The organism is Reticulibacter mediterranei (assembly GCF_016587455.1).
The window spans coordinates 630404-745746 of the sequence record NZ_BNJK01000001.1; the positions used below are offsets into that span (position 1 = coordinate 630404).

The 115343-nt window shown below is 51.7% G+C and carries 83 protein-coding genes and 2 pseudogenes (1 of these 85 cut by a window edge); 37 read left to right on the plus strand and 48 right to left on the minus strand.

The window, feature by feature from the left end; genetic code table 11:
- Positions 1-11: 11 nt before the first annotated feature.
- The 11 genes and pseudogenes from K3T83_RS03025 (at position 12) to K3T83_RS03070 (ending at position 18072) form a co-directional block, all read left to right on the plus strand.
- Positions 12-959 carry a TIGR03560 family F420-dependent LLM class oxidoreductase gene (locus tag K3T83_RS03025; RefSeq protein WP_220201498.1) on the plus strand — a complete coding sequence of 316 codons (948 nt, stop codon included), beginning with the start codon at positions 12-14 and terminating at the stop codon, positions 957-959.
- 141 nt (positions 960-1100) lie between these two features.
- Positions 1101-1190 (plus strand): annotated as a pseudogene (locus K3T83_RS57765) (hypothetical protein); the annotation flags it as partial.
- Positions 1190-1336: an IS3 family transposase gene (locus K3T83_RS57770; RefSeq protein WP_373324575.1), complete on the plus strand. Its 147-nt coding sequence runs from the start codon at positions 1190-1192 to the stop codon at positions 1334-1336. The pseudogene K3T83_RS57765 and the gene K3T83_RS57770, both read left to right, overlap by 1 nt.
- 226 nt (positions 1337-1562) lie before the next feature.
- Entirely contained in the window at positions 1563-4805 is a 3243-nt protein-coding gene (locus K3T83_RS03035) for a winged helix-turn-helix domain-containing protein (protein WP_220201500.1), read from the plus strand.
- A gap of 136 nt (positions 4806-4941) precedes the next feature.
- On the plus strand, positions 4942-8064 hold the full coding sequence (locus tag K3T83_RS03040; protein WP_220201501.1) for a winged helix-turn-helix domain-containing protein: 3123 nt from the start codon (positions 4942-4944) through the stop codon (positions 8062-8064).
- A gap of 130 nt (positions 8065-8194) precedes the next feature.
- Positions 8195-9730 (plus strand): FAD-dependent monooxygenase, encoded by a 1536-nt coding sequence (locus K3T83_RS03045; protein WP_220201502.1) that lies wholly within the window; start codon positions 8195-8197, stop codon positions 9728-9730.
- 501 nt (positions 9731-10231) lie between these two features.
- Positions 10232-11602 carry an MFS transporter gene (locus K3T83_RS03050; RefSeq protein WP_220201503.1) on the plus strand — a complete coding sequence of 457 codons (1371 nt, stop codon included), beginning with the start codon at positions 10232-10234 and terminating at the stop codon, positions 11600-11602.
- 197 nt (positions 11603-11799) lie between these two features.
- Positions 11800-12501, plus strand: a complete 702-nt coding sequence (locus K3T83_RS03055) for a hypothetical protein (protein WP_220201504.1) — start codon at positions 11800-11802, stop codon at positions 12499-12501.
- Positions 12502-13023: 522 nt separating this feature from the next.
- Positions 13024-15453: a LuxR C-terminal-related transcriptional regulator gene (locus K3T83_RS03060; RefSeq protein ID WP_220201505.1), complete on the plus strand. Its 2430-nt coding sequence runs from the start codon at positions 13024-13026 to the stop codon at positions 15451-15453.
- A 185-nt stretch (positions 15454-15638) separates the two neighbouring features.
- Positions 15639-16568 carry a LipP1 family hormone-sensitive lipase gene (gene lipP1 / locus K3T83_RS03065; protein WP_220201506.1) on the plus strand — a complete coding sequence of 310 codons (930 nt, stop codon included), beginning with the start codon at positions 15639-15641 and terminating at the stop codon, positions 16566-16568.
- A 13-nt stretch (positions 16569-16581) separates the two neighbouring features.
- On the plus strand, positions 16582-18072 hold the full coding sequence (locus K3T83_RS03070; protein ID WP_220201507.1) for an MFS transporter: 1491 nt from the start codon (positions 16582-16584) through the stop codon (positions 18070-18072).
- A 331-nt stretch (positions 18073-18403) separates the two neighbouring features.
- On the opposite strand, the gene K3T83_RS03075 is transcribed toward K3T83_RS03070, so the two are convergent.
- From K3T83_RS03075 to K3T83_RS03100, 6 genes are read right to left on the minus strand one after another with little or no spacing between them, the layout of a single operon-like run.
- The gene (locus K3T83_RS03075; protein WP_220201508.1) at positions 18404-20275 is read right to left on the minus strand and encodes a hypothetical protein; all 1872 of its coding nucleotides are present in this window, start codon (positions 20273-20275) and stop codon (positions 18404-18406) included.
- A gap of 22 nt (positions 20276-20297) precedes the next feature.
- Complete coding sequence (locus K3T83_RS03080; protein ID WP_220201509.1) at positions 20298-24785, minus strand: DUF6603 domain-containing protein; 4488 nt, start codon at positions 24783-24785, stop codon at positions 20298-20300.
- A 24-nt stretch (positions 24786-24809) separates the two neighbouring features.
- The gene (locus K3T83_RS03085) at positions 24810-26579 is read right to left on the minus strand and encodes a ComEC/Rec2 family competence protein (protein WP_220201510.1); all 1770 of its coding nucleotides are present in this window, start codon (positions 26577-26579) and stop codon (positions 24810-24812) included.
- A gap of 12 nt (positions 26580-26591) precedes the next feature.
- Positions 26592-28946: a hypothetical protein gene (locus K3T83_RS03090; RefSeq protein ID WP_220201511.1), complete on the minus strand. Its 2355-nt coding sequence runs from the start codon at positions 28944-28946 to the stop codon at positions 26592-26594.
- On the minus strand, positions 28943-29149 hold the full coding sequence (locus tag K3T83_RS03095) for a hypothetical protein (protein ID WP_220201512.1): 207 nt from the start codon (positions 29147-29149) through the stop codon (positions 28943-28945). Before K3T83_RS03095 ends, K3T83_RS03090 begins: the two co-directional genes overlap by 4 nt.
- 32 nt (positions 29150-29181) lie before the next feature.
- Positions 29182-32664, minus strand: coding sequence for a hypothetical protein (locus K3T83_RS03100; RefSeq protein ID WP_220201513.1), 3483 nt, complete (start codon positions 32662-32664; stop codon positions 29182-29184).
- A 607-nt stretch (positions 32665-33271) separates the two neighbouring features.
- Here K3T83_RS03100 and K3T83_RS03105 point away from each other — a divergent pair.
- The gene (locus K3T83_RS03105; protein ID WP_220201514.1) at positions 33272-34210 is read left to right on the plus strand and encodes an LLM class flavin-dependent oxidoreductase; all 939 of its coding nucleotides are present in this window, start codon (positions 33272-33274) and stop codon (positions 34208-34210) included.
- 186 nt (positions 34211-34396) lie between these two features.
- On the opposite strand, the gene K3T83_RS03110 is transcribed toward K3T83_RS03105, so the two are convergent.
- The 7 genes from K3T83_RS03110 to K3T83_RS03140 all read right to left on the minus strand — a co-directional run bounded on the left by K3T83_RS03110 (position 34397) and on the right by K3T83_RS03140 (position 42387).
- Positions 34397-34825, minus strand: a complete 429-nt coding sequence (locus K3T83_RS03110) for a YybH family protein (protein WP_220201515.1) — start codon at positions 34823-34825, stop codon at positions 34397-34399.
- A gap of 213 nt (positions 34826-35038) precedes the next feature.
- A complete protein-coding gene (locus K3T83_RS03115; RefSeq protein WP_220201516.1) occupies positions 35039-35602 on the minus strand; it encodes a hypothetical protein in 564 nt (187 codons plus the stop codon).
- A gap of 231 nt (positions 35603-35833) precedes the next feature.
- The gene (locus K3T83_RS03120) at positions 35834-36520 is read right to left on the minus strand and encodes a nucleoside deaminase (protein WP_220201517.1); all 687 of its coding nucleotides are present in this window, start codon (positions 36518-36520) and stop codon (positions 35834-35836) included.
- A 537-nt stretch (positions 36521-37057) separates the two neighbouring features.
- Positions 37058-37996, minus strand: a complete 939-nt coding sequence (locus K3T83_RS03125) for an ABC transporter permease (RefSeq protein ID WP_220201518.1) — start codon at positions 37994-37996, stop codon at positions 37058-37060.
- 5 nt (positions 37997-38001) lie between these two features.
- A complete protein-coding gene (locus K3T83_RS03130; protein ID WP_220201519.1) occupies positions 38002-38988 on the minus strand; it encodes an ABC transporter permease in 987 nt (328 codons plus the stop codon).
- 106 nt (positions 38989-39094) lie between these two features.
- A complete protein-coding gene (locus K3T83_RS03135; RefSeq protein WP_220201520.1) occupies positions 39095-40402 on the minus strand; it encodes an NF041680 family putative transposase in 1308 nt (435 codons plus the stop codon).
- A gap of 293 nt (positions 40403-40695) precedes the next feature.
- On the minus strand, positions 40696-42387 hold the full coding sequence (locus K3T83_RS03140; RefSeq protein ID WP_236064803.1) for an ABC transporter substrate-binding protein: 1692 nt from the start codon (positions 42385-42387) through the stop codon (positions 40696-40698).
- A 675-nt stretch (positions 42388-43062) separates the two neighbouring features.
- Between K3T83_RS03140 and K3T83_RS03145 the strand changes: the two genes are divergently transcribed.
- Together K3T83_RS03145 and K3T83_RS03150 are read left to right on the plus strand one after the other, a co-directional pair.
- The gene (locus K3T83_RS03145) at positions 43063-44172 is read left to right on the plus strand and encodes a LacI family DNA-binding transcriptional regulator (protein WP_236064804.1); all 1110 of its coding nucleotides are present in this window, start codon (positions 43063-43065) and stop codon (positions 44170-44172) included.
- Positions 44173-44198: 26 nt separating this feature from the next.
- Positions 44199-45815: a gamma-glutamyltransferase family protein gene (locus K3T83_RS03150; protein ID WP_220201521.1), complete on the plus strand. Its 1617-nt coding sequence runs from the start codon at positions 44199-44201 to the stop codon at positions 45813-45815.
- 140 nt (positions 45816-45955) lie between these two features.
- On the opposite strand, the gene K3T83_RS03155 is transcribed toward K3T83_RS03150, so the two are convergent.
- Entirely contained in the window at positions 45956-46408 is a 453-nt protein-coding gene (locus K3T83_RS03155) for a nitroreductase family deazaflavin-dependent oxidoreductase (protein ID WP_220201522.1), read from the minus strand.
- Positions 46409-46841: 433 nt separating this feature from the next.
- Between K3T83_RS03155 and K3T83_RS03160 the strand changes: the two genes are divergently transcribed.
- The 3 genes from K3T83_RS03160 (at position 46842) to K3T83_RS03170 (ending at position 48232) form a co-directional block, all read left to right on the plus strand.
- Positions 46842-47123, plus strand: coding sequence for a hypothetical protein (locus K3T83_RS03160; protein WP_220201523.1), 282 nt, complete (start codon positions 46842-46844; stop codon positions 47121-47123).
- A gap of 12 nt (positions 47124-47135) precedes the next feature.
- Positions 47136-47687, plus strand: coding sequence for a DUF6036 family nucleotidyltransferase (locus K3T83_RS03165; RefSeq protein WP_220201524.1), 552 nt, complete (start codon positions 47136-47138; stop codon positions 47685-47687).
- A gap of 107 nt (positions 47688-47794) precedes the next feature.
- Entirely contained in the window at positions 47795-48232 is a 438-nt protein-coding gene (locus K3T83_RS03170; protein WP_220201525.1) for a hypothetical protein, read from the plus strand.
- Positions 48233-48246: 14 nt separating this feature from the next.
- On the opposite strand, the gene K3T83_RS03175 is transcribed toward K3T83_RS03170, so the two are convergent.
- The 3 genes from K3T83_RS03175 to K3T83_RS03185 all read right to left on the minus strand — a co-directional run bounded on the left by K3T83_RS03175 (position 48247) and on the right by K3T83_RS03185 (position 50963).
- Complete coding sequence (locus tag K3T83_RS03175; RefSeq protein ID WP_220208158.1) at positions 48247-48630, minus strand: VOC family protein; 384 nt, start codon at positions 48628-48630, stop codon at positions 48247-48249.
- Positions 48631-48906: 276 nt separating this feature from the next.
- Positions 48907-49947 (minus strand): aldo/keto reductase, encoded by a 1041-nt coding sequence (locus tag K3T83_RS03180; protein WP_220201526.1) that lies wholly within the window; start codon positions 49945-49947, stop codon positions 48907-48909.
- Positions 49948-50051: 104 nt separating this feature from the next.
- Positions 50052-50963 carry a helix-turn-helix domain-containing protein gene (locus K3T83_RS03185; RefSeq protein WP_220201527.1) on the minus strand — a complete coding sequence of 304 codons (912 nt, stop codon included), beginning with the start codon at positions 50961-50963 and terminating at the stop codon, positions 50052-50054.
- A 284-nt stretch (positions 50964-51247) separates the two neighbouring features.
- Here K3T83_RS03185 and K3T83_RS03190 point away from each other — a divergent pair, with 284 nt between their 5' ends.
- From K3T83_RS03190 to K3T83_RS03200, 3 genes are all read left to right on the plus strand, one after another.
- Complete coding sequence (locus tag K3T83_RS03190; protein ID WP_220201528.1) at positions 51248-52642, plus strand: dihydrolipoyl dehydrogenase family protein; 1395 nt, start codon at positions 51248-51250, stop codon at positions 52640-52642.
- A 198-nt stretch (positions 52643-52840) separates the two neighbouring features.
- Positions 52841-54775: an FAD-binding oxidoreductase gene (locus K3T83_RS03195; protein ID WP_220201529.1), complete on the plus strand. Its 1935-nt coding sequence runs from the start codon at positions 52841-52843 to the stop codon at positions 54773-54775.
- Positions 54776-55077: 302 nt separating this feature from the next.
- Complete coding sequence (locus K3T83_RS03200) at positions 55078-55644, plus strand: CGNR zinc finger domain-containing protein (RefSeq protein ID WP_220201530.1); 567 nt, start codon at positions 55078-55080, stop codon at positions 55642-55644.
- A gap of 21 nt (positions 55645-55665) precedes the next feature.
- Here K3T83_RS03200 and K3T83_RS03205 read toward each other — a convergent pair whose 3' ends face one another.
- From K3T83_RS03205 to K3T83_RS03225, 5 genes are all read right to left on the minus strand, one after another.
- Positions 55666-56676 (minus strand): 3-oxoacyl-ACP synthase III family protein, encoded by a 1011-nt coding sequence (locus K3T83_RS03205; RefSeq protein WP_220201531.1) that lies wholly within the window; start codon positions 56674-56676, stop codon positions 55666-55668.
- A gap of 60 nt (positions 56677-56736) precedes the next feature.
- Positions 56737-58503 carry a thiamine pyrophosphate-binding protein gene (locus K3T83_RS03210; protein ID WP_236064805.1) on the minus strand — a complete coding sequence of 589 codons (1767 nt, stop codon included), beginning with the start codon at positions 58501-58503 and terminating at the stop codon, positions 56737-56739.
- Positions 58504-58571: 68 nt separating this feature from the next.
- Positions 58572-59633: a hypothetical protein gene (locus K3T83_RS03215; protein ID WP_220201532.1), complete on the minus strand. Its 1062-nt coding sequence runs from the start codon at positions 59631-59633 to the stop codon at positions 58572-58574.
- Positions 59634-60324: 691 nt separating this feature from the next.
- A complete protein-coding gene (locus K3T83_RS03220) occupies positions 60325-61194 on the minus strand; it encodes a class I SAM-dependent methyltransferase (RefSeq protein WP_220201533.1) in 870 nt (289 codons plus the stop codon).
- 429 nt (positions 61195-61623) lie between these two features.
- The gene (locus K3T83_RS03225; protein ID WP_220201534.1) at positions 61624-62085 is read right to left on the minus strand and encodes a GNAT family N-acetyltransferase; all 462 of its coding nucleotides are present in this window, start codon (positions 62083-62085) and stop codon (positions 61624-61626) included.
- Positions 62086-62310: 225 nt separating this feature from the next.
- On the opposite strand from K3T83_RS03225, the gene K3T83_RS03230 reads away from it, so the two are divergent.
- From K3T83_RS03230 to K3T83_RS03245, 4 genes are all read left to right on the plus strand, one after another.
- Positions 62311-62784 carry a hypothetical protein gene (locus tag K3T83_RS03230; protein WP_220201535.1) on the plus strand — a complete coding sequence of 158 codons (474 nt, stop codon included), beginning with the start codon at positions 62311-62313 and terminating at the stop codon, positions 62782-62784.
- Between the two features lie 492 nt (positions 62785-63276).
- Positions 63277-64635, plus strand: coding sequence for an ABC transporter substrate-binding protein (locus K3T83_RS03235; protein ID WP_220201536.1), 1359 nt, complete (start codon positions 63277-63279; stop codon positions 64633-64635).
- A gap of 52 nt (positions 64636-64687) precedes the next feature.
- Positions 64688-65662, plus strand: coding sequence for a carbohydrate ABC transporter permease (locus K3T83_RS03240; RefSeq protein ID WP_220201537.1), 975 nt, complete (start codon positions 64688-64690; stop codon positions 65660-65662).
- Position 65663: 1 nt separating this feature from the next.
- A complete protein-coding gene (locus K3T83_RS03245) occupies positions 65664-66551 on the plus strand; it encodes a carbohydrate ABC transporter permease (RefSeq protein WP_220201538.1) in 888 nt (295 codons plus the stop codon).
- 435 nt (positions 66552-66986) lie between these two features.
- Here K3T83_RS03245 and K3T83_RS03250 read toward each other — a convergent pair whose 3' ends face one another.
- Positions 66987-67970, minus strand: a complete 984-nt coding sequence (locus K3T83_RS03250) for an NAD-dependent epimerase/dehydratase family protein (RefSeq protein WP_220201539.1) — start codon at positions 67968-67970, stop codon at positions 66987-66989.
- Positions 67971-68045: 75 nt separating this feature from the next.
- Positions 68046-69599, minus strand: a complete 1554-nt coding sequence (locus K3T83_RS03255; protein ID WP_220201540.1) for an FAD-dependent oxidoreductase — start codon at positions 69597-69599, stop codon at positions 68046-68048.
- Between the two features lie 299 nt (positions 69600-69898).
- On the opposite strand from K3T83_RS03255, the gene K3T83_RS03260 reads away from it, so the two are divergent.
- From K3T83_RS03260 to K3T83_RS03280, 5 genes are all read left to right on the plus strand, one after another.
- Entirely contained in the window at positions 69899-70786 is an 888-nt protein-coding gene (locus tag K3T83_RS03260) for a sigma-70 family RNA polymerase sigma factor (protein WP_220201541.1), read from the plus strand.
- A 245-nt stretch (positions 70787-71031) separates the two neighbouring features.
- On the plus strand, positions 71032-72081 hold the full coding sequence (locus K3T83_RS03265; protein ID WP_220201542.1) for a M42 family metallopeptidase: 1050 nt from the start codon (positions 71032-71034) through the stop codon (positions 72079-72081).
- 16 nt (positions 72082-72097) lie between these two features.
- On the plus strand, positions 72098-72991 hold the full coding sequence (locus tag K3T83_RS03270; RefSeq protein ID WP_220201543.1) for an AraC family transcriptional regulator: 894 nt from the start codon (positions 72098-72100) through the stop codon (positions 72989-72991).
- Between the two features lie 236 nt (positions 72992-73227).
- The gene (locus K3T83_RS03275; protein WP_220201544.1) at positions 73228-74121 is read left to right on the plus strand and encodes an alpha/beta hydrolase fold domain-containing protein; all 894 of its coding nucleotides are present in this window, start codon (positions 73228-73230) and stop codon (positions 74119-74121) included.
- Between the two features lie 157 nt (positions 74122-74278).
- Positions 74279-74947, plus strand: coding sequence for a class I SAM-dependent methyltransferase (locus K3T83_RS03280; RefSeq protein WP_220201545.1), 669 nt, complete (start codon positions 74279-74281; stop codon positions 74945-74947).
- Between the two features lie 118 nt (positions 74948-75065).
- On the opposite strand, the gene K3T83_RS03285 is transcribed toward K3T83_RS03280, so the two are convergent.
- From K3T83_RS03285 to K3T83_RS03305, 5 genes are all read right to left on the minus strand, one after another.
- Positions 75066-75920, minus strand: coding sequence for an energy-coupling factor transporter transmembrane component T family protein (locus K3T83_RS03285; RefSeq protein ID WP_220201546.1), 855 nt, complete (start codon positions 75918-75920; stop codon positions 75066-75068).
- Positions 75910-77661, minus strand: coding sequence for an ABC transporter ATP-binding protein (locus tag K3T83_RS03290; RefSeq protein ID WP_220201547.1), 1752 nt, complete (start codon positions 77659-77661; stop codon positions 75910-75912). Before K3T83_RS03290 ends, K3T83_RS03285 begins: the two co-directional genes overlap by 11 nt.
- Positions 77662-77811: 150 nt before the next feature.
- Positions 77812-78402, minus strand: coding sequence for a hypothetical protein (locus K3T83_RS03295; protein ID WP_220201548.1), 591 nt, complete (start codon positions 78400-78402; stop codon positions 77812-77814).
- Positions 78403-78483: 81 nt separating this feature from the next.
- Positions 78484-80223: a hydantoinase B/oxoprolinase family protein gene (locus K3T83_RS03300; RefSeq protein ID WP_220201549.1), complete on the minus strand. Its 1740-nt coding sequence runs from the start codon at positions 80221-80223 to the stop codon at positions 78484-78486.
- A gap of 1 nt (position 80224) precedes the next feature.
- The gene (locus K3T83_RS03305; protein ID WP_220201550.1) at positions 80225-82267 is read right to left on the minus strand and encodes a hydantoinase/oxoprolinase family protein; all 2043 of its coding nucleotides are present in this window, start codon (positions 82265-82267) and stop codon (positions 80225-80227) included.
- Positions 82268-82571: 304 nt separating this feature from the next.
- Here K3T83_RS03305 and K3T83_RS03310 point away from each other — a divergent pair, with 304 nt between their 5' ends.
- Positions 82572-85643 carry a tetratricopeptide repeat protein gene (locus K3T83_RS03310; protein ID WP_220201551.1) on the plus strand — a complete coding sequence of 1024 codons (3072 nt, stop codon included), beginning with the start codon at positions 82572-82574 and terminating at the stop codon, positions 85641-85643.
- 482 nt (positions 85644-86125) lie between these two features.
- Positions 86126-87022, plus strand: a complete 897-nt coding sequence (locus tag K3T83_RS03315) for a class I SAM-dependent methyltransferase (RefSeq protein ID WP_220201552.1) — start codon at positions 86126-86128, stop codon at positions 87020-87022.
- Between the two features lie 99 nt (positions 87023-87121).
- Here the strand turns inward: K3T83_RS03315 and K3T83_RS03320 are convergent, their stop codons facing one another.
- The 4 genes from K3T83_RS03320 to K3T83_RS03335 form a co-directional block, all read right to left on the minus strand.
- On the minus strand, positions 87122-87952 hold the full coding sequence (locus K3T83_RS03320) for an alpha/beta fold hydrolase (RefSeq protein ID WP_220201553.1): 831 nt from the start codon (positions 87950-87952) through the stop codon (positions 87122-87124).
- Between the two features lie 113 nt (positions 87953-88065).
- A complete protein-coding gene (locus tag K3T83_RS03325) occupies positions 88066-88386 on the minus strand; it encodes a DUF1330 domain-containing protein (protein WP_220201554.1) in 321 nt (106 codons plus the stop codon).
- Positions 88387-88421: 35 nt separating this feature from the next.
- A complete protein-coding gene (locus tag K3T83_RS03330; protein WP_220201555.1) occupies positions 88422-88646 on the minus strand; it encodes a DUF8691 family protein in 225 nt (74 codons plus the stop codon).
- 201 nt (positions 88647-88847) lie between these two features.
- A complete protein-coding gene (locus tag K3T83_RS03335; protein WP_220201556.1) occupies positions 88848-92051 on the minus strand; it encodes a winged helix-turn-helix domain-containing protein in 3204 nt (1067 codons plus the stop codon).
- Positions 92052-92371: 320 nt separating this feature from the next.
- On the opposite strand from K3T83_RS03335, the gene K3T83_RS03340 reads away from it, so the two are divergent.
- Together K3T83_RS03340 and K3T83_RS03345 are read left to right on the plus strand one after the other, a co-directional pair.
- Positions 92372-92809, plus strand: a complete 438-nt coding sequence (locus tag K3T83_RS03340) for a nuclear transport factor 2 family protein (RefSeq protein WP_373324576.1) — start codon at positions 92372-92374, stop codon at positions 92807-92809.
- A gap of 86 nt (positions 92810-92895) precedes the next feature.
- Complete coding sequence (locus K3T83_RS03345) at positions 92896-93108, plus strand: hypothetical protein (RefSeq protein ID WP_220201558.1); 213 nt, start codon at positions 92896-92898, stop codon at positions 93106-93108.
- 66 nt (positions 93109-93174) lie between these two features.
- Here the strand turns inward: K3T83_RS03345 and K3T83_RS03350 are convergent, their stop codons facing one another.
- On the minus strand, positions 93175-94101 hold the full coding sequence (locus K3T83_RS03350) for an alpha/beta fold hydrolase (RefSeq protein WP_220201559.1): 927 nt from the start codon (positions 94099-94101) through the stop codon (positions 93175-93177).
- Positions 94102-94201: 100 nt separating this feature from the next.
- On the opposite strand from K3T83_RS03350, the pseudogene K3T83_RS57775 reads away from it, so the two are divergent.
- Positions 94202-94375: pseudogene (locus tag K3T83_RS57775) on the plus strand (helix-turn-helix domain-containing protein); the annotation flags it as partial.
- Between the two features lie 93 nt (positions 94376-94468).
- On the opposite strand, the gene K3T83_RS03360 reads toward K3T83_RS57775, so the two are convergent.
- The 8 genes from K3T83_RS03360 to K3T83_RS03395 form a co-directional block, all read right to left on the minus strand.
- The gene (locus K3T83_RS03360; protein ID WP_220201561.1) at positions 94469-95458 is read right to left on the minus strand and encodes a Gfo/Idh/MocA family protein; all 990 of its coding nucleotides are present in this window, start codon (positions 95456-95458) and stop codon (positions 94469-94471) included.
- Between the two features lie 67 nt (positions 95459-95525).
- Entirely contained in the window at positions 95526-95915 is a 390-nt protein-coding gene (locus tag K3T83_RS03365; protein ID WP_373324577.1) for a RidA family protein, read from the minus strand.
- Between the two features lie 35 nt (positions 95916-95950).
- Positions 95951-98236 (minus strand): bifunctional salicylyl-CoA 5-hydroxylase/oxidoreductase, encoded by a 2286-nt coding sequence (locus K3T83_RS03370; protein WP_220201563.1) that lies wholly within the window; start codon positions 98234-98236, stop codon positions 95951-95953.
- Positions 98237-98310: 74 nt separating this feature from the next.
- Positions 98311-99936: an AMP-binding protein gene (locus K3T83_RS03375; protein WP_220201564.1), complete on the minus strand. Its 1626-nt coding sequence runs from the start codon at positions 99934-99936 to the stop codon at positions 98311-98313.
- A gap of 1 nt (position 99937) precedes the next feature.
- Complete coding sequence (locus tag K3T83_RS03380) at positions 99938-101122, minus strand: acyl-CoA dehydrogenase family protein (protein WP_220201565.1); 1185 nt, start codon at positions 101120-101122, stop codon at positions 99938-99940.
- A gap of 3 nt (positions 101123-101125) precedes the next feature.
- Positions 101126-101950: an enoyl-CoA hydratase family protein gene (locus tag K3T83_RS03385; RefSeq protein WP_268963434.1), complete on the minus strand. Its 825-nt coding sequence runs from the start codon at positions 101948-101950 to the stop codon at positions 101126-101128.
- A 12-nt stretch (positions 101951-101962) separates the two neighbouring features.
- On the minus strand, positions 101963-102472 hold the full coding sequence (locus K3T83_RS03390; RefSeq protein WP_220201567.1) for a MarR family winged helix-turn-helix transcriptional regulator: 510 nt from the start codon (positions 102470-102472) through the stop codon (positions 101963-101965).
- Between the two features lie 149 nt (positions 102473-102621).
- The gene (locus K3T83_RS03395; protein WP_220201568.1) at positions 102622-104121 is read right to left on the minus strand and encodes a serine/threonine-protein kinase; all 1500 of its coding nucleotides are present in this window, start codon (positions 104119-104121) and stop codon (positions 102622-102624) included.
- Between the two features lie 237 nt (positions 104122-104358).
- Between K3T83_RS03395 and K3T83_RS03400 the strand changes: the two genes are divergently transcribed.
- On the plus strand, positions 104359-105501 hold the full coding sequence (locus K3T83_RS03400) for an enolase C-terminal domain-like protein (RefSeq protein ID WP_220201569.1): 1143 nt from the start codon (positions 104359-104361) through the stop codon (positions 105499-105501).
- A 73-nt stretch (positions 105502-105574) separates the two neighbouring features.
- Here the strand turns inward: K3T83_RS03400 and K3T83_RS03405 are convergent, their stop codons facing one another.
- The 5 genes from K3T83_RS03405 to K3T83_RS03425 form a co-directional block, all read right to left on the minus strand.
- Positions 105575-106642 (minus strand): nitrilase-related carbon-nitrogen hydrolase, encoded by a 1068-nt coding sequence (locus K3T83_RS03405; protein ID WP_220201570.1) that lies wholly within the window; start codon positions 106640-106642, stop codon positions 105575-105577.
- Positions 106643-107095: 453 nt separating this feature from the next.
- Complete coding sequence (locus K3T83_RS03410) at positions 107096-108355, minus strand: multidrug efflux MFS transporter (protein ID WP_220201571.1); 1260 nt, start codon at positions 108353-108355, stop codon at positions 107096-107098.
- 211 nt (positions 108356-108566) lie between these two features.
- Entirely contained in the window at positions 108567-111323 is a 2757-nt protein-coding gene (locus K3T83_RS03415; RefSeq protein ID WP_220201572.1) for an ABC transporter substrate-binding protein, read from the minus strand.
- A gap of 324 nt (positions 111324-111647) precedes the next feature.
- Positions 111648-112196, minus strand: a complete 549-nt coding sequence (msrA, locus tag K3T83_RS03420; RefSeq protein ID WP_220201573.1) for a peptide-methionine (S)-S-oxide reductase MsrA — start codon at positions 112194-112196, stop codon at positions 111648-111650.
- A 170-nt stretch (positions 112197-112366) separates the two neighbouring features.
- On the minus strand, positions 112367-113620 hold the full coding sequence (locus K3T83_RS03425) for an MFS transporter (RefSeq protein ID WP_220201574.1): 1254 nt from the start codon (positions 113618-113620) through the stop codon (positions 112367-112369).
- 230 nt (positions 113621-113850) lie between these two features.
- Between K3T83_RS03425 and K3T83_RS03430 the strand changes: the two genes are divergently transcribed.
- Entirely contained in the window at positions 113851-114525 is a 675-nt protein-coding gene (locus K3T83_RS03430) for a hypothetical protein (protein WP_220201575.1), read from the plus strand.
- Positions 114526-114625: 100 nt separating this feature from the next.
- On the opposite strand, the gene K3T83_RS03435 is transcribed toward K3T83_RS03430, so the two are convergent.
- Positions 114626-114886, minus strand: coding sequence for a YggT family protein (locus K3T83_RS03435; protein ID WP_220201576.1), 261 nt, complete (start codon positions 114884-114886; stop codon positions 114626-114628).
- A 357-nt stretch (positions 114887-115243) separates the two neighbouring features.
- On the opposite strand from K3T83_RS03435, the gene K3T83_RS03440 reads away from it, so the two are divergent.
- Positions 115244-115343, plus strand: the 5' portion of a protein-coding gene (locus tag K3T83_RS03440) for an HAD family hydrolase (RefSeq protein WP_220201577.1). The gene runs 569 nt beyond the window's last position; 100 of the gene's 669 nt are visible here — the first part of the coding sequence; the start codon lies at positions 115244-115246; its stop codon lies off the right edge, out of view.

Consider the following 115343-nt stretch of genomic DNA (forward strand, 5'->3'; position numbering starts at 1 on the left):
GGAAAGTCAGAATGTCACTCACCTATAGTATTCAGATGCCCCAGGGCTATGTCCAAGAATTGAGAGGGATTCCTGACCCTATTGAGGCGTATGAAACGCTGACCAGCGTCGCGCAAACCGCCGAGGAGTACGGCTATACAACTGCCTGGGCAATCGATCATTTCCAGACCGTGCCCGAGCCAACGCAAGAAACCTTCTTTGAGTGCTGGACCACGGCAGCGGCTCTGGCGCGCGATACCAAACGCATACGCATCGGCCAGATGGTGACGGCCAATAGTTACCGCAATCCTGCGTTGCAGGCCAAAATGGCTTCAACCCTGGATGTACTCTCACATGGACGTTTCACCTTTGGCATTGGGGCTGGCTACTACGAGCCCGATTATCGCACGTATGGCTATGAGTTTCCAGAGGGAAAAGTCCGTGTGCGGCAACTGCGTGAAGCGGTCCAGATCATCCTGGCGATGTGGAATGAGCCAGCACCTACTTTTGAAGGCACTTATTACCAGATCCACCAGGCTATCAATCAACCCAAAGGGGTGCAGCAACCACATATTCCCCTGGTGATTGCCGGGTTTGGTGAACGGCTCCTCAAGGTCGTCGCGGAGTCAGCTAATATCTGTAACACAGGCGGCGATCCTGCTACGGTTGAGCAGAAGTTTGCCGTGCTTAAGAAGCACTGTGAAACCGTTGGACGCGATTACGAGAGTATCAAGCGAACAACAGTCGTTCCCGTAGCCATTGGAGAGACTGACGAGAAGGCCAGAGCGTTGTGGCTTTCCGACGTTATACCACCTTACACAGGAGATGTTTTTTCCTACGGGCTCATCGGGAGTATCGATACCATCCGTCAACGTATCGCCGCTTATGAGGCTGCTGGTGTCCAGGAACTGGTACTCTGGTTCGTTGATGCAACGAAATTGGAGAGCGTACGACGGTTCGCCAGAGAGTTTATCCAATGACAACACAACGTCCTGATATACTTCTATCGCAATAGCTTCGTACGCAATAGGAGCTACCGAGGTCCGCTCACCCTCTTGAGCGGACCTCGGTAGCCAGATGTAACAACGAGCATGTCTCCCTTTGCCTTCTCCTGACCTGGCGCTCTTGGAGAGCGAACCGGATGCATTTTGCTGGAAACAAGTGTCCTGACCCCTACTTTTCGCTATCAGCCAGCCATCGTTGCGCAGGCATTAAAGGCGCATGTGTCAGTCGCTACGTCTTTGAAACTCATGAGCAAGCATATAGTGTTGTCTTCGAATACATCACCTGCTTTTATAATCGGGTTCGTAGGCACTCTTCTCTGGACTGTCCCAGTCCTATCAGTTTGACTTATTAAAGAGCTGATCTCTATTTTCTCCTTCTACAAAAACGGGTCAACGACACTCTCAGCCTTCCTCCGTACGCTATAAGCGCATTTTGTGGCTCGTCTATCACGCCTCCCACAATGTTGCAAACTTTGGCCAGCTTTTTCTAAGAGAGGCAGTGGTGCTTGAGACGGAATGGGATATAATGTGTTAGGGAACTGTTGGGATCATACATGCAACGCGCAGAGGGGAGTACGCATGGAACAATCGGTGACACAGAAGGGCGTGGTGTCTCACTCTATTCTTACCTACTGGCAAGATGGCCAAGAACAGCGTCTCACCGTTGGGACAGCACAGTGGTACTCCTGGCTGGAACGCGCCATGTCATTTCGTTTCAGCTGCGCGAGCGGAGCCTTTACTGCCCAGAAGGCTCGGAGTGGCAATGGACGTGGTGGTTGGTACTGGCGGGCGTACTGCCGTCGTCACGGGCGACTCCTACGTTGTTACCTGGGCAAGTCGGAGGATCTCAGCCTAGAACGCCTATGCAATGCGGCACAGCAATTGTTGAATATCTCTGATAGCAATGAGCGACATGAGTTCGTGAACGCTCCATCGAGCAATCTCACCGCTGTCGTGCCAGAGGATACGCTGGTATTCACGAAGTTGTTTATACCGCGCCTCTCAAGGCAGCATATTTCGCGTCCACACTTGCTGGCACTGCTTGACCGCGCCGTGGAGACAAGTCTCCTGACGCTCGTCTCGGCACCGGCTGGCTCTGGCAAAACCACCCTCTTAGCTGAGTGGTCTGCGATGAAGCAGGACATGAGCGCGGGTCGCCCACAAGGAGATGGTGATGGCTCTTCATCTGCGCGTCCTCATCGTTCGTTGTCCATTTCCCATATCGCCTGGCTTGCACTAGAGAGCGCGGATGACGACGCGGTCCGCTTGCTGAGGTATGTGATCGCTGCGCTGGCTCACTTCGATCCACGTCTCGGCCAACAGGCGCGTACGCTGTTGCGCCTGGCACAAGGTGGCAATGTGGAACAGGTGCTCACGAGTCTGATCAACGATCTCGCCACCTATCTCACCCAGGATGTGGTCCTGATCCTGGATGACTATCACCTGATCACTACTCCGGCGATCCATACCCTGCTCCTATTTCTGCTGGATCATATGCCCCCACACCTGCGCCTGGTGATCGGCGCGCGCTCCGATCCGCCACTTCCGCTGACCCGCTTGCGTGCTCGTGGTCAGCTGAGCGAAGTACGTGGTGAGGATCTGCGCTTTGTTCCCAGCGAGGCCGCTGCGTTTGTGCGCGAGATGGGCATTGAGTTGAATGCCAACGACCAGCAAAGCCTTGAACAGTGCACTGAAGGGTGGATCGCTGGTATCCAGCTGCTCGCACTCGCACTGCGCGGACGTGCCAATCCTGCCGCACTGCTCAATACCTTTGCAGGCAAGCATCGTTTTATTGCCGATTACCTCAGTGACGAGGTGTTGCAGCGGCAACCTATCGAACAGCGCGACTTTTTGCTGCGCACCAGCATTCTGGAACGTCTCTGCGGCCCACTCTGCGACGCGCTTACCGGGAGATCAGACGGGCAGGCACAGCTTTCCGCACTGCGGCAGGCCAACCTGTTCATTAGTGCCCTCGATGAAGCTGAGAACTGGTATCGGTATCATCCACTATTTGCCACCGCCCTGCGCGAACGGCTGCAACGCCAGGAACCAAACATTATTGCTGAGCTGTACCGTCGTGCTGGAGCTTGGTACGAGCAACAGGACCTCCTGTTTCAGGCTGTCGAGTATACCCTCCGAGCTTGCGACTACACTCATGCTGCCGATCTGATGGAGCCGCTGGCACGCACTCTGGTCCAGCGTGGAGACCTGACAGCCTTGCAGAACTGGGCTGAGCAACTGCCCAATGAGGTGCTCTTTGCGCATCCGCGTCTCTGCCTGGCAACCGTATGGGTCTTCCTGTTTGATGGACAGGAAGTACGGATGCGTGAGATGCTGGCGCAGGTCGAGGGCTATCTGCGTGAGCACCAACATGAAAGCACGACACAAGAGTGGCGAGAACTGCGCGGTGAACTCCACATATTCGAAGCTCTGGCTGCGTTGCCGCACAATGATACCGACACTGCCATCAAGCAGGGCCGTGCAGCACTGGAAGTCTTGTCCGCCGACGCGCACTATTTGCGTAATCTAGCCTCGCTCAGTATCGCTATCGCCATGAGTGCCACTTATCGAGCCAACGGCGATATAGCTGCGGCAGAGAACGTTCTGGTCCGTCTCAACACAGAGCATATGGAGGGTTCCCATGTTCTGAGCATGATCGCCATCCACGACCTGACTGAGCTGTATCAAGCACAGGGACACCTGCACAAGATGGCACAGTACTACGAACATCTGCTGTCGCTATTCCCTGTAACCACTGAACTCCCACCATGGATGTTCTTCTCTGTCTACGCGAATTACGTGAGCTTGATGTATGAATGGAACCGCCTGGATGAAGCTGCAACCTCGATGGATCGCATTGTGCAGGCGCACAATCAAGGGAGTGGGCTTGAGTGGATATTCAGCCTGATGCCACTCCTGCGGGCCAATATCTCTCTTGCGCAGGGGCGCGTCGATGAGGCATTGCAAATGCTGCGCGAATTGGACAACATCATCAACACAGGAACGATCCCTCCACCGATACGAGCGCATGCTGATGCACAGCGGGCGTATATTTTGCTGGGTGCCGGGAGGCTGGAAGAAGCGCAGCGCTGGGTACATGAGTGCCACATGAGTGGCGACGATCAGATCAATGAGCAACTGGATACAGAACACTTCTTTCAGCAGATGACCCTGGCGCGAGCGTTGATCGCTCAAGCTCGCAGCGAACAGAACCCATACGGCCTGGCAGAGGTCCTGAAGCTGCTCGATACATGGTGCCATTTCAGCAAACAGCGCGGCTTCAACGGCTTGCTGATCGAGGCTCTCGCACTCGAGGCATTGGCATTTGAGGCATGTGATAATGTTCAGCAGGCATTGGCCGCCCTGAGACAAGCCTTGATACTGGCCGAGCCGGAAGGTTACATCCGCACCTTCGCCGACAAAGGAGAGCCGATGGCACGTCTGCTCACCAGCCTTGCAGCCCACCCTCAGCAACGAGGCACTATCACGCCAACCTATATTCACAGTTTGTTGGCGGCGATAACGCATGACAAAGCGTTCAAGCTTGATGGCTCGTCGTCTGTTCCCCGTCATTCATTGCCTACCACTCGTCACGCGCCACTCATTGAACCCTTGACACCCCGTGAGCAAGAAGTACTCACCCTCCTGGCCGATGGTGCCTCAAACCAGGTTATTGCCGACCAATTGACCATCACCCCCAACACGGCCAAGCGTCATGTCAAACATATCCTCGGCAAGCTTGGTGCCACCAATCGCGTTCAGGCAGTGCGGCGGGCACGCGAGCTGAACGTGCTCTCTCCACAACTGAAAGATACTCCCTGAAATACTCCCATCAAAAAGTGGAATAGTACTATCATGACGTACCCACCCTGCGCACAGAGCTTGAGCAGCGCTGGCTTCTCTGCTATACTTCCCACCATACAGTGTTGGGGAATTCCACATCATGAAATAGGGGCCTATGCCAAGGAGAGCAGCATATACTATTGTCTGGTCTGTCGAGGAAGATCTCTATGAACTACACGCTCCAGGAGATCATCAGGCATGGACACGCGAGGATGAGCGCTGGTTTTTCTGGCTAAAGCAGTGTCCTTCCTTCGCTTTTCAGGGTCGATCTGGTCATATCACCCTCCTCAAGGAGCGGAGGCGCTACGGGGAGGGCTACTGGTATGCCTATCGCACCTGCCATAGGCGCACCACGAAAAAATACGCCGGTCGCTCAGAGCACCTGACGTTCGCGCGTTTAGAGATGCTCGCCTCCGCCCTGGGAATCGGTGCCTCCTCCTTTCCTCAAGCAGGTGAACAGATCACTGAGTCCACACAGTCAGGCAGTTCCTTCCTCACCCCAAAAATCCTGGCACCACGCCTGCACGGTGCTCATATCTCGCGTGAGCACTTGCTGGCGCGCCTGAACGAGGGACTTGCGCGCCAGCTCACGTTGCTCTGCGCCCCCGCTGGCTCTGGCAAGACAACCCTGCTAAGCCAGTGGCTCGCCGCCTGCGATACCTCTACCGACACTGACGCGGTAGAACCTGTGGCCTGGCTCACCCTGGACGCAAGCGATAACGATCCCACGCGTTTCTGGAGCTATCTTATCGCGGCCTGTCGGATCGCCTGGGCAGATTTCGGTCAGGCCGCGCTGGCTCAACTGCAAAAACGCTGGCAACCATCCGTTGAGCCAGCCTCCCTTGAGGGTGTCGTGACAGCTTTTCTCAATGAACTGGCCAGCAGCAGTCAGCAACATATCCTGATTCTGGAAGATTATCATCTGATTACCGCGACCAGGATTCACGAAACGCTCAGTTTTTTACTCGATCACCAGCCAGCCACCCTCCACCTGGTCATCAGCACACGCAGCGAGCCAGCGCTGCCCTTACCCAGGCTGCGTGCGCGCAATGAGTTGAGTGAGATCCGCTCAACAGATCTGCGCTTCTCCCTGCAAGAGACGCAAGAATTCCTGCGCCTGGCCCGCGCGCCGCACTTTTCCGCGGCACACCTGCTCTCTCTTGATACCCGCTTGCAGGGATGGGCTGCTGGTCTGCGCCTAGCAGCCCTTACCCTGCAAAAATATACTTCTGGACAAGAGATAGGGCAGTTTCTAGCGGCGCTCACGGGTAGCCATAGGCCGGTGCTGGACTATTTCCTGGCAGAGGTCTTTGAGGCACAGTCCCCCACTCTTCAACGTTTTCTGCTCCTGACAAGCGGACTCAAACAGTTGACGGTCTCTCTCTGCAATGCCGTGACGAACAGAAGCGATAGTGAACATGTGCTGCATACCCTGGAACTGGCGAACCTTTTTCTTGAACCGTCTGGTGGCAGCGAACGCTTGTATCGTTATCATCCACTCTTTGCTGAGGCTCTCCAGTACGAGGCGCGTCAACGTCTGGGAGAAGAGGAGGCGCGGTCCGTGCTGCGCCGGGCCAGTCTGTGGTATGAGCAGCAGGAACAGTGGTCGGAGGCCGTCGAAAAAGCATTGCAGGCACAGGATAGCGCACGAGCGGTGCAACTGCTTGAACAGATCTGTGAACGCTCCTCTGTGCCACCCACTGGCGACGTATCTCTCCTGACGCATTGGTTTGAGCAATTGCCAGCCACCATGTTCCAGCAACGCCCGCGTCTCTGCCTCTATTATGCCACAGCCCTGTTGTATTCCCAGAACGGCGCGTCCTTGTCACCATCTCTGCTGGCTCAGATTGAACACCTGCTCCTGCTGGTGGAAGAGGGTTTGGGCGGGACGGGCGAGGGTCGCGAACAGGGACGACTCTTTGCCATGCGTGGCCTGATGGCCTGGCGCCAGCAGGACGCCAGAAAGGCACAGACATTTTCCGAGCGGGCGCTGGCCTGCTTAGAAGAAGACGATCTCTGGCATAGCATCGGCTTGAATGTAATTGGACAGATCGAATTCCTGGCTGGGCACCTGGATACCGCGCGCCAGTGCTTCCTCACAGTGCTGGCGCGTTGCGCGGCCAGCAACAATCAGGCACTCAAACGGGCGATGATAGGACGATTGAGCATGATCTGCGTCGAGCAAGGCGATCTGTACCAGGCCGCATCCTCTATGCGCCAGATGCTGGCTGAGGCCAGCCAACAGAAGGATCTGGACGATATGTGCCTGACACATCTGGGGCTGGCATGGCTCTCCTACCTCTGGAATGAACTGCCAGAGGCGGAACAACTGGCGCGGGAGGCGCTCCGCATAGGCGAGCAGCTGTTCCTGCTCTCACGCCGCATCAGCGCACAATTTCTGCTGACACTCATCCAGCACGCGCAAGGCCAGCCCAACACCGTGCAACAGTGTGCCGCTCTCGTACAACAGCTTCAGGAACACGAAGCACCTCAGCTTTATCGCGAACTCGCTTTCTGGCAGGCCTCCCTTTGTTTCCTGGACGGCGATCTCTCCGCCGTTAAACGTTGGAACGATCTTCGGCCACAGCGTTTGGCAAGGCCATCACTCGCCCTGCACGAACGGGAAGAGATGCTGCTGGCTCGCTTGCTGCTGGCCAGTGACAGACAGGCTGAGGCGTTGGATCTCCTGGAGCCCCTGCTAAGAGATGCCCGTGCGGCAAAGCGCACACAAAGCATCATGGAGCTTCAGATCGTCCTGGCCTGCGCTCACGCTCGCACGGAACAGATGCACGAGGCGCAGGATGCCCTGCGGGAGGCCCTGGAACTGGCGCGCGCAGGAAAATACATCCGTCCGTTCCTGGATGAAGGTGAAGTCATGGCGCGCCTGCTACGCGTGACCTTCACCCAGGTCCGCGAAAAGTCCCTCCAAGCCTATCTTCAGACCCTGCTGAGCGCATTCGTCCGGGAACCGTCGGCCTCTCATTTCTTGGCTGCTACCCTGCCTGGTGGCCCTCTTACCTCCAGGGAGCGTCAGGTCTTACACCTCCTGGCCGCTGGATACTCCAATCCTGCCATCGCCCAGGAACTCGTTGTCTCTGTTCACACCGTTCGTACCCAGGTCCAGAGCATTTATAGCAAGCTCAATGTGCATAATCGCCTCCAGGCAAGCGAGCTTGCGCGTTTGTTACACCTCCTGGAGCCTACCAAAAATCATCCACCATATCATGCAGTTGAGTGATGTGCCTGCCCTGCTCTATGCGCTACACTCTCCTCATGGAGCAGGGGAAGGATCTGAGTGAGCAGTTGAAACGGCCTGCGCTTCTCTCCCCTTTTTTAGAAATGTTATGAAATGAAAGGAAGTCCTCTCTATGGCTTCATCCGATAGGAGTAATCCTGAACAGAGAATGGATACAGATGTCATCATTGTGGGGGCGGGTCCCGTTGGCCTGTTCCTCGCGAATGAACTGGGCCTGGCTGGCGTGCGCGTAGTGATCCTGGAAAAACTGTCCACACGCAGCGGACAGTCGAAGGCAGGCGGGGTACAGCCTCGCACAGCGGAGGTTCTGGACCTGCGCGGCCTGCTCTCGGAGCTTCAGGAGCAGGCGCTGCCCCGCGAGGCGATTGGCGGTCACTTCGCCGGATTGCCGGTCCCGCTGGATTGCCGTCCCTGGAACACACGCTATCCTTACCCGCTGTCAATTCCTCAGGGGCGGATAGAAGCGTTTCTCGAAGAGAAACTGGCCCGGTATGCCATTCCTCTCTGGTGGGGACAGGCAATCATCAACTTGGAACAAGACGAGTCGGGTGTAACGGCCCTCGTCAGCGGTTCAACGGGCGAGACGCGCTTGCGGGCACGCTATCTGGTTGGCTGTGATGGCGGTCATAGCACGGTGCGTAAGCTCGTCGGCGTCAATTTTCCCGGCCGAGATGGCAAGCTTTCCATGGTCGTGGCCGATGTAAGGCTCGCCGGGGAAGCAGGAAAAGTACCCACGCGCATCAGGCATTTCAGTGAACATATTCAGCGCAATGGAAATGCAATAGGTATCCTTTCCCCACTCAGCGACGGCGTCAGCCGCATGATGTTTGGCGGCCCCGAACAGCAGGTGCTTGCGCGTGACGCGCCGATCACTGAAACTGAGGTGCGCACCGCTTTGCGTGCCTCCTATGGTTCCGATGTCGAGTTGCAGGAAATCCTGTGGGCGTCTCGCTTCAGCGACGCTTCGCGGCAGGTTGAGCACTATCAGGTAGGCCGCGTCTTCTTCGCAGGAGACGCGGCACATATTCACCTTCCCACCGGTGGCCAGGGTCTCAACCTGGGCCTCCAGGACGCGTTCAATCTAGGCTGGAAACTGGCCGCGCAGGTACAAGGCCAGGCACCCGCAGGACTCCTGGAGAGCTATCACACAGAGCGCCACCCCGTAGGTGCACGTGTGCTCCAGAACACCCGCGCGCAGGGCTTGTTGATGATGCTCCAGAGCGATGAGGACGGATCCGCCTTGCGCGGACTGTTTATTGACCTGATGCGCCTCTCGGAGACTAACCGCTACCTTTCAGGCATGATCTCCGGCCTCGATGTGCTGTATGCTATGCCGGGCGCAGATGCTTCGGCGTTGATTGGCCAGCGTATGCTCGATCTGGATCTGTACTCCCCAACCGGTCAAACTCGTGTTAGCCGGTTATTGCATGCCGGTCGCGGCCTGCTTCTTGATCTGGGTAATCACGACGATCTTGCTGCCATCACAGCCAGGTGGTCAGCGCAAGTAGACTACATACAGGCCAGCACGACCGCTGATTTTGCTACCAGTGCCGTTCTGGTCCGTCCCGACGGCTACATCTGCTGGACCGCAGAAAACGCCAGTCCCGACGTCGAGTCCGCGTTGCGCAACTGGTTTGGTCCATGCTAGCTCCAACTGAGCATTCCGGACTGCCGCTTAGTCGATTGATAGTAGTGGCCTCTGCCATCAAGCAATAGTCCTCGTCGTTGGGATGTATACAAGGCTCCGTGCCAGTCAATCATCTGCGCATCTAGAATGAGAATGGAAAAGTCGGTTCTTGCTCACCATTCTCATTCTACAGGCCAGGCACTGGCTACCAGCATTTGACAAATGGGAACATTCTGTGCTAAGCTCCAAACATCTTTTCAAACAGCTAACAACAAGGATCGTAATGCAACCATGATGAAACCACTTCACCTCTCCCTGACCTGCCTCATACGCGTCTTTGCTCTCTCTGTGGGCGTGTTCGCGCCGCATGCGGCGCGAATCGAGGAGTAAGCGGAGAGGCAAGCTCTCCCCACTGTTTCCCCTACCCAGGCCTATCCCCCTCTTTTTCGCACCGCACCCCCTCTTGAGACACGCTTGAACCCTTCTAGCATCTCAACGCCCTGTGCGTGTGAAAGGATTCCTATGTTTCCTCGCTTTTCCAAACGCCTGCGCACCTTCCCAAAGCTTGCACTGCTCATCAATCGCAACTACACCTTGTTGTGGCTTGGTGGTGCGATCTCGCAGATTGGCGATACGCTGTTCACGATGATGCTCATCTTATGGATTGGTACGCTGCTCCAGAATCAGAGCGCGGCCCCTCTCGCTGTCAGCGGCGTGGTGCTGGCCGCCGCGCTCCCGGCCCTGCTGATTGGCCCATTTGCTGGCGTGTTTGTGGACCGCTGGCCCAAACAACGAACGATGCGCATCATGGATGCGCTCAGGGCCGTGCTGGTGTGCTCCCTTTTGCCGATCAGTGGACCGCTCCCGCTGCCACTCGCTCTCAAGCTCACCATCATTTATCTCGTGGTGGCAGTCGTCAGTGGGCTGAGTCAGTTCTTCACTCCGGCGACCAGGGCTATCCTCAAAGAGGTGGTCCCGCAAGAACAGCTGACCCGCGCTTCAGCGCTGACCGTCGGGGCCACTACATTCAGCTGGGCCATCGGGCCTGCCTTTGCCGGCATCTGCTACGTCTCCCTGGGAGCCAGGTGGGCGATTGCCTTGAATGCGGCCTCGTTTGCCTGTTCCTGGGTGTTGGTCGGGCGCATGCGCGTATCTGCGGCAGAAAGGCGCGCGTCAGCCCAATCTACATCGCTGTGGAGCGTCTTGACTGAACTGCGCGAGGGGTTGCGATTCATCCAGGGCCAGCTCCAGCTCCGCACTCTTCTGCTTACCCAGAGCCTGTATTCCTTTGGATGGGGCATTGTGAGCGTCCTGGCTCTCTTCTACATCACCCAGAATATCCATGTGCCAATGAGCCTGTTTGGCCTCGTCAGCACCGCGCCACCCATTGGGGGCATCTTAGGGACCGTGCTCGTTGATCGTACGGCGGCCAAAGTTGGAGCGACCAGAGTCTATGCTCGCGCCCTCCTCTTTGCTGGGGTGATGGTCGTCGTCTCAACCGTCCCAAATCAGGTGTTCATCGACCTGGTGGGTTTCACGCTTATTGGCATCGCCACGATGCAGGCCGAGGCGCTGGTCGGCCCCCTGGTCCTCTTTGCCACGCCTTCGCCGTTGGTGGGGCGCGTCTTCTCCACCCTGGGAACCGTCACAACCCTGAGTTCATTGCTCGCCACGTTCCTCAGCGGGTATTTGAGCAGTACGCTGCTGCAAGGGGTCGTCGTCCATCTGCCCACAGGCGAACTGAACGCGACCAATCTGCTTTATATCGGGGCTGGGGTTCTCATCTTTATGGGGGGACTTCTCGCCTCTCGCCAGTTCAGAAAACTTCAAGAGCGTAACCACATGGAGATGACCTATTTGAAAACGGATAACCGAAGGAGCCAGCACAGGTAGGCAGCTCATCTTTGAAGTGATATACTAGGCGTACGGGTATTGATGAGTAGCACTGTTTCTCACGGAGCAAGGGGCAGCCTGACTGGGCGCAAAATCGGTAGAGCTACATGTTTTCCTGGTTCTACAGTCAAGGCTTCGCTATTTTGCAGAGAACAGATGTGAACATGCTGAATTTTGAGTAGGTCAGGTTCTTAACAATGACGAGGGTATTACCGGAAGTAACCGTTTATACCGGGCCTATGGGCGCTGGGAAAACGACGCGGCTCTATGGCAAGATGGGCGAACTAACTCACCTGGGCATTCCTTATGAGGCATATCGGCCGGGAGTGGATGTTCGGGACGTGGTGATAGCTCCTCGTGGCTATGCCGTGAGTGCAAACGCGGCTCTCACTCCAAACTGTACCACTATAGAATCGCTTGGTGATATTCCGATTGAAGAGCTGGTACTGCGCGGTATCAAGACGCTTTTTCTGGAAGAGTGGTTCATGTTTGGTTTTGATCGTCAGCGGCGGCCAATCTCAGGTCTCTATCGTGAAATCATGGGACGGTGGGCTTTGGCTGGTATTGAGCGAGTGTACGCGGCAGGACTTGATCAAGGCGCAAGCGGCAATCAATTTGGCTTGGTGGTAGATGCCCGGAGATATGGTGCAAAAGTGGTCGTGTGTACGGCCAAGTGTGCATATCCAGTGAATGGTGAATGCGATCCCAAATGCGGACGTGTCGCCCGCAATAGCCAAATCTATGATGCCCGTGACAACAAAGCATTTGACATGGAGACCTTACCTGACCTTCTGCCCGAAGGGTTGCGTCCAAATGATCGATATCGTGCCGTGTGTACGGAACATCTGCTGTTGCCCGCAGAACAGACAAAGCCATTTGACCCCATGCAGACCTGGTAGACTCCCTAGAAGAGGTTCCTAATTACGCTGGCTGTCGTGACGGTTGGCTTAACGCTCTGGCATATCGAATATGCCCCCTCCCTGGTCATCCTAGCTCTTCAGAAATTCGGTTTCAGCTATCTTCTCCCCTGGCCATAATTGAGCAATTCCCAGCAAAGGGTCTCATCAGGGCTTTCCAATTCTCCCATCTTGCGGGAGTGCAGAGGGCTGCCGCCCTCTGCCGGGGTGCGGGGTGTCCCCGCAAAAACCTTTTTTCTTCTCTTTTGCGCGCCGCCTGCGGCGGCGCGCGAAGGAGGGAAGGAAACTGGGGACACCCCAGACCCCGGCAGGGAGACCCTGCACCCCTTTGAGCGGAGAACTGGAAAGCCCTGAGGGTCTCATTAGAGGTCTTGCATGAGGTCTGCCTGCTCATATATACTATTTTTACCTAACTCATGCTGTCTTTGTCAGTGCTCTGTGTGAGCACGAACACTCACCTGGATGTGCCCATCAGGAAACCGAAGAGAGAGGAGAATTGTTCCTGTGATATCACCAGACACAACATCTACGCACATCTCTTCGTGTCCCCCCCTGATACCATCTGGCACCACATCGGTGCCAGCCTCTTCGTGCCTACCTCTCCCTCCAACTCCACTCATCGGACGCGAACACGAGCTGAGCACGATCCACCAACAGCTCCTGCGCAGCGAGGTCCGCTTGCTCACCCTCGCAGGACCCGGAGGTGTTGGCAAAACCCGTTTGGCATTGGCTGTGGCAGCGGCACTTGGAGAGACTTTTGCTGATGGCATCTGTTTCCTCGATTGTGCCTCCTTGCGCGATCCAGCTCTCGTTCCCTGCCTTCTCGCTCAGGCTCTTGGCGTGCCTGAGACCGCAGAGAAGTCCGGGATCAATCTGCTCAGTGAGCATCTTCACTCGCGAAGTATGCTGCTGGTGCTCGATAACTTCGAGCAACTGCTCCCGGCTGCTATCCACCTTGCTACTCTCCTCGCCACCTGTCCTGGGCTGAAACTCCTTGTGACCAGCCGCGAGCCTCTGCATTTACGCTGGGAACAGATCTTCCCAGTCGCTCCACTCCGGCTTCCCGACTTGCAACACCTTCCCTCTACTGAAAGCCTTGCTACGATCCCAGCTGTAGCCCTTTTCCTTCAGCGAGCACAGGCACTTCACCCTGGCTTGCGCCTGGCGGCAAACAATGCTCGTACCATTGCGACTATTTGCGCTCGACTAGATGGGCTCCCGCTCGCACTCGAACTCGCTGCGGCACGGCTCTCGACCCTCACTCCCGCCTCGTTATTGGCTCGATTGGAGCCGCGACTTTCCTTGCTGCGCTGGCCCGCCCCCGATTTACCCGCGCGGCAACAGACCTTACGTGCCACGCTTGATTGGAGCTATGATCTGTTGACACCCACCCAGCAAACTCTCTTCCGCCGTCTCGGGCTGTTCGCCGGTGGCTGGACACTCGACGCAGTTGAGTCGATTATCCAGGTGGAGGATGAGCGAGATGCTGAGAGCGTGCTCGATCTGCTTACGGCCCTTGTCGAAAAAGGGCTTGTGCAGGTTGATGAGCCTTCCGACGAAACCAATGGACCTCCCCGCTTCCATCTGCTTGAGACTATCCGAGAGTATGCGCTTCTCCGATTGCATGAAAGCCCCGAGGCACAACGCATGTTTCGTTGTCACGCCGTCTGGTTCCTCAGACTCGCTGAGCAGGCGGAACCGCATTGGGCCGGATCGCAGCAACTCCTATGGCTGCAACGGCTGGAGCAAGAGCGCGACAATCTGCGGGCTGCGCTGGCATGGGTCAGCACCCAGGCAGAGGCGGAGTTGGAGGCTCGCCTCTGTGCCGTGATGTGGCCCGTCTGGTGGATGCAGAGCCGCTTGACTGAAGGACAGCGCTGGTTGGAGGCCGCGCTCATGCGTGTAGCATCAGTTGAGCCAACCCTGCGAGCACAGGTCATGAACGGAGCAGCCAGCCTCACCTTCTTGCGAGGAGACTACCAGCAAGCCAACACTCTCTATACAGAAGTGCTCTCGGCACGCCGGGCGCAGGGCGATCCATTAGGGATTGCCTACGCTCTCAACAATTTGGGGATGGTCGCCATGGAGCAAGGAGATCTCGGCCGGGCGGCAACTCATCTTCAAGAAGGTTTAGCACTCTTTCGCCAGCAGGGACAAACTCATGGAACCGCCTTTGCCCTCGACAACCTTGGTCGGGTCTGGCTCTATGAGGGAAAAGACTCCCAGTCAGAGTCGGTGCTCCAGGAGGCATTGAGCTTGTGGCATGCCCTCGGCAATACACAGGGGAGGGCAGGAACTCTCAATGCTCTTGGTGTGCTTGCTGCTCATCGAAGAGATGCTGCACAAGCCGCTGCGCTCCATCTGGAAAGCCTGGCTCTCTTGCAGGAGGTGGGCAATGAGCACATGATCGCTCGTTGCTTAGAAGGTCTCGCTACCATCACTGCAACATCGCAGGCAGCAGTAGCTGCCTGGCTCTGGAGACTAGCTGAGCGTCTGCGTGACCGCGCAGGAGTTCCGAAGACGCCTGCCGAGCGCCTGTACTATGAATATACCATGACTGCTGTGCGCGACCAACTTGATTTAGACAAGTTTCCTTCTGGGCAGGCGGATGAGGAGAGCGCACTCACATTGGATCAGATCATTCTCGACGTACAGACGCGTGTTGAAGCCTTGAGAATGAGCACTGGGAACTTCGCGCGTTCGGCATCGCAGAAAAGTTCCACTCCACGTACCACCTCCAGGAATCCTTTGAGCACGCGCGAGCGTGAGGTCTTCCGGCTAATGGCGCAGGGCCACACCAACAAGGAAATCGCAGCCACATTGGTCATCGCAGAAAGCACCGCCAAATTCCACGTGCTCTCGATCTTGCATAAACTGGGAGCAACCACGCGTGCCCAGGCGATTGCTCTGGCTGCGCAGCGCGGTCTTCTCTAACCATTTCCAAAGATGAGACTCTTTTCACCTCTCCAAATGGAGAGGGCGGTCTTGGATGGCACACTCAACTAAAAACTCTCCGCCTGGGCAGGGTCAGACTCCCTTTTGTGTTCCATACTCTTCCTTGTAGGATCGTTCCATGGTCCTGAAGCACATCTTAAAGATATGAAAGGAAGAGAATACAGATGCCACTCGATCCACAAGCCCAGGCCCTTTTGACGGCTGCTGCTGGAGCACCACCCCTCAATACGCTTTCCCCTGCCGCTGCTCGTCAGTTCATGCGTGAGTCGTTAATCCCGCTGGGAGGCGAGCCAGAGCCTGTTCACATGGTCGAGGACCGCGAGGTCTCCGGGCCACAGGGAACAATTCCCGTCCGCATCTACACGCCAGAAGGGCAAGGGCCATTCCCTGTGCTTATCTTTTTTCACGGCGGTGGCTGGGTCATCGGCGATCTCGATACCCATGATGCCATATGCCGTTCGCTCACCAGGTCCGCCGGATGCGTGACTGTTTCAGTGGACTATCGCCTGGCCCCAGAACACAAATATCCTGCTGCACGAGACGACTGTTACGCCGCAACGAAATGGGTTGCGGAGAACGCCAGGAGCTTCAACGGTGATCCCGAACGTCTTGCTGTCGGCGGTGATAGCGCCGGAGGGGGCCTGGCCGCAGTAGTCACGTTGATGGCGCGTGATCAAGGGGGACCCCATCTCGCTTATCAGTTCTTGATCTATCCTGTCACCGATTACTATAAGCCTGGTACTCCTTCCTATCAGGAAAACGCCGAAGGCTACTTTCTTACACGCGATGACATGATCTGGTTTTGGGATCATTATATGTCCAGTGAAGAGGCTCGACATCCCTACGCCTCTCCCTTGAGGGCAGAGAGTCTGCATAGTTTGCCGCCTGCGATGGTCATCACCGCCGAGTTCGATCCACTGCGAGACGAAGGAGAGCAGTACGCTACTCGTTTGAGAGAGACCGGTATATCTGTCGTCAGCATCCGCTATCCCGGCCAGATGCACTTGTTTATGAATATGGCTGGAGCCATTGATCAGGGAAAACGTGCACTGGCAGACGTGAGCACTGGCCTACGTTTCGCCTTTCGTTTCTAGAAAAGAGAGAATCATGAAAACATCATCGGTATCAGGAAGGCTCCCAGATTCGCGAGGTGAGCAGACAGACGCAAAGCGGTGGGTGGCGTTAGTCCTCGTCAGCATGGCCTTATTCATGGATGCACTTGACGTGTCTATCGTCAATATGGCCCTGCCCAACATCCAACGCGATCTCCATCTCACTACAACGGACTTGCAATGGGTGCAAGGCATCTATGTCCTCACCTACGCGGGTCTGCTATTGCTAGGAGGGCGCGCCGCTGATCTGCTTGGCCGCCGTCGCATCTTTCTCATTGGCGCAACGCTCTTTGGATTAAGTTCCTTCATCTGTGGGCTAGCAACCAGCGGATGGATGCTGATTCTAGCACGAGGGATGCAAGGGATAGGTGCGGCACTCACCGTCCCTTCGGCAGTCTCGATTATCACGACGACCTTTCCAGAGGGGCCAGAGCGCAACAAAGCACTGGGCATTTTTACCGCGACGGCTGCCTCTGGTTTTAGCTTCGGGTTGGTGTTCGGTGGTGTGCTTACCGGCCTCATCAATTGGCACTGGGTATTCTTTGTTAATGTCCCTTTCGTCCTGTTGATCCTCTTGCTTTCGCGCGTGGTGATCCCTGCGGACCGGAGAGTAGCAGGCTCACGATCCTACGATATTGCAGGGGCAGTCATGGTCACGGCAGGATTGCTCCTGTTGGTCTACACGATCACACAGGCGAACGAGAGCGGGGCGACCCTTCTGAAGACGGCTGGACTTTTTGCCCTGGCGCTCTTGATCCTGGCCGGCTTCATCGCCATCGAGCGGCGAGCCAGTGTGCCTCTGGTCCCTTTGCGCATCTTCCGTTCGAGCACCACGTGTGCGGCCAATCTTGCCTCACTCACCCTGTTGGGCACGTTCTTCGGCTTCCTGTTCATCACCACACTGTACTTGCAGAATATGCTCCACTACTCACCGGTGCTTGCAAGCCTTGCCCTGTTGCCAGGGAGCATTAGTTCTGCCCTGGTCTCCCAGTTTGTCGCACCCTGGCTAGTCAATCGTTTGGGCATGCGGCTAACGAGTGGACTGGGCCTGCTGTGCCTGACGAGTGGCATTGTGCTCTTCGCGAGATGCGGGTTACATGATGACTATGTAGGGGTCATTCTGCCGTCAACGTTGATCGTGATGGGACTCGGGATGGGGATTGGCTACCCTGCGCTTGCTATTGCAGCAGTCAGTGGCATCGCGGAGACAGAGCAAGGTCTGGCCGCTGGTTTACAATCTACGTCACTGCAAGCTGGTGGCGGATTGTGGCTTGCTATCACAGCAGCGGTGGTCACGACAAGCACAGCCTCGCTCCTTCGTGCTTCAACAACAATCCCACCACTTGCCGCGCAACTAAGTGGCTTCCACGTGGGACTGTTTGTCGTTGCAGCGGGCGCTGCGGCAGGGGCGCTGATTGCACTCGTAGGTATCCAACAGCGATCTGGAACACTGTCGAATGTCTCCAAGGAGAAAACTCTTCATTGACGCAATGTGAACCAGAACAGGAAGACGGGAGGAAACATCGTCCCTCTGCAAAAGCAGAAGATCCTGGCGAACATATGCAGGAGTGACTATTTCACTCCTGCATATGTTCGCCAGAGAAGCCGTGTCCTGGTGACTACGATCCTCACCTATACACAACAGATAGCCCAGGCATTGCAATACGCTCATAACCGGATTTGATCCATCGTGATATCAAGCCAGAGAACTGCCTGGGCGCATACTCGATACAAACCACTGGTAAATTGCAACACAGCCAGACTACCCACCAGTAAACTCTCACCAGGGGCAGAGTAGCCAGAATGGAGAGCATAGGCTACCCTTTGTGGAAAATGACCTCTTCTACCCCTTCAGTCATCTGAAAAGCGAATTGCGCGGCGGTAAACATGACAGCACCCGTTTTCTGTTGTATCGCACGAGCCAGTCCCGGAATATCAATGATCCTCAGTCCCTCCTGGAGCCAGGGGATTGTCGCCAGGGTGAGCGTCTCCTGCTCATCGCCCTGGTTGTCTCGCAGAACTTTATGGTAGGTCGGCGGGATCTGCTCGTCCATATCCAGCCCACTATGCAGCATCTCCGGCTTCTGATGCACCGCCACGCTGTCTATCTCTCCATTAAACAAACACAACAGTACATCCGGGGAGAGGCGATCCATACGCAACAGGTCCAGCTCTTTCCCGTTTGCATCGCTTGCATTGACCAGCAATCCGGGCCAACCAGACACCACATCCGAACGCAACAGGAAACCGGTCACAGCATCAAACGGCATAGTAGCCGGACTGGTAGACATGTTTGCCTGATTTTGATCCTGTGCATACGCCGCCTCCGAGACGCGGCCAATACTAAAGGCTCCATCCAGCAGACATTCCATCCAGAGGTGATCCACCCGAAAGAAACGAATCGCTTCCTCGGGCAATATACGTTCGTCGGGCACCAGATAATTGAATGGCACCCCTCGCAACAGGCTGAGGTCAGTGAACCAGGCGCTAATAGCAGCAAACAGTTCGCTCGGGTCCACCGATTGAGGCTGAATGGGCAAATGAGCGTGCAAGATCTGCTGTTCTGCCTGCCGCAGCAGTTGTGCATGCATGCGTTTCCAGAGGTACAGATTGATCGCAAACTGCTTGCTTTGTAAGGCCAGCAAACGCCCCAATTCCCAGGCGGCGGCATATGAAATATCGAACAGGCCATTGGCGGGGTTGTAACGCACCAGTTCATCAGCGGCACGCACAGGGAGAGTCAACTCAGTTGTTATATCCACTGGAACCAGCGGCCCATGATACCAGGAAACACTCTTCCCCACCAGTCGAAACGTATGTGGAAGCAGCGTATAACCCATCGCCAGATAACGTTCCACCGCTGCATTGTCGTTCTTGGGGAGCCGCAACGTGCCCGGATTGCGGTCAAGGTGCATCAATAGGCCCTTAAAACTCTGTTTCTCATCGACACAGGCAAAGCTCCAACTTTTCAAGCTCACCAGCCGAATTAAATCGTCGTCGCCTGCGCCCTGGTAATCGAACCCTCCGTTGCTGTACCGTCCCTCAAGCGAGACCAGATGAACGGTGCTGCTTCCTCCACGGACTGGCAATCTACTGCCAATGACCACAGCCAGTTCGTCTTGAGAGCCGTCTGCATGCAATCTCACCCGCACGTGAGTTAGCAGGGCCAACGCATCCAGCGTAGGCAGTAATGTCTGCAACACCCCTTTTTTGATATCGATCACTGTTGCCTGATCATCTGCCTTCTGCCCCGTATTCAATTGTAGATCGGGAAATCTGGCTCCGCCGGTTGGCGGATGCATCAGGTCGCCCAACTGCACAATCTGCGATTCGGGCTTCCCTTGATCCTCAAACAGCAAGAGCGCCAGCCAGGGCACATCCTCTCGTGTCGGATCAGCCTGCCGCTCCCAGGGCAGTGTACTGCGTGTGAAGGCAATATGCGGTAAGACGTTGGAATGCTCCCCCAGGCTCCCCTCGGGCGGAAAGACGGCCTGAATGTCCTGGGGATTGAAGGTGAAACGCTCACCGGAGATGGCAAAGTGCTTTTGCGTACTGAACATAGCCTTCTGATTTCCGGGCAGCGTGATTTCCTGCGTCACGGTGATAATATAGTCATCAACCACCAATCCTGGCTGGTGAAACTGCACAAACTCAATTTTCTCACCTATATCGACGTTCGTGTCTACCATCTCTCGCCTCCTGCAAAACGCCTCAACCGGCCTTCTCTATCTGTGGCGCAAACAAAAAATCACTGGCGACCTCTCCCGCAATGGTCGCATCAAGATCAATCGTTTCCAGGTTCACCCCTAGCGCCTGACATAGCTGCTGTCTGGCCGCGAGGGTTGCCGCATCAACAATACTACTACTAATCCGCTGCCTGCGCCCCGCTTCGTCGAGCGTCTCCGCCTGGAACGCGACGGGATCCTGTTCCCACTCATATGCAGCCTGAATGTTTTCCGGGTCATACTGCAATTTCCCGGGATCAACCGGCGCAGTCTCCCCTGGCGTAGCCTGCACCGCTGGCCTGATCTCAAAGCCAGAGAGCGCATCAACAATAAAGCGCTGCCCATTGAGATCCGGCGGCAACAGATATTGTCCCTGGCGCACATATTGGCCCCAGAGCGCAGTCGGCACGTTTTTTAACACAGGGGTATAGGCAAAATCGCGCTCCACATGCAGTCCATTTCTGGTAATCGTGATGGTATGCATGCAGGCAAATTCGCTGGTTTGCACTCCCACTGGGCCAATAGCAGGCGCTCCAATGGCCTTTGTCTTTACCCCCTGCGACGCTACCTGTACCAGATCGCCCTGTGGGGATGCAGCGCTGAATGGTATCAAGCGTACCCCGGTAGCATCGTCGAGATAGGCAACATGGCTGACTGTGAGGGCACTGGTATTGATCTGCGCGCCAGAAGATGGCACAACGGCATTCGTCACCAGCACAAAATTCTTGGGGTTTATCACGCCAAGATCCTGCGCGTCCTGCCCCTGCTTGCCAACCAGCCCATCCGTAACGGCAATGCTACAAATTGCGTTATCGGCAGGCAAAAATGACTGTTTAAAAATCGGCCACTCAATGGGCGAGAGTTGTTGGGCCGCGCTTCTGCCAAACGAGATATCGAACGAAATAATATCAAGGTTGATATGCGCCTGACCTGAAAATTCCGGTCCCCAGATATGCAGATCGGCCCCCACGTCAAAGGTGAGATGATGCGTGCCAAAGAACTGGAACGTATAGGATGCCCCCAGATTCACATGTGCGGTGGCATCGTAGTGAAAGGGCTTCCAGGCAAGAATGAAGTCGGCTGAAAGATTGAACCACGCTCTGAGGTTGCCGCTATTCCAATTTGCCTGCACACGCAATCCTGCCATCATGGCCGCTGCCGTTAACGCAAAATATGCCTCGCCCTTGATGCTCAACTCGCTATTCACCTGCCAGTTATAGCCCAGGCGGGGCACGCGTGGATAATAGTCTGGTGCGACGAAATTCGGATGATAGCCGCCCAACGTCTGCACAAACTCGCCAGCATGCTCACCAGCGAACCAGGTGTAAAAGGCAAAACCGCCCGTCAACTGACAGGCTCTATCGATAAGATAGGAGGCCGAGGTCAACTGAGCGCTGACTCCCAGAAAGCCACGCGCGGGCACAAAGCTGGCTTTCACGGCCATCTGCACGACCGCAACAGGCGTCACTGGTGGAGTACCTGGCACTGGCGGGGGCTGGATCATCGTCGAAAGGCCCAGAACATTGATCTCAAGTTGATTGCCAAAAGCCACCGCCAGCAGCACAAAGGAATCAATGATCTTGAAGGAAGTGAACTTGATGCCAATGGCGAAAAAGTTCTGTCCCAGTTCCGGGTGAATATAGAGCGCGAGCTTTGCCAGCACCTCGGTCAGATCTTTCGTATTCTGTGGAGGACTGGCCCCATTCACAGCCGCCGTCACAAGCGGGAACTGCGCGATCTGATCAACAGGCGGCACCAGCAGCGCGCGATTATAGCCAAAGCCTGCCGCCAGTCCAGTCACGAAAAAGAAGGCCGGTCCACCCAGAGGATAGTCCAGAATAGCGTAAATAAACAGCGACGGGTTATCCAGCACGGCATATGATCCAAGCGCCGATAACGTCAGGCTGGTCGTTTTGATGACGGCAGCTCCATCGTACTCGTCATATGCTTTCCCGTTGAGCATACCCTTGCTGTGCAAGAAGGCACCACCAATTTCAGCAGCGCCGCTGCGATAATCAATGCCCAGGCCACGCAGATCGAATTGTGGGGCGAATATCTTGAGGGGCGAACCAAACGAGAGGCCATCGAGAGAGAGCGTAAGGCCCGCCAGCGAAAGGGAGGCGTCGAGTAAAAATTGGACGACGGCATCCTCGTATTTCACCCCTACCCGATTGAAATTCACCGGCCCGAACGCCTTTTGCAGCGTGAACCATTTAACGTTATCCGCAGCCGTCACGCCTGCCACCGGGGGACTGGCAACGGCTGGCGGAGGTGTTGCGGGAGTGTTCTGATTGACTATCGGAGCAGCCAGAATTTGCGGTGTACCCCCAAACATAATCGATGCCGAGAAATTCAGCCCCGCCCGTAAATCCGTTCCCGGCAACTTCGTAACACTTGTAGGGATCTGGCTATTGAGGCCCATCACGTCGCTCTGCTGTACGCTATTGGATGCCACCAATATCTGCACATTGTTAACAGTGATTGTCTGGTCGGTTGGAAGTGCCTGACCAACCAGAGGCAGGTTAGAAAGCGAGGGAAAATCAACGCTAAGATCCACCCCGAACAGGAAAGTTGTGACAGCGGCACCGTTCTGGCCCGTATTGCTCTTGCGATAGACAAACAGCACATCTTTAAAGTCAATTTCCAGGCCATCGGGAATGTATTGCGCGATATCGGTAGAAAGCGGGGCGATGAGATCTTCTTTGACCTTGATCTTCTCTCCGCCCTGCTTGTCGTAGGTGGCAATCAGCGAGGTGGAAGTGTTGCTCTGATCGAAGCGGAGCGTGAACTTACGTGAGCCAACCATGACATGTCCGCCAATAGTCCTGTCGTAAGCTGCACCATCCTTTCTCACCTCGATGGTAACAACAATATCTACATCCTGGCCTTCAACAACAAATTTCCCCTCACACGTAAAGAGCAGGTTGCTTGTTTTACTAGCTGGATCAGTGCCACTAGATGTAGTGCTAAATGTTAATGATATATTCTGTAAGGTGATACCACGAAGGGCATCGGGCAGATGTAAGTCAAACTGCTGACTCAATGCAATGATAAACGCCCCAATATCAATTGCACCCGGCTCGGTTTTGCAGACAAATAACCACGTTGAGCCACTTTTTTCGGCGTTGAGATCAAAATTAATGCCACCAACCCCAATCACCCCTGCAATGCTCCCGTTAATTTCTCTTGGCGGGAGTGCGGCCTGGTTAAAAGGATTCATAAGGTTAAGCGAAATCTGTGGATTCGCAATCTTCAGACCATAGATATCACATTCTGCATAAAAAGCGACATCGATGAGAATCGCCGATACAGTTTGATTGATGGGATTGAAATCGACCTCAAAGAGATTGAGTCGAAGGTCATTGATGGTGAGCAGCGCGTCAGGAAGGCTTAACTCGCCAAATGGTGTATTGATTGGTAGCCCTGCAATATCTGCAATACTCTGGAGATAGAGAACGACCTCCATTGTCAGTATCCAGTTGTCTTGCTTATTCTCTGGAATGCGCACGGCAAGAGAAATAGAGGCATCATCTTTTACCTTGATCGCGCCAAAAACTGTGAGCGAAAAGCCCGGATTCGCCACATTGATAAACATACGCAGGCCGACTTTATCAAGTGTAAAGAGGTTGCCGACCTCAAAAGGATAGACTGATCCTAGCTGAAAGGCCAGACTGCTTATCTTTCCGGCCAGCGGGTTAAACTGGATCTCAATAGCCGAGAGAGAGAAGACAGGAATCTGGTGTAACTGATCAGGAAAGATGTCAGCAAAAGATGGAACCCCTATCGCGCTGCCAATATTGGTGCCTTCGAGAAAAGCGATGAGATCCTGTAGCCCGGATGAGAGGAGCAAAACCGAATCGATGGTTAATGTCCAGTTATTGGCAGAAAGTACACCACCTAGCGGAATCTGTATCTTTGTGTCGATCAAGGTGCTGCCAATGGCGATCTCGGCATACATACTGAACGTTATTCTGTTATCAGCATAGACGCGTAAGAACTCAAAGCCAATCTTATTGAGAGCCAGCCCATTTGCCGACAGAGAGGTCAGTTGAGAAGAGGATTGCAACAGTCCAAAGTAGATTTCACCTCTCTCAGAATCGAACACGAACGTCACATTCTGAAAAGTCATCCCTAACAGTTCGCTCAGGTTAGTAAGCTCATTCGCTGGTAAGATTTGTTGTGCCCTGATCGTAGAGAGTTGGAAAGAAGGAAACAAGCCTTGTAATTGAAATTGGAATGTGTCTGTTGTGATAAAATCAAGGTAGAGAGTTACCCCATCTATAGCCGTTGAGAAAAGATTTACATTTCCCGTAATGGTAAAATTTTTGCTCCCATCTCCATCTGGTGTCACCTGTGCAGCATTGATGGGCAACTGAGAAATCCCAAAAATTTGCAGCACTTGGGAAAATGCGGTGGACTGATATGTGGTATCATCCATCGTTAACGTGTCGTTGCTAATCAGAACATTTGCCATGCTATGGCCCACCTTCCTTACCGCTTATTTGCCATCGATTTTCGCTTTCTTTTCTCTCGTCTTGGGTTGACTTGTTGCCGTTCGTTTTTCTATTCCACTAGATTCATATGGCTCGCCTTTATTATTCCAGGTATATCCCTTAAAATTGTCTAAATCCTGCTGGGTATAATCGTTATTTTTCTGATCCAGAACATAGAATAATTCCAGTTGATACTTATTTCTTATCAAAGAGTTATATAGCGTCAATTTTTGATCGAGCGAAAATTCATTAAATGCAGGATTATCTGGGCTATAATATAAAATGCCGTTAATACTTTTTTCTTGAAATGTGTCATGAAAAAGATCTGTTAGTGACTGGGCCAGGGCATCTATCAGATTTTCTGATTGTTTCTCGATAACAGCTATGAGCGCCGGATAATACATTGTGAGATAATTTATTCCTTCCTTTGGGTTGGTCAATTGATCCTGTTGCAGCCATCCTTTAATAGCTTCTGCCTGGTTTCGAAATCCAGGTATAATATGTGCATCCAGCAGATATGCATAAAAAGATGCCCTAAACTCATACTGGTCTGGTTGTGTGATGAAGCCACCCTCCCGCTCAAACTTACCGTTTTTGATAATGACAGCATAGTCTTTTCGTGCGATATAGGTATCCGAACTCTCTTTAGGTTTACCTATCGGTGCACCACCTGAGCGGCGCAGAACCACCACTGATTGCGCGTTGTTCGATACTTTATTCTCAGTGTCATTGGGCAAAATATTGCTGAAAAACTGGGCATTGTTTTGAGAATTACTTTGTATCGACAGAATTTCTGTATACCGATTGTCTCCTTTAAAATAAAACATATCGTTTACGAAAAGTATGGGAATTTTGTTTGTTGTACAATAACTATTCGCTCTCTGCAAAAAGCTTGGACTCGGTACCTTTTTAGAGATATTACAGGGAACGATCAAGGTATCAGGCCGCAATTTATCGAGAAAACCGTCCTTTGTCGTATCGCTTGAAGCTGGATAACTGCTATATTCGCTCCCGTGATGGGTCACTTTTAACACCGTAACAGGTAACTTCCCAAGTTTCTCCAGGTAAGCAATTAAACTCTCTTCCACATTATAATAACTTTTGAGTGTTTTATCACCACTTAAATCTCCAGCAGTGAAGTACCTGAAATTCTCCCACTCCAGAATGAATACAAAAGAAAGATCGTTCGGATTCAACGCCCGTCGTTTTGACGCCTTCTGACCATTAAGCACATTCACTCCATCTGCAAGTACACCATTGGCACAATAACAGATCAATTCTATGCCTGTACCTGTTCCCAACTTGATAGTCAAAGGCCCATTGACCGGATTTTCATTGTCTATGAACGGTATTTTCATTCGCTTCGCATTATACGCCCCTACATTCGCAGCAACTTGCTGCTTGTAACCCTCGAAGTAATTGGCAGATGTTTTCACCCCGACACCATTGATTGGGATAAACTTATCATCTTTCAACGTATATCCCCCGGCATCTATATAGTTTTTAAAAGGAATCTTACACTGCCAGAAGCCATCGATATGATCGTTGTGATAATGAGAAGCAATAATATAGTCAAAGGGATTAGCTGCATCCACCTGCAAATATTGTTTTATATACTTTTTCAGGCTCTCTGAACCTCCACCTTCTGCTCCCGCATCAATCAGTACTCTCGATACAATTTTTTCGCTACTATCTCTCACGACAATTGCAGTGGCTTCACCTCCTCCCACATCTATATGATGAATTTCCAGCAACCAATCCATTGTAATAGCCATTGCGAACCCTCCTTATTTTTTCTCTTCTACTTGCAATCTCTCCACATCCGCCCTCACCGCCTTCACTTCCCACGAAAACGTCCCATAGCTACAAGTTCCATAAACCCTCAACACACCATCAACAATCTCTTCATAGCTCAACAAAAATGGCTCCCGACCCTTTGGCGTCAGAATAACAGTTCGACCCTCCTGACGCGTCAACGCCTCGAAATACTCTGGCAGGTGGATTGCTGCGCGGCCATGCTCCAGTCGCGCCTCTCCGCGATAGTAGACCGCCGATTCCGGTCCCTCTAAACAGGCGTGAATCAAGCTATGATCTGGCTTAGTCGGATGATCGATCAGAAAATACTTGTTCCGCGCCCACAAATTGCCCTTGACAACAACGCCATACGAGGCCCATGCCATCACATCACCAGTATTCACAGCCAGCACGCCACCTGCTGCACCAACAATCCTGATGGCATTCGGTTGAACCAGTGGAGCAATGTCGTGCGTCCCGCTGGTAGGGCTGCTATAGGGAGTCTGGCTCTCTCCCGTCCAGTTCACCCCCTGCTGAATAACGTTCCCGCCTAGACCCAGACTGCTTGTCGTCAAGGTGCTTGTTGTCAGAGTACTTGTTGTCAGGGTGCTTGCTGTCAGGCCATTCACCGCCACGCCAGTCGCGGTAAGCACGCCCCTATTATCGAGCCACATTGCGTTCGTAAGCGTTCCCCCTGCACGATACTGGAAATAGAGCTTATCATCCGTCCAGTTGACAAATCCCCAGCGATGATCCTGGGCATTGGTGATCGCTATCTGGAAATCACCACCCTTTACTTCGAGCGCTGTAACCGGCGGATTTGTCGTTCCAATCCCCACATTGCCGCTAAAATGTCCACTACCTGCAAATGTATCAATATATGAATCTGAATTGGTATCGCCTGTTTTGAAGTGAATGCCATCAGAACGGCCCTCGATCCGTTGCCAGTATCGATTATTATGATTGAAACGAATGGCTGGATGGACCTCTGGCACTGTCGGCGAGGCGCTATCATTCTGAAAAAGCTCCAGAAAGAGGATCTTATCGCCCGTTTTCTCCGTCGCCTCCCGCCTCAGTTGCAAATGGTTTGTCGAGGCGCTGACGGTGAGCGTCGCCGTGGGATTGGTAATCCCGATCCCCACGTTGTCACCACGATACAGTAGCGGCGTTTTCTCAATCACCACCACAAACTGTCCATCCCAGTAGCCTGGAATATTCTCATAGCGCACATAGAGGTTCGCCTGTCCCGAAGTCCCTGTGATAATATTGGCGAACGTGACCTTCAATGACTCATCCGCTGCCAGTGTGGTCTGCTTAGATGTGAGAATCCATTCGGGCGACTGTCCCTGCTTCGACGCCGTCAGCGACCAGTTGGCTCCATCAACTGGCTTCACGATAATCGCGCCAACCTGGTCAGGCGTGCCCAGCGACCAACCTCTATCCTTATGGGCATCATCCACGTCAAAGGAGAAGATAAACCGCGAGGGCACGCTACTATCGACCTGGTTCAGCGCGATTACACCATCCTGTAAGATATTGGTGATCCATAAAGTAAGCGTATTTGGCGTGTGGCCGTCGTTCAAAACACTATCGAAGCCAACAAAACCCACATGCAGCGGGATTTGTTTCTGGCCGCGCTGATTGACAATACTGATATAAATCTGCCTGCGACCGCTCAGAGGCGTCGTATCGTCGCCAAACGTCATTTGCTGATAGAGCAGTTCGACCCTGGTGCCACGCGCGCCCCCTTCTCCATTGGCGCTAATATGTGGCAGAGTGATGGTCATGACAGCATTGGGCGCAAAGGTTCGCGCCTGCGTACTCAGAAAATAGAGAACTATGCTGCCATCTTCCTCCTGTCCATAACCCAGATTCCAGCCTTTCAGCGTATCCTGTAACGTCGATGCGGTATCCATAGCAAACGCCTGAACCGCACTCGACATTGTGGGCGACTGGACAGGTTGAGGCGCGGGAACGGAGTCGGTTGCCATTGCAGGCGACGGCGTGGCTGCTACAAATGATTGGAACGTCTGGACTGAGCTGGCGTTCTGCTGCTCCTCTTGCAGCGCAAAAGCGGTATATGAGGCATAAGTTTGAAACGAGAGGGCGAGGGTGCCGGGCCGAAAGCGGAGCGCAAAATGATAATTGCTGGCACCAGCGGTGGTATCGCCCGGCGCTAGCAAGTTGATAGTCTGCCCCGAAGCATTACCGATATCCATGTGCAGATTTTGCCCCGCCGGATCATCCGTAATGGTGAGGATAGCCTGCTCGTCGTCATCGTAGATATGGAAATCGATGGGATAACTCTGCCGAAACGCCGTTTGTGCCACTGGCTCTATCGTTGTCATCGCGGCCCTCCTGTACTCTCAGCCGGCTTCTCGTTCTGGTTCTGCTTCTCTGGCGATGGTTGCTGCTGCTCGTGCAAATGCACCGTCGCCTGCTGCTGGACCTTCGCGATCAACAGATACACGCGAGCATAGGGCATCTGGCCCAGCGCTTCTAGCACAATATTCGTCTCTTCAAGCGTCAGGTTCAGTCGAATGTCTGTCATAACTCTTCCTCTCTCCAAACGTCGCAAAATACTTATGGTTGGGTCGATGACTCGGCTGCGCTCAGCTTGAGCCAACCCTCACGAATCTCCTGTTGCGCCGAAAACGTCGCCTCCAGCGTGACGTTGCCTATCTCTGTCGTTTGTCCGCTCGCCGCCCACGACCAGCTATAGCCCGCCTCCACTGGCAGTGGGAGATTGATCTTTCCTCTATCGGTGACAATGGGCGTCGAGAGGAAAAGCACTTCAATCGCTTGCAGGGCCGTCGCATACTGATCGGGTGGGATGGTAATCCCCTTGACCGGCAAGATACCGCACGTCGCGTGAACGGAGCCGCGCGGATCAACCAGCATGCTCACAATCGTTGGGGGAGCCTCTAGCGTCTGTTGCAGCGGTGCCGGATGATCGGCGTGCGTTTTGATATGCGCATCTGCGATGGGATCGCTTTGCGGGGCATAAAACATATCGTCTGCGTAGCCGTCGCCCTGCTCTTTCCAATACCCAACCAATCCATCGTTCAATTGTTGGTATTCGCCAAGACGGATTGGAAACACAACGTCAGAAAAGCCATTCGTATCTCTGGTGGTACGCCGCAAATCCTGGCGAAAATTGTTCCATCCCTGGTGAATGGCCGGTAGCCCTTGTAGCTCCAGACTGAGCGATGCTCTCACTAGAGCAATGGGCCTCCCTATCAGCAGGGCCAGATCTTGATGCTGCGCAAAGTTTTCAGGGTCGATATTTGCCAGACCACTATCCAGCACTGAAATAAAATTGCTCAAGAACGTCTCGCCCTGATTGAGCAGGTAGCGCACCATCTGCCGCAGATGGGGATTGGCGATGGCATCAACTGTCATATTGGGGAAACCTGGTGCCTGACTATCCCAGATAGCTCGCTGGTTGATGATACCTAGAATTTTTCCCTGATTGTCGTAGATCAGCAAGCTATTGTCAAGATTGTTGGGCAGTACCCAGCCACAAATCGGCGTAGTTGCTGGATGATCGTTCATTTCTTGCTCATCAGTTGCCGCCGTCAGCCAGCGAAAGTTCAGGCACGACGGCTGCATCAGGCGCGGCGGCAACATGACCCGATTGGCGCTCTGTGGATCGCTCATCTGTTCTGTGGTGATGATGTTGCTCCAATCCAGGTCACGCACCTGCCCAAACGTATCAACCAGCCGCAACCGCAAAATACTCATCGCCCCTGAGCGAATCGGGTTAAAGTCCCACAGCGGTTGGGGAGCACTCTTATTCTCCCACTGTACATCGTTTCCAACACTCTGCGTGAACACCTGATAGTCGTCAAAGCCCAACGGATCACTAAGGGCCAGTTGCCTGGTTTGCTTGTGCATGAGCAAGGCCTCGTTAAAGCCGCTCAGCGCTTGCGACAGGCTATAAAAATTGCTCGCGCTTAGCAAATCATAGGCAGCTTTGATCTGCCGATATGTATCCGTTGTTGTGTCGACCTGCGGGTCTTGCACATACGCCGCTACCAGTTCCTTGAGGTTGCTCTGGGCATAGGAGGTCAAAATGCTGGTTCCGCTGTACACGTTCGCCGCCTTAACAAGCGTACGGGCAGGCAAGGGGGAAAGGTCAGGCTGATTTTCTGGCAATGTGTAGTTGCTGGTAATGAAACCCTGCTGATACTCCTCCGTTTCGGGATGGAGGTTGCCCTGATCGTTGAGAGGAAACACCTCCACCACCCATTCCAACAAGAAGGGATTCCAGGGTTGTCGAGTCCATGTGTTGAAACCCGCTGCTCCCTCCTCGCCGCTGCTTTTATCGATCATAGCTCTGATTGTGGCAAACTGGCGAGGCAGAAGATCTTGCACCGTCGCATCGGGCAAGATCTGACAGGCAAGCAGGCCATCCTGACCATGTCGTTCGTTCGGCTGCACTACTGGACCAAGCAGAAGGAGTACCGGCTCCGCAGGTTGCCAATAACGAGGGGCTGGCATCTGCTTGAGCGTATAGGTCATTTTCGCTTTCTTAATAGCATCACTAGCATTAAATATGGCCAGCATCCCCAGAAGATCGTTGATCGCTTGCACCAATTGAGCAGCCAGCGACGAAGAAGCGCCACTGCTAATCGGCACCCCATCGGCAGTAAAGCTCAATTGCCCCGCCGCATCCATTGTCTGTTGAAGCGGCATGAGGTCTCGACCCTCAATAAAATAGCGTATCTCATCAATATCGGGGTAATCTTCGCGGGCATCGTCGGGAGGATAGGTACTGAGCATATACTTGTACCAGTCAGCAAAAAGCTGCTTGCGCATACAGGCAATATTCTGCATGGACTGATCGTAGGATCGCTGCAAGAGATTGAGCCTGTTCAAGACCTGTGCCATATCGTCCGGGAGCACAATCGCCAATTGCTCTTGCGTCATCGGAGCATCAGCAGACGCAGATGGGTCTGTATCAGCTTTGATGGTCCAGAGTGAGCCGCCTTGCAGAGCCGCAAAGCCTTTCTCGTGGCGCGCCTGCACAAATTTCGCCCCGATATCCAGCTGCCTGTGTGCGAGACGATCCGCGAGTTGCAATGCCTCCAGTTGATCCTCAATGACTGCCTTCTGAGTAGCATCGATGGTACTGGCAAGATAAGCAGACAACGCTTCGGTCCCTGTATTGCCAACTGCCACTGTGATAGTACTTGTCGTTTCGTCATCGGGATGTTGAGAAGACAGGTCAAAGTTCAGACGCGCATAACAGATCGTCTGTTGTGGAAATTCCTGGTCGGATTGAAGCGCAACTGTCCAGCGTAACTGTTCAGCGATTGCCGCTTGCAACGCCTCAACGCCTGGCATCACTCCCTTTGCAGCGGCAATCACATCGCGAACAAAGAGCGCCAGATAATCTTGTGCTGGCTGACTATACCAGCCGATGACATCGTACTGCAAACCATCAGACAACTCGGCAACATCGCCATCATACAGACCAAAAACGCTGTGGCAATTTGGATAAAAAGCAGCAAACGTAGGTTCTCCATACCCTACAGCCGTCAACTTCTCCAGATATTCAGCCTGTGTGTCCTGCGCCTGCCACTGCTCCAATGGTACACTTCTGCCCTGATAGCGAAATGGACGATACTTACCCTGTGCGGGTGTCGGGGAAAAAGGGATCGAGATGCTTCCAGCTGCCACACCATCTGGATACAGATAATCGCTCTCGACCACCCACGCCTTTTCGATACTCTCCTGCTTGCCGGCTTCTCTCCTGCTCCGCACAACCAACCAACGATTAGGGACAGCCGGAAAATCGGTCCCATCAGCCGTGTGCTTCCCACGCGTCAACGTATCGGGGAGAGCCCAGTGCAGATGAATCCCTGCTTTGACATACAGGTTTTGATCCTCAAAAGGGGGGGAAAGAACGTCTTCGCTGATGTTGGCAACCGCAGCATTTACATCCTGAACATGGTTAGAATACGGCAAACGGCTAAAATCCGCCATTGCAGCGGCAAGCAGTTGATCTTGTTTGAGGAGCAGAGCGTCGAGATGAATGGGGACCATCAATATACTGGTCATAATTTCTTCTCTTTATCTAGCAACATTGGATTATTTTTGCAACAACAGTGAAGACAAAGTAGAGGGCTTCAACGTCGCTACAGGCATTGCAGTATGTTCGCGCCCCAGGACTTTTAAAGTATAACTGCTGAATTTCACTTTGTCAAGACAAGCAAAAATGTTCACACGTTGATGATGAAGATGTTTACAGCATATATCGACAATAAATATCTGAAATGAAATAGCAGCTTATCAACCCTCTTTTCAAGAGAAAATGGGCCATTATGCAAAATCCCCCCGACGCCTTCGAGATTGGTATGGCGGTGCTGCACCTGTAATTGCCTGAAGCCCAAGCAAATATTATATACTCTTGGTATGTCCAGCACCTGCCCTGCACCTGATCTCTTTCTTCTGAAGGTCAGCTCCTGGTTACAATGCCAACCACAGTTCACCCCCTGCGCGTGGCATCCAGCAGTTCTTCCATCAGAGATGAGCTATCTCACCAACGTCAGGGCCAAAAGGACAGGGCAGAAGGCTCCCGCACATCCAATCCAGACACATGACAAGCACCCTGGCGTTCCGACACTGCTCTTCTCAAGAGCAATCTCCTTATTTGAAAGGATAAGATATGTCAACAATCGAGTTCGGGTTTTCCCTTCCCACACAGCCTCGCATGCCCCGCGAAACCTATTTGAAACACCTTCGCGAAAGCCTGGATATCGTCAGCGGGCACTTTCGCTCCATCTGGTTTCCAGACCATTTGCAATTTCAGGATACACCTGTTCTGGAGGGCTGGACTGCTCTGACCTACATGGCAGCCTGCTATCCTGCCTTCAAGTTTGGACATGTGGTGCTGGCTCAAACGTTTCGTAATCCAGCCTTGCTCGCGAAAATGGTTGCAACCGCCCAATATCTGAGCGAAGGGCGCTTTGTTCTGGGCATCGGGGCTGGCTGGAACCTGGAAGAGCATGAGTCTTATAATTTTCTCTTTCCAAAACCCGGGGAGAGGCTGGAACAATTAGAGGAAACCCTCTGCATTCTCAAGGCTCTCTGGACCCAACCCAGGACGACCATCAAGGGAAAGCACTACCAGGTAGTGAATGCTGCCTGTGAGCCAAAGCCCGATCCCATCCCACGCATTATGATCGGGGGATCACAGCCGCGTATGCTTCGTTTGATTGCACGCTACGCCGATGAGTGGAATAGTTCGCATGTGGATATCACGACCTACCGTGAGCGGATAAAAGCGAGCGAAAGAGCCTGCGCTGAGGTTGGACGCGATCCAGCAACACTGCGACGCAGTTGGCTCGGCGGCTGCTATTGTGTGCCGGAAGGAGCTGATGTAAGCAACGTGGACCTCTCCTCTTTTCGTTCGCCTAATCCACAGTGGAAAACCCCTTCAGCCCATCCATTTGTAGGAACGCCCAACCAGATCATTGAGAAACTGAAGCCATATATCGATCTGGGGGTCGTCTCCTTTCTCATCAAAAATGAACGGTTCCCTGATACCACCTCTCTCCGCCTGCTGGTCGAGGAGGTTTTGCCACGGCTCAATGCCCTGGTTTAAGTTGAGTCAGTCCTGAAGAGACAGCGCGACTGGCTGCTTTTCCTTCAGGGAATGGTATCATCTTTCAAAACAGGAAAAGCAGCCAGCCATCATGACTCATCCCAGCGTTTGATGCGGTTCGCGGTCGCGTTGACTGGAAATATGCATTGAGGCTAGAATGAACGGATGAAGGCTTCAATGCCTTGATTATTGGAGCGTTGCATCGGCTTCGGAGAGCAGCGGGTCGGCATGCCGATGAACGAGTTTCCAACTCTCTCCTTCACGGCGGAAGAGTTCGGTGACGCGCAAATTGAAGGAGACAGGTTCTGCTCGACCATGCAGACGAGCAGTGGCACGCTGGAACCCGACCCAGTAGCCCAGCCCATCACTCGCTGCCATGTGCAGGATCTCAAGCTGCCCCTGGTTGCCAGGTTCAAAATTGGTGGCATCACGTTCGTACTGTGACCAGACGGTTTCAGCCCCCTGACAATAACCCCCTGATGGGCTAAAGAAGGTGGCCGGGGAGTGATGCGTGACGATCTCACCAAGTGCAGCGGCATCTCCATCAATATAAGCGCGTGCCGCTTCGTTGCGCTGCTTCATAAACTGCTCAAAATCATGCTGGTCGTTGTTCATTCCGTTTCTCCTTCAAGACCTTTTTATAGGTTTGTTTGTGGTCTTCACTTGCTTTTATACCAGCAGTATACCCTCTTGGAGTGACAACAGTATGTCAGTAGCGCAATTTTTGGCAGGAGAGATCAAACGCCATGAAGCGCCAATATACATACTTCCTCAAGCATGACGCATTCTCTCATCTCGTGAAACACATCAATAATGCGCCATGCTCATTCAGATCCTCGGGAACGACGCTCTCAGGGTGTAGAATTGATTGCCCTGAATGATGCCACCGTGCGAAGCGGGAATGGCAAGAAAATAGCCACCCAGATCAACTGCCTCCTCATGTTGCCACCCATAGCTTCCCCCTTTAACTGCGATCCCATCTACCCTGGTCACTCCAACAAAGGGATCGGTAATCCTGGCCCTGGTAACTTGCATCGCATCATCCAGCAAACGAGCAGAGGGTCTATAGGCATCTGTGTTCGCCAGACGTACCACCTCCTGGATGCGCTGTTGTACCGAAGCCGAGAGGTGAACCATGCCAGATTCGTCTCGAAAAAAGCCCTGGAACTGACCAGGTGCCGTGATGATATCGACGTAGTTGAGTGCCCCTGGCGCTCCAAACTGCTCAGGATGATGATACAAGCGATTATCAGGCACCGCTTTCATGGCTTGCATGCCGCGATACACTTCTTCTTCATCATATGAAGGAGCAGCCAGACCCTTACTTTCAGCCAGGAGAAGCCGCACAACCACTCCCTCAACGGTGCTGACTGAAGGCAACTGGACAGACATAAACACCACCACCTCTTTCCATCGGGAACAGCCTCGGTGCCTGATGGAAAAGCATGTTCATCTGGCTCTCCGTCCTGCTCCCACGCGACTATCTCTCATACAGGATACTCAGACAAGCAACCTCCACTACAAAGCCACTCTCATAACCGAGGAGAGATCACAGAAAAAGGGCAAGCCCCATACTATGGAGAATGAACCAGGAACCACCGCCCCTGAAAGGTACGAGCGCAGTCACAGGTCAGATTGTGAGGCCGTTTGAAAAATTGCAGGAGAGTAAGGGAGCAAAGCCTGCGGGAGCGCTATGCCAGTTCGTGCTGCTTTCCCCAAGGCATCATCCTTGGCTATTTGAAGTGTCAGTTGAACAAGCCCGGGATAGCGATCGCGATTCTTCCGCAGGTTTGTGGCATCTGCCCCCTGCTTGACAGCTGAGTTATAGAGAAAGAGCAGATTGCTCACGGTCCACCACAGCCGCTCACCTAATGCTTCGTAAGAGATACTTCCACGACTAGCGAGGATGTCCCGAGATGGGAAAACATCTGATGGGTCGTCCGCAATATACCAGACCTTTCCAATGCCAATAAACCGCAGAGCAGCAGCGCACATGATACAAGGGTGCTGTGTTGTCCACAACGTGAGGAATTTCGGCTCGCTATCGGATGGAACCAAAGCTAAGGCATTGATTTCTGCATGTGCCACACGTGTATATTGCAGAGGGGATGTGGGTGAGAGCGGCACCTTCTCCGGTCGGTCATACACGTGGTTACGTCCAAGAGCGACGATCTGCTCTTGCTCATTGAGAATAGAGCAACCGCAAGGTAGGCCTCCTGCCGCTAAGCCCATCCACTGCTGGCAAAAGGCCATTCTGGCTCCTAATGCCAGGTGGTTCCATGCATCCAGGAAATTGCTTTCACTTACCATAGTATCTGTCACCATCCATCCATGTGATAGCTCTAGAGTCATCATGTCGTGTTTACCGCTTGATGCAGTTTACTCTTGACATTATATAGTCCCAGGGGATGAACTTCAAATTGGCATGAAAAGAAGGCTTGCCCATCCCCCGGGTTCGCAATGTTGTTCGTTAAGCAATGGGTGTCGTGTTGAGCTGATCGTCTATCATCTTGGTCAATTCTTCAATGGTGGGATGAGTATTTGCAGCCCAATCGCGAGTGTTGAAGGCAAAGACCCAATCAATATCGTCGCCTCGTGAGTGGGCCAGGTCTGGGCACAGAAGAGGCAGAAGCAGGCCATGTTCCGAACAGAGTACCCATTAAACCTAGAGATCCACTAAGAACAAGTTTTCTCCGACTGTAGAGAAGAAGGTAATTGTGACATAGGAGGCACCCTTTCATCTGTTCATTTTGTCTGTCTCAGCTTTAAGCTGGCCAAATCTGCCTCTTTCTCCTGGTGAACCACTCTACCTGTCAAAAGGAAGGGTGGAGTCCCCCCTACCACTTCTCATACACGGAATTTCTTTAATAGCCGCCTTACGCCCCCAGATTCATTGCGTAGACGCGGATTGGCAATCTCGTCAATGCCAAAATTGATGAAGGTGAGAGCCGCTCCTAGAATGGCAATGCACAGACCCGGAGGCAGGAACCACCACCATGCCCCACGTAAGAGAGCACTGTTCGTAGAAGCCGAGAAGAGCATATTGCCCCAGGTTGAAGCAGTGATATCGCCCAGGCCCAGATACTCCAGAGCAGTCTCTGCCAGAATCACATAAGTCACAGTGCCAAAAAATTGAGCAGCCACAATAGCCGTCTGGTTGGGGAGGATCTCATAGAAAATGATACGCCATATCGACTCACCGGACGCGCGACTTGCCTCCACACAATCCCGATTGCGCAACGAGAGGGTCTGAGAGCGCAGTACCCGTGCTCCCCAGGACCAACCGGTGATCGTCAGTATAAATCCAATGGCAAACGGTCCCTTATTAGGCAAGAATGCAGCCAACAGGATAGCCAGAGGAAGTGTTGGCAACACGAGAAATACGTTGGTCAACAGCGAGAGTGCCTCATCTATCCACCCAAGAAAATAGCCAGAAGTCAAGCCCACTAGAACAGAAATGATGGTGGTGATCAAGCCAATTCCCAGGCCCATAAAAACGGAGAACCGCGCTCCTATTATAGTCTGCACAAGTACGTCTTCTCCAAAATTTGTTGTGCCAAACCAGTGAGATCCCGACGGAGATTGCAGAACATCAGTTGTGAATGTATGAGGATCTTGCCGTATGATGATCGGCCCGAAGATGGCTAAGAGCACAAAGCTTCCTACGACGATCATGCCTATACTCGCCTTCCGATTCCTTATGAAAATCCGCCAGATTTCAAGCTGTCGCTGGATAGCAGGAGAAGGAGCTTTTGTAGTTTCAGGCGTATCAACTTGTATATCCATAGCAGTTACTGCCCTCCCAAACGCACGCGTGGATCAAGGAGTGTATACAGAAAATCAGCCAGAAAGTTCGCAGCCAGCACTGCTACGCTTATCACCAGAAAAGCTCCCTGCAAGAGCGCGTAGTCATGGCTATTCACTGCCTGTAATGTTGCTAAGCCAATGCCAGGATAGGAGAAGACAATCTCAGTCAGCAAGGAGCCGCTTACCACAAAGCCCAGAGAGAGCGCAAATGCGGTAATATTTGGTAAAATGGCATTGCGCGCCGCATACATATACATAATCCTCCCTTGCTTCAAACCTTTTGCTTCTGCCATTAATACGTAATCCTCTGATAAGGTCGTAATCATCGCATTACGCATACCAAGCATCCAGCCAGAAATAGAACCGATGACGATAGTCAACGCAGGCAAAATGGAATATTGTGCCGCACTCATTATGAAATCAAAGCTCCATCCAGGTTCAACATTATCGACATCATAACCACCATGCAAGGGAAACCAGTTGAGTTGTGAACCCAGGACATAGAGCAAGACGAGCGCCAACCAGAAATATGGAATTGCAGAAATAAAAGCAAAGAACGGCGTGAAAAAAGCATCACTGAACGAGCCGCGTCGCCAGACAACGATAACTCCTAAGATCGTACCAATAATGAAGCTAATTACCAGCGACATTCCGACCAGAACGAGGGTCCAGGGAAGATCCTGTCCAAGCACCTGAGTTACAGGTTCAAAGCTATAAATAATGGAAACACCAAGATTACCGTGCAAGAGATTATTGAGATATTGTCCATACTGAACCAGCAGCGGATCATGACTTACCCCTAAAGATGCCTCTAATGCACGAAGCATCTGAGGAGAAGCATGCCCTCTCATACGAGACATAAAGACTTGCGCCGGGTCTCCGGGCACCAGATGGGGCACGAGGAAATTCACAGTAACCGAGGCCCAGAGCGCAACCAGATAAAAACTGATGCGACGGAGCAGGTGACGCATATTTACCCCTTTCTAGAATTTCTTGTTTAAACTAACAGCTTTTTACGGAAGACGGCAAGCCGTTCCGTGAAAAGAGCGAAAACGCATGAAAAAGCCAATCAGCTGTCTATTTTGGGACCAGTGGAGGCACTTTCGGCTTCTGATGAATGATGTGAAAGCGCTCAGCTTTGCGAATCGTGGCCCCTTTAGGTCTCCCTGGCGATTTTCCGCGAGGTCGTGGAGAACGAGCAGGAGTGCCCAATTGTGGCAACAATTTGCTCATCGCTCGACGCACCTGTTGCGGGGAAAGCTCGCGGTGTCGGTTTTCCCACGGGCGAAGCTGAGGAGTAACCAAGTAACGAGAAAGCACCAGCACATTGTGGGCAATTGCCACCAGATGGCTCCAGCGCTCAAACTGTTCTGGGGTCCGCAACTTGGGCTTGTCCCACAGCAGACTTTGTTTGTCAAAACGATACCCATGTTCTTGGCTGAAGCGATGGACGTAGCTCAGAGTGGCGGCAGGCAGATCAGCGCTTGCTTGTCCAATCCAGACAAACCAACTGACTCGTGGATCACACTTGGTTCGCTTGGCCTGTGGGCGTTCCACGCGGATCACGCACAGCTTCAACCAGCCAGCCTCCTTGAGCGTGAGCTTGTGCCACCAACGCAGTTGCACCGGGCGTCCAACAGTATCAGAGCCAGACCACGTGCCGTCTGGGTCGCTGTGCGTTGTCACATCGCAGGGCTGCAATTTCTCTCCGCGTTTGCGTGGGGCACCACGTTTGCCTGTTGGCGCTGGAGCTGGACGGTAAAAACAGCGATTCTTCTTGAGTCGAATCAACGTGCCTTGAACGGGCAAGGTACTCAATTGACACCACAACCAAGCAGAATCATAGCCCCGATCCATCAAAATGATCGTGTCAGTCGGCAACTGGGGAGCAAGCTCCCTCAACTGCGTCCAAGCCATCTGCTGAGCAGTGATCGCGGTCTCGATCCTCTGCACCGAGAGGACATAGGTCCAACTACTAGGCTGCTCCGGCAATGCCACCACCGTCGAAAATTGCCAGCCATACGTCCTGGCCGTTTCGCCTTCCGGCAAATTGTGAACCATTTGGGCGCTGCGATCTGCCGAGGTGACAGCTTTCGGACGGGCGATCCCGGTGGCATCCACCGCCAAGCGCAAGGGAGAACAAGAGGCTGGGCGGAAGTTTACCAAGACCTCTCGCAGGTGCTTTTCATTGATGCGCCCATCTTCCAGCGCTTCGTAGACGCTTCCCCAGCCCCGCTCAAAATGCGGAGACAGCGACAATTCTGGCAACGAGTGCGCTCGATCCTCTGTCACCAATGCATCCAACAGATTGAACAGGGCATCTTTGGCCCGTTCCAACGTCCCATACACCGCGTGACGAAAGGCTTTGAGTGTGTTAAGGTGCATACGAGTTTTGCTCCTTGTATCTTTGGGTTGATACTGGAACTTTACTCGGTTGAGCGACCTTTCGCAAGATCGGTCGCTCTCTTTTGCTCCGTTAGTTTAAACAAGAATAGAATACTCTTTAAAAGTATATATTTACGTGCAACTTTTGCTCAAAAGCATATTGGCGCTGTTGGTCATGTCGAGAAGGGCAGAACTCGTCCTCATCCGTGAAACTTCCAGGCCAGAGGCGCTGCCAGGACGAGTCCCGCCCCTCTGCACAGAGGGGCATCCAGCACATTCGCTAGATGGCAAGCTTACTGAACCGGTTGCAGATTCAATAGTACGTACTCGATGTCCGGGTAGACAGCCGCTCCCGGGGCCGCATAGGGATGCTGTTCATCGGGCCAACCAACAAATTTGGCAGTACTGTATTGATACCAGTACGGTTCCGCGGTCAACGGAATACTGGGAAGTTGTTCCACCATAATCTTCTCTAGCGCCATAATGGTTTGTTTCTGCACATTTGGGTCGGTGCTTGCTGCATACTGGTTCAATAACTTGTCAGTGGCAGGGTCCATCCAACGTTCATAATTGGAAGGGGCTGCCTGACCAATGGGGGCTGAGTTTGTACTACGCAACAGGCCTTCATAGATATAGAAAGGCGTAGGACCAGGGTTGGTCCAGAGGATACCAGCGTCATAATGCCCGGTCTGCAACGCATTAGTAAAGGCATCTTCGGACATTCCATTCACGGTAGCCTTAATGCCTGCCGCTTGCAGATCCTTCACCATAATCTGGCAATCCGCAACATAGTCGCTATAACCGCTGACTACGATAATACTAAAGGCCAACGGTTTACCATCTTTAGCATAAAATCCGTCAGATCCCTTCTTCCATCCGTCACCCTCAAGTACCTGACCAGCCTGAGCTGTGTCTTGCTTAAACTGCAAGTTGGCATACTCTGGGGCAATGTACATCTTAATGTTCTCCCCTACCAGTCCTGTTGGATTAGCAGGAGGTTCGTAGCCATCTTCACCAAGCTTCGAGATATTATCACGATTCAGGGCAAGGCTCACAGCTTTACGCACCTGTAAATCATTAAAGGGAGCCTTCGTTAAGTTGAGGTAAAGCATCACGTCGTCGCTACTGGGAAACCAATAATGGTTGTGCTGTTTATCCAGTGCCACATACGTCTTATCAATGTCGGGAATAAATAGATTCGTCCAGTCGATTTGACCCTTCTGTAGAGCTAGCTGAGCACTATCATTGGAGGCATAAGCGGGGATCTTGACCTCATCTACCTCAGGCTTCCCTGGTAGCCTGAATTTAGGATTCTTAACCAATGTCACCAGTTGGGGTGTGAATGACTTCACCAGATAAGGGCCAGTGCCAACCGGATTGGGATCGGCATATTGCGATGGGTCACCTTTGACGTTCGACCAGACATGCCTGGGAAGCATATAAACCTGCCCTCCGAGAATCCAGGTGATAGGGTTGAAGGGCTTATTCAATGTTACCTTTACCGTGCTGGCATCAGGAGCGCTTACGTCCTTGACCACTGCGCCAATACCTGTCAGATCGACGGAGGCATTTTTCGTGAGCAGATTGAGCGTAAAGAGCACATCGTCGCTGGTAAAGGGCTGCCCATCTGACCAGGTGACGTGCTGGCGCAGGTGGAAGGTGATGCTTTGTGCATCGCTTGCCAATTGATAACTAGATGCCAGCCAGGGCTTGATATCACCGTTCAGGCGGTTGACGTTAAGCAGCGTCTCATAGATCAAGCCTTGTGTGCCACTGATCACGCTGGGAGAATAGGGATTGAAGTTCCGGGGATATGCATCTGTCTGGTTTGCTTGCATCGTAAGCGAGTTGGGGTGCGCGGGCTTCTTTTTTGTAGAGCTATTACTACCTCCACAGGCTGTCAGCATCACTAAGAGGAGTAGCAGCAACGATATCAAAATCATTCCTGCCTTGTTTGTTTGCTTAAATAAAGCGCTGTGTGTCACCGAGTACCTCCTAACACCAGATAAACGGATCGATAGTTACTCAACGATACCGAGATCGCAGTGTGAAGACATGCCTTCACGGGGAGGATTACACGCTACAAGATTTGTTGTAAGCAAGATACAAATAAAATCGATAGACTGGTACTTTAACCATATCAACACCATCTACGTAATAAGCAGGCACCTCTCGCTTTTTTCACAGTTCTGATGAAACTTTGGTGATATGCTATCGATGAAATTAATATTAATTACTTTTCATTATAAAGTCAATACGCGCTGCTTGATCCACTCACGTGCAAGTTTTTCACTCAATTTTTGGAAGGATAACGCGCATGCACATATGAGTCATCCCGGACTGTTTCGCTGTAGCTCTCGCACGCCCCAGCGCCTTCGGCACTTCGTCCTGTTTGAGGGAGGGATGGTGGCTAGAGGTGGGCACAGCCCACCTCTAGCCACCATCCCTCCCTCAGCGAGCCGTTGTGCGGCGAGCAGTGTAGGCAGAGGTCGCCGCAAAAAAACCGAGGTGACTCATAGGAAAACTGGAAGTTCTCCTATGAGTCACCTTTTATTTACCTTAACGGCAAGGCCGCCAGGGAAAGAGCCTGCGTGTGAAGTTGAATGAAGAAAGATTGACATTTCAATAAAATCATGCTAGCATCATTTCATGAAAGTTCAATGGAAATCTTCATTGTAGACAGGCAAGAGGTTGAAGCTGTGCCAGGCTCTATTACCGCTAAAGATGTCGCGCAACATGCAGAGGTCTCCGTTGGTACTGTATCGCGAGTCTTTAACAATCATAGTAATGTTAGTGAGGACATCCGGCAACGAGTATTGAAAGTAGCTGCCGAACTTGGCTATTTCCGTGTAGGTGGAAAGCCAAATGCTCATGCTAACAGTCGAGCGTTAAAAGAAGTAGGTTTCTTGTATTGCTCCAGTATAGAGCAGACCCCCGCAACATTGGACCCTTACTGGGCACCCATCTTTCATGGTGTTGAGACTGAGTCCCGGCTTGCTAACATTAAAATCACCTATCGTACCATTACGGATATACGTCACCAACCCCATTTCTTAATTACCACTCTTTACGAGATGCGCCTCGGTGGAGCACTCCTGGTTGGGCAAACTGAGGCCGAGATCGTGAACGCTTTACACGCAACGAAATTGCCTGTTGTTCTGGTCGATAACTACATCCCTGATCTGGAACATCCTGTCGATACAGTCCTGCCCGATAACTTTCGGGGGGGGCAGTTAGCTATGGATTATCTTTTCAGTATGGGACACCGTCGTATCGCTTTTATCGGCGGCCCCTCAGATTCTCCAATTCGTCCTATGTACCATAAAATCCATTCAATTCAACAACGCTGGATTAGCTATCGCATGGCTTTACTTGACTACGATATCCCAATTAATTACACTCTGGTTGAATCAGGCAATCTTACGATGGAGGGAGGATACCAGGCTTGCAAACGTCTGCTTGAACGCAAAGCGACATTCAGTGCCATCTTCTGTGTAGACGATATCACAGCAATTGGCGCAATGAAGGCTTTGCGCGAAATGGGACTACGTGTACCTGAAGATGTATCAGTAATCGGATTTGATGGCATTGATCTGGGACAACATGTGACGCCCGCACTCTCCACCATTCATTCCAATATGGAAGCAATGGGAGCGATAGCGCTGAAAACACTCATAAACAGAGCGGCCAACATGAATGGACCCGACATGACCATCACGCTAGGTGCCGAACTCATCAAACGAGACTCGGTAGGACCGGCCAGCGTATAACCAACCACACACAGAAAGAAGGAGCAATGACCAGACCTCTTGATCTTGCCTCCCTACCCTACCCTGGTAGACGCCAACCCCTCTTTGCCCCGCACGGGGTAGTCGCCACGAGTCAGCCGTTAGCGGCTCAGGCGGGTCTCTCCATACTCAAGCGCGGAGGCAACGCTGTAGACGCAGCCCTGACGACTGCACTCACCCTTGCCGTCGTTGAACCAGCATCCTGTGGAGTGGGAGGAGATGTCTTTGCCCTGGTCTGGGATGGTTCCCGCTTATCCGGTTTGAATGGTTCTGGTCGGTCACCTGGTGCTCTAACAACCGAAATAGTACAAAGCCAGGGCTATCAGGAAATTCCTGCTACTGGATGGCTGCCCGTCACTGTTCCTGGAGCGCCTGCTGCCTGGTATGATCTTCATCAGCGCTTCGGAAGTTTACCTTTCGACGAGATATGCGCTCCGGCTATCGACTATGCGGAGCATGGCTATCCGATCACACCAACCTTACAGATGTACTGGCAATGGGCGTTGCAAACACATCGCTTCTTGCAGGGTGAGGAGTTTCGTGCGTTTGAGACCTGTTTTACAAATGCAGGCCGTGTTCCGGAAGTAGGCGAACGCTGGCGTAATCCTGATCTGGCACGCGTTCTGCGTCTCATCGCCAGAAAAGGTGCGGCGACTTTTTATCAAGGCGAGGTTGCCGAGGAGATTGCCAAATTCTCTGCGCGGACAGGTGGCCTGCTCACCGCCTCTGATCTCGCAACTCACACCAGCACCTGGGTCAACCCCCTGAGCACAGGCTATCGAGGATATGAGGTATGGGAAATGCCCCCTAATAGCCAGGGGCTTACGACGCTGCTTGCGCTCAATCTCCTGGAAGGTTTTGATCTCTCTCGCTTTCCCCGTGAATCTGTGGAGAGCTATCATCTACAAGTGGAAGCGACCAAGCTGGCCTTTGTCGATGCCCAGCGGTTTATCGCCGATCCCGAACGAGCCACAGTTCCGACCGCAGCTTTACTCGATCCGCACTATACTCAGAGCAGGCGGACGCTTATTGGTGAGTTGGCGCGGCTTCCAAAGCCTGGCAAACCCCAGGGTGGAGGAACGGCTCTACTTTGCACAGCAGACGCGCAAGGCATGATGGTGAGCCTGATTCAGTCCACCAGTGCCCTCTTTGGCTCCCATGTAGTCGTCCCAAGAACCGGCTTTTCCCTCCAGAATCGTGGACAGGGCTTTTCCCTCGACCCTGAGCATCCTAATCGTCTGGAACCAGGCAAGCGCCCATTCCACACCATTATTCCCGGCTTTTTGACTTACGCCGGACAAGCTGTCGGGCCATTTGGTGTCAAAGGGGGTCATATGCAACCACAGGGGCATCTCCAGATGATCGTCAATACGGTAGACTATGGACTGAATCCGCAAGCAAGTCTGGATGCACCTCGTTGGTTCTGGGAGAAGGGAAACGCTATTCAAGTTGAACCAACTGTTTCTCCAGCTCTCGTACAGGCTTTACTGGCGCGCGATCATCTGGTTGAGATTGGTCACACAATGGATGTCTTCGGATGCGGACAGATTATATGGCAACTACCCGCTGGCATCTATGTAGCAGGAAGCGATGGACGAACCGACGGATGTGCCATCGGTTATTAATACTTTTCTACTAAAACTTGCATGATCACTTCATAAACGCCTTCTGCCTTGCATACGACACTCTCTCTATTGCGTAGCATATAGGCATGTCGGTTGCAAACGTAGATTATATGGTATGCCGTTCAGTAGAACAAGCCTATCTATCTGAAAGACTCCTCTTCTGCCGTCGTGATCTGGAAGACTGGATGTCGCGGTGCCTCACGCTCAAAAGCCTCAAGGGGCGAGTCTTTTGTGACATCGAAGTAGGGTCGAGTTGCGGTGGCCTTCCCAAGATACTGTTTGAGAATAGGAGCCGCCTCCTTCGCTTCCAGTTCGGTCACGGAAATGGTCTCTGAATGGCGCCTGCATGTGAGCGTTGCTTCACCTCTTGCCCGGATGTTGCGTACCCATTGCACCACTCCGTAAGGCGCGACCAAAAAGCGTTCTCCATCTTGCTCAACGAGGAGCACCGGAACCGTATGAGGCTGACCGCTTTTGCGACCGCGCACGGTGAGCAGTGACATCGTTCCTATTTTGACACCAGCACGTAGCAAGGCCATGAACAGTGCGTCTCCTATGCGATCAACAACAGTGAGGTGTAAGGTTTTCGCCATGAATGTGTCCTTCTTTCTCCTAGAGAGGGGCATCGTGAGGAACGGCCCTGGCCCTACATACGAAAGCTTGAATTTTATACAAGAATTTGGGTATTCTTCCGGTAGGAGAGGTACTCAGGTGCCGCGAACTTGAGATAAGGAGCCGCAGAACCTTGCTAGCCCTATGGACCTCACGATGCCCTCAAACCAACAAATATTCACCTCCACTTGTATGAACGCAGAGTTTATCCAAAAGCAAAGAGGTTTTCTTCAATAGGCCAAAACAGTTATACGGTACGTCGTGCTTTTTCGTCAGAATCACGCCCATAGGCCTATAGCTCTACAAATGAGCTACACCACACTGGCCGATCATATAATCATTAAGAACATATTTCAATAATGTAATATATTGAAATACAGCCTCAGTAATGCAAGGTTATCTGGAGAAAAACATATGAGAAAGAAGACAAAAGAGCAAGCAAAACAGCCAGTCCTCTTGACGCCAAGCGATGAATATCTTTGGATACCAGTAAAGTCGTTAGAACGCAACGATACCATTGTGATTGCAGACGTTGAAGTTAAAGTGCAAAACATAGAACATCGAGATAGCGAGTGGCACGTAACGTACCTTGACTCCACCACACGATCCAGGACGGAACAATTGTACAATGGACATGACCAGGTCTATGTCAAGACCACTGATGCCATCAGAGCCAGGCTGAACCCAACGGAGTAAGAGGACACAACGATGGAAGAAGAAGAGATACTGCAATACTTGACGATGCTTGGGGAAGAGCTAATGCGTCAGGGCATAACCCAACCAGTACGTCTTCTAGTGGTAGGAGGCGTCGTCATGGTCACACTTCTGAAAAATCGGCGCTCAACGGAAGACGTGGATGCAATTCTGTTAGATCTCCCAGAAATGACCGAGAAACCTCCGATCACAACAGTCAAAAAATTTATTCGTGCAAGAAATGCAGTGGCAAAGAAATATAATATCCCAAGAAAATGGCTCAATGATAGCGTCAAACAGTTTATTTTAGATTATGCTCCACATCCAGATATCCATCTCTGGAAGACTTTTCAGATGTTACATGTGTATTTTCCAAGCAAAGAATATCTCCTTGCCAGTAAGTTGATGACGTTCAGGCCGAAAGATCAGGACGACGTGCGTACCCTCCTTGAAGATCTCCACATCGAGTCCCGCGAACAGGCGCAAGCCCTCGTTGATCGCTTTGTCCCCGATAAAAGGTGGCAGGACTACTACGAACTCGACGCGAACTTGAATGATATTTTCTAAACTGCCGTAACTGGGTGATGAAAGACCCACATCACGCCTGGCTATCTTTTTTTGAGAGGCCATGATACAATAGAGAAGAGAGCAGTAAGAGTCGAGGGGTGAAACAGATGAAAACCTGCACTGAACTCCAAACAATGGCGGAGGCCTACAGGGAGATTATACTGGGCGAACGTCCGTGGACAGCATTAGGAAATTTTCTCAATCACTGGTACGGGTATCATCCCAATCAGCGAGAACAACTTATCATAGACCCCATACACAAACTAGCAGCTCCTACTCTCGAACAGGAGCGCTGGGCGGCTTACTGCGCCGCAATGGTAGAATATCTCAGCCACCAGTATGGCGTGCCTTGTCCCGAATGGGTACACGAGGCAGCTTATACATTGGCGGAACCCTGGTTTGATGCTTTCAATCCCAACAAAGCAGAAACCCGCGAACGACTCACACGCGAAACCCCAGAGACCTTCAAAAAGCACAATGTCTACAGCGGCAATCGGATGTTCCTCAATAAATACGAACGTCCATCTCTGCGCAAATCCGCATAGGGAACTTCCAGGAATTAGACCTGAACAAGCTGAATGAAGTTCCCGCAGGTATCATCAAAGATAGCTATGATGACAGATCCCATTTGTATTGGTTCTTGAGTCCACACCACCCCCAGTTGTTTCAGTCGCTCATACTCATGCTGAATATCTGAAACCGCAAATGCTGTCGCAGGAATCCCTTGCTGAAAAAGGGCTGATTGAGATATCTTGGAGGCCGGGTTGTCGTTTGGCTCAAGAAGTAATTCTGTCCCATCTGGCTCCTCGGGCGAGACAACGGTTAACCATCTAAATGATCCGACTAGAAAGTCGGCTTTCTTCAGAAAACCCAATACTTCTGTATAAAACGTCAGAGCCTTGTCCTGGTTATTCACATAAATCTTCGTGAATTTCATCTTCATCGGTAGCATTGCTCACTTTCTCTTGATGGAACCGGGCGAGAATGACTGACTTGTTCATAGGGTGATTGCTTACCCCACAGCGTCTATTGTTTTATGCTCGCCCACTCATCGGCCTGCTCTTGGTAAGGTCGCTTCAGTCCAGGCATCGCCCTCTGCCTGCCGGCATGAAGTTGCCTGTAGGCCCGATCCCCAGCAGCAACGAAGCGGAAGTGCCAGCTCTACCCGCTTCTTTCCACTTGAGTTGCTTCTATTTCTGGGAAGATGATGACCTCACCTTCAAAGGTTGGGGATAGCCTCGATGCCTCGATGGGCATCAATCTGGTCAAACATGCCTCCATAAGCAAAGTTGTGCGGGTCAGTCGGCTGGAGGTAGGTGTGTGGATACCCCAGATCTATCTGGCTGGCCGCATCTAACTGGCTCATTTCCTCTTCGGTAAGCCTGATCTGTAAACACTGGAGGTTCTCTTTCAATTGGGCGACAGTTCGCGCTCCCAGAATTGGAATAATGACGCCCGGTTGCTGGCGGACCCAGGAAAGGGCCACTTGAGATGGGGAACACTCACGCGCCTCGGCAATCTTGACAACTTCAGCGGCGATTGACAGGCTGCGTTCATTTGCCACAGCTAGCCCGGCTCGACCACCGCCTTGCCCCTGGTTGTACTTGCCGGTCAGTATTCCACTGGCCAATGGCGACCACACCGTGACCGCCAGATCAAGCGAACGCGCCATAGGCAACAACTCACGTTCAGCGGCTCGCCCAATGAGATTATATTCCACCTGGATTCCTGTGAAGGCGGTCCATCCACGCAGTTCTGCAAGCGTATTCGCGCGCGAGATAATCCAGGCCGGCGTATTAGAGATACCCACATAGAGCACTTTCCCCGCACGAATCATATCATCCAAAGCACGCATTACCTCTTCGATGGGCGTGAGAAAGTCCCACATATGGATAAAATACACATCGATGTAATCGGTCCCAAGCCGTTTCAGACTTGCCTCAAGAGATTGCACCAGATTCTTGCGCTGAGTGCCGGCGGCATTGGGATCATGTCCAGGGGAAGACATTGTATATTTGGTAGCAAGGACCAGATGTTCACGTTCGTCTTGCACAAACTCCCCAAGATAGCGTTCACTGGTTCCGTTGGTGTACAAGTTGGCGGTATCGAGAAAGTTACCACCTGCTTGCAGAAACGTTTCAAAGATCTGGCGGCAGGTTTCCTTGGATGTACCATATCCCCATTCCTCTCCGAAGGTCATCGTCCCTAAACACAGTTCTGAGACACGTAAGCCACTGTGACCAAAAAGTTTGTATCGCATCAGTTCCTCGTTTCTCCATCGTATTCGCGCTTCTTTTCTTCGCGCCATCTTGTTGATGAATAGTCTAGCAAAAAAAAGAGGCAGAACACATGGACAAATGTGCGCTAATTTGGAACATTCTTGCGGTATTCCTCTCGAAAGGCCAGTGGAGAGAGGCCAGTTACTCGCTTGAAAGCACGGCTCAAATGGCTCTGATCGGCAAAGCCGAGTCGCTCCGTAATCTGTGCTAAAGACGCTCCTCTCAGAATCTGCTGTTTGGCCTGCTCAATCCGCAGACTGAGAATATATTGATGAGGAGATTTGCCTGTCGTCTGTTTAAATTGGCGCGCAAAGTAGTAGGGACTCATACCAACCAACCCTGAGAGCGCCGACAGCGAAAGCTTATCGGAAAGATGATCGTAAATATAGTCGGTGACTTGCCGCATGCTGACAGATGAAAGGTGCCTATCATGGGAAAAGTCTTGTGATTCCCACCCAGCATAGCGTCTGAGCAGATGCGCTGCAAATGCGTGGGCCAACTCCTGGACGTAGACAGCAGAAAAGCGTGCGGAACTGTTCTTGATTTCTGCACGCAGTGCCAGACCAAGCTGAAGCAGCAACGGGTCATGGATGACCTGCTCCTGCCTGAGCAGATCGAACGCATGGTTCAAAGCAAACGTTTCTGCCATCTGGGTGAACAAGGTGGGTTCCAGATACACTGAGACATGATTATTGAAGTCATCCTGACGCCGCCATTCGGGCATGTTAGCTAGAGAAAAGAACATATCTCCAGGTCGGAGCCTGTAACAAGCGAGAGAACCTGAATCGATCTGTCGTTGCATCACCACATCTTTGAGGGCAATATAGATTCTATGGTGCAAAAAGACCGTCTCGCAAGCGCAAGGAGGCTGCAAACGATGCTCTTCAACGATGATCTGTTCCCATTGCGCCTTCTCGGGAACGGTGAGAGGGCTTTCAGAAAAGAGCCATACCCCATGACACACGACTGGGGAGAAGGCTTGTACGTTCTGTGTCATATGATCCTTTCTTCTCAAAGAACTGCCTCTCTTGAGTCTGTACTGGAGCTTTCAACCGAACTGAGGCGACAAGGGTTAAGGTGCCCAGACTGACACGCGAGTCTGAAAGCACAGGCAAAAGATATGAATTGCTACACTGAGGTGTAGTATAGCACACCTCTCAAATGAAGATGTATGCTTCACAAATGTCAATAGACTACGTGTTGTTTTCCCAGGGAATGGTCGTTCTGGTAAGCTGTTTCGTACTATAACTAGAGAAGAGACGGAAACAAAGGAGTCTAACGATGTCCACAAACACACATGATATAATTGTCATTGGCGCAGGTGCAGCAGGAAGTTCGGCTGCTAACACGGCTCTAAGTAAGGGAGCGCACGTCGCACTGGTGGAAAGGGACAAAATTGGAGGAACCTGTCTTAACTATGGCTGTGATCCCACCAAGACACTACTTCACATCGCACATCTGCTCTATCAAGTCAGGCACAGTGAACACTATGGTCTGACTATTCCAAGCGCTTCTGCCGATTGGTCGCGTGTTCAAGCCTACACCCAGGATGTCATTCGACGTATTCGAGGTGGAACATCCTCACAGGCTAGCGCAGAATTGACCCACAAAGGGATCGAAGTAATTCACGGCGAGGCTCGCTTTATCTCTCCTTATGCATTGAGAGTCAGTGATCGCTCAATTTCAGCGCCTCGCATCATTATCGCTGCTGGTTCTCAGCCGGTCATTCCACCAGTAGAAGGGCTGGCGGAGGCTGGCTTTCTCACCAACGTCGAGGCTCTTGCCCTGCCAGCCTTGCCACGCCGTCTGGCTGTAGTTGGTGGAGGTGCGATTGGCATAGAGTTTGCGCAATTGTTCCATCGCTTTGATGTCGAGGTGACTGTGTTGGAAAAGGGTGAGCAATTGTTGGATACAGAGGACCGTGAGATGGCCGAACTGTTATGCAGTCTGCTAGAAAAAGAAGGAATAAGCATGCAAACAGGCGCTGAGTTGCGCAAGGTCGAGTTCGTCGAAGGCAGCAAGCGCCTGACTATCGTAAGTGGAGGGCATGAGGAGAGACAGATCGAAGTTGATGAGCTATTAATAGCCAGTGGGCGCAAACCCGCATTAGCATCATTGCATCTCTCAACAGCAGGCGTGAAAGAGGGGAAGAAAGGAATTGAAGTTGATAAAACGTTGCGCACCAGCGCTCCGCATATCTGGGCAGCAGGCGACGTAACAGGTGGATATCAATTTACTCATGTGGCCGATGCGCAGGGCAAGTTGGCCGCACATAATGCATTTTCCTCGCAACCTCAAACCTTTGAAGATCGCGTGATCCCCTGGGTTACATTTACCGATCCTCCTCTTGCCCACGTGGGCAAGACAGAGGAGCAACTCCGTCAGGAGCAGGTCCAATATGAAGCAACACAAATGAAATTTGACGCGGTCGAACGAGCTATTACAAAAGGTACAACCGAAGGGCTGGTCAAGCTCCTGGTAGACTCACAAGGTGAGATTCTAGGTGGTCACGTACTGGGCGACAATGGTGATGACCTGCTGGCCCCTATCATTCTGGCGATGCAGACCCATACATCGGTCGAGACGTTGGCAAAGACCATCTTCCCCTATCCCACTCTCAGCGAGGCAGTACGCTGGGCCGCCAGCCGTTTTGTATCTCAGCAGGAAGGAACGTAAAGCTAAGTGAATAGGAGGCCGTGAAGAGGCACCAATAGAGCAAATCAAAAATTGAGTGAGCATAGGGAACTACTCAAAATAGGGCAAATGACCCTTCTTCTCTGATATTCCTGATTTTATACTCTCCATATGGACAGGCAACACATCTGCATATTTGCCTGCGACTATGCTCCTACTCAAAGGAAAGGATTCTCTATTATGTGCGCATTCTGGCCGCCTCCTCTTCGTGCAATCTTCACACCTCTGACATGTATGCTATTCGCATCAGGCTCAATCATCTTGAGTCTGGAATGGTTTTTCTCTGACTTTTTCGCGGAATGGAATTTTCTGGCTCTACCTCTCTGGCTTCTGCTGATTGTTCTGATGAGCCTGGTAGCTCTGGCTGTAACAGGCCAATGGAAAGGCATAGCACTGACGCTTCCGCTGATCATCATTGCGCTTTACGCGCTCTTCTATCTCCTTCTTGGCATTGGAGCGCTGGTCATCATCTCGGTTTCAGGAAGATTACTGCTAGCTTTCCTTATCATCACCTTGTCGAATGGTGGCGTTATCCAGGCGACACGTATGCAGAAATCTGCACGCCAAAGGAGGTATAAAGTGGATCTCCACAAACGCGCTTTTTACAAGCGTTTACCACATGCAGTTGTAGCTATGGCTCTCAGCAGTTTGATCGTGAAAGCAACACTCTGGGACGACCCCTCTAAACGCTGGTTGCTTGCTGATTTAATCCAAAAAGAGGATGTCCCCGGGAAACTGACATTGGCACCTCCCCTGGCAAGACTACTCGATGACGCCAGCCATCTCAATGCGAGCTATGTTGCCGAGATCCGTTCTCCAAGGACGGTCGCTGAGGTCATCCACGCCGTAAAAGATGCACAAGCGAACAGGAGAAGCATTTCTCTCTCAGGCATCCGGCACAGTATGGGAGGCCAGGCTCTTGGCATGAACACCCTGCATCTGGATATGACATATCTGGACACAGTACGCTACAACCCCACTGATCAAATCGTCAGTGTTGGACCAGGAGCAACATGGAAACAAGTACAAACCGTCCTTGCGCAGCATGGTCGAGCGGTAAGAGTAATGCAAGATTCAAATATCTTTACCGTTGGCGGCGCACTTAGTGTGAATGCTCATGGAAAAGATCCCCAATACGGATCATTGATTGAAAGCGTTTCGTCCCTCTCCGTCGTAACGGCAGATGGCGTGGAAAGGCGCTACGACCCAATTCATACTCCCGAACTATTTTCTGCCATCATCGGTGGCTATGGCCTGTTAGGCATCATTACCGAAGCACATCTAAAGACAACATCAAACAATACATACGCCTTTTCGCTCATTCCCATTCAGACACATGATGTCATTGCAACAATGGAACGCTATAGTAAAAATCCCAAAATCCGCTTGCTAGAAGCTCACCTTTCGGTTGATCAGGAACATTTTTTGAGCGAAAGCCTGATCTATGCGTATGCAGAAGCCGATACCAGAACAACTCCCAAAGACGAGCTTGCTGGAGAAAACAACATCTGGCTACGCAAAGTCGTCTTCCAGCTGTCGAGAGCTAGCAACTTCGGCAAAATATTTCGTTGGGAAATGGAAAAACGTGTTGGTCCACTGGTCGAACCAGCAACACTCAGTAGAAATACGGCGATGGCTGTCCCTGTGCGCTTTCTCCAAAACCCCGACCCCACGACGACAGATATCTTGCAAGAATACTTTATCCCTGTCAGGCAAACTAACGCATTCCTTGAAAACTATGCACGGCTACTCAAAAAACATCGCATTCTGCTGCTGAATGTGACTATCAGAAAAGTATTAAAAGATACCAGTGCACTGGTATCTTATGCCCAAGAAGATATGTATGGCTTTGTAGTCTACTATAAAGTTCAGCACAATAGCGTCGAGAAAGAGAAACTAAATGCTTTTACCAGAGAACTCTTCGATTATCTCCTCTCAATCAAAGCAACCTACTACTTATGTTATGGCAGTTACTACTCACCAGCGCAGTTGACAACGATGTATCCTCATCTCAGTACGCTCATAGCACTTAAAGCAAAGTATGACCCAAACAGTCTCTTTACCAGTGTGTGGTTTGAAAAAAATCGTGATGCACTTCTATCGAAACATGCGTAAATAACATAAGGGGGGCTTCGTCACGGATGGTGGATCTCTCGATCTTTTGATGAAGAAGGGGGATGTCTGTCTTCGAGGTTTTTACAATGAGATTGTTTGCCCTAGCCATAGCTTGAGAAACGATGCATGATGCCATAACGATGTGCTTGCTTTTCTCCTCATGAGAATACGTCTTCCTTTCGCTTCAAAGACTTCCTGCTCCAATGCTTGATCGTAACGTCTAAATTTGTCTTAAGCCGTTACATATGATATATTAGAGCCAGAATAGGTAACGGTCAAGGTCAACCAAAGGGGTTATGTTGATGGAAGCACTCTGTTTAGACATCCTCAATAGTACCTGGCGAGGATATCGGGGAGGAGAACGAGAACAGGATCGTCTGCTCACCCCAGGCTGGGATGAGCAACTTATGAAGCGATGGGGAATCCAGGCGCTTTCTCCTCTTGAGCCAGAGGCACGAGAAGTCCTGCAAACCTTACGTTCTGCCATGAGCCACGTGATCGAGGCCATTGAAAAAGGAACCGATCCTGCTGAGCAAGATCTGGAAACGATCAATACGGCTCTCGCGCTGATGCCTTCCACGCCATTTTTGGCCAGGGAAGAAAACCAGTATGTACTTTCTTATCACCCCTTACAAGTGGATTGGCGATGGTTTGTTCGTGAAGTCGCTTTTTCATTTACGCAACTCTTAATTCAACATGATCCTCTCCGACTGAAGCGGTGTCAAAACCCGGCTTGTGGTTGGAGCTTTTATGATGAGAGCCGCCACAAGAACCGCCAGTGGTGCAACCAGACATGCGCAACACTGATGCGTGTAAGAAGATTTCGCCTTCATCATCGCTCCCTTTCCTCGGAACAATTCACCCCATAAAGGCAAAGACTCTCGTGCGTCTTACCTCTTGAGGAGCATGGCCGTCTGATGAAAGCCTACGCCGACAGCAACCATCACCAGATAGTTTGCTGCGATGCTTTGAAAATAATAGGCGAGATTGACAGGACAGGTTGCCAACGTCATATTGCCAAATCGTTCCAGGGTTTCTAAATATTCCCTGGGCTGCAAGCACTGGGTCCAATAATCGAGCATCAGACGCGAGGCCTGGTGGCTAATCAATGCAATATCCTGACCTGTTAACCCATGCTTATGCAATAACCTTTGCACAAGTACCGGAGGGCCTTCCATGCCAGCCGTCAAAAAAGAGTGAATCCCTTCCTCTTGCGTGATTTCATAGGTAGGAATTGGGACGTTCTGTCTGTCAACCGGAACAGACCATTTCCCATTTCGTGTGCTGGCATGTACGTTCATCGTCATTGCCCCATACTGATTGCTCACTGTCTGGGTTGCATAATCAAGCGGCATAAAGTGATTGCCAGGGCCAACGACCACTGCTCCAGCCCCATCGCCTATGCTGAGAGCGTGCCCTTGTGTATAATCCATATAGTGCGTCCAGTTGGTTCCACAGACGATCAAAGCATATGTGCAATGTCCGGCAAGAATAGCTTCCCAGGCGTGAATAAGACTCAATAAAAAATTACTGAACTCGCTATTAATAGGCACCACAAGCGTATGCGGCGAGAGGTGTAATTCTTTGTGAACTGCGTAGAGAGCATTGGGCGTCAGATAAGGAGAAACCGTCGCATAGCCATAGAGTCTTTCTATTGAGCTAGCTGGCACCTCTGCCTGTGCTAACGCTTGTCTCGCAGCCTCGATCATCAGCGGTTCAATGTGCTCGTCTTCGCGTAAGTAGCGTCGCTCCTTTAACCCGGTGAACAAATCTCGCTCAACAATGCCCTGCGTGTTCCGTGTCCGTTTCAGGTGAGCAAAGATGGGATCATCATTTGCTCGCACATGTGGTGGTACACAATAGCCAGCCCCAAGTATCCCAACCCATCTGGTGTTCATCATCTCTTCTTGTCTACTCTCTGCCTTTATTCGCTCTTCCAACGAGAGGCCATTTACAACTACTCACTCGTGCTTCTCACTCCATTCCATCTCGGCACTACCACTGGACTCTGGACTCCCAAAAAACGCTTTCAAGGTGTCGGCACGACGTTGCAACGCGCGAGGAATCTCTTCCAGGTCAACGAGAGCGTCAATCACACACGGTACTTGCGCATCCAGTGCCAATTGGACACTAGAGGTAAACTCAGCAAGGGTGGTCACTGGAAACGTGCGTGCCCCTAAGCCGCGAGCAATGGTACTGATGTCTAACGGAGTGCGAAAAACGGTTGAGAAGGAGCGTCCACACAGCAGCATCTCACCATTGTAGACCATGCCGTGTCCACCATTGTTGAGGACAATCCAGATCACAGGAATGCCAGCATCAACAGCCGTATGGACCTCCATGCCGTTCATAGCAAAGGCTCCATCCCCTACCAGGGCCACAACCGGTCGATCCGGTGCGGCCACTTTGCCACCAATAGCAGCCGCAACCGCATAACCCATCGAGGCGACATTTAATGCCATAAACACGCTTCCCGGTTGCTGAGAGACATAATACTGTCCAGCCCAGCTAAAACAGTTGCCATTGTCAACAAAGAGAAGGGTTTCTGGAGGGAAGATCTCATTCATCTTTGTCACCAGCGCCGATGGCTTGAGGACTGCGGCATCCCCTTGCACTTGCTCCGCCCGATAGTAGCGGACTTGTTGGAGACGGAGACGCTCCAGCAACAGATCGTCTCGTCGCTGAAAGGGGGGGTTAAAGGAGAGGACTTCTCTAAGCCTGGTCAGAATATCACACGCATCACCAAGAATACTGACATCGACTGGATAGTTTTTACCAATTTCCAATGGATCAATGTCAATCTGGATGACCGTACGGTTGGCAACAAGTTTCGGTTCCCATCCATAGGTCTGCAACTCTCCCAGACTCGTCCCGATAATCATCAGGAGATCTATCTCATCAGAAAGCAAATACTCATCAGCAAAAGGGTGTCCTCCCATGCCAAACACTCCTAAAGACAGAGGATGTTGCTCTGGAAAAGCACTTTTCCCCTTCAGGGTCGTCGCCACAGGGGCTTGTAAGATTTCAGCAATAGTCTGAAGAGGCCTCCAGGCTCCAGCCAGATTCACCCCATGTCCAACAAACAGCGCAGGCCGCCTGGCTGTTTGTAACAGTTGTGTCACCTGGATGATCGCCTGCTCATTCCCGGCGGGAGTCACTTGGGAGCGGTAGTGGCGGGTCGAGAGATCTTCAATCCAAACCTGCTCTTTCACCACATCAGCGGGCAAACTAAGGTGAACGGCACCTGATCTTCCGGTCAATGCGGTCCGCAACGCTCGACGAATCAGATGTGGGGTTTGTTGCGGATGGTTCAGCATGGCCGAGAATTTTGTCGCTGAACGGTATATGTCAACAATATCTAGATTCCAGTGCATCCCACTACTATCCTGTAATCCTCCCTTCCCAAAAGCACTGGTAGCAACCTGCCCACTTAACAAAAGAAGAGGGATTGAATCGCTATACGCACTGGCTACACCCGTCAGTGCATTGGTGGCTCCTGGCCCGCTGGTCGCACAGCAGACTCCCAATCCACGTCGCACACGGGCATACCCATCTGCCATAAACGCTGCTCCCTCCTCGTGCTTTGCCAGAATCGGGATGATTCCTTGATGGCGGTCCAGTTCCTCATAGAGAGGGACCAGGGGACCACCAGGCACCCCAAAGATATGCGTCACTCCTTCCTCTTCCAGAGCGGATAACAAAAACTGGAGAGCAGAGACCATTGGCATAGCAGAACATTCCTTTCCGTATCTTTTGTATTGCTGTGTTTCTCATCAAGGCGTGTACAGGTTGTCTATCAATACATGAGTTTATCTTGATCTTCAACAGCCTCTCGAAAAGGTGTTGACATGGAATGAGTCCTACGCGTCTGGAGATATTGCTGGTCTCTCAAGGCCAGAAAGAAAGGGTCTAAAGCCGTTCGTGTTTGCATGGGCCGTTGAAGAGAGAACGTATTTTGGTAGATCAGCTCCGTACAGGAAGCGATACAATCATGCAACTGCTGCAATTCGTTTTCCACTTGATTTGCATGTTGCAACCTGTTTTGCAGGGAATTGAAGACATTAATTAAGGGCCACAAGACCGGCTCATACTCCGAGATCGGTATTTTTGTGGTGCTATGGGTATTCATAGCTGCCGCATGGATGTGAACAACACGCTCAATATGCTCTTGCAGACCCAGGCGCTCCTGCTTTTCTCGCTCCTTCTGTTCTTCTGCCACGCGCTGGGCTGCCAGAGCTGTCATCTTCGCCTGATACGCCAGCGTCATATGAGTGGTCGCGTTGGAAACCCACAGATACGTGACCCCTGCAACAAGCAACTGGACAGCAATAGGGCGGAGCAGGAGAGGCAAGAATTGAGTCTGAAGATCCTGGAGCAACATGGCTGTTTTCGGCTCTTGATACACCAAACTCATGCCAATAAAGGTCGAGTTCAAAATGGCAACAAGGAACACGCTTCTTGCATTGAGGAGCGAGACAGCTAGCAGTTCGCCAAACACGAACAACTCATATTGTTGGAGGCTTGGTTCATCAAAGGGTTGCGTAGTGAGAATCACCAAATTGAGCGCCGCCTCAAAAGAAACCACAAGCAAGACTCCAGCAAGATAGGTATGGCGAAGCCGGTTGAAGATGAGAGCCACAAGACACAGTGGCATCATCGCAATATCGACAAGGATGACATAATGATTGGGGAGCGCTAAACAAGCAGGAACAAACATGAGAAATATGACCAGCAGAGACAAGACAATTGTACTCAATAAGCGTGATCGACGTACCTGTTCGTACATACCAGGGGTGAACTCTTCTACAGGCTCAGGGATGCTGGTGAGTTGATACCACCATTCAAAAAAACGCGACATAATTTCCCTCCACTTCCATCTCTTCTCGTACATCCATCTCAGCCGTCTAGCAACGGTTTGAGATATTTGCCTTCCCCTAAAACATTCCCTTCTCAGGAATAGCTCAAGGAAGAAGCACAACCACTTGTAGGTATGGGCAACACGGGGAACACCCTTCTCACCACTCTTTCCACCTCTCATTGAAAATAGCATTAATGCATTATAGTATTCCTTTCAACTTTTATACCATTTTCTCACCTTCATTGTCTAGGAATACAGACCAAATGGACTAGAGAGGCAAAGCATTCAGCCGTGTGTTGTCAACGCTCAGAAACAGACCGAGGTCAATAAAGGAAAAGAAACCGCCCAACATGAAAAAAAGGTCATATGTTACCTATTTGGGCACGCACGTATACTGAAAAAAAGCGAGAGTGACTGCTTTCGAGGATAAAGTTATATCTCTCCTTCTGTCATCTGCCTCGCAGTTGGATCAATGCTGACTAGAGAGTGGGGAAGAGGTATGGGCCTTGTGTGTACATTGTTGGTGTCGATGACAGCGTTATTGCTCTTACAACGTGATCTGTGTCAGCGTCTTACATCCGGCGTCGGGCTTGTTGCTTGTCTGATAGTGTTATTGATACTCTGCCATGTCTTCTAATTGATACTTCGTAGAAGGAACTAGCCAGGGGAAGGATGTCTTCCCCTGATTGTTTCACTCCTGCTCGTCGGGCTTGGTGGCAAAAGCGGTCAGCAGATACCAGAGTCCCTGAAAATCGAGTTGCTGCATCTGAGCCAGGGCCAGTTGATAATTGTGTTCAAACTCCTCTTCAGTCGTGAGATGGTGTTTGAGATAGAGCGGTTTGAGCATCTGGAAGGCTACCATATAATCTTGCCATTGGGTGAAATGGCAGTCGGTTCCAGTAGAGATATCCACGACATGCGGAGCGAGCTGGATGTTGTGCCAACCAGCATCGGTGAGCAGTTTTCTGAGCATTGGGGTCATTCCAAAGTCCCTCCCGTCAGGCGAAAAACCATAGCCCATTTTCTGGATCACCTGACACATCCAGCTCAACTGTTGCTGGAGAGCGGGACTGGTAGTGACACCCATATTATCTACCTCAGTCAAACGAATGCGTCCACCTGGACGAGTAACGCGCCTGATCTCGCGTAAGACGGGCACCCAGGCATCCCGCAGGAGAAAGCCTACCATGAAGCGAGCATTGACCAGATCGAAATACCCATCAGGGAAGTCCAAAGGGCGTAGGACATTGCCTTGAATAAAAATAGCGCAATCCTGCTCTTCGGTGAGCGCCCTCGCCCGCGCATAGTTAATCATGATCTCGCTGATATCAATCCCTACCACTTCTTCCAAATCAGGAAAGGCAAACGCCACATCGAGTACCCAGCCGCCAGGCCCACAGCCAACGTCAAGCAGATGATGAGTATCAGGGGGAAGTTGGTTCCCTAATTCCGGCAGAACGCCACCTATCGCCTGAGTGATCATACGATCCTGCATAATCAAACGGGCCATTTCACTCGCATTTTCTGCGTCAAGGGCATACGTATTTTCTTGCTGTTCCATCTCTTCAACCCTCCTCAATAAAAAACACGACTTGATTCGCTTGAACTGCTCCTACATTGCTAAGTATACATTTTCCTGTATTAAATAACAATAGGTGTATAGACAGACTCCTTGCTTACCGTTACTGTTTTTATGAGGACAACAAGCCATCTGAGACTACCCTGGTACAGAGAAGAAATTGCATCACCACATATCAATTTGGGAAAACTTCCGCTCAGGACATTTCCATCTGAAAAGAGAAGCAACTGAGAGCACCTTTGCAAAGCCGTCCTGCCATCATGTCTTGCTCAGTTCACTGGTGAGACACCGAACGAACGGAGCCATGACGATTGAAGAGATCACAGCCTGCAATTGCGATAGTGATGAAAATCAAGGAACGAAAAACAGCGCGAGGCTGCCAAGGCGCTTTCCGGGCTCTTCGTGTGAAGGCTACAATAATTTCTTTTGCATTCTATTAAACTTACTCCCATCCCAATCAGTGTCTATCCTAAGAAATTCATAGCCATTTCTTTCATAGAAGGGCCTCGCGTAAAGAATTACGCCGGCTTTAATTACTGAATTACAGGTGCGATGTTTATAGTCCTCTTCCAGAACTCGTAAAAGAGAACTTCCAATGCCTTTTTTCGTTTCTTCTGGAGAAACATACATGTGCCTTACAGATTCACCAAACCAACCGCCACAACCGACAATTTTATGGTTTTCTTCTGCAACAAATAAACTCTTATTTTCTATCATCTCTTCTAATTCTGATATGTTAATATCTTCTAATAAGGTTTTTACCTCTTTCGTAGAATATACAGAAGGTGCAAAATGTAAAAAGGTTCTTTTCCTAATATCTAAAATTCTTGGAATATCATCTAGCAGACAAGGGCGAATTAGTAATGTATTCATGTGCCAAATTATAGCACCTATTTAATAAAAAGTTCCCACATAGCCAAAAGAGCCAATGAAATTTATTTTAGGCTAAATTCAGCTCTGCTCTCCTGGTTCGGAAAAACATCACCTAAAATCAACGAACATGAACGAAGAAAGAGCTGGAGTTACCTCTTCTCGATTCCTCCGTTAAATTCAACAGGACATCTTCTCTTGAACTGATAGTAGAAGAGGTAAATATTTATGCAGCAACCTCCAGACAACGATCCACATCCATCAGGTTTCTACAATGATCAGACCGAAGCATACTCACCATATCAACCACTACAGCCGGGTTCGTTTGCCTCCCCAACACGACAACCTGGACTCTGGGCACGCTATCGATCAGCAAAAAAAAGCGTTCAGTGGAGTATTGGCTGCGGCGCTGTCATTCTTGTCTTGATCGTTTGTGGCATGGGTGCATCTCTCGGCGTTGTCACAAGCTCATCGCATCCGCTATCTCCTCATGCCAGTGTTACCCCGACAGGGCAAGCTAGCGATCCTACACCTACGGAGACACCGGCAGAGCAACCATCTCCAACCGCTACTACACCGCCGTCTCCTGTTCCCACAAAGCCTCCAACGCCGACTCCCCGACCGAGGATACCAATACCAACGCACTTACCGATCCCGACCGCTACAATCGCGCTACCGATCGGAGGGAACGACAATCCTTGAAGATAGTCGGGTCATCTCACCTGCGGTCGTCCATCGGCTGGCATTTGCTTCAGAGATCAAACCCACAAATGCCGCCAGACGACCATCGGTTAGCTTTTTTGTTCCTGCCCAGAGGTGTGTCAACGATCTCTTGGCCCATTTGCTGCTTCCTGGCCTACAAGTGCTAATAATCCATCTGCCAGGGAACCGCGATGGGATTCGATTGAAAAGTCAAGATGCGCATAGCGTATACACAGACGTCAACAGTATGTGCAGATGAACACTGGAGGAGGTCACCATCCTGCGTCCGTAACACATCGTTCCCTTCATTCAGCAAGTTAACAGTATCTCTTTAGGGATTGATAAAACCCGGGTTTGCCTTGACAATACATAAATCTGAATGTATGCTTTTTATAGAGCATGCATACGTTATTGCAATTGATCTACTTCTGATAGAATTTTGCACGCCGTTTTTGTGCATTATTTTAATAATCAGCAGAAGGGACTGTATCTATGAGAGATACCATCAGATCCTCCCCGATGAATCGCCGTTGCTTCCTCGAAACCTCCGCTCTCACCCTCGGCTCGCTGGCTGGTGCCAGCACATTGCTCAACGGATGTACGACCATCCTGACACCAGAAAGCGAGGCAACTCTGACCGTCATGTATGGTGTAGGTGAGTTGAGCCATGACCAGGTAGCCGAGTTTGAGCAGCAGACAGGAATTACGGTTACTCAACTAGAGTACGATGCTACACGCCTGAACGCCATGCTTGCAGCAGGCATTCCTCCCGATTTTATACGCACGCAAGGGGCACCAGAGGTGCCAAACCTGGTTGCACGTGATCTGGTGCTCGACCTCACCCCCTATTTTGAAAAAAGCACCGTTCTCAAGGCAGAGAACCTGGAACCTGTGAACGACGTCTATCGCTGGGATCGTGCAACAAAGACACAGGGCAAGGGTCCGCGCTATGGTATGGCGAAAGATTGGTCACAGGACGTCATGCTCTGGTATAACAAAAAGGTTTTTGATCAAGCCAAAGTGCCCTATCCCAGCGCGACACAACCCCTGACCTATAACGAACTGTTAGACGTTGCCAAGCAGATTACTGTAAGACAGGGAGATCGTGTGGCAGTATATGGGTTGGACGCAACGTGGGGCTTTATCATGCAAGGGCACCTCTTGCAGATGCTAGGACAAAAAGGCGAAACACTTTTCAGCCCCGACTTTACCCAGGCCAGATTCAACTCGCCCGCAGTCAAGGATATCTTCAAATGGTATGTTGATTGGGCACAGGCGCATGTGGGACCCTCGCCACTCAATCCTGAAGCGGCAGGCTCATCAGTGCTCTTTGCATCAGGACGATTGGGCATGGTACTCTTCGGCTACTGGTTTGGTGGGAGCGTGATTTCTGCACCCAAGGAGATTCAAGATACCACCGGCTTCGCACCTGCTCCTCAATGGGGATCTGAGCGCATCAGCGCTTGTATGGCAGGAACCGGAGCCTGGATACCCAAAAATGCCCGGCATCCCGATGAAGCCTGGAAGTTCATGGAGTACTTTATGGGAGATGGTCCTGCCAAAGACCGTGCTCAGAGCGGTTGGGGACTTCCTGCGCTCAAATCGCTCACCTCGCTATTGCCACAAAAGCTTCCCTATCAGAAGTCAGCACTCCAGGCGCAACAGGCGGAATATCCCTATCTGAAGATTCTTCAATTCTCGCCTTATGCCAATTACAATGGCATTGAAGCGCTCATCACGAAATATATTGAGCCGGTCATGCGCGGCCAGACTTCGCTGGATGCTGCCTGTGACCAGTTAAACGCTGCCGTGAACAAATTACTCCAGCAAGGGATAAGTCTGACCGTCTGATTGCAAAGAAAAAACACCTGCTCATGCTGTCTCTACAAGGAAGGAGTTCCATATGGCGCTTTCAACCGAAAGACAAGTAGTCTCGCGAGCAACGTCCGCTCGTCAGGCAAGTCGGAGATGGTCTCGCTACTCGCGCCGCACATTTTATCTCTTCTTAGCCCCCTGGTTACTGGGCTTCATCATTTTAACTATCTTCCCTATGATCTATGCCTTCCTGGTCAGTTTCACCAACTTCGACGGGGCCTCACCCCACTGGCACTGGATCGGCCTGGCAAATTACAGCGAACTGCTTCAGGATAGCGATACATGGTACAGCCTCTCGCGCACCATTCTCTATACGGTTATTGTGGTCCCGGTCAGCGTTGTGCTTGGCCTACTGCTGGCCTTGCTGGTAAACCGGCAAATGCGCGGCATCAGCGTCTTTCGCACTATTTTCTATATGCCCGCAGTCGTCCCCATCGTTGGCTCGGTGGTGATCTGGAAAATTATGTTTGACCGGGACGCAGGCGCAATCAACGCGATACTCCAGCAAATAGGAGGGCCGACGATCACCTGGTTGAGTGATCCGACTGCTTTTATCCCCCTGATCGTCGTCGTACTCTGGGGAGTTGGCACGAATATGATTATCTCCCTCGCAGGACTGCAAGGTGTCCCTGTAGAACTACGCGAGGCCTCCCGCGTGGATGGAGCCAATGCCACCCAGAGTTTCTGGACAGTCTCTCTACCTATTCTGACCCCGGTCCTTTTCTTCGAGGTGATTACCGGTATCATTACGGCATTGCAGACGTTGATACAACCGCTCCTGCTCGCCGTCTCAACTGGTACAGCCACAGCAGTCAGTGTCCCTCGCACCAATTACTTGTATATGATCAACGTCTACGCGCAATACTTCTACAATCAGCGCTTTGGCTACGCCTCAGCCTTGCTCTGGGTACTCTTCGCGATAGTGCTCGTGATCACCCTGCTCGTCTTCCGCTCCAGCACAGCATGGGTCTACTACGAGGTCGATCAGGAAGGAGGAAACTAGTATGGGTACAGTCGCACAACAGACAGAGATCAGACTGAAACACCCGACCAACGCAGCCAGCAATAAAAATCTTGCCAGCACTCTCCTGTGGCTGGTCATCATGATTTTGCTCGCCATTATCTTTCTGCTGCCGCTTGCATGGCTTTTTTTGACGGCCCTCAAGGACGTTTCGGAAATCACAGCTTTTCCGGTCAAGGTCTTTCCGCAAGTGGCTCAATGGGACAACTTTACCAAAGCTATGACGATAATCCCCTTTGGTCGTTTCGCATTCAACTCGCTGGTCCTCTCAATGCTCTACGCGGCTCTGACCACCATAACCTGCGCGATGGTCGGCTTTTGCTTTGCTCGGCTGCGAGTGCCAGAGAAGCGCACCCTTTTCATTATCATGCTCTCGACCATCATGCTGCCGCCAATCTTGACTACTATTCCCACCTTCATCCTCTTCTCCCGTATCAACATCGTCAATACCATCTGGCCCTGGGTGCTCTGGGGCCTGGCCTCCACCCCATTCCTCAGCTTCCTGTTCCGCCAGTTCTTCAGCAGCATCCCAATGGACCTGGAGGACGCTGCGATCATCGACGGTTGCAGCTACTGGCGTCTCTTCTGGCAAATTTTTCTGCCGCTCTCAAAACCGGTCATCGCAACCGCAATCATTTTCTCCTTCACCTGGACCTGGGGCGATTACCTGGCTCCATCGCTTTTGCTAGGGGTCGATAATACCACGCTTGCCGTCGCTATGAGCACTGGTTACGTCGATCCTCACGGGACACTACTGACGAACATTCTGGCAGCAGGCGTCATTGTATATATTCTGCCAGTGCTTATCGTCTTCGTCCTGGCTCAGCGCTACTTTGTACGCGGCATCGTGACCAGCGGATTAAAGGGATAAAGCCAGCGCCGAGCAGTTTTCAATTGCGAATTGAGCATAGCAGTGCAGAAACTGGCCCCAGTCGAGATATGGGCCAGTTTCTGCCGTACGATAGAGACTACGCTTGACCCACTTGCCGCGTCGCCTAGCTTCCGACCATGCTCCCTCTCTATGCATTCTGCCACGCGGTCATCTGCCTTCAGAGGCCGAGGGCTGTACGTGCTTGAGCGGGATCATAGGCGCATCTGATGCTAGTAAGGGTGGGAGTATTCATAGCTGATCCAGCAGTCCTTTCATGAGTATATTTCTAGAAATGGAAGCTTTTTCTGGTGTACTGATCTGCCCACATAGAACACAAGAGAAAAAGCATGCTGAAAGCATAGGCTCTGACGCCTGTAAAACTGTTCTCGCGGGATGACGAGACCCGCGAGAACTCCCAGGAGAATGGACAGGGGGTTATCGCCTTTCGCCCGCTTTGCTCATACTATCTTGCTGGTCGAGCACAAGAAGCGCTTTTTCGATGCCCTGCCGATAGGTCGGGGCAATCACTGGTTTCCAACCGAGATCACGCGCCGCCTTCGCGTTGGAGACGCGCATGGAGGTCGAGAAGAAGTCGGTCGCAAGGGGGGCAAGTGGATGCATCATCCAGCCTGGGAGGGAAAAGGGCGTCGGGAGGTGAGCCCGTTGGCAAAGGAACGCGAAGAAGTCTTTATTGCACACTGGTTCGTCATCGACGATGTTGTACGCTTCTCCTGCCTTGCCCCGTTCGAGGGCAGCAATCGTGGCAGCGGCTGCATCTTCCAGATAAATCCAGGAAGTGATCGCGCGGCCTCCATCAGGCAGAGGAAGGCTTCGACGGCGCAGGAGTTCCAGGATAGGCGCAAGAGATACAGGTCCATAAAAGTATCCATAGCGTAGCGATATCCCCTCGATCCAGCCCGCCTGAGTCGCCTCCCGGATCTGCCGCTCCAATGAGCGGAATCCGGCCACATGCCGTTCGAGTTGGGAAGAGCTTCCAGCCGGTGCGAACGGGCCCTCTTCACTGACGACTTTTTCGCCCCAGTCCCCATAGCCGTAGCCCAACGTCATCGACTCCGCCACGAACCTGCGTGCTCCTACCTCCCTGGCAGTTGCGAGCAGATTCGTGGTCCCAACATCGCGCAGCGCGTTGGTGGCATACATATCCTGATGACGCAAAGGCGTCTTCTTGAGCGCGGTCAGCGCATGCACGACGGCGTCGGCTTGCACCCCCTTGACTGCTCTGAGCAGGTCGTCGCGATCCATCACATTTGCCTGGATCGCGTGAGCGCCAAGGCGCGTGAGGTGATCCATACTCTCAGGGGAACGAGCCAACCCCAAAACTTCGTGTCCTGCCGCGATGAGGGCACGAGTCAAGGGAGCGCCCAAAGCCCCACTCGCCCCAGCAATCAGCACTTTCATAATAGCCTCCTAGCTACAAAACTCTCTAAATGAATATTCCCGTATCCTACTTCTGAGAGGCCCTTGTAAGGAGCCTCATTTCAACACAGGATGAGAATCCTGATGTATCAGAACTTCTTTCTCTGGTGCGAACGCTTGCAGATCCTCAAACGATAAAGAGAAGTCAGGAATGATCTCATCGAGGATTGCCTCGAAGCGTTGAGGATAGTTCTGGAGAAGCTCTGCCAGTAGTTGCTGTTCCTCTGAAGCTTCAGAAGCTTCTACCACAGCAAGTAAGGTGGCAAGCGCCGGGGCATTGATCACAGCACGTGGCGAGATCAACAGTCCATTCATCAAGAAGTTTTTGAACATGTATGTTTGCCCTGGCATTCCTTTTTGTATCAATTCCCGATCATGCACCGGAGCATACTTGAGATACAGGTCGAGATACAGCCTGATCAACCTAACTCCGCGCAACGGCGAAGGCCCTGTATAGGTGACGCCTGGCACGCTGAGATCAGAAACACTACTGAGCCACCAGGCCGGAGCGATGGCCTCCTGCATACGCTGGAGCACATGCCGTTCAAAAATGGGTTGAGGATGGCTCTGTTGTTCGTGCAAACAACGCGCCAACGTCTCTGCCTCAATCGCGGCCACACTCATGCCCTGTCCGTAGATGGGGTCAAAATTGCAGAAGGCGTCTCCCATGACCAGAAGACCATCAGGCCAATCCTCCATCTGCTCAAAGTGATGGCGTACACACACCGGGATGCGGTAGCCGCGCGGATCGTTCAATGGCTGAGCGTCTTGTAACAGTATGGGGAGATATGACCCAATGGCGACGGCGAGTCGGTGCTCAAACGCTACAGCATCAGTAGGGGGATAATGGCCTCCAATATTGCCGATGATCATGGCGCAGGTGTGGTTCTCAAGAAGCGAGAACGCGACCCCATCGCTCTGAGAGAAAGGTTTGAGCGCGTTACTCCACTCGTGATGGGCATCCGTCGGGAACCGATAATAGCGCGTGCTATAGCCAATTGCGGAATGTACCTGCTCATCCTCAGGCAGATGATAGCCCAGTTCCTGAAGCCAGCGGGTGAGTTTGGAGGACCGTCCGCTGGCGTCAACTATCAGGTCCGCTGCTACGGTTGTTCGCTCGGCTAGCTGTCCACGTTCACGCACACAGATACCCGTGATGCGTTTCTGGTCAGATGATGCGACGAGACCAATCACGTCCTGATGAGCCAGGAAACGTACGCCTGCCAGCGCCTGTACTCGTTTCCGTATTTCCCACTCCAGTAAGGCCCGGCTACAGGATGCATCCTTGCCCATCGAGTTTGGAGTGCTGAGTGAGGTGTGTCCATCCTTAGCAATCAGAAGATTTTTGGTATTCTCCAGAGAGAAGGCTCCATGTTCGATCAAGCTATCAAGAAAACCAGGAAACAGGCGTTCCAGGATCATCTTACCACGTGGCAATAAGCGATGGAGATGATGTGACTGAGGCGTGCCTGCACGTGGTTGGGGTTGTACAGGCAATGCGTCTCGCTCTACCACCAGCACCTGCTCATAATACTCCGCAAGAACTCGCGTCGCCAGCAAGCCTGCGATGCCTGCGCCAATCACCACTGCCTGCCGTTGTTTTTCTCGCATTCCTGTTATTTCATCCTGCATACTATAGAACCTCTCTTGTTCTTCTATTTCTTGTTCTGCGATCATTATTCTGGTCGCAGGTATGGCAACATAGATTGAAGGAGGAGACCTCCAATTGTTCAATCTTCGTCTCAAAAACAGTGATGAGCACAATTAGATTAAACAAGTACGTACATCACGAAATGGATATAGGAAAGAGAAATCTGTCCCATTCTGGGGCCGTCTCCCCGCCTCTCTGTCACATCGGCCAGGTCTCCTTTGTCATTACTAAGACAAAACGAAACGAGGAAATGTGACAGATGATAGAGACACACAACTGGCAAGCCGCGCAATTCGAGGCAGAGCGTCCTCGCCTGCGAGCGATGGCCTATCGCATGCTCGGCTCACTCGCCGAGGCGGAGGATGCTGTCCAGGAGGCATGGCTGCATCTCTTCCGTTCCGACACGAGTACCGTCTCGAACCTGGGCGCGTGGCTGACAACAGTGGTCGCGCGAGTCTGCCTCAACATGCTGCATGCGCGCAAGTCGCGGCGCGAGGAGTCCCTGGAAGCGTTAGTACCTGAAACGATGACAAGCGGTGAAAGAGAGATCAACCCGGAGCAAGAGATGGAGCTTGCAGATTCAGTGGGTCTGGCTCTACTGGTGGTGCTGGATACGCTTGCTCCCGCCGAGCGTATCGCATTCGTCCTGCACGACATCTTCTCCGTGCCTTTCGATGAGATTGCGCCTCTTGTGGAACGTTCTCCAATGGCGGCAAGGCAGCTTGCCAGCCGTGCCCGCCGCCGGGTGCGAGGGTCAGCGATGATGAAAGACACTGATCTGGCCTACCAGCGAAACATCGTTGATGCCTTCCTCGCCGCCACGCGCGACGGTTCCTTCGACGCGCTGCTGGCAGTACTCGATCCTGATATCGTGTTCAGAGCCGACCACACAGCCGTATCCCGAGGCGCGGTAAGAGAGGTACGTGGTGCGCTTGCCGTCGCCAGGGGAGCCAGGCAGCTCCTGGAACGCATCCCCTTCGTACAACCGTTGCTCGTAGACGGAGCAATAGGAATCGTTGTGGCCCCACGTGGGAAGCTCCTGCTCCTCCTGCGTCTCACCATCAGGGATGGCAAGATCGCCTCTATCGATGCAATCACCGATCCTGCACACCTGCATCAGTTGCGCCTGTCGGTGCTTCCTGACTGACAAGCCACAGTTGACCGCCGCAAGATAGGAGCCTTGCCCTTTGAGAGCCTGGGCGAGGCCATCTCTACTGCCAATTCCAGCCCATATACAGGTAAAGTTGATGTGGTCTTACCTGTATATGGGCTGGACAAACTCTCGCTGGTAGTGTACACATGTGGAAGAGGAGTATGGCTTTGAAGAACTCGTACAGCATACCTGTATCCTACGCAGAGAGACATCGCGTTGAAAAGAAGAGGAAAGGAAGAATGGCACTCAATATTGCATTGCTGAAAAAAATCGCGGAAACACCTGGTATTTCAGGGCGTGAAGACCAGGTACGTGCCCTGATCCTGGAAGAACTGCGCGCACTTACTGACGAGATCAGCGTTGATCCGTTAGGTAATATCATTGCCATGAAGCGAGGCAAAAGTGAGCGTCGTGTCATGCTCGCAGCACATATGGATGAAATTGGCTTCATCGTCAAGCATATTGACAACCAGGGCTTCATCCGTATTCAACCGGTAGGCGGCTTTGACGCCCGTGTGCTTTTTGCTCAGCGTGTCCTGGTTCACGGCTTTGCGGGCCAGACCTTACGGGGAGTCCTGATGCCATCGAGCAAACCTATTCACCTGTTAGGCGATGAGAAACCCACAGCAGTGAAACTCGATGATCTCTTTATTGATCTCGGCTTGCCAAACGAACAGGTATGCGCACAGGTAGAAGTGGGCGATATGATTACGATGGATCGCACGTTGGAAGTTGTTGGCGACATGATTGTCAGCAAGTCGCTGGATGATCGCGCCAGCCTGTTTGTGATGCTCGAAGCCTTGCGCGCTCTACAAAACCATGAGGTAACTATTTTCGCCGTTGCTACGGTCCAGGAAGAGGTGGGCCTGCGTGGAGCTGCCACTGCCGCCTATCAGGTACAACCAGATGTCAGCGTCGCGCTGGATATTACGTTGGCAGGGGACATCCCTGGTAGCGCTGAGCAGGACGCGGTCACACGCCTGGGGCAGGGCACTGCCATTAAAATCTTCGACTCCTCACATATCTCCAACCATAAGCTCGTGCGACACTTCCGCGATGTGGCAAAGCGGCACACCATTCCCTACCAGCTTGAAGTGCTGCCACGAGGCGGGACGGATGCGGGAGCGATGCAAAGAACGCGCGAAGGCTCACCCACAATCACGCTCTCGACGCCCACTCGCTATGTCCATACGGTCAACGAAATGATCCACCAGGCCGACCTAGAAGCGAGTATTACTTTGCTGGCCCGTTATCTGGAAGATGCCCACAACGGCAACTATTCGTTCTAGAGGCAAGGAAGTTGTGATGACTGAGAACCACCGCGCGAACGCCGTTGTCCCCCGGCCTACAGCCAATGACATCACTTTCGACGAGGCCAAAGGGTGGCGCACCCGGCGAACGACGTTGGTTCTCTGGCCTGGTCATGCGATATCTATGGGAATGGGACCGTCCTCCACCCTCCACCGTCACTACGCCACGCAGATCGGCATCAGCCTGGGTGCTCCTTTTCAGGTGCGGACGTGCGCAAGTGAGCCATACACCGAACAACAGAGCTTCATAGCAGGCCCGCATATCCCACATCAGGTCGAGACGACAGGGGTGCCTTCCTTTGTTCTCTGGAGTGAGGCCCGCGCGCTTGCTGATCTTGCCTGCCGCCTGAGTACCACGTCCACCTCCTCGCTGCCAACGCTTCCTGAGAGCCTGCTCAACGTTCTTCGACCCGTCCTACAGGCGTCTGGGGAAAAGATGCCAGATGAACAGATCGGGCAGGCTCTCCTCTCACACATCCTCACAACGCTGATCGGTCCGACCTGGGATGAAGGCCACGATGATCCACGTATTGCGACCGCGCGATCTTTAGTAACCCTTCAGTTCCTCGTTGAGCAATCCCAGCCGATCACGTCCCTCGCCACACGTGTCCATCTCTCGCCCAGTCGATTTCGTCATCTCTTTCGCAGCGAGATGGGCATGTCGGTCCAGAGCTATCTGCGCTGGCAGCGTTTGCTAACTGCCATGTACACTGGTGCACATGGGGCATCCCTCACTGAGGCTGCTCACGCGGCAGGCTTCGCCGACGCTGCGCATCTGACACGCGTGTTTCGCGCCACATTCGGGATGCCACCATCACGCATCTTCAAAAATAGCCATGCGGTTCAAGTCATTCTCGGTGCCAAGTACTGGCTGAACCATAAGACGTGAAAGGGGCAACGGAAACGCAAAAGCTCCATTCACCCCTCTCTGAATAAGCAGGAAAGCTCCCCTGCTAAATTGGCATCAAACCATCGAACTTTCTCAAACGTAGCCATCTCATTCAAGCCCATCTGCTTGCAAGCGAGTATGATTGAGGCGGCCAAACACAGAAGATATTGAGAAAGGAGATGGCAAGTCGTTCGCGAGAATGATGTTGTCTATCAAAAAAGATGAGCGTCCAAAACGTGCTTGTGAAAGAATTTCTGCGGTTCACCCGCAAGCCCATGTATTCCTCAGAAGACACCTTACGCCAGCACATTGCCCGTGCGAGAAAAAAGGAAAAGGGCAACCCGCCACCAAACGTGCAGCGTGCCTGCCGGATCGAGAGGGACTCCTGGCAGGGGATAACATGCTATACGGTGCGACCGTTACATGGGACGGGGGCCAATGGGCATGTACTCTATCTGCATGGAGGTGGGTATCATTTTGAGATGGTTCCTCCACACTGGCAACTGCTTTCAACACTGATCAATCGAAGCAATGTGACGGCCACTGTTCCGCTTTATCCTCTGGCTCCTGAACATACCTATCGAGACACTTATCCCTGGCTGCTTGCTCTCTATCAGCATTTATGCGAAACCTTGCATCCAGAGAATCTGACCATCATGGGCGATTCAGCAGGTGGTGGGATGGCGCTGTCGTTGGTGCAACAGGCTGTCGCGCAAGAGCTGCCCCATCCAAAGCAAACCCTCTTAACGTCTCCCTGGCTCGACCTCACACTCCAAAACCCTGCCATCCGCAAACGAGATCGCTCCGATCCAGTGATCAATTCTGCTGGATTGCTTGTCGCAGCGCGCTGGTGGGCGGGAGGTGACGATCCAACATCCCCTGTGCTCAGCCCCATCAATGGTTCCTTCGCTGGGATCGGTCCCCTGCTGCTGGCCGTTGGAACAGATGAGTCTGTCCATTCTGATACCCTCCTGTTGCGAGAACGAGCACTGGCCGAAGGCGTCGATCTGGAATTCATTGAGAAAGAGGGCCTGGCCCATCTGTTCATCTTTGCGCCAATTCCCGAAGCCAAATCCGTGATTGATCGCTTCGTCGAGCGCCTCAAGCATGCTCCAGTGTGCTCATCTTGAGCACTCCTTTGATAATGCAACCCGAACGACGTCTTCAACCAAACTCAGAATATCAAGCCTGCGACAAAAACGCAGGTTGGCACGATAAATCCGTCAATTACGGCATAACAGGGGGAAATCGGTCCGCCCTTCGGTTAATTTACCAGGAGAAGAACAGATGACGACGACGAGCAACACACAAGAACGATTCATTCCAGCACTCTCCTATCACGTACTCACGCCGCTCTATGACCCCATCACGCAAACGCTGCTGCGTGAAGAGACCTGGAAGCTGCGGCTCATCGCAGAAGCCACGCTCCAAAAAGGAGAACAGGTGCTCGATCTAGGTTGTGGGACAGGCACGCTCACCCTTATGCTCAAGCAGCAGCATCCAGAAACAACGGTTGTTGGTCTCGATGCGGACCCGGAGGTGCTGGCGAGAGCACACAAAAAGCTGGCGAGAGCACATCTGGAAGTCACGTTGACGCAAGGCCGTGCTACAGATCTGCCATACCTGAATACGTCCTTTGATTGTGTCGTATCGAGCCTGCTCTTTCACCATTTGAATGAGGGGCAGACGAGGCGCACCGCGCGAGAAGTGATCCGTGTGCTACGTCCAGGAGGGCGCTTGCTGGTTGCGGATTGGGGCAAGGCTGATACATTCCTGATGCGCCTTGCCTTCTTCCCGATCCAGCTTCTCGACGGGTTTGCGACGACGCAGAAAAACGTGGAAGGGGCTTTGCCCAGCCTCTTTTTGGATGCCGGGTTTGAGGAGGTCGAGACGATTGAGGTCTTTCATACCCTCTTTGGAACACTGTCTCTGTACCAGGCACGCAAGAAAAGCTGAATGGACAACTCCTTGAAGAAAACTGGTACAGCATGCTACTTGATTTCTTGATGAATTTCTACAGTAAATAACATCCAGTGAGAGGAGGAGAACCTGACACAGGAAGAAATGGCTTATTTTATCCAAAGCCAAGCATATGCATCGTAACAGTGTACTGAAGAATCCCTAAAAAACCAAGCAAGAAGCCTCCTACCAGAAAGGCTGCGAAAATGATGGTCATCGCCCAGTCTCGCCCATCAAACTTCGTCGGTTCCAGTTCGGTGCGATGGTCAATATCGTAGCCAAACCCACGCGACATCATCGCAGCTGCCATTGCTTCTGCCGCCTGAAACGAACGAAAAAAGGTGGGAATGGAGATCGAGGCATAGGCGCGAAAGCGAGCAATGGGATTAGAGGTCTTCACTTTCCAGGCTCTTGACTGCTGAGCCTCCATGACCGAAATCAATTGGCCCACCACAACAGGGATATAGGCAATGGTCATTGAAAGTGCCATACCTATCTCCGGTGGTACTCCCATACGTGTAGCAGCCAGAGCCATCTCGGAAGGCGAGACTGTTCTGATGAGAGTCAATGTGCTTGTGATCAGAACCAGCAGGCGTAACATTGTTCCAATGGAAAAAACAATGGTTTCCCAATAGAAAGGGATTGCGTGGATAACAGGTGTACCAGGGCGCACAAGATAGCTAATGAGATGGGCTGTAGCAGATTGAGGAGGTCGCCAGAAGGCGATATTCGCGATCAATACAAAGAGTACAAACGGAAGTACCGGCAACAAGTTTTGCAAGCTCTGTTTAATAGGGATACCTGCTATACGCCCATAGATAAATACGCTCATGAGCAACAGAAAGAGGAAAAGAGGATCGTTCCAGGTGGTGAGCGTAATGTTAATAGACAGCCACCATAGCATTCTTACGCGGGGATCAAGCCGGTGAATGATCGTTGCTTTGTCCTGGTAGGAGAGTTCAAGCGCCATGATTGGCTCCAATCCATGCGTTTTTGAGCGCTACAAAAGCTTCGTCTACCGTCAGCCAGGCTCCTGGATAGCCCAATGCTCGACCAAGCATCGTCACCTGTGGGGGATGGAGCGAGGAAGCACTCAAGGCGGCACGATTTTGGAAGGCTTCACGGACAGGCGCATCAAGAATGATTTTGCCATCGGCCATGATCACCACCCGATCACAATATTGAGCGGCAAGATTCATATCATGAGTAATCACAAGAATGGTTTGTCCTGTATCGTGCAAGCGCACGGCGAGATCCATGATTTCCTTCGCACGCTTAAAATCCTGCCCTGTCGTTGGTTCATCGAGTATCAAAATAGAGGGTCGCATTGCCAGGACAGAAGCAACGGCGATGCGCTGTTTCTCACCCATACTCAGCAAAAAAGGATTTTTATCGAGCAAGTGTGTGATCTCAAGCTCTTCTGCCGCCAGTTTCACACGCTGAGCCACCTCCGCAGCAGGCAATCCCACGTTTTTCAGACCAAAGGCCAGTTCGTCATATACCTTCATTTTACAAATTTGTGTATCAGGGTTCTGGAAGATATACCCGACGGTCATCGCCATCTGATCGATAGATGCCTTGCGCGTATCTAAGCCTGCCACCATCACAGAACCGCTCGTCGGTTTGAGCAAGCCGTTCAGGTGTTTGACCAGAGTGGTCTTGCCTGATCCGTTCTGCCCTAAAATAGCAATGAACTCACCACGCTGAACCTTGAGGCTGAGGTCGTGCAGGGCAGTTGTGCCGTCCTTGTATGTGTGTGTCAATTGGCGGATATCTACAATCACGTTTTCATCGTGGTGCTGTATACGACGAGGTGGTGGTTCTGGCTGGCGCTTGAGAGCTTCGTGGTCTACGAGGGGAGCAAGCGTTGTTATGGCTTCGTCAACATCCAATGGTAAATTGTCAATAGACCAGCCAACCTTACGTAACTGAGCAGCAAGCAGTGTTGTCTGAGGTACGCTCAGCCCAACAGAATCGATATACTCGACATGTTCCAGAACGCTCCGTACGGTTCCACGATACAGAATCTTGCCTTGATCTATAACAATCATTTCATCAACAAGGTGTACCAGTTCCTCCAATTTGTGTTCAATCAGTAGTGTTGTACGCTTCTCTTCGCGTGCGAGCTGTGCTACCAGCATAAGCACTTCCCGACTCCCTATTGGATCGATGTTCGATGTGGGTTCATCAAGAATCAGGATTGGTGGCTCGAAGGAAAGGATTGACGCCAGCGCGCAGGATTGTTGCTGGCCCCCAGAGAGGTTATGTGGATTTTTGCGGCGGTGGGCCACGAGACGTGTAAGTTCTAGCAAATATTCGGTGCGCTGACGAATCGCGTTCGCAGGAAGCCCATAGTTGCAAGCCCCAAAGACGATTTCTTCTTCGACACTCGGGTTAAATAACTGGGTATCTGGATCTTGCTGTAACAAGCCAACCAGTTTGGAGAGGGAACTCACACTGTATTTGCGCGAATTGTATTTCTCATGCACAGTTATCTGCCCACGCATTTTGCCTTTGAATTCATGGGGAATCAAACCATTGGCAGCCCGGCAGATTGTTGTCTTGCCTGCACCGCTTGGTCCTGTAATCAGCAAGATGTGGCCCTTTACGAGATTGATGGAAACATCCTTGACAACATCTTCCCCTTCATCTCCATAGGCAAATGCAAAATTATCGCACCTGAGCGCATACACCTTGTCCTCATCCGACACGAAACGATCCTCCCTCCTGATTATCCAACCAGATGGTAGTTTACTAAAGATACCAGAAAACTATTTCTCTAAGAACTACTAGGTACAAAGTTGCCTCCCGCCAGACTGGTGGAGGGAGACAACGCTAGCAGGTATAGTGCTGATCTCTGCTTAACCTATCTCTTCGTCTTTGAACCTCTCCCAGGGCCATCGCCATTGGGGGGCAACATACTTGGGGACTTGCCATAGCACGATAGCTGGAACCACAAAGTAAATAGCCAGGTATCCCCAGTAAGCAAATGCCTGCACCGAGAGTTGTGCCCAGAAGGGAATGATCTTCAAAATAAACGAATAGAGGCCTATCCACCACCAATACTGGAAGAAGAGAGCTACAGCCGTCAGAAGTAAAAAGGCCCCTAGACGCCTGAACGTACCTTTTATGCGGTAGACGCGTGGATAGAAAGCGGCTAAAATTAAGACGTGGATCATGTAGCCAGGCCAACCAATAACGCCAACCTGACCAGTGATCGAATCGACGAAAGTGACAACTGCTCCTACAATGGGACCACCAATCATCGTGGCGAGCGTTAACCAGATGCCGCCAAAGTTAAAGTTGACGCCCGGCAAATACCCCGGGATCGTGATCTGCAAGAGTTCAAATGCGGCGGCAATTGCACCAAAGATTACTGCTACTGCAACTTGTCGTGCGCTCAGGATCGGTCTACGCTGAATCAGTTCTGTTTGTGTCTCCTGGGTTTGCATTGTTGCACACCTCCTACGGGACGCCAGTTCTACGTCCTCTAGTTAAGATTTCACCGATCAATGAATTAATAGCGAGCGTTCTCATTTGGATCTTTCAGGTGCAAGATGCAAGATCTCAAACGTCTTTGGATCGAGATCAACGCCGTACTCCCGCTTCGCCTGCTCAAGGCTGATGTATCCATTGCGCACATCTTCAATGATCACCTCAACGGGCCTCTCCAGGGGAGATCCCCACCCTCCCCCTGTCCCCGTCACGAGCCGAGCCACTTCGCCGCGCTTGAGGGGATAGCGTGCACACTTGCCCAACACAACCTCCCGGCCGTCGTGGTGGAAGATACGCACTTCGTTGCGCGATCCCTCACTACCTCCCGCCACACCCCAGGGGATGTATTTATGGCGACCAAAGGTCGCTGTCAGAGTAAGATCGACGGTCGCCTGGTAATCCCGGATACAACCTCGTCCCCCCCGATGAACCCCGGCTCCAGCATCTGCGCTCGTATCCAGTTCGTAGCGGTCCACGATGATACCATAGCGCGTCTCTGCCACTTCTACCGGAATGACGTAGGTCTCACCATCACCCACGCACATCAAGCCCGATTCCCCATCTTTCTCTGCACCCGCGCCCCAGCCACCCGCCTGTGGCTCGACCAGCAAGAACAGCTCGTTGGTGTCAGGATGTTGACCTGCTAACACAACCCCACACACCGAGAGGAAGTGCCCAGCAGGAAGGCGATTCGGCACGATGGGGGCAAGCGCCTTCCATACTAGATCAGTGACATAGTTCATCGTCTCCCAATACGTTGAGACAGCCGCTGGACGCTGTGCGCTGAAGATTGTCCCTGGAGGGCAGATCACCTTGAGCGGTCGGAAACAGCCTTCGTTGACCGCAATAGATGGGCTAGTGATCGCCTTCAAGATAGTACGCACTCCTGAGTGCAAACCAGTCAGGGCACAATTGACAGGTCCAGGAACCTGTGGATGTGTACCTGTGAAGTCGCAGATGAACTCATCCTCACTGATGGTGATCTTCACACGCACAGGGAACGGACCATTGCCTATCCCATCATCATCAATCCAGTCCTCAGCTTCGTAGATTCCCTTTGGTAGCTTTGCCAACTCAAGGAGCGTCATGCGCTCACCATAGTCAAGCAATGCCTCAATTGCATACTGAACTACGTCAAAGCCGTACTTATTGCACAATTCCTGGAAGCGCCGCTCGCCAAGACGCAATGAAGCGGCCTGAGCATACATGTCGCCCAGCGTCATATCTGGCAGACGCACGTTAGCAGCGATAAGGTCAATCAAACTCTGAACGGGTCTTCCTTCCTCGTAAAGCTTCACACATGGAAACTGAAGCCCCTCCTGGAAGACTTCAGTCGAATCAGTCGTCCAGGAGCCGGGATCTTTGCCACCAACCTCCGTCCAGTGTGCCTTGCTTGCTGAGAAGGCTACCAGTTGCCCAGCGTAAAAAATAGGCACAATCAACGAGACATCAGAGAGGTGCGTGCCACCACCACCATACGGATCGTTGGTAATGATGACATCTCCCGGGTGCAGGTTCTGCTGGCCGAATTTTTCGAGCGCAGATTGCACGGCAAAGGTGAGAGTGCCCAAAAAGCCGGTCACGCCATTTCCCTGGGTAATCAGCTGGCCCCGAGCATCAACCAGACCTGAAGCATAGTCGAGTACTTCATAGATGATCGTACTCTTAGAGGTACGCTGAAGAGCAATGAACATCTCATCGCCAATGGCCACGAGTGCGTCTTTTATAATCTCTATAGTAAAAAAATCGATATCTGGACGGTTTGCCTGTTTTACCATTTCAGATTCCCGTTTCGATGATCAGATTGCCAACTGGATCGACATGGAGCTTCTGTTTAGGAAGTAGCAATGTTGATGCCGCTGCTTCCTCAATTACCGCCGGCCCCTCCAGTTCTGCACACGCGCCCAGCAGTCCGCGCTCATAGATCCTGGTCTCGTAGCGCCCCAGGTCGTCGAAATCGACCAGCCGTGTTCCTTTGAGTGCTTGCTGAGTATTGGTATTCACGGTTATTTTCTGGAGTTCAGGTTTGCGCACAGGGCCAAAGCCTACCAGATGCAGGTTTACAATCTCCGTAGGCGATTGCTGGCGAAAGGTGTAGAGCTGCTCATGCAACTCGTGGAACTTGCCCTCGATCTGGCTACACTGCTCTTCTCCCAGATTACCATTAGCAACAGGAACGTTGACAGTATGCTCCTGCCCCAGGTAACGCATATCGGCAGAGCGGACAAAGAAGAGGTTCGTTGCTTCCACCCCTTCATCAGCAAAGACAGAGCGCATTTTCCCTTCTAACTCAATCCAGGCAGCATTGAAATCTCTCAAAGCTATTTGAGCGGTGCGCATCAGTTTCGTCTGTACCAGATCGTGTCTCAGATCGCTCACGAGCATACCCCAGGCTGAGAAGTGAGCGGGGGCAAGCGGTATGATGACACGTGGCATATGCATATCTCTCGCGAGCGAGGAGGCATGCATGGAACCGCCGCCACCGAAGGCAATCATAGCGAAATCACGTGGGTCACGTCCCTGGCGCACCGAAACCAGCTTGAGCAGATGAACCATATTGGCATTTGCAATGCGGATAATGCCCAGGGCCGCATCTTCAATGCTTACACCTAAAGGACGCGCGATAGTTGCCACTGCTTCACGCGCGAGTTTTATGTCGAGGGCAATGCTCCCGCCGAGGAAATAGTCGGGGTTAATGCGCCCAACGATGATATTGGCGTCGGTCACTGTGGGTTCGGTTCCGCCACGCCCGTAGGCGGCAGGGCCAGGCTCGGCTCCTGCACTGCGTGGTCCTACTTTGAGTGCGCCCGCAGGATCGAGCCACGCAATGCTTCCGCCCCCAGCTCCTATCTCAATAATATCAACTACAGGCACCCTCAGCGGATAGCCTGCCGTCGTGGGGGTACGTTCAATGAAATAATCGCTGGTAAGTTTCACGGTACTCTGCTCTACCAGAGAGGATTTTGCTGTTGTGCCGCCTATATCCAGCGTGATGCAGTTGGGCTCTTCTATCAGCTTGCCGATCATGGCCGCTCCAATGATTCCACCCACCGGCCCCGATTCAACTAATTTAATGGGGGTTCGGCTCGCCGTCTCAAAGCGTGAAACTCCACCATTGGACTGCATGGCGTAACGTGCTTGTTTGCCTATTCCGACCTCATCAAGTCGGATAGAGAGCGCGTCAAGATATCGCCTTGCTACAGGCTTGACATATGCATCTAATACAGCGGTACTGGTACGCGGGAATTCACGCCATTCGTTGGTCAGTTCATGAGAAGCTGTAATATCACTATCCGGCCATTCTTCTCGCACGATATCAACGGCTCGCTGTTCATGCACTGGATTGGCGTATGAGTGCAGGAAACAGATAGCGATGGCCTCGACGCCCTGTCGCCGCGCCTCCGCTACTGCTGCTCGCACGTCGCCTTCAACCAATGGCGTCAAGATTTCTCCCTTATAACTTACTCGTTCCGTTACTTCCAGGCGCAACTGGCGGGGGACAAACGGCTTTGGCTTGGTGAACAACAGATTGTAGAGGTCCGGGCGGTTAGCTCTCTGGATCTCCAGCACATCACGGAAGCCGCGCGTGGTGATTAGTGCAGTGCGTGCCCCTTTGCGTTCGGTCAGCGTATTGATGATAACTGTTGTACCGTGAGCCAGAAACAGCACATTATGAAGTTCGGCCTCCTTCACAGCGGTCATCACGCCTTCTTCAAAATGTGCAGGCGTGGTTGAGGTCTTTTTCAGGCCAATTTGCCCTGTTGCTTCATCAAGATAAACAAGGTCAGTAAACGTGCCACCAATATCAATTGCCGTTCGCATACTCATGTTTTCCTCACATCAACCAAAGAGATCACATCCAGATAACCTGAAGCAGGTTTTTGTGCAAGTAAACATCTTTAGAAGTTAAACTAACATATTCAACACCAATTGACAATTGTAAGAAATATGACATGTAGAATCGATACCACAAGCTAAAAATAGGGAACCGACCTGTTTTTAGCTTAAAATCTTATAAAGATAGTCAAAATTGTATCGACTAGTTACCCAACACATGCTATACTGTAGTTTATGAGTTGTTAAGTAACTCATGTTAACTCATGTGTTGTTTTGCGAGGACGGCTTAATGAGAGCTTCTCGCCTTCCACTGCTTTCTGATAATCGCTTATTTTTGCCGGACGAAATCGGAGCGCCACAAGAAATTGTGATCGTAGAATCAGATGCATGGTATGCCTGGCTACGGTCTGAGGCTGCACGGTCTTTTACACTCAAGCACCACCTGGGAACGTTCACAGTGCGACGTGAGCGTAAACGCAATGGGTGGTACTGGTATATGTATCGCAAGCGACAAGGCAAACTTTACAAAGCCTATGTAGGAAAGGCAGAGGAGATTTCTCGCGAACGGCTGTTTACGGTGGTAGAAGAACTTGCTGGCCGCAACGACGACGGCGGCTCTCCGACAAGAGCTTTATCCGATTCTAAAGAGGCGCCTTCCCGATTATCTCCAGTTGTCATGGACGACGAAAAACCTTCTCTTCCATCTCAGACTTTTGCTCCGGCTCATCCTAATGGAGCCGGAAAACTGCATTTGCCAGCGCAACGCTCGCCCCTTATTGGACGAGAGAGAGAGGTTGTGAGTATTTGTTCTCTCTTGCAACGAGTCGAGGTGCGCTTAGTGACGCTGACGGGCACGGGCGGCATTGGCAAAACACGTCTTGGTATACAGGTGGCAACTGAATTAGCGGCTACATTTGCCGATGGAATCCACTATGTTCCTCTTGCTTCCATTCGTGATCCTGAACTGGTCATGCCCACTATCGCTCAGACACTCGGTATCAAGGAAAATTCAGGGCAGTCGCATCTCAGCCTCTTAAAAGCTTACATGCATGATAGACACATGCTCTTGTTGCTTGATAACTTCGAGCAACTTCTCAGAGCGGCTCCTGCAATTTCAGATCTTCTGGCAACTTGCTTGCGCCTCAAGATCCTGCTGACAAGTCGTGCTCCTTTACATATCGGCGGAGAGTACGAGATACACGTTCTGCCACTTGCTGTTCCAGACCCAAAACATCTCCCAGCAATAGAACACCTTCCTGAATATTCGGCAGTAACGCTTTTTCTTCATCGCGCGCAGATGATTAAACCGGACTTCCAGTTGACCTCCATCAATGCGCATTTTGTTGCCGAGATTTGTGTACGCCTGGATGGTCTCCCCCTGGCTATTGAATTGGCGGCGGCCCGCAGTAAATTGTTGCCTCCCCAGGCATTGCTCTCACGATTAGAGCGTCGGCTTGCAGTGTTGACCACAGGTGAATTGGATGCACCCATACGCCAGCAGACACTAAGAAATACGCTCAATTGGAGCTACGATTTACTTAATAAGGATGAACAGTGGCTATTTAGACATTTCGCGATCTTCGTTGGTGGCTGCCACCTTTCGGTCTTTGAAGAATTCTGCAAAGTTCTTGGAAACCTTTCTCTGCCCATACTGGATGGAGTAACCTCACTGGTGGACAAGAGCCTGTTGCAAGTAGATACCTCTGATGGACAGGAACCATATTTGATGATGTTGGAAACAGTGCGCGAATATGCTCTGGAGTGTCTATCAGCTTCCTCAGAGATGAGAGCAACTCAGCAGGCTTACATTGATACATATTGCTCCTTCACAAAGGAGGCTGACTGGACCTTACTAGGTATAGAGCGCGAGACCTGGCCTGCGTGGGGTAATCGTGAACAGGAAACCTGGTTGGATTGGATGGAAAAGGAGTACGGGAATCTGCGAGTCGTACTCGATTCTCTGTTGGAACATGATGAGATAGAACAGTCCTTGCGTTTCACCGTAGCAATTGCCAACCTCTGGTTTTTTCGTGGCCCACTGATCGAAGGGCAGCGCTATTTCGAGCGTGTCGTGGAAATGAGTAGCGCAAGTCAGGTAGAGAGTAAGGCGAGGGGGTGGGCGCTCTACGTGGCAGGATGGCAGGCGTTCTATCGCTCTGATGAGCGTCGTGCTCTAGTTTTTCTAGAAGAAAGTAAACGAATCTTCCAGAGACTGGACTATGCACGGGGAGTAGCGGCCAACCTGGTTGTTCTCAGTGATATCGAACACCACCGAGGGAATACACGATTAGGGGATGAGTTGGTTGAGGAAAGTCTGCGCCTCTATAGTGACCTGCGCGATTATGTAGGGGTTGGGCATGCCCTTATGACTCAAGGAATACTGGTATTTTTTCGCGGGGAGTTGGCTCGCGCGAGTTCTCTCTTCGAGGAGAGCCTGATAGCATCCAAAAAAGTGGGGCAGCGATGGGTGATCGCTAGTAATCTGCATTATCTCGGGTGGACGCACTTTCTTCAGGGCGATTATGCAAAGGCGCGTCAACTCTCCGAAGAAAGCCTAAACCTCTTTAAAGAAATAGGCTACGGGAATTTCGCAGTGGAAACGCAGGTAGTTCTGGCTGATGAAGTTGCCGCCCTGGGTGATGTGACGAGAGCGCGGGCACTCCTGGAGGATGCACTGAGTCGAGGCCGCGAAATGGAGAGCCAGGATGACATCGCACGTGCCTTATATGGGCTAGGGAACCTGGCCCAGCGCCAGGGGGAACTGGGTCGTGCGCGTACCTTTTATGAGGAGGCCCTGGCTATCCTGAAGCAGAAGGCGGAGATCCCGGATAGGGTACAGTGGGTTCTGGCTTCATGCCTGGAAGGTACTGCTGAGATAGCTTTTGCGCAGGGCCAATCGGCCTGGGCTGTTCGGCTGCTGGCAAAAGCTGATGCGCTACGCATAGGTGACACATACCGAAACGCCATTGGGTATGATCAAAAGCTCTATCAACACATACAGGCTGAGGTAGCTGTTCAACTGGGGAAGGAGATTTTCAGTGCGCTGTGGATTGAGGGGCGTAGCATGGCCACTGAACAGGTGATGGCGGCGCGAGGTCTTGATAGGGTATTGCCAGCTGCTCCCTCAACGCCTTCTCCATCGAGTCAGCCATCGCCAACGCTGCCACCCTGTGGATTGACCAGGCGCGAGTTTGAAGTGTTGCGATTGCTTGCTGAAGGGTTAACCAACTCACAGATCGCTGGAAGACTGGTGATCAGCCCGACTACGGTGAACTCCTATTTGAGTTCAATCTATAGTAAATTGGGTGTTTCCTCTCGTCTGGGAGCGATGCGCTATGCCATCGATCACCGTCTCTCTTGATATCAAGCTTTCTACTTCTTTTAGAATAAGGAGTGATATACAGAGTATCCCCTTAATTTTTAGGAAATGTCCCCTCATCTTCTCTGTAGAGAATTCCATAGTTTTCATGATGTAATTTACTACTTGTTCGCGTAATCTTGGAAAGGCGATTTTGTTGTAGTTCTCTCCACACTAAGATCTGCGTGCATTCTCTCTTCTCTGCAAGAGAAGGTTTTACGCAACCTTAGTGCATGAAGTTCATTGTTGTCAGGAATGGATATTATGGGAGAAAGCGAAATAGCTCGTCTTCGGCGCTTAATTGAGTTAGAGTGCCAATCAATGGAGCAGGGGTTGACTGGTTATGCAATAACGGCGAGACACGACATTATTTCTCACAAATATAACCAGATCGACGCATATCGGAAACGGTTAGAACCGCTCATTGGTAAGACCCAGGCAAAGAAAGCCATACTTGAAATATATATGTACACGGTGGGCTAGTAATGCAGATGACCGACGCCAGCAGCTTCTATCCTGATACCGCAGTAGAGGTTGCCCGTTTGATCAATTTAGATCGTTTGTTGACTACAGCGATGGGAGGTATCTTACCTGGACTACTTGAGACGAATCTCCCAAACTTACATACCGTTCTTGACCTGGGATGTGGCCCGGGTAGCTGGGTGCTGGATATCGCCTTTGACCATCCCGAATGTGAAGTGGCAGGCGTTGATGTTCGCCAGAAGATGATCGAGTATGCCTGGGCGCGGGCACGCACGCAACAATGCTTTAACGCCTCCTTCGGAGTGATGGATATGACCCAACCACTCGACTTTTCGGATAATACCTTCGATCTGATTCATGCTCATGTTCCGGTCGGGGTATTTCATGGCGACGACTGGGTATCTCTCATCTCAGAATGTATGCGCATTTTATGTCCTGGTGGACTACTTTACCTTATCGATACAGATAGAGTGATAGAAACTAACAGCCCTGCTTTTGCTCGCCTTACAACTCTTTTGAGACAGGCTAAACGTTTGGCCGGATATTGCGTATCTTCTGATGAAGGCATGCTCGACTCCTCGCTGATTCTCCCTCAATTGCTCCACCGAGCAGGTTTTCAACACGTCCGATGTACAACTCACTTCGTGGATGTGTCTGACGAGGCTGCTTCCTGGGCTGATTTCTTTCACAATACAGAAATGATCTACTCGCAAGTCCAGCCCCTTTTACTTGCAGCTGAACTCGTAACGCGGAAAGAAATCAACCAATTGTATACACAGATGCTTATTGAATTATACATGCAAAGCTTTACTGGAAGATGGCCTGTGCTCTGTATCTACGGCACGAAGCCAGTATCTGGCGAGCAGAGACCTGCGCCAGATACTAAGCATGATACATAAGTTTGGATACTACCCCACATCGGATTGACGTTCCCTTGACGGCAGGTAGCCCTGAAAGCCTGAGAACCCGGATTTCCGTAAGTGGCCTCACAGGGCAACTTAGCCTTGAATGAAGGTCAGCAAATCCTCGTTGAGGCGCTCCTTATGAGTGAGGAACATGCCATGGCTCCCGCCAGGGTAGATTTTGAGTTCGCTACCGGCAATGCCCTGGGCAGTTCTGCGTCCAGATAGGTTCAGAGGAGCAATTTGATCGTTCTCCCCATGAAGAATCAGTGTTGGCACCGTACATGAGGGCAGATCGGGTAGGAAATCGGTTTGCGCAGAGGTACGGAAACACTCAATGGTAGCTTTGGGCGAACACTCAAGAATGAGCCGGATAGCCCATTGCACCATCTCTGCGGAAAGCTGTGGTGGTCCCGGCCACGTCGAACCAAGACCGAAGTACTTGATCGCGCCATCCGTCATGTACGCCGGGCGGTCCAGCTGCATCCTCGCGATGGCGAACTCGGAAGCCTCCCTGGGAAATCCTTGTGGGTTGTCTGCTGATTTAAGCATGCCAAGGGTGATACCACTTACGAGTACAACGCGAGCAATGCGACTGGTATCGTGGCGGGCAAGGTAGTGGACAATCTCACCACAACCCATTGAGTTTCCAACCAGGGTCAGGTCGCGCAGATCGAGTTGAGCGATCACCTCTGCAAGATCCTCAGAAAGCTGATCGATATCATAGCCACGTCCAGGATCATCCGAGCGGCCATGCCCGCGACGATCAAAGGCAATGCAGCGCAATCCATGTGCGGAGAGATACAACATCTGATACTCCCACATAGCCCCGCTAAATCCCCAGGCACTAACGAAGAGTACGGGGGCACCTGTACCCCATTCCCGATAATAGAGCTGAGTGGAATCACTCGTTTGAATATATGGCATCGTTTTTCCCTCTTTCTTTGAAAGTCGTATCGCCAGAATACAATAAATGTACTATAGGAAATCAGCAACAAGCAGGCGAGCTGTCGTAAAGCGACCTGCATTTGTAGGATCTTTCATTTGAGAACATCTGTGGCTTTATGATCATCTGGTACAGTATCAATCAGAATCACTTCACTTTTCGCATTGGACAGGCGTAAAGGAAGCAGCTTTTGATAAGCTTCTGAGTGATACCAGGCCTGAGCTTGTTGTCGATCTGGGAACTCGATAATGATCAGACCTCCTGTCCAATTCCCCTCAAGCTTCTCGGCGTCTCCACCATGAATAAGAAAACGTCCCTGAAAAGGGGCAAGCGTCGCGTCAATCCCCTCCAAGTACTGGACTATTTGAGAACCCATTACAACATCCCATAATCGAGCTACAGCATACGTCGCCATGTATCATCTCCTTTGTCCATTTTTTACCCGTCCTTCTAACCGAGACAGGAAACATGCGTCAAACAAGGGCCGCTCTTGAATGCGAGCAGCGCGATCCCCTGCTCACGGAGTTTCCAGAGCACCCCATAGAGAGCTGCCTGATCCTGCAAACTTCCTGTTAGGAGCGATGTTCCGTCTTCCAGATGGGTAATCTGAAGTTCTTCAAACCACTCTTGCCAGAAAAGGGCCAGGTGCCCTTTCACGTTGATCTGTACTTGCATCCTTTTTCCTCCTGATCTGGTGGTGCTCCACACCTCACGCAAAGAAGTATAACCGGAGAAGCGACATCTTGCCTTCGCCTGAATTCGCGATTAAGAAGGTGATGTGCGGACTGATGTTGGGTGCATTGTTATGTACAAGTAGGTGAAAAGAGGAGCACCTATTGTGTTAAGAAGTGCTGGGAAAAGAAGGGCACGTAGAGGTTAGAGCAGGTGAAGTCGCTGGGCAATGAGGCTGGCTTCGGCGCGACGATTGACTCCCAGCTTGCGATAGATACTACTCACCTGGGTTTTAATAGTGTTGGGAGAAACGATCAACTCCCGGGCCATTTCTGCATAGGTATGCCCAGCGACGAGCAGGCGCAGTACACGCTGCTCCTGAGAACTGAGGGGTTCATGGACTACAGGATGGGCGGCATCAGGCGAGAGGCTCACACCTCTTTGCCGAGGCAAACGTGACACCAGGACAAGGCGTTGCCGCTCCTCTTGCTCAAAAGCTTTCAGCACGCGCGCGAGATGATCCTCCATCTCTCTGGGCAGCGTCGTTGTCATTGTGCGCGTGGCAGAAAGCTGTTGCAGCGTTCGACGCATGGGTTCGCCTGCTTGTAAGAAAACGCGTACCAGTTCCCCGGGCTGTGCCACCTGGAGCAGGTGTATCGCAAGCTTCCTGGCCAGCTCTCGCTCCTTCAGACCTACAAGAGCAACTACCTGAAGCGAAAGTCCCTGCACAACCCGCTCCAGTCGCTGGCCTTGTTCAGCATCGCTCACAAGGCGCTCTAGTATTGACAGAGCAATTGCATAGGCGTGCTGCGCGAGCAGCACGCGAGCTAGCGACAGGGAGGTTTCCCAGGAGAAAGCGTCTATGGGCCTATCCTGGTCGAAGCGGGTCTGCGCGGCCCAGGCTTCCGCCGCCGCAAGGTTCCCTTGTGCTAACCAGAGCCGAACTTGAACGCTTTCCTCCTGAGGCAAACGAATAGCGATTCCACCTTCCTGAATCAGCTGTCGCAGCGTTTGCAATGCCTGCCCCGCCTCTTCCAGTTCACCTCTATCAAGGGCGAATACCACCTTACATTCAAAGCACTCCGCGAGCAAAGCCCGATACTGCCAGTTCTGCGCAAGGGTGAGCGCGTGAGAGAGGCGAGAATACGCCTCCTCACACCGATTGCAGGCCCAACAGATCCGGGCCAGGGTAAGGGAGAGATAGCCTCCAATGGAGGTCTGTTGATTCCCCTCCAATTGTAACAGCGAGAGGAGTGTCTGGCACTCGCGTTCAGCCTGAAACACGTCTCCTGTTTCCCAGAGGATCAGCACCAACCACTCTCTGATTCGCAGCCACTCGTAGTGCTGTTGTGTTTTTTCCGCTTGTTGTCCTGCAACCAGCAGAGCTGCTTTGAGGGCATCACATGCTTCCAGGCCATTCACGCAAAAGATGACATTGACGAAAAGAGGAGCCAGTTGCCAGATGATCTCATCTTCTCTAGCCAACGGTAGCATCTCCTGGCTACGCTGCTGGAGTTGCGCCATATCTCGGCCCAGGATGGCTTGACTGGCTGCACTCCACAGATGAAAGAGGCGTACGCGCTTACGCAAACGTTCTTGCTCCGCTTCGGTCAGGACCGCCTCTCGTATCAGCAGCTCCACCCGATCAATCGTGTGTCCAACCGCCCCTCGTTGCTGCTCATCTGAGGCCCCAAAGAGAGTGTGCAGCAGACGCAGGGCCGCAACCAGCGCAAAAGATGCATGAGCACATACTACCTCATCCGGCAGCATTTCAATCCACTCGTGAACAGTACGCGCTTCTCCTGTGGTCCATGCCTCTTCTGCCGCGCGCTCCATCAAATCTGCGGCATAGACGAAGTCTGCGGCGGAAAGCGCATGAGCAAGGGCTTCGCGCAGGGCTCCCTGTGCCTCGTACCAGTAAGCTGCGCGCAGATGCAACACAGGCACGCGTTCGGGATAGCTCATGGTGAGGCGCGCGAGGAGGGTCTGGCGAAACAGTTCGTGAAAGCGATACCAACGCCGTTCTTCATCCAGGGAAACGAGAAAGAGGTTCTCTCGTTCCAGTTCTTCCAGAAGTTCCTGACAGGCTTTTTCGCCAGTCACAGCCTGACAGAGTGGAGCATGCAAGCGCGAGAGGATAGCGGTCTGGAGCAGAAACTCTTGCGCGGCTGGTGGCAGATGAGCTAGAATATCATCCTGAAAATAGTCCAGCACATATCGATGGCTGCCTCCAAAGGTCTGGACAAAGACTGCGTGATCCTCGCGCTGACGCATCGCCAGAGCAGCAAGTTGCAGCCCAGCAATCCAGCCCTCGGTGCGGCTCTCCAGAATGCCGATCTCCGTCTCCGAAAGGGGCAGCCCCATGCATTGGACCAGAAAATGCCGAGTGTCATCGGCTCGAAAGCGGAGATCTGAGTCACGAATCTCGCTCAACTGGCCACGTATACGCAGACGAGTGAGCGGAAAAGGAGGATCAACCCTAGTGGAGAGCACCAGACGCAGATTGACGGGCAGGTGTTCAAGCGCGTACAGCATGGACTCGTGAATGGCTGCATCTGCAATCAGATGATAATCGTCCAGCACAAGCACTATGCTTCCCTTCAGGCTGGCTATTTCATTGAACAAGGAGGTCAGGACGAGCGAAAGGGGCACGGGCTGTGGCGAGTATAGCAAAGTCAGTGCTGTCGCGCCGATACTGGCATGGCAGGTGCGGAGAGCAGAGATCACGGCACTCCAGAAGCGCACAGCAATGCTCTCCATCTCATCGAGCGAGAGCCAGGCAATCGCGCGGGACTGCCGCCTCGCCCACGCAGAAAGCAACGTCGTTTTTCCCCAACCGCCGGAAGCGGAAAGTAGTGTCAACGGGAGACCAATCGCCTCCTCCAGCCGCGCATGTAAGTGTTCGCGCTCGATCAGCGTTCCCAAAAATTGTGGGGGTGAGAGTTTAGAGGCGAGCAAGGGAAGCGGAACCTGTTGAGGCGAAGTGATGGGTGCCAGCGAGAAACTAGATGGCAGCGCTTCTGAACGGAAAGACGCCTCGTGTTCAATTGCCAGAAGCTCCTGAGCCTTGTTTTGGAGAGGGGAAGAAAAAGCCACATGCGACCCTGCTTCCTCCTCCAGACGTACCAGCGTCACCTTCGATGTCGGGCCAAGATAGCGTTTCCTCTTGCCTGCCGTCCCGGTGCCATAGGCATACCAGTATCCTCCGCCACGTGCCCGTTCCTCCTTGACTACACTCAAATGCCCGCACCGGCCATGAAAGGCAAAAGAGGTCTGCTCACCGAGCCAATTCAGCCAGCTCTGCTCGTCATGTAAGGTAAAGTGTTGCTGAAGGTTTCCTCCACTAGAGAGTTCATAGCGCTGTTGTTCTGCGGACCAAATAAGGCGATGAAGTGATCGTTTTGGCATGGACACTTTCTGCTGTGTGTTTTTCCCTTGACTTTTTTGCACCCAACAGCAAGGAGTGTATCACATGCCGAACTGATGAACAAGGCACACAAACGACGAACTCTTGTCGCTCTTCAGCGGTTCGCCTAAAACGTGGCGAACTACTAGCATTGCCTCTGTTCTCATACCTACCAGGAACACATGCACATCTTCATATCCTTGTCGAGCGCATATACCCATACATTTATATATTGTATACTATGAAGCGGATGATGCTTATTGGCTGTATTCCATGATGATGGCTCTTGTTGAAATAGTTCTTTGGAGGAAATATCTTGACCATTTCACAGCAGACGATGACTGAGGAACAGCGTAAATCTGTTGCGCTGGAATATCTGAAGCGACTCGACCGAGGAGAACCATTCTTTGACCTGTTCGCAGAAGACGCTCAACTCTACTTCCCCAAATGGGGACTCGCCAACGGGAAAGAGGAGATTGAGCATGCATTTTCAGATATAGCAGGTATTCTGAAAGCCATTCGCCATGATTATGCTTACTTCAACTATATCATCAATGGCGATCAAGTGGTGGTGGAGGGAACCAGCTCTGGGATGACAGCAGATGGCATAGAATGGCGGGCAGGCGTGACACATGCTGGACGCTGGTGCGATGTCTTCGAGATTCGCGACTTCAAGATTCAACGCCTCTTTATCTACCTCGATCCAGATTACGCTGGGGCTGATGTGGCACGCTATCCCTGGCTCAGACACAGAGAATAAATTGGTCGGTCATGGATCTCAACTTTTAAGTCTGGTCCATGACTGATAACTTCGATAACATACCTGGTAAGGAAGTAGATCACTGCTTGCCAAAAGCTCGCCCTGAATATCTCCGACAGGCCAACGAACGATACGCGCTGGTTGTCACCTACCTGCAAGGGGAGACACGATACACCAGCGAAGCATCGGCAAAACCGCTTGAGGTCGAAGGCTCTACCCCCCAAAAGCCAAGGCGAACCAGGCGCGTTGGGGAGCCAGCGCCAAAACGTTATGCTGTTGGAAAGGCAGCACCATCATAGGCCTGCATGTGCCAGGCGAGAAACAACAGAGAGCATCACGTACCTGCTGATCTCTCTGCCAGCTACTTACTGCGGCTCTGTTTTGTCGAGACGACTCGAAGAGGCTTCGCTGAAGAAGCGGGCCAGAGCATCGGACGTTTGTTGTGGAAGCTCTTCTGGGAAAAAGTGCCCTGCATCCAGAGCGTATCCGACAACCTCATCGCAAAAGACTCGCCAAAGCGCGATGGGTCCGCCCTCCTCAGCGTACCAGGTAGCAAGTGGCCCACGGGCGCTCCACAAAGCGAGGAGGGGGCAGATGATCCGACGCAGGCTTGCGCGGTCCGCCCTGTCATGCTCGCGATCAATGGTTGCGGCAGCTCGATACTCCTCACAGATGGCATGTGTGTGGCGAGGATCTCGAAGAGCCTGCACATAGGCAGCTCTGACCTCTGGAGAGAAGACAGATGAAGGAGAACCCCATCCACCGAGCGCATCGTCGATGATGGCTTCGGGGGCCGCCGCCAAGATGCGCTCTGGAAGCGGTTCAGGTTGAGCGAGGAATGACCAGGGCCAGAAGGCAAGTGCGAACCCGGCATCAGCTCGCTCCCAGACCGTCTCCGTCGGCAAGACATCGAGAACGGCGAGCCGATCAACACGATCAGGATGGTCAAGTGCCATGCGATAGGCCACACGACCGCCACGATCATGTCCAGCAACCGAGAAGTGCACAAATCCAAGCTGCTCCATTACCTTCACCATGTCTAGTGCCATAGCTCGCTTGGAATAGGGCGCATGGGTGTGGGTGGAGGATGGACAACTGCTGCGCCCGTAGCCGCGCAGATCGGCGCAGACCACGGCAAAGTGGCGGGCAAGCAATGGTGCGACGCTGCGCCACATCAAATAGGTCTGCGGAAAGCCATGCAACAGGAGGATCGGCGGCCCAGATCCTTTTGTGCGTACGAAAATGCTCGTCTCACCTGTCTGGATCTCGACAGTAGTGAAATCATCCATCATTTCATTCCTCTTTCTCTCAGACCAGTATATATGAGAAGCGGCTCCAAATTGCCATTAGGAGGCCGCCGTATCAATCAGGCGGCGGTCACAGCGCTGAGCCTTACAATTCCAGAAGCAGTTGCGCCTCCTGGAGGCGCGTCGTCTCATGCTCTAGGAAGACCTCGATACCACGAGGGTGGCCTATCGTGTCGGATACCAGGACGCCTCCTACTTCAATCGCGAATATAAGAGTCTCTTTGACATCCCTCCCATACGGGACATGCAACGGTTGTGAGGCGAAACGCTTGCCTTCTCTGGACAATAGCGCTACCCCCCTTAGATACATTGTCTCGCAGACCTGCTGCCGTTTTGCTTCTACCAGCCAGAATCAATGGTCCCATACAAGATTGACGGTCACACCCTTTTGCAATGCCTCCTCAGTTGACTCAAGTAACAACTGCGCATCTACCGCATCTTGCAACGTTGAAAGAGGCTCCTCTCCATTACGGATGCAGTGCTGTATAAAATACTCAATCTCATGCTGAAAGCTTTCTTCATATGCAATGTAGCGCCAGGATAACCCCGCTCGTGGCGACATGACGACTGCATCGCGCCAGCTATAGACGCTTCCTCCCTCGGTTCCCAGGATCTTATAAGTAACTGTCCAGGGTTCACTGGTCTGATCATCTGTCGCAAAGCTTGCGAAAAGATTGACAAGTGCGCCTCCCGGCATTTTTAGCAACAATGCGACCTGATCCTCTCGCTGCAACATCTCCTCTATCGACCTCGTCTCACTAGCCAAAGCCGTCAAACAAAGAGGTTTCCCTAAAAGATACAGCAGTGAATAGAAATGGTGAATCATTATTTGACGCAGGACACCAGGATATTTTGCTGCCACCTCGCGTGGATGATGCAGTGTATAGATAATCCAGGCACTCACTACTTTCCCAAATGTGTTTGAGGCAATCAGACGACGGGCACGCCTTAGTTCTGGTGCATAAATATAATTGTGTGCAGGCATACATACTTTACCACTTGTCCGTGCTTTTTGCTCTAAATATTGCACATCGGCGAGGGTCGCTGTAACAGGTTTTTCCAGTAACACATGCTTGCCTGCATCCAGCGCCAGCGATGCGTGTTCCCGATGGAACTCCAATGGGGAAAGTACCGATACCGCCTGTACGTCAGGATCGCTTAGTAGCTCCTCAATAGTCGAAGAGACACGACAGCCAAACTCCTGCGCCAGCAATTGTGCCTGCTCCTCCCGCGCATCATACACGCAGACTAAACGAGCATCTGCACGAGCAGCAATAGCACTGGCATGCAAATATGCAACGCTACCCGCTCCAATAAAACCAAAACCAATAACCTCTTCCATAATACATCTCCTCTTGACATCTTTTGTGAACACGCTCATCTACAACCCATCTGCGAAGCGCTCATCCCTATGGTATAACAGCGGTCGCTTCAATCTCAACACGCGCTTGATCTTCCATCAGCGCTGCCACCTGTACAGCCGTCATTGCCGGATAATGCTGACCCATCATTGAACGATAGACCATCCCCAGTTCCTTGCCGGCTGCTTGATACTCTTGCTTATCTATCACATACCACGTGAGCCGTACAATATGTTCTGGCCTCCCATCAGCTTCAGCAAGTATGGTCACTATATTCTGTAGAGCTTGCCGCGCCTGCTTCACAAAATCTGTTGTCTGGAAGTGACAATGTTCATCCCATCCCACCTGGCCGCTGATAAAAACCAGCCGCCCGGAAGCGGCCATCGCATGACTATACCCACGTGGACGCATCCATCCAAATGGTTGGAGGATCTGCATTCGCCTGCCATCACTCTCCTGCTGCTCATCAACATTCATAACGTTATAGAAGCTCCTTTCCCGAGGTTCCGTTCCAGTTGTGCCTTCCCATTGAGATATTGTTGCGGCCAGATCATATCTGTATAACCAAGCTGCGCCGCCGCATGCAGCGTCCAGAAGGGGTCCGCCAGATGGGGACGCGCAAGGGCACAAAGATCTGCTCGCCCTGCGGCAATAATGCTATTGACATGATCTGGCTCGAAGATGGCCCCGACTGCCATTGTCGCAATCCCTACTTCGTTGCGAATGCGGTCAGCAAAGGGCGTCTGATACATACGTCCATAGATCGGCCTGGCCTCTCGCGTCGTCTGCCCCGACGACACATCTATCAGATCAACGCCCGCCTCCTTAAAAAGTTGCGCAATCACAACCGCATCGTCGGGAGTGTTTCCACCCAGTGCCCAATCATGCGCCGATATACGTACCGACATCGGCTTATGAGCAGGCCAGACCGCACGCATAGCGCGAAAGACTTCTAACGGGTAACGACAACGATTTTCTAGAGAACCACCATACTCATCATTCCTCTGATTCGTCAAAGGGCAGATAAAGCTTGAGAGCAAATACCCGTGTGCGCAGTGCAATTCGAGCCAATCAAAACCGCACTCCTCTCCCCAGCGGGCTGCACGCACAAAATCTTCCAGTACCCGATCCATATCTGCACGCGTCATTGGCCTCGGCGTCTGATTGTGTGGACCATAGGGTACGGCAGATGCCGCAATCAACGGCCAGTTATGCTCAGGCAACGGCTCGTCAGCTTCTTCCCACCCACGTTGAGTAGATCCTTTAGGTCCAGCATGCCCAAGCTGAAGTGCAATTTTTGCAGGGGTACGAGCATGCACATAGCTGACTATGCGCTTCCAGTTCTCGATATGCTCTGCCCGATACATGCCAGCACAACCCGGCGAAATACGTGCATCCGGCGAAACACACGTCATTTCCGTGAAAACCATAGCCGCTCCGCCGTGAGCATGACTTCCCATATGCACGAGGTAGAAATCGTCTGGTGTCCCATCCTGGCAGGAATACATTGCCATCGGCGAAACCACCACGCGGTTAGACAATATCAACCCTCGCAAGCGGAACGGCGTAAACATCGGGGGTATCGCTCGTGCTGGTTGCCCGCTCCGTTGTGCTATCCACGTCTCAACGCTCGCAACATACTCCTTGTCGCGCAAGCGTAGATTTTCATGTGAAACGCGCTGACTTCGAGTCAGCAGACTATAAGCAAATTGCTCTGTTTCAAAAGCTGTATAGCGTTTCACGTTCTCAAACCAATCGGTGCTGTTGCGCGCCGCATTCTGTAGCTTGATGACCTCTACTTTCCGCTCTGCCTCATACTGCCGCAACGCTGCCGAGATATCATCAGAGTGCTGTAGCGCCTGCACCAACGCGATAGCATCCTCCAGAGCTAGCTTCGTTCCCGAGCCGATAGAGAAGTGAGCTGTATGTGCAGCATCCCCTAAAAGCACCAGATGGTCATGCACCCAACGCTCATTTGTAATCCGTAAAAAATTTCGCCAGGGATTCGCCAGGTGGCGCGCATTGTTCAGCAGTGGATTCCCATCTAGATAGCGCGCAAAGAGTTGCTGGCAAAAGGCAATTGACTCATCCGCAGTCATATCACCCAACCCGGCCTGCTGCCAGACCTCCTCCGGCGTCTCGACAATGAATGTGCTGGTGTAACAATCGTTAGCATTCTTCTCAAAAGTATATGCATGTGCCTGAAACCATCCCCACTTCGTCTCTTCAAAGGCGAAAGTAAACGCCTCAAAGCGCCGATGCGTTCCTAACCAGATATATTTGCAACGACGCCGCTCAATCTTCGGCTGGAAATAGTCCGCATATTTGCTACGAATAGCGCTATTCACGCCATCACTCAGCACGATGAGGGTAGCGTCAGCATACACAGATTCGTCGATCACTTCGGTCTGAAAAACCAGCTCGACACCCAATCTGGCACAGCGCTCTTGTAAAATGTTCAGCAATCGTTTGCGTGCAATACCACAAAAGCCGTGCCCACCAGAGGTTATCGTGCGCCCCTTGAAATGCACATCTATCTCATCCCAATGATAGAAGCTCCCGCGAATGGCCTCATAGCTCACAGGATCGGCGTGAGCGAGATTACCAAGCGTCTGGTCAGAAAAAACCACTCCCCAACCAAAGGTATCATCGGGATGATTTCGCTCCACAACGGTAATCTCTGCCTCTGGTCGGACCTTTTTCATAAGGAGTGCGAAGTATAACCCCGCCGGCCCTCCACCAATACAGACAATCCGCATAGCACACTACTCCCTCTGCTCACAAATGGATGCTTCCCTCATTCTCTCGCTTCTTCTATCACTTCTTCATGCTGTCAGACTTTGCCCTGCTCTTGCTGCCGCAACTTATAACGCTGAACCTTCCCAGTACCAGCGCGTGGAAGCGCACTGCAAAACTCAATGGCACGTGGATATTTATACGGTGCAATACTCTGCTTGACAAAATCCTGCAATGTTCGTTTCATTGCATCATCCCCTACATAGCCGTCCCTGAGCACGATAAACGCCTTCACAATCGTACCGCGCACCTCGTCCGGTGCTCCAATAACAGCACATTCCGCCACGGCAGGATACATCAACAGAGCCTCCTCGACCTCCGGTCCTGCAACGTTATATCCTGCGGTCAGAATGATATCGTCTGCACGCGCCTGGAACCAGAAATAGCTATCAGTATCCATCAGATAGACATCACCTGTGAGATTCCAACCATTTTGCACATATGCATGCTGACGTTCATCATCCAGATAACGACACCCGGTCGGCCCCTTCACGCCCAATCGTCCAATCGCTCCCGCTGGCAGCACATGCCCATTCGCATCAAAAATGCATGCTTCATAACCCGGTATGACCTTCCCTGTCGCTCCTGGCCGGACCTCCGCACCAGCAGATGCAATGAAGATATGTAACATCTCTGTTGCGCCAATGCCGTCAATGATTTCAATACCAGTCGCATCTCTCCAGAGCGTTCGCGTTGAGACAGGCAATGCCTCGCCCGCCGACACACTCTTTTGCAGGGTTGGCAGACCTTGTTTGCTAGCGATCCCCGCCATCTGACGATAGAAAAGCGGAGTGGACCACGTAACAGTAGCATGATAATCCTTGATCGCTTGCAATAAGCTCTCAGGCGTAAACTTCTCAAGCAATACCGTCGCACCACCAACACGCAGAGGAAACGTCAACAGAGCACCCAGCCCAAAGGTAAAAGCTAGCGGAGGTGTTCCAATACAGATATCATTCGCCGACAGTTGAACAATCGATCTGGGAAAACAATCACTGATCGCCATGATATCACGATGAAAATGGATCGTTGCCTTTGGTTTGCCCGTCGAACCAGAGGTGAAGGCAACCAGTGCAGGATCATCGGCAGCAGTAGCAACCGCATCATATGGCTCACGCCAGATCGACATCCGCTCCTCCAGTCCAGTACTCGGAGTATCGTTGAAATACATTATCTGCTTCAGCATGGGGCATCGCTTTTGTGCAGATTGCAATTCAGCGGCAAACGCTTTATCACACAGAGCAGTACCAACCTGGGCCTTTTCAATCACCTCCACCAGTTCTTTCTCACGCAAGAGTGGCATCGTTGGAACAGCAATCAGCCCAGCCTTCCCCACCGCGAGCCAGCAGATTGCCAGCATAGGGTTGTTCGGGCTTCGCAACAGCACACGATTGCCGGGAACCAAACCCAGATCCGCCGTCAGAACATGGGCCACCTGATCCACCCGCTCCTGAAGTTGCTTATAGGTCAGCATCCCGCCAGTGCTAAAGATCGCCGGAGCATCACCCCTCCCCTGGCTCACCCAGGTATCGAGCAATTCAGTCACGCAGTTGAGTTGATCTGGATACTGCACTTCTGGAATAGTAAAGATGAGGTCGGGCCACTGATCGCGAGGAGGCATATGATCAAGAACAAATGTGTCATGATGGGCAGAAACACTCATTTCATCCCTCCTTTAGAAGTGAGCGAGCGATTATCAACTGTTGCACTTCCGTGGCTCCTTCATAAATGCGCAATGCTCGGATCTCTCGATACAGACGCTCAGCAATCTGTCCTCTCTGTACACCACGCCCACCAAAAAGCTGAACCGCATCATCAATCACCCTCTGAGCCGACTCCGTTGCTGTCATCTTTGCCATCGCCACTTCGCGCTTTGTTACGTGGTTTCCTACATCATGCAACCATGCCGCTTGATAGGTCAGCAGTGCGCTTGCTGTAATAGCCGTTGCCATGTTCGCAAGTTTTGCCTGAGTCATTTGCATATCCGCAAGCATTTGACCGAACATACGGCGTTGTTGCACATATTGCACAGCTTCATCGAGCGCCCGACGTGCAAACCCCGTTGCAGCCGCCGCTACCGAAGCACGAAAAATATCCAGCGTTTGCATTGCAATTCTAAATCCCTCACCCTCAGCCCCCAACATATTCGTTGCTGGCACCCGACACTCCTCAAAGCGCAGCGTTGCCAGCGGATGTGGTGCAATGACAGTGATTCGTTCTACAATCGAAAGACCTGGCGCATCTGCTGGTACAATAAAAGCTGAGATACCTTTCGGACCTGCCACATCCTTGCTGCGTGCAAAAACAATATAAAAATCAGCAATGCCTCCATTAGAAGTCCACGTCTTGATTCCATTCAGATAATAACTATTGTCTGTGCGTGTCGCGGTGGTCGTCAGTGCAGCCGCATCCGATCCGGCCTCGGGTTCAGAGAGCGCAAAAGCAGCTATCAATTTCCCCGCAGCAACCCCAGGCAAATAACGCTGCTGCTGCTCAGGCGTTCCTGCAAGTGTAATCGCGCCGCTGCCCAGACCTTGCATCGCAAAGGCGAAATCTGCCAGCCCTTCATGATAGGCAAGCGTTTCGCGGATTAGACAGAGCATACGTACATCTAGCTGAGGAAATACACCACCCACGTTTGCCGGTACGCAATAGCGCAGCCAGCCCGCCTCTCCTAATGCTGTGACGAGGGCGCGACAATGTGCATCTATATCTACATCCTCGTCTTCTCGCTCACCTCTCGCAAGATTGGCACCACACCACCAGGAAAGATCGCGGACAAGCTGACGATGTACATTGTCAAAAAATGGAAGATCATATACTTTGCTCAATGGCTCGCTTGATTGCATCGATCAATCTCCTTTGAAGATCGGTTGCTCCTTCGCAACGAATGCATCATAAGCACGACGAAAGTCCCTGGTCTGCATACAAATAGCCTGCGCCTGCGCCTCGGCCTCAATCGCCTCATCCAGCCCCATAGCCCACTCCTGGTGCAACATTTTTTTCGTCATCGCGTGAGCAAATGTCGGCCCGGCAGCCAGGCGAGCAGCCATCTCCTGTGCCCTGACCAGGACTTCCTCTGAAGGATAGATCGCATTATAGAATCCCCACTGCAATCCTTCGTCGGCTGAGAGTACACGCCCCGTATAGAGAAGATCTGCGGCTCGTCCCTGTCCAACAACACGGGGTAAGAGCGTGCAGGCTCCCATATCACAGCCTGCCAACCCGACACGTGTAAAGAGAAACGCGGTCTTGCTCCCCGGCGTCCCATACCGTAAGTCCGATGCGAGCGCTAGCATAGCTCCCGCGCCAGCACATACGCCCTCGATGGCCGCAATAATTGGCTGAGGGCACGCTCGCATAAACTTGACCAGTTCTCCAGTCATGCGCGTAAATTGCAGCAATTCAGGCATTGTCATACGCGTCAGTGGACCAATAATTTCATGCACATCACCGCCGGAACAAAAATTGCCTCCTGCTCCAGTAATCACAACAGCATTGATCTCACTATCATGGGCGAGATCACGAAAAAGATCCCGCAACTCCGCATATGACTCAAATGTCAGTGGATTCTTTTTCTCGGGACGATGTAATGTGATGGTAGCAACATTGCCCACCACCTGCCATAAGAAGTTCTCAGCCATGAGTTCTGCTCCTCTATGTAGCCTCGTCCTCAAAAAGGACTTCTGTTACTCCAATGAGGCGCTGACATGCCGTTTCAATGTCCCCAGTAACGTATACAATTGGTGCTGTTCCTGTTCTGTCAGCCCCCCCATCCAGCTCTTAATCCAGGTTGCATGCTCCTCCGCCATCTGCTCAAAAACCGCACGACCTTTCGGGGTAAGATGAACTAATTTGGCACGCCGGTCTCCTGGCGGAGTAATCCGCTCAACCAGACCATCCCGCTCCAGATTATCGGTAATACCCGTGATATTGCCACCTGAAACCATCAACCGCTGTGACAACTCGCTCATGCTCATGCCATCTGGAGAACGTACAAGTTGTGCCATCAGATCGAAGCGCGGCAACGTGGTCTCAAACTCGCTCCGTAACCGGCTGCTCACCTGATTCTCAATGAGCGTTGTACAACTGAGCAATCGTAGCCACAACCGCAGCGTGTCGTGCTTTGTATCCTGCTCCAGAACATGCTCGCCATAAGAAGAGAGATCAGATATCGAAGAAGCTTCGTGAGAGGCCATTGTGTTGTCAATGCTCCTTTCATGAGACGGTTTGCTCTATCATCCACTCTTGATAGTTTAGGTCAAAATATTTTAAATGTCAATTATTAAGGAGTCAAATAGCTCTCAAAATGCGCGGTAGTAATCGGGTAAATTTTGAAAAAGACACATTAATAATAGATAGTGCCTTTTACCAGGATAGCTGAGGTAGCGTTGATCACCCTTCCCTCGATATGAAAGTCTGTGCCAGAGGGAATATTCGTCAGCAGGGATTTTTGCTCGCCAACAGCACCGGCCCGTATCCACTTACTATAGATCCCCTCTGTAGTACCAATCCGTACTTCGACCTCGACAGGAGAGGGGAGTGCTTCCCTTAGCGAGTATCGTATAACTCTATCGCAGTAGGGCGACGTGGTAAAGGTGGCCGAACCGATAGCGGAGCTACTGATCATCAGGGACCAGGGAGCTGAGCGACAAGCAGATCCAGAAGGTGAAGGGGCGGTTGGAGTCGGCTGCTGCTGCGGTGTCGTTGGCGTCACAACTTTGTCCGGTGTCTGAAAGGGCTTCTCACGTATGGCTACCCAGGTTCCTGCACCCGCAGCTAGTGTGATGAGCGTGGCAACCCCACCAAGAAGAAAGGTGCGACGTGCTTTCCTGGGGGTCGCAGATAGCTTCAAATGCTTTGCTGGTATGGTGGGATAAGTATTGAGATTGTCTTGCCCTTCCGTTTGTTCTCTATCGGCATAAGTAACAGCCAGGGATGAGCTGAGAGGTGTAGTCTGTTGATAGTCAGCGGAACCTAATTGTAGGGGAGCAGCTTTTACCTGATGCTCCAGTTCCGCAACAAAGGCACGAGCTGATGGAAAACGTTGTGCCGGGTTCTTCGCTAGACCGCGTAGCAAGACCTCCTCCACAGATGGTAAAAGGGAGGGGTTCATCTGATGTGGAGAAGGAGGAGGCATGGTAAGGTGTTGAACAACTACGCCATAGCCAGTCTCGCCAGTGAAGGGGAGTCGTCCAGTGAAAAGTTGATAAGCGATCACTGCCAAACTATAGATATCACTTGCGGCTTCTGCCTTGCCTAGAGCCTGCTCGGGGGCTATATATTCTGGTGTCCCGATGCCTGCCCCAGGATGAGTAATCTCCTCATTCTGGGTAAGCATGCGGGCGATACCAAAGTCGGAGAGCAAGAGCCAATGATCTGGACGCAGTAGCATATTTGCCGGTTTAATATCGCGATGAACAATGCCCTGCTCATGAGCATAATCGATGGCTTCCGCCGCCTGAGAAAGATACGCCAGTGCTTCATGTTGAGGAATAAGCCTCTGCTCCGTTTGTGCTAGTTTTATCTGATCCGCCAACGAGCCACCATCTATGTAGGGCATGACAAGATAGGTAATCACCTGCCCGCTGTCAGACAACAACTGTTCGCCATAATCATGGATGGATAGGATATGAGGATGATTGAGAGCGGCAGCAGTTCGCGCTTCGCGGTCGAAACGCAGTGAAAATTCCTGATCTTGCTGATAGTGGATTGGCAGCGTTTTGATGGCGACCTGGCGATGTAAACGCGGATCTTCACCCAGCCAAACCTCACCCATTCCCCCATGACCAATCAGTCGCTGTATCTGATAACGCCCCAGGCTCTTGTGAACGGTGCCTTGTCCCATATTCTTCTATCAAATAAATATTGTTTGTGTATGTTAATTCTCTAATTCCGCCCTAAGCATAGAGGATATTGGTATACTTGTCAATCTGATTGGGAAAAATCTCATGAAAATCTCTAAAGAGGTTAGCTTAAAGGGAAGCTTGCTGTATTTAGATGAAAATACGATAATAGGATGAGATGTCGTACGATCACGTGAGGAGTTCGCGAAGCGGTCAATCTAGAAGGAAACGAGAGGATTATGGTGGAGAATCCACGTATTATTGCTGTCGAATGGGGAAGCCTCCAGGGGCAACGGCCCCGCCCTGCTGGTTACAATGCTCGTCTCTCTGAGCATGGGAGCAGTGTACGTGTTCCGCTGCTGCGTCTGACGACAGAAGACGGTTCTCAAGGGTTTGGTTGGTGCAACACTGATCGGCAAGCAGCTTCACGCTTGCTTGGAATGCAACTGAATGCCGTGTTTGCCCCCGAACAGGGAGTGCTTGATGCGTGGCAGCGCTTTGACTATCCCCTCTGGGATCTGGTTGGGCAGCGAGCTGGGTTGCCAGTGTATGCAATGGTCGCAACGATGACGGGAGCTAATGCCCCTGTGTCCCTCCGCGTCCCTTGTTATGACACTTCACTGTATTTTGACGATCTTCACCTGTCGTCGCATGAGCAAGCGGCACAATGGCTTGCCGCTGAAGCACGTGAGGGCTATGAGCGAGGGCATCGGTCTTTCAAGGTAAAAGTGGGTCGAGGCGCACGGCACCTACCATTGGAGGAAGGAACCCGGCGCGATATCGCTGTGATTCAGGCGATACGGGAGGCACTTGGGCGGCAGGTAAAGATCATGATAGATGCCAACAACGGCTACAACTTAAATCTGGCCAAATACGTTCTCGCGGAAACGGCAACATGCGATATTTTCTGGATTGAAGAGGCGTTTCATGAGGATGATGTGTTGTACCGTGACCTGCACACCTGGCTCAAAGAACATCAGCTGCCTGTGCTGATCAGCGATGGTGAAGGGAAGGCCGATCCACATCTGCTGGAATGGGCCAAAGAGGGCGTAGTGGATGTGATGCAGTACGATATCATGAGTCATGGATTTACGCGCTGGCTGGCGACAGGTAAACTCCTCGATGAGTGGAATGCACGTTCAGCACCTCATCACTACGGCACACACTATGGCAACTATACAGCCGCGCACCTGGCAGGGGCCGTTCGCGGCTTAACCTTCGTTGAATGGGATGAGGCGACGACTTCTGGACTTGATACATCTGGCTATAGTATCTCTGAAGGATCTGTCCTGGTGCCTGATACGCCTGGATTTGGCCTCGCCCTGGATGAGGAGATCTTCCAGCGCACTGTTAGAGAAACAGGCTTCGCCTTCTCAGCGTAGGGTATACCAGGAGCAGGAAGATGAAATCAGGCCGCGTGTAGCCTCGCCCGAGTTCATCTTCCTGCTCACATAACTAACGCTCCGGCTTGACCCAGACCCCTCGTTCATGCATCAAGTCGATCTGCTTCTGAATGACCTTCTCGCGATACTCTGCATGCTTCATCGGCTCGCGATCCAGATAGAGATTCTTCGGATAAATAGGCTGCTCATAGAGCAACTGATACAACTCCGTCCGCAGATCCTTCATCCAATTATCCCACTGAGCGCGTGCGCGATGGTCTCGCAGCGCCTCGATATCGATCACACCAGCCACATAGGTTGAACCTGCGCCATACTCCTGACGGCCCACAATCTGCCCTTTATAATTGATGATGAAAGAACGCCCACCGAATGTATCAATAGCAGTATTATCCTCCGCGTGGAGGTAATAGGTTCCCATATTGGGGGCCACGACATACATATTGTTATCGAGCGCACGCGCACGGCTCTGAATTTCAAACATCTCGTTGCCAGTAGCCGGATGAGGATAGGAAGCACGATACACCACTTCAGCACCATTCATGGCAAGAGCACGTGCATTCTCAGGATACGAACCCTCGTTTGCCATCATAATCCCCAAACGGCCAATTTCAGTATCTATAACTGGCCAGAATGCATCCAAATTGCGGCCATATCTCTCAATCCACCAATCCAGGATATCATGCGGGCAGACTGAGTGTTCAACAGGAAAGAGCGGCGAGACCTTGTAGTGTTGCAAGATAACCTCGCCTTCCGGGTTCAAAATAAAGCCAACATTAAAGAAGCGGTCTTTGATCTCAGGGTGGCGCGCTTTGGCCTGGGCCATAATAAACGCGTTATTGCTGCGAGCTATCTTGCCCAGTTCCTCCGTCTCCTTACCGGGAATATCAATTGCACATTCCCGGGCAAACTGGACATGATCGAGATCAAGCACTTCGTCATTAAAGCCCTGCAAAGCTCCCTCGGGAATAGCAATCAATCTAACCGGAAGATCAAGGCTTGAGAGCCACGAAGCAGCTTTGACCAGATGAGAGAGGTGTTCGAGGTTGTGCCCGATATCGGCGCGTGTGCGGATACCACGCACAGTGGGAATGAGTCCAACAGCAGTGTAGGGCTTAATCATAGTTACTCCTTCTGAATGTCGTCATTCGGATAGAACCATCTATCCATTGACTACTGAGGAGTTTATACCTTCCTCAGAAACGAGATACGGTAGAGAGTCGCGTGACTATCTCTCTTGAAGGAGAGTATAGCCAGATGCTAAGTGAATTGACATCACCAGGATAGGTGATTAGATGGGTGATTGATGAGAGTGTGTTGGGAGATTGGAATGAGACTGATCTCCCACAAATAGTGTCAAGTACCTGCGGGTTTAGACGTTCAAAGAAGGGAAAGAGAGGAGACCTGCTCCAAGTTATGCGATTGAGGAACAGTGGTCATCAATCTCCTCCTGTTTCAAAGAACCATAACCGTTTTCCCAAACAGTATATCGTTAGAAAACGCTAATTGTCCAATACGACGATGAGCAAGAGCCGCCTTTTTATCAAATGTTATTAATGGTCCCTACTGTTTTTCTTCAATCACCTCTATTACTTCTATTGCAGGCCGTAATTCCCTCAGATCGTTCATTTTGAGATATTGCTTCTTCTTGTCTGTTCAATTTTCTAAACATGGTAGCATACACCCACACAGCATTGAGCAGCAAAAGGGCGCTGGTAATAAAAAAGATGTATCTGATCCCCCACCAGGCTGCCACCTGTCCACCTAAAACGGAGCCACCAAAGACGCCTAAATAGCCTGCTGAGATGGTGAAACCAAAAACTCTTCCAGTCAGAGCACTAGGGGTGATTTTTTTGATCAAGACATTGACAGAAGGATTCAACCCGGCCACGGCCAATCCTAACAAAAAGCGCAGCCCCATCAGTTGCCAGGGATTCTGGACAAACGCCTGGGGAAGAAAAATGACTCCTGCCACCACCAACGCAATAAGCATAACCTTCTGCGCCCCAATTTTGTCAGAAAGTTTCCCCAGTCTTGGGGCCGCAATGATACTCGCCAGTCCCGAAGCTGAGAACGCCATTCCAGCTAACAATGCAACGTGAGTCATATCAGTGGTAAGCTGCGTCACATAAATGGTCACAACTGGCTCAATCGAATAGAGGGCTAACGTAATGATAAAATAGGTCACAGATAAGACCACTGTCAAGCTTTTGTCTGGAATACGCTGCCAGATATCTCTCATCTGTAGCATCTCTTTCCCCTGACGAGTAAATGACTCTTTGACAAAAAACATGGTGGTGAGAAAAACTATTAGCAAGAGTGCCCCGGTGAGAAAAAAGACATTTTGCAATCCGAGGCTCTCTTCTATCCCTCCTCCAATGATAGGACCAAGCAAACCACCCGCAATACTGGCAGTGGAAAGGGTGCCTAAAGCCCAACCAGCGTGTTCCTTCTCCGTCTGCGTGGCGATAAGGGTTGTACAGGCAGTACTGTATCCTGTGATTATCCCCTGTAAAAGCCGTAAGCCAACCAATTCATAGACATTTTGCGCCAGGCCCATGCTACAAATCACGACCGCCATGCCAAGGCTTGCGCGCAAAAGCATAGGTTTTCTACCAACTCTGTCCGCAGCTAGACCCCAGAGAGGGGAAAAAAGGGCAGAAATAATATAGGTCACGCCAAAAGCAAGTCCCGACAACTGAGCAATAGATGCAGAATTATCGATGCCCAGATGCTTGATATACAGTGGCAAAACGGGAGCAATCTGGCTCATCCCTACGCTGGTAACAAACATGCCAAACCAGCAAACTAACAAGTTCCTCTTCCAGATAGGCACGACAACAAGCCTTCTTTCTGTTCTGTCTTCATTCACATTATTAGAATAATATTCTAGAATATTATTCATGTCAAGGCATACCAAAACACGCAGCCAACAAAAACAGCATCGAGCGGACTCAAAGCGGATGTATAGTTAGAGAGAAAAACGCATCAAAGCACCATATGGTGCTCTGATGCATTCAAGCCGATTGGATCTTTGCTAACACTCCTTATGACAACGTGATTTTCGCCCAGTTGTCTGGAGACACGACATTGAATCCATTGAGGGTAAAGTTGTGTACTTTTGATTGTAAGAGGTATGATTGCTGTTGCTGATAAATGGGAATCCAGGCGACATCATTGACCAGCTTTTGCTCTACATCCTGGTAGAGACGCAGGCGGCCCTCGTTGTCGGGCATGGAATCGGCCTTTTGTAGCATTTGCTGGACTTGCTGCTGCCTGGCGGCATCGGCACTGTTGTTCTGACCATAGTTGACGCGATTATACAAAGACCCTTGACCGAACTGCAACGTGGTCCAGTCTTGAGGATCAGGATAGTCAGCTATCCAGCCCGAGCGCCATAATTGCGGTGCTTGAGTGTTCTTGCTCTCTAGCTGGTTGATCAGATCTTGATACGAAATGTCGCGCAATTGGACAGTGACGCCAAGCACGTTTTGCCACATCTGTTGGGCACTAGATACTTCACGTTTGATCACTTCTGAACCACTACTGGAGAAGGTAAAGGTAACAGGGGGAAACTGGCTACTGCTGTTGATGCCCTCTTCCTTCATACCTTCCTGAAGAAGCTCTTTGGCAAAGATAAGATTACCCTTTAGCGAGGTGGTATCGTCTGGACCTTTGAGAGAAGGGGTATACCCTTTCTGACCCTGTGGAATGATGTGATTCGTGGCGAAGGCTACATCTCCTTGCGAAATACGTGTGAGCAACTCCTTATCCAGAGCAAGAGCGAAAGCCTGGCGTATTTTCGTGTTATCGAAGGGTTTTATCCGAAAATTCATTGCAAAGTACGTAATTTCCGATGCGGCAGTCTGGTGAAAGCTTGCATTGTTCTTAAATTGATCAATGTTACGCTGCGATATCTCGGTCATAGTCGGTTGCTCAGATGAGTAGGACGCCCCATTGTAGACAAACGAAACCTTCCTGATTTGAGGCTTGGGACCGTAGTAGTAAGGATTGGGGATCAGATCGAGACGTTCACTACTCTGGTAATAAGCAAGTTGGAAAGGACCAGAGGTGCCCCCATCCTTCAGGTAAGTAGTAAACAAAGAAGTCCCATGTTGCTCGAAGGAGGTTTTGTTTATGACAAGAGCAGAGGGGTTGGTGAGAGCAGAGAGGAAAAAGGAAACCTTGCCGGTAGTGATGAATTCGATAGTATAAGGATCAGAGGGAATGATACTGGTGCCAATCAGCGTGGAGAGAGAACCATTGAGCCGCTGATCAGCATTCTTGATTGCACGTAAGGCGTAGGATGCGGTTGGAGAATGTGTTGCTGGATCAAGAGCACGATCAAAGCTGAAGGCAACATCCTCCGAGGTCAGGGGAGAACCATCACTGAATTTGAGATTGGGGCGGAGTTTGAAGGTCCAGGTGGTGCCATCTGCATTCTGTTGCCAGGAAGAAGCAAGTTGCGGTTTCACCTGCAAAGAGTCGTCCAACTGCACCAGACCTGCATAAAGCATGCTCGTTGCCTGCGTAGAGAGTACGTCAGCAGTGGCAGGGTCCAGGTTGGAAATCTCAGTAGAATTGCCCACCGAGAAGACGAAGCTTTGCGGGTCGAGAGAAGGGGTAGTTTCACCACGCGTGACAGGCTCGTAATCGATAATAGTTGAATGATGAGACATGGAAAAGACGCTAATGCCACCGCCAACAATCACGAGAACAACTAGCGCCAGACTGACAAGGGCCGATTTTGACCAGCCGGAACCGCCAGAAGATGGTGCGGCCGATCCAGGCATGGCAGTGGGAGGAAAGATCGGCGCTGCTGGAGAGGAAGAGCGCAACAAACTGGCTGGCTGCGTGAACGTTTGTGCATGCGGTAGGGCAATACCTGTCTTTTCCGCTATGCTTTCAAGTCGTTGCTTGACGATCTCGATAGTCTCGGGTCGCTTCTCTGGATCTTTTTCGAGCATCTGAGAGAGGAGCGTAGAGAGTGCTGATGGCATCGTTGCTGCTTGCTCCGTGTCCTCTGTCTCTTCGAGCGGGTTGATACCCGTCAAGAGGGCACGTAAGGTTGCACCCAAACTGTAGATATCGGAGCGCCTGGTGGTCTGTGCGGTGCCGTATTGTTCGGGAGCAGCATAACCCGGGGAGCCGAGTGCCTGTGTATCGCGGTGACGACCGGGGCGGTACTGGCGGGCAATGCCGAAATCTACCAGATAGATATGGCCGTTTTTTGTACGCATGATATTATCTGGTTTCACATCGCGAAATATAATGGGTGGTTGGCGCGAATGCAAATAGGAGAGGACATCACAGATCTGAACCCCGATGTCGAGAACCTCCCAGATGGGCAGGTGCCCGGCGGAGAGGCGTTGTTGATACGCTTCGAGCGTCTCTCCTTCAATAAATGAGGCCACAAGATACCAGTGATCCTGATCCATAAAGTGATCGAGGAGCGCTGGCAGCGCGGGATGTTTCAACGCCTTCCCGAAACGAATTTCACGATTATATGTATCGGTCGCATCAATGATCTCCTGGGAAGAGAGAGACTTCAAACGGATCGCTTTGATGGCTACAATGTTCTTCGTCTCTGTATCCTCTGCCCTATACACCTTTGCAAAGCCACCTTCACCAACCGGTGAGAGGAGACGATAGCGGTTATGAAGGAATGTCCCGGAGGATGGAAGCGTTGCTTGCTCATCATTCTTCTCAGCATCTGAGAGGGAGTTGCCACAGGCGAAACAGGTAGGCGTATCGGATATGTTGGCAGCTCCACAGGTAGCGCAATAGAGGTCAAGCGGACTCATAAGCTTATGTACTCCTTCTCAGGCGATATGCCCACATGTATGTAGCTTCCTCCTACAAAGAGGGAGACGCTATTTCTGCCAGAAAAGTTCCGCTGTTGGGAAAAATGCACTGCGTGAACAACCTTGTTCTTCAGGCCCATTGAGAAAACGATCTCTGACAGTGCATAATACAAATTTATCTCTATGCAACAATACGTAGAAAGGTACAGTTTGCCAAATCTTCGCCTGTATCGGTGAACTGCAAACTATTTGCAACACGGTCGAGCCGCTTTTGCAAAAAAGCTAGAAGGGCTGCATTGCTCCTCTAGCTTTTTTGTAACAGGATTATTTATATTCTGATTTTACTTCGTTACCATATGCAGTAAGCAGCTTTTTTACTTTGGGATCAATAACATAGACGCAATAGCCTGCTGAGCGATTATTGTCGTAGTAATCATCGTGGTACTCTTCAGCAGGATAAAAGTTGGTGAAGGGGGAAATCTCCGTAACAATAGGATGTTTATAGGTGCCAGCTTCCTCCAGCGCCTTTTTAGCAGTGAGAGCATCTTGCTTTTGCTGGTCGTTATGATAGTAAATCGCCGAGCGATACTGTGTTCCAACATCGTTGCCCTGTCGGTTTAACGTGGTTGGATCATGCAGATGCCAGAACACGTCGAGCAGTTCTTCATAAGAAATGACCGATGGATCATATGTTACCTGAATCGCCTCGGCAGCGCCAGTAGAACCGGTACACACTTGCCTGTATGAAGGATTTACTACCTGCGAAGCGGCATATCCTGATTTTACCTTCTCAACGCCTTTCAACCGTTTAAAAATTGCCTCCAGACACCAGAAGCAGCCACCCGCTAGTGTGGCAATATCATTCTGTGCCATATATTACACCTCTTTTTTCTTTTGTGCCTGCTTTAAAAGATCGCGTAAACTTGAAATTTCTCTTTGTATGCATACCTTTTATCTATCCAGTGGATAGAACAATTCAGCTCACTTTTCCATTCCCATTCGTGAAGCGCCCTGGCCGGAAAGGGCTTCTAGGGGATACGCTCCTATGCACTCGTTATTGGAAACTCTCGTGCATGACGAATGCTGGAGGAGAAGACCCAGCAAAGCGCGAGGACCATGCCCATGCCACTGATCAGCAGCGTTGCACCCAGGCCCAACATATCACCAAGCAGACCACCAATGAGCGCGCCAAGCGGGATGATGCCGAAGACCAGGAAGCGACGGCTGGCATTGACACGCCCCAGCAGATGGGCCGGTGTCATGGCCTGGCGCAGGCTGAGTTGTGGGATGCTATAAAATGGTGCCCCCAGGCTGAAAAGTGCCTGTCCACCAATCAAGATAGCCAGGAGCAGCAACAAGGGGCCGCCTGACAGCGCTATGAGCATTGCTCCCAACGCTGTCAGGCTCTGACCCAGCAGAATCGTCGGCCCTGGGCCTATACGCTGCACGGTGCGACTGACCAGTAAGGTGCCCAGCAGCCCTGCAATGCTGCTAGTGCTGAAAACCAGGCCCAGTTGAAAAGCAGTCAGCTTCAATTCTCGTATAACAAAGAGAACAAAGACCGTCTGCTGAATGCTGAGAGCAAGTGCACCCAGCCCCGAAAGGATAGCCATATCACGCAGGATGGGCGTGGCCCAGAGCGCCTGTATCCCCTCGCCGATCTCCAACCAGACCGAACGGCGCATGGGCCGCTCTTTCAACTCCTCTTCTTGCGTACGAATCAACAATAATGAAATAACCGAAGCCAGATACGAGATCGCATCAATCACAATTACCATCGGTGCCGTGAAGAGTCCAATAAGCGCCCCTGCCACACTCGGTCCAATGATAGAAATGAGCGCATCACTTTGTTGCGTTTTGCTATTGCCATCCACCAACTGCTCACGCGTAACCAGAGAAGGCAGAAATGAAGTAAGAGAGAGATCAAAAAGCAACGTCAGGACTCCCACCAGCAAACCAATAAAATACAGATATTCGATGCGCAGCAGGCCCAGCCAGGCTATCAGCGGGATTAAACCCAGCAGCAACATGCGCCCCGTATCGGCTAGAATCAGCAGAGGACGGCGGCGCATGCGGTCTACCCAGACGCCAAAAAAGAGGCTCAAAAGTGCTGGCAGGCCGAGTGCAGCGCGCAGAATGCCCATCTGATCAGGGGTTGCTTGCAAAATGACAATGGCAGTCAACGGCAAGGCCAGCCCTGTGATCGCGGACCCGAAGCCGGAAATAGTCTGTCCAATCCACAATTTCAGAAAATTACCCTGTCTCCAGAGACTTTTCGGAACAACCAACGCTTCCATATATCTTCTCTTTCCAAATAGACATCGCCAACTGCGCTTATTGAGAGCATTCATCGGGCGAGAGAGGCCGATCCATCGTGCTTCATTTTAGCACATAGAACAAATACCTCCTTCTCTAACAAGCATCAAATTTCCTGGCTGAAAACAGGGTATATGGTGCGTTTCTTCAAGGAGGCATGATACCACCACCCTCAGATTGTAGAGGGCATCATTTTTATTGGAGAAAATCTATGAGTGAACTACCTGTAGACGGAACTACCTATCACTTGCCGCCCTTACAACGCTATTCGATCTTTCTTGTTACTTTAGGTGTTATAGCATTTCTCTGGATCTTAATGCTTTTTGCCGTTTTCACGTCTAAATCAAAGCTAGATATCGCCTTTTTGTACGAGCTAATGGGAGGTATAAGCCTTATCTGTCTTGTGGTGGGCATACTGGCGAACCTGACAACTATTGGAACAAAGCTTGTCTTGAATCCGCAAGGTATCTTCATTTACCGCTCAGGAAGTTGTCTCTATAGTCCCTGGAAAAATATAGCTGGGGTGGAGCAAGAGGTCATGGGAGCGTTCTCGCTTGATGTACTACGTCTGGACCAGAAAGCGGGGGAAAACATATCTTTGGAACAGGGAATAGAAACACAAACTGCGGTTCTGACCAAAGCACCACTTCTCAAAACCACAGAACAAATGCTTCCCATACTCAAAGGCCTTGTTCTCATTTTAAGCATACTCACGATTTTCTCTGGCAGAATGAGACTTTATGTACCTGGTTCGTATAGAGGCATTAATCCCTGGTCTATCCCTGTAGGCATGTTTGGCAAAATCTGGCAGGAGGGAGATTTATATAACGAAATCAAGCATTATGCTCCTCAAGCCTTTAAATCCTCTCATCTCTCCCTATCATAACATCCAGGAATTTACCCGGGGAGTGCCAGCAACGAATTGCTAGCCTCCTCCGTAAGACTGGTTGCTCTACTGATGAAAAGTGACTATGCCACCACACCTTCTAATGGCCTGCCAGCACCGTAAGCAGAAGGCTCTCTACCAGCCAGATCACTATCATTGCGATTAGGGGTGACATATCGATCCCCCCTAGAGGTGGCACTATGCGCCTGATGGGTTCGAGTATTGGATCTGTCACTCTGTTAATGAAACGGGCGATAGGTTGCAACGCAACAACCCCTGTTAGCCAGCTCAGAACAGCTCGAATGATAAGTGCCAGGAAAAGAAGTTCAGCCAGAATAGAAATCACAGAGCTGATGCTCATAACACATTCTCCTCATATATATTTCGTGTTCAGTTTGACATTTTCGTTCTTTTATGATGAGCGTTCCGAGCGGTCGAACGCCCCTGCGTATCAAAGGGACGCTACCACGCTTCCTTCTCATGTTTCCTAAGAATGGATGTGATAGTCCATCTCCACTCTATACGTACCAGACTTGCCAGGGTTCCATCAGGCCATCTGCATTCCACACTCCAGTTCCTCTGACAAGCAATAGAGGACATAGTGCAACGGTTTGAACAAAGCTCTGGTATTATAATATACATAAGATTTTACAGCGCATTATTGCATGGTTTATATGGAGTTATTCAGATTGCTTCACTCGTGAGGAGATATCGATACATGCAGTATCTCGCACTGGCCTGCGATTATGATGGGACACTTGCCAGAGATGGTGTCGTTAGTCCACAAACGATAGATGCATTAGAAAGGCTTCGCGCCT

What these genes read in the sequence shown, in the direction of transcription:
- K3T83_RS03025 (WP_220201498.1), top strand. Translation starts at nt 12, where the DNA reads ATGTCACTCACCTATAGTATTCAGATGCCCCAGGGCTATGTCCAAGAA.
- K3T83_RS03035 (WP_220201500.1), top strand. Translation starts at nt 1,563, where the DNA reads ATGGAACAATCGGTGACACAGAAGGGCGTGGTGTCTCACTCTATTCTT.
- K3T83_RS03040 (WP_220201501.1), top strand. Translation starts at nt 4,942, where the DNA reads ATGCCAAGGAGAGCAGCATATACTATTGTCTGGTCTGTCGAGGAAGAT.
- K3T83_RS03045 (WP_220201502.1), top strand. Translation starts at nt 8,195, where the DNA reads ATGGCTTCATCCGATAGGAGTAATCCTGAACAGAGAATGGATACAGAT.
- K3T83_RS03050 (WP_220201503.1), top strand. Translation starts at nt 10,232, where the DNA reads ATGTTTCCTCGCTTTTCCAAACGCCTGCGCACCTTCCCAAAGCTTGCA.
- K3T83_RS03055 (WP_220201504.1), top strand. Translation starts at nt 11,800, where the DNA reads ATGACGAGGGTATTACCGGAAGTAACCGTTTATACCGGGCCTATGGGC.
- lipP1 (WP_220201506.1), top strand. Translation starts at nt 15,639, where the DNA reads ATGCCACTCGATCCACAAGCCCAGGCCCTTTTGACGGCTGCTGCTGGA.
- K3T83_RS03070 (WP_220201507.1), top strand. Translation starts at nt 16,582, where the DNA reads ATGAAAACATCATCGGTATCAGGAAGGCTCCCAGATTCGCGAGGTGAG.
- K3T83_RS03075 (WP_220201508.1), bottom strand. Translation starts at nt 20,275, where the DNA reads ATGGTAGACACGAACGTCGATATAGGTGAGAAAATTGAGTTTGTGCAG.
- K3T83_RS03080 (WP_220201509.1), bottom strand. Translation starts at nt 24,785, where the DNA reads ATGGCAAATGTTCTGATTAGCAACGACACGTTAACGATGGATGATACC.
- K3T83_RS03085 (WP_220201510.1), bottom strand. Translation starts at nt 26,579, where the DNA reads ATGGCTATTACAATGGATTGGTTGCTGGAAATTCATCATATAGATGTG.
- K3T83_RS03090 (WP_220201511.1), bottom strand. Translation starts at nt 28,946, where the DNA reads ATGACAACGATAGAGCCAGTGGCACAAACGGCGTTTCGGCAGAGTTAT.
- K3T83_RS03095 (WP_220201512.1), bottom strand. Translation starts at nt 29,149, where the DNA reads ATGACAGACATTCGACTGAACCTGACGCTTGAAGAGACGAATATTGTG.
- K3T83_RS03100 (WP_220201513.1), bottom strand. Translation starts at nt 32,664, where the DNA reads ATGACCAGTATATTGATGGTCCCCATTCATCTCGACGCTCTGCTCCTC.
- K3T83_RS03105 (WP_220201514.1), top strand. Translation starts at nt 33,272, where the DNA reads ATGTCAACAATCGAGTTCGGGTTTTCCCTTCCCACACAGCCTCGCATG.
- K3T83_RS03110 (WP_220201515.1), bottom strand. Translation starts at nt 34,825, where the DNA reads ATGAACAACGACCAGCATGATTTTGAGCAGTTTATGAAGCAGCGCAAC.
- K3T83_RS03115 (WP_220201516.1), bottom strand. Translation starts at nt 35,602, where the DNA reads ATGTCTGTCCAGTTGCCTTCAGTCAGCACCGTTGAGGGAGTGGTTGTG.
- K3T83_RS03120 (WP_220201517.1), bottom strand. Translation starts at nt 36,520, where the DNA reads ATGGTAAGTGAAAGCAATTTCCTGGATGCATGGAACCACCTGGCATTA.
- K3T83_RS03125 (WP_220201518.1), bottom strand. Translation starts at nt 37,996, where the DNA reads ATGGATATACAAGTTGATACGCCTGAAACTACAAAAGCTCCTTCTCCT.
- K3T83_RS03130 (WP_220201519.1), bottom strand. Translation starts at nt 38,988, where the DNA reads ATGCGTCACCTGCTCCGTCGCATCAGTTTTTATCTGGTTGCGCTCTGG.
- K3T83_RS03135 (WP_220201520.1), bottom strand. Translation starts at nt 40,402, where the DNA reads ATGCACCTTAACACACTCAAAGCCTTTCGTCACGCGGTGTATGGGACG.
- K3T83_RS03145 (WP_236064804.1), top strand. Translation starts at nt 43,063, where the DNA reads ATGGAAATCTTCATTGTAGACAGGCAAGAGGTTGAAGCTGTGCCAGGC.
- K3T83_RS03150 (WP_220201521.1), top strand. Translation starts at nt 44,199, where the DNA reads ATGACCAGACCTCTTGATCTTGCCTCCCTACCCTACCCTGGTAGACGC.
- K3T83_RS03155 (WP_220201522.1), bottom strand. Translation starts at nt 46,408, where the DNA reads ATGGCGAAAACCTTACACCTCACTGTTGTTGATCGCATAGGAGACGCA.
- K3T83_RS03160 (WP_220201523.1), top strand. Translation starts at nt 46,842, where the DNA reads ATGAGAAAGAAGACAAAAGAGCAAGCAAAACAGCCAGTCCTCTTGACG.
- K3T83_RS03165 (WP_220201524.1), top strand. Translation starts at nt 47,136, where the DNA reads ATGGAAGAAGAAGAGATACTGCAATACTTGACGATGCTTGGGGAAGAG.
- K3T83_RS03170 (WP_220201525.1), top strand. Translation starts at nt 47,795, where the DNA reads ATGAAAACCTGCACTGAACTCCAAACAATGGCGGAGGCCTACAGGGAG.
- K3T83_RS03175 (WP_220208158.1), bottom strand. Translation starts at nt 48,630, where the DNA reads ATGAAGATGAAATTCACGAAGATTTATGTGAATAACCAGGACAAGGCT.
- K3T83_RS03180 (WP_220201526.1), bottom strand. Translation starts at nt 49,947, where the DNA reads ATGCGATACAAACTTTTTGGTCACAGTGGCTTACGTGTCTCAGAACTG.
- K3T83_RS03185 (WP_220201527.1), bottom strand. Translation starts at nt 50,963, where the DNA reads ATGACACAGAACGTACAAGCCTTCTCCCCAGTCGTGTGTCATGGGGTA.
- K3T83_RS03190 (WP_220201528.1), top strand. Translation starts at nt 51,248, where the DNA reads ATGTCCACAAACACACATGATATAATTGTCATTGGCGCAGGTGCAGCA.
- K3T83_RS03195 (WP_220201529.1), top strand. Translation starts at nt 52,841, where the DNA reads ATGTGCGCATTCTGGCCGCCTCCTCTTCGTGCAATCTTCACACCTCTG.
- K3T83_RS03200 (WP_220201530.1), top strand. Translation starts at nt 55,078, where the DNA reads ATGGAAGCACTCTGTTTAGACATCCTCAATAGTACCTGGCGAGGATAT.
- K3T83_RS03205 (WP_220201531.1), bottom strand. Translation starts at nt 56,676, where the DNA reads ATGATGAACACCAGATGGGTTGGGATACTTGGGGCTGGCTATTGTGTA.
- K3T83_RS03210 (WP_236064805.1), bottom strand. Translation starts at nt 58,503, where the DNA reads ATGCCAATGGTCTCTGCTCTCCAGTTTTTGTTATCCGCTCTGGAAGAG.
- K3T83_RS03215 (WP_220201532.1), bottom strand. Translation starts at nt 59,633, where the DNA reads ATGTCGCGTTTTTTTGAATGGTGGTATCAACTCACCAGCATCCCTGAG.
- K3T83_RS03220 (WP_220201533.1), bottom strand. Translation starts at nt 61,194, where the DNA reads ATGGAACAGCAAGAAAATACGTATGCCCTTGACGCAGAAAATGCGAGT.
- K3T83_RS03225 (WP_220201534.1), bottom strand. Translation starts at nt 62,085, where the DNA reads ATGAATACATTACTAATTCGCCCTTGTCTGCTAGATGATATTCCAAGA.
- K3T83_RS03230 (WP_220201535.1), top strand. Translation starts at nt 62,311, where the DNA reads ATGCAGCAACCTCCAGACAACGATCCACATCCATCAGGTTTCTACAAT.
- K3T83_RS03235 (WP_220201536.1), top strand. Translation starts at nt 63,277, where the DNA reads ATGAGAGATACCATCAGATCCTCCCCGATGAATCGCCGTTGCTTCCTC.
- K3T83_RS03240 (WP_220201537.1), top strand. Translation starts at nt 64,688, where the DNA reads ATGGCGCTTTCAACCGAAAGACAAGTAGTCTCGCGAGCAACGTCCGCT.
- K3T83_RS03245 (WP_220201538.1), top strand. Translation starts at nt 65,664, where the DNA reads ATGGGTACAGTCGCACAACAGACAGAGATCAGACTGAAACACCCGACC.
- K3T83_RS03250 (WP_220201539.1), bottom strand. Translation starts at nt 67,970, where the DNA reads ATGAAAGTGCTGATTGCTGGGGCGAGTGGGGCTTTGGGCGCTCCCTTG.
- K3T83_RS03255 (WP_220201540.1), bottom strand. Translation starts at nt 69,599, where the DNA reads ATGCGAGAAAAACAACGGCAGGCAGTGGTGATTGGCGCAGGCATCGCA.
- K3T83_RS03260 (WP_220201541.1), top strand. Translation starts at nt 69,899, where the DNA reads ATGATAGAGACACACAACTGGCAAGCCGCGCAATTCGAGGCAGAGCGT.
- K3T83_RS03265 (WP_220201542.1), top strand. Translation starts at nt 71,032, where the DNA reads ATGGCACTCAATATTGCATTGCTGAAAAAAATCGCGGAAACACCTGGT.
- K3T83_RS03270 (WP_220201543.1), top strand. Translation starts at nt 72,098, where the DNA reads ATGACTGAGAACCACCGCGCGAACGCCGTTGTCCCCCGGCCTACAGCC.
- K3T83_RS03280 (WP_220201545.1), top strand. Translation starts at nt 74,279, where the DNA reads ATGACGACGACGAGCAACACACAAGAACGATTCATTCCAGCACTCTCC.
- K3T83_RS03285 (WP_220201546.1), bottom strand. Translation starts at nt 75,920, where the DNA reads ATGGCGCTTGAACTCTCCTACCAGGACAAAGCAACGATCATTCACCGG.
- K3T83_RS03295 (WP_220201548.1), bottom strand. Translation starts at nt 78,402, where the DNA reads ATGCAAACCCAGGAGACACAAACAGAACTGATTCAGCGTAGACCGATC.
- K3T83_RS03300 (WP_220201549.1), bottom strand. Translation starts at nt 80,223, where the DNA reads ATGGTAAAACAGGCAAACCGTCCAGATATCGATTTTTTTACTATAGAG.
- K3T83_RS03305 (WP_220201550.1), bottom strand. Translation starts at nt 82,267, where the DNA reads ATGCGAACGGCAATTGATATTGGTGGCACGTTTACTGACCTTGTTTAT.
- K3T83_RS03310 (WP_220201551.1), top strand. Translation starts at nt 82,572, where the DNA reads ATGAGAGCTTCTCGCCTTCCACTGCTTTCTGATAATCGCTTATTTTTG.
- K3T83_RS03315 (WP_220201552.1), top strand. Translation starts at nt 86,126, where the DNA reads ATGCAGATGACCGACGCCAGCAGCTTCTATCCTGATACCGCAGTAGAG.
- K3T83_RS03320 (WP_220201553.1), bottom strand. Translation starts at nt 87,952, where the DNA reads ATGCCATATATTCAAACGAGTGATTCCACTCAGCTCTATTATCGGGAA.
- K3T83_RS03325 (WP_220201554.1), bottom strand. Translation starts at nt 88,386, where the DNA reads ATGGCGACGTATGCTGTAGCTCGATTATGGGATGTTGTAATGGGTTCT.
- K3T83_RS03330 (WP_220201555.1), bottom strand. Translation starts at nt 88,646, where the DNA reads ATGCAAGTACAGATCAACGTGAAAGGGCACCTGGCCCTTTTCTGGCAA.
- K3T83_RS03335 (WP_220201556.1), bottom strand. Translation starts at nt 92,051, where the DNA reads ATGCCAAAACGATCACTTCATCGCCTTATTTGGTCCGCAGAACAACAG.
- K3T83_RS03350 (WP_220201559.1), bottom strand. Translation starts at nt 94,101, where the DNA reads ATGATGGATGATTTCACTACTGTCGAGATCCAGACAGGTGAGACGAGC.
- K3T83_RS03360 (WP_220201561.1), bottom strand. Translation starts at nt 95,458, where the DNA reads ATGGAAGAGGTTATTGGTTTTGGTTTTATTGGAGCGGGTAGCGTTGCA.
- K3T83_RS03365 (WP_373324577.1), bottom strand. Translation starts at nt 95,915, where the DNA reads ATGCAGATCCTCCAACCATTTGGATGGATGCGTCCACGTGGGTATAGT.
- K3T83_RS03370 (WP_220201563.1), bottom strand. Translation starts at nt 98,236, where the DNA reads ATGCGGATTGTCTGTATTGGTGGAGGGCCGGCGGGGTTATACTTCGCA.
- K3T83_RS03375 (WP_220201564.1), bottom strand. Translation starts at nt 99,936, where the DNA reads ATGAGTGTTTCTGCCCATCATGACACATTTGTTCTTGATCATATGCCT.
- K3T83_RS03380 (WP_220201565.1), bottom strand. Translation starts at nt 101,122, where the DNA reads ATGCAATCAAGCGAGCCATTGAGCAAAGTATATGATCTTCCATTTTTT.
- K3T83_RS03390 (WP_220201567.1), bottom strand. Translation starts at nt 102,472, where the DNA reads ATGGCCTCTCACGAAGCTTCTTCGATATCTGATCTCTCTTCTTATGGC.
- K3T83_RS03395 (WP_220201568.1), bottom strand. Translation starts at nt 104,121, where the DNA reads ATGGGACAAGGCACCGTTCACAAGAGCCTGGGGCGTTATCAGATACAG.
- K3T83_RS03400 (WP_220201569.1), top strand. Translation starts at nt 104,359, where the DNA reads ATGGTGGAGAATCCACGTATTATTGCTGTCGAATGGGGAAGCCTCCAG.
- K3T83_RS03405 (WP_220201570.1), bottom strand. Translation starts at nt 106,642, where the DNA reads ATGATTAAGCCCTACACTGCTGTTGGACTCATTCCCACTGTGCGTGGT.
- K3T83_RS03415 (WP_220201572.1), bottom strand. Translation starts at nt 111,323, where the DNA reads ATGAGTCCGCTTGACCTCTATTGCGCTACCTGTGGAGCTGCCAACATA.
- msrA (WP_220201573.1), bottom strand. Translation starts at nt 112,196, where the DNA reads ATGGCACAGAATGATATTGCCACACTAGCGGGTGGCTGCTTCTGGTGT.
- K3T83_RS03425 (WP_220201574.1), bottom strand. Translation starts at nt 113,620, where the DNA reads ATGGAAGCGTTGGTTGTTCCGAAAAGTCTCTGGAGACAGGGTAATTTT.
- K3T83_RS03430 (WP_220201575.1), top strand. Translation starts at nt 113,851, where the DNA reads ATGAGTGAACTACCTGTAGACGGAACTACCTATCACTTGCCGCCCTTA.
- K3T83_RS03435 (WP_220201576.1), bottom strand. Translation starts at nt 114,886, where the DNA reads ATGAGCATCAGCTCTGTGATTTCTATTCTGGCTGAACTTCTTTTCCTG.